This window comes from Kitasatospora sp. NPDC094015 (assembly GCF_040304075.1).
Lineage (GTDB): Bacteria > Actinomycetota > Actinomycetes > Streptomycetales > Streptomycetaceae > Kitasatospora.
Genome location: NZ_JBEOUL010000001.1, coordinates 448,269 through 531,735, shown reverse-complemented (window position 1 = coordinate 531,735; position 83,467 = coordinate 448,269). Strand labels below are relative to the sequence as shown.

Genomic DNA, 83,467 nt, shown 5'->3' with positions numbered 1-83,467 from the left:
GCCGTCGTACGGTGATCGGGACCGTGGCAGCCGTCCGTCGTACGGTGACCGCCCGTCCGGTGGTGGCTACCGTGGTGGCGGCGACCGTCCCTCCTACGGTGACCGCCCCCGCCGTGATGACCGCCCCTCCGGTGGTGGCTTCAACCGTGACGACCGCCCCCGTGGCGACCGTCCCTCCTTCGGTGACCGCCCGCGTCGGGACGACCGCCCCTCCGGCGGTGGCTTCAACCGCGACGACCGCCCCCGTGGCGACCGTCCCTCCTTCGGTGACCGGGACCGTGGCAGCCGTCCGTCCTACGGTGACCGTCCCTCCGGTGGTGGCTACCGTGGTGGCGGCGACCGCCCCTCCTACGGTGACCGCCCCCGCCGGGACGACCGCCCCTCCGGCGGTGGCTTCAACCGCGACGACCGTCCCCGTGGCGACTTCCGCCGTGACGACCGGGACAGCCGGGATGACCGTCCGCGTCGCGATGACCGGCCGTCGTACGGTGATCGGGACCGTGGCAGCCGTCCGTCGTACGGTGACCGCCCGTCCGGTGGTGGCTACCGTGGTGGCGGCGACCGCCCTTCCTACGGTGACCGCCCCCGTCGCGACGACCGCCCCTCCGGCGGCGGCTTCAACCGCGACGACCGCCCGCGCCGGGACGACCGTCCCTCCGGTGGTGGCTACCGCAGTGGCGGCGACCGTGGCGGCCGTCCGTCCTACGGCGGCGACCGCGACCGCGGCAGCCGCTTCGAGGGTCGGCGTGACGACCGGCGGGACGACCGCCGCGACGGTGGCTACGACGACCGCCGGGGCAACTTCGAGCCGGTCCGCCGGCTGCCGATCCCGGAGGACGTCACCGGTTTCGAGATCGACGCGGACGTGCGCCAGGACCTGAAGAGCCTGCCGAAGACCCTCGCCGACGACGTCGCCCGCAACCTGGTGATGGTCGCCCGCCTGCTCGACACCGAGCCGGAGGAGGCCTACAACTACTCGCGGGTCGCCCTGCGGCTGGCGTCGCGGGTCGCCTCCGTCCGCGAGGCGGCCGGCTTCGCCTCGTACATGACGCAGCGTTACGCCGAGGCGCTGACCGAGTTCCGGGCCGCGCGCCGGATGACCGGCCGGGCCGACCTGTGGCCCGTGATGGCCGACTGCGAGCGCGGCCTCGGCCGTCCGGAGCGGGCGCTGGCGATGGCCGGCGAGCCCGAGGTCAAGCAGCTGGACAAGGCCGGTCAGGTCGAGATGCGCCTGGTCGCGGCGGGTGCCCGCAGCGACATGGAGCAGTTCGACGCGGCCGTGGTGACCCTGCAGAGCCCGGAGCTGGCCTCCAGCGCGGTGCACCCGTGGACGGCCCGGCTGCGGTACGCCTACGCCGAGGCGCTGATCGCGGCCGGCCGTGCCGACGAGGCCCGGGACTGGTTCGCCAAGGCGGCGGAGGCCGACACCGACGGTGCGACCAACGCCTCCGAGCGCCTCGCCGAGATCGACGGGCTCGAGTTCGTGGACACCCTCGACCCGGAGCTGGCCGAGGACGAGAACGGTGCCGAGGACGAGCGGGACGAGGAGCCGGCGGCGAGCTCGCGGCCGACCGTCGCGCCCGACGAGGTCGGCGACGACCGGGTGATCTACGAGGACGACGAGGACGTCGAGGAGTACTACGACGAGGACGACCTCGAGATCGACGAGGACGAGGACGACGAGGCCCGCCCGGCGCGCTCCGAGGACGAGCGCCGCTGACCGGCACCCCGCCGATACGCCGAGGGCCCCACCGCAGCTGCGGTGGGGCCCTCGGCGTATCCCCGTGGGCGGGCGGTCAGCCCAGTTGCAGGCTCCGGAGCACCAGGCCGGTGGCCGGCTTGGGGCCGAAGGAGGTCGACTTGCGCGGCATGGTGACGCCCTGCTCCGCCAGCCGCCGCACCACCCGCTCCTCGACCGGATGCAGCAGCACGGCGGTGCCGCCGGAGCGGGCGGCCTCGCGCTCGGCGCCCTCGGCCGAGTGCAGGTAGCCGATGTCGTCGGGGCCGTCCGGGATCCGCCAGGTGTGGTCCAGCAGCGTCGCGTGCAGCACGGTGGCGTCCAGGTGGCGCCACTCCTGCGGCCGGTCGGTGCGGACGGTGGCGGAGAGCAGCGCCTCCTCCGGTTCGCCGATCAGCCAGAAGGTGCCGTCCCCGGCGGTGAGCAGGAAGGCGTTGCCGCCGTGCCGCTTGGCGTCCGCGAGCGCCTCCAGGGCGGCGGGCAGCGGGCCGGGGACCTCCTTGACCTGCCAGTGCTCGGCCAGCCCGGCGAGTGCCTCGGCGATCGGCAGCCGGTAGAGCACCCGGTGGATCGCCCGGACCTGGAGCGGGTAGCGGGCGGTGTCGACCAGCAGCACCAGGCCGCGGTCCCACGGGCTGCGCGGAAGGTGGCGGTGCTCGCGCTGGAGCCGCAGGTACATCTCCCAGCGGTGGTGCCCGTCGGCGATCAGGGCCCGGCAGGTGCTCAGGTCCCGGCCGACCGTGGCCAGGTCGAGCGGGGAGGTGACCGCCCACAGGCGGTGGTCGGTGCCGTCCGAGGTGGTGGTGGACAGCAGCGGTTCGCCCTGCACGGCCCGCTCGATCACCAGGGCCGCGCCGCCGTTGCCCCGGTAGGTCAGCAGCAGCGGTTCGAGGTTGGCCTTGGTGGTGCGCATCAGCCCCACCCGGTCGGCCACCGGTCTGGGCATCACGTCCTCGTGCGGGAGGACCACGCCGGCCTCGCGCCCGCTGACCGCGAGGGCGCCGATCAGGCCGCGCTGCAGCACGCCGCCGGCGGGGGCGCCGGGCTCGTGGGTGCGCTGCTCGTAGACGTACAGCGCCGGGTGCGGGTCCGGGGCGAGGACGCCCTCGCGCTGCCACTGGGCGAGCAGGCGGGCGGCGTGCCGGTAGCGGGTGTCGCGGTCGGGCCGGTCGCCGCTGTCCTCGGGCTCGGGGCGCGGCAGGATCAGCCGGACGATGTTGTGGGGGTCGCCGGTCTCCAGGTCGAGTCGCCGGTTGGGGTCGACGACGTCGTACGGGGGCGAGGTGACCGCGGCGAGCGTGCCGACCCGGTCGGGGACGTAGCGCAGGCCGCGGAAGGGGGACAGGGAGAGGCCGGCGGTGGCGACGTGCCCGGGGTCCCCGGGGCCGCCGGTCGCAGGCTCGGCGCCGCTTTCGGCACTGGGTGCACTCATTGTGGGCATGTTAGTCGGGGTATGGGTGTTGAGTGATCGAAAGTGCTCGGTGCCGCTCAGCCGGATCGAGCGGGGAGCTCCGGGAACGAGGTACGGCATGAGTGGTGGGCAGGAGCGGCCGACCGGCGGGGGCCAGGACGGCCGGGAGCCGGTGCCCGGCCCGGGCGAGCCCGAGGGCGACGTGTACGACTGGTACCGGCGGGGCGTACGGCTGCTGGACGAGCGCCACCCGGCGGCCGCCGTCCAGCTGCTCGCCCGGGCGGCGCTGGCCGAGCCGCAGTCGCTCAGCATCCGGGAGGCACTGGCTCGGGCGCAGTTCGACGCGGGCGCGTACCGGGAGGCGCTGGAGAACTTCCGGGCCGTGGCGCTGGCCGATCCGTCCGACGACTACGCTCAGTTCGGCTGGGGCGTGGCCGCGGCGCGCCTCGGCGACTTCGAGAGCTCGGCCGAGCACCTGGCCCTGGCGGTCGCGATGCGGCCGGAGAACGCGCACTACCGCTCGGCGCTCCGGCAGTCCCGGGCCACCCTGGCGGCCAGGGCCGGCGCGTACGGACCGCTGCAGCCCGGTGCACCGGGCTACCTCGCCCCGCGGCAGGACGAGGGCGGCGCCCGCTGAACCCCGGCCGGGCGGCCAAGGACGACGGAACAGGGAGAGAGCCCGCATGACCAGCACGGCAGACGGCACCGCACGGACCGCACCGGGTGGCAGCGACCGCCCGCTGACCGAGGCGTACGACGTCGCGCTGCTCGATCTGGACGGCGTGGTCTACGCGGGCCCGCACGCGATCGAGCACGCGGTGGACTCGCTGGCGGCGGCCCGGGAGGCGGGCATGCGGCTGGCGTACGTCACCAACAACGCCTCCCGGCCGCCGCGGGTGGTGGCCGAGCACCTGACCGAGCTGGGCGCGCCGGCCGAGGCCTCGGACGTGATCAACTCCGCCCAGGCGGCGGCCCGGCTGGTCGCCGCGAAGGTGCCGGCCGGGTCGAAGGTGCTGGTGGTGGGCGGTGCGGGGCTGGTCGAGGCGCTGGCCGAGCACGACCTGGTGGCGGTCGGCTCGCTGGACGACGACCCGCTCGCGGTGGTGCAGGGCTACGACCCCTCGGTGGGCTGGCAGCAGCTGGCCGAGGCCTCGTACGCGGTGGCGAAGGGGCTGCCGTGGGTGGCCTCCAACACCGATCTGACGGTGCCGACCGCGCGGGGCATCGCGCCCGGCAACGGGACGCTGGTCGCGGCGGTGCGGACCGCCACCGGGGTCGAGCCGGAGGTCGCGGGCAAGCCGCTGCCGCCGATGCACCGGGAGACCGTGCTGCGGACCGGGGCGAAGCGGCCGCTGGTGGTCGGCGACCGGCTGGACACCGACATCGAGGGCGCCCACAACGGCGGGGTGGACAGCCTGCTGGTGTTCACCGGGGTCACCACCCCCGCGCAGCTGCTGACCGCCCCGCCCGAGCACCGGCCCACCTACCTGGCGGCCGACCTGCGCGGCCTGCTGACCGGGCAGCCGGCGGTGACCGCCGGCGCGGACGGCGAGTACCGCTGCGGCGGCTGGAGCGCCCGGGTGCTCGACGGCGCGCTGGTGGTCTCCGGCGACGGCACGGACCGCTACGACGGGCTGCGCGCGCTGTGCGGCGCCGCCTGGACCGCGCTGGACCGCGATGGTGCGCCTGCGGACGGCCGCAAGGCCATCGCCGAGCTGGGCTTCTGAGCCCGGGGCGGCCTCGGCACGCTCGTTGACGGCCGCTCGCCGGTTCTGCCAGGTTGGGGCGGACCAACGAGGGGGAACCATGGCACGGACCGTACTGACCAAGGGCGGCAACGCCCCGCTGCCCGGCGCGACGGTGACGGTGACCGTCGGCGCGACCGGGGTGCCGGTGGACGTCTCGGCGCTGCTGGTGGGTGCCGGCGGGAAGGTGCGGGACGACCAGGACCTGGTCTTCTTCAACAACCCCTCGCGGGACGGGGTCTCGGTCGCCGGCCCGGTGGTCACGGTGCAGCCGGGCGCGGTGCCGGCCGGGGTCGAGTCGGTGGTCGTGGTGGCCAGCGTGGACGTGGACCGGCCCGGCGTGGTGTTCGACGCGGCGGGGACCCCGCGGGCCGTGGTGGCCTGTGCGGGGACGGAGTTGGAGTTCGCCCCGCCGGCGCTGACCGGCGGCGAGACCATCGTGGTGCTGGTGGAGCTGTACCGGCGCGGGGCGGAGTGGAAGGTCCGGGCGGTCGGACAGGGCTACGCGGGCGGGCTGGCGGCGCTGGCCACGGACTTCGGCGTGGACGTCGGGGAGGCCCCGGCGGCCGCGCCGGCGCAGGTCCCGCCACCCGCGCCGGCCCCGGTGCCGGTCGCGCCGCCGCTCCCGCCCGCCCCGCCGGCCGGGTACGGGCAGCAGCCGCCGGCGGCGTACGGCCAGCCGCAGCCGTACAGTCAGCCGCAGGCGTACGGGTCCCAGCCGCAGCCGTACGGTCAGCCGCCCGCCTACGGGCAGCCCCCGGTGCCGGCCGGGCCGGCGCCCGCGATCAGCCTGGAGAAGGTGCGGGCGACGGCGCCGGCGCTGCTGCAGAAGTACGAGTCGGCCGGGGTCTCGCTGGCCAAGCGGGGGATGACCGGGCACCGGGTCGCGGTCTACCTGGTGCTCGACTACTCGATCAGCATGCGGGGCTACTACGGCGACGGCAGCGCGCAGCACCTGGCCGAGCAGGTGCTCAGCCTGGCCGCGCACCTGGACGACGACGGCAGCGTGCCGCTGGTGCTGTTCTCCAACAAGGTCGAGCTGGTCACCGACATCCAGCTGGAGCGCCACCACGGGCGGATCGACGAGGCGCGGCGCTCGGTGCGGATGGGCGGCACCAGCTACGCGCCCGCGATGCAGGCCGTGCTCGACCTGCACGCGCGGCGCGGTGGCGGGGCCCCGGCCCTGGTGATCTTCCAGACCGACGGCGACCCCACCGACCGCAAGCAGACCGAGAAGTTGCTGAAGGACGTGTCGACGCTGCCGCTGTTCTGGCAGTTCGTCGGCTTCGGCGACCGCAAGGACCTGACCTTCCTGGCCGGTCTGGACGACCTGGTGGGCCGGGCGGTCGACAACGCGGACTTCGTCGCGGTCGGCCCGCAGCCGAGGGCGTGGCCGGACGAGGCGCTCTACGACGCGCTGATGGCGGAGTTCCCGCGCTGGCTGGCGGAGGCCAGGGCGCGGGGCATCGTCCGCTGAGCGGACGCCGGGGCCGGCGCGGCCGGCGGGCCGGGCGGGTCAGAGCAGCGAGCGCAGCCGCAGCAGGTCGCGGAACCCGGCTTCCAGCTTGACCCGGCCGGACGCCCAGGCGGAGGCGAAGTTGAGCCGGCCGCCGACCATGGCCACCAGGTCGTCGCCGGCCATCGCCAGCCGGATCTCGGCCCGCTCGGCCGGTGCCCCGGGGGCGCTGGTGATGTCCTGGATCCGGCCGTCCCGCAGCCGCCCGGAGAAGGTGAGGTCCAGGTCGGTGATCCAGCAGCTCAGCGAGCGGTCGAGTGCCGCCGCCTTGCGCACGCCGCCCTCGGCCCGGGACATCGTGCGGCTGAGCTGCTCCAGGGCCTCGCGGCACTCCTCGATGCTGGCCATGGTCTTCGGCGGCTCCCGTCGGCTGCGGCTCTGCTGGGCGACCGTCCGGCGGTGGTCCGGTGCACGGCCGCCGGTCGGCGTTCCACGCTATCGCAGCGGGAGGTCGGCCGATCGGCCCCGCAGGGGCGGGAACGTGCAGCGGGCCCGGGGGAGGAGAGGGTAGCGTCGGGGGCAGGTGGCGGCCTCCGAGGGCCAGACAGGCCCTGGGCCGGGCCGCCGCGGAGCTGGGCGCCGGTCGGCGCCGGAGGAGGCGGGCGGATGCTGCGGGATGCGGTGCGGGGTGCGGTGGCGGTCGCCACGGTGGTCGCCGAGGAGACCGGCAGGCGGGTGCTGACCACGGCGACCGGGCTGCTGGAGCGCGGCGGGGTGGACGTCTCCGCGGTGGAGCGGGTGATCACCGAGCAGTTCCCGCCGTCCGGGCGGTCGCTGCAGAACCTCGCCCAGGAGGCGGTCACCGCCGGCCGGGCCGGGGTGGACCTGGCGGTCGGCGTCGCGCGGAGCGAGGCGGAGCGGATCTTCGAGCGCGTCGGTGACCAGGTGATGAAGGTCGGCGTGGTGCTCAGCTTCCTGGAGAGCCAGCTGCGGGACACCGAGGAGAAGCCCGCCGAGCAGTCCGACGCCCGGTCGCAGGCCCCCACGCCGCCGGCGCCGCGGGCCGAGGGCCTGTTCGAGGCGGGCTGGGACGACGAGGAGTGGGGCGGCACGGCGGACGAGGTGCCGGCGGACGCCTGGGCGGTGCCGGACCCGGCCGACCCGGTGGTCGCGACCCCGGCCGAGCAGCCGCCCGCGAAGGGCGCACCGGTGAGCGGGCCGAAGAAGGCACCGGCGAAGAAGGCTCCGGCAAGGAAGGCTCCGGCGAAGAAGGCACCCGTCAGGAAGGCCGACGGCGTACCTGCCGGGGACGGCGCGGCGAAGCAGACGGCTCCCGAGCCGAGCGGCGCGAAGAAGGCCTCCGCCAAGAAGACCACGGCCAAGAAGGCGACCGCGAAGAAGACCGTCACCCGCAAGGCGGTCGCCACCCCCGCCGAGACGCCGGCCGCCCGCAAGGCGGCCGCCAGGAAGACCGTGGTGCGCAAGGCGACCTCTTCCCGGGCCGAGCCGCGGCCGGGTACCGATGGCTGAGCCGGGCCCGTCGTCCGGGGCCGGGCCCACCGCGACCGGCCACCCCGGCGTGGACGCCGCGCTCGCCCGGCTGGAGGCGCTGGACGGGGTGGAGACCGAGGCACACGTCGCGGTGTACGAAGATGTTCACCAGCGGTTGACGCAGACCCTGGCCGCGCTCGACCACGAGCAGAGCCGCCAGGAACAGCAGTAGGCACGGCAGTAGGAGCTGAAGCAGCAGTGGCAGTGGCACGACGCCGACTCGACGCGGAGCTGGTCCGCCGCAACCTGGCCCGTTCGCGGGAGCACGCCAGCGAGCTGATCGCGGCCGGTCGGGTGACGGTCGGCGGCGCCACCGCGACCAAGCCGGCCACCCAGGTGGAGACCTCGGCCGCGGTGGTGGTGGCGAAGGACGACAGCGACCCGGACTACGTCTCGCGCGGCGGCCACAAGCTGGCCGGGGCGTTCGCCGCCTTCGTCCCGCAGGGCCTGGTGGTCGAGGGCCGCCGCGCGCTCGACGCGGGCGCCTCCACCGGCGGCTTCACCGACGTGCTGCTGCGGACCGGCGCCGCCCACGTGCTGGCCGTGGACGTCGGCTACGGCCAGCTGGCGTGGTCGCTGCAGAGCGACGAGCGGGTCACCGTGATGGACCGCACCAACGTGCGCGAACTGAGCCTGGAGCTGATCGGCGGGACGGCGGTCGACCTGGTGGTGGGCGACCTCTCGTTCATCTCGCTCGGCCTGGTGCTGCCGGCGCTGGCGGGCTGCTGCGCGCCCGACGCGGACCTGGTCATGATGGTCAAGCCGCAGTTCGAGATCGGCAAGGAGCGGCTCGGCAGCGGCGGTGTGGTGCGCAGCCCCCAGCTGCGGGCCGAGACGATCCGTCAGGTGGCGGCCCAGGCCTGGGAGTCGGGTCTCGGGGTGCGGGCGGTGACCGCGAGCCCGCTGCCGGGGCCGTCCGGCAACGTCGAGTACTTCCTGTGGCTGCGCCGCGGCGCGCCGCCGTTGGATCCGGCCGAGGCGGACCGGGCCGTGGAGGAGGGCCCCCGATAGGGTGCTCGGCAGACGTCCGAACGCCGCGCGCAGGGCCGCGGCCGGGACCGGCTCAAGGGCGAACCGGCAGACGTGAGGGAGAGGGCAGCGGGCATGAGTGACGGACGTACGGTCTTCCTGATCGCGCACACCGGACGGGAGGCCGCGCTGCGCAGCGTCGAGGCGCTGGTCCACGGCCTGCTGAAGGCCGGGATCAGAATCCGGCTGCTGGCCTCGGAGGCGGTCGACCTCGACCTGCCGGAGGGCGTCGAGCGGGTGACCGGTGGCCCGGGGGCGGCGGCCGGCTGCGAGCTGATCCTGGTCGCGGGGGGCGACGGGACGCTGCTGCGCGGTGCCGAGCTGGCCCGCGAGTCCGGGCTGCCGATGCTCGGCATCAACCTGGGCCGGGTGGGCTTCCTGGCGGAGGCGGAGCGGGACGACCTGGCGGTGGTGGTCGAGCGGGTGGTCGACGCCGACTACGAGGTCGAGGAGCGGATGACGATCGACGTCCTGGTGCGCACCAACGGCGACGTGGTGCACGAGGACTGGGCGCTGAACGAGGCGTCGATCGAGAAGGCGGCCCGGGAGCGGATGCTCGAGGTGGTGACCGAGGTGGACGGCCGCCCGGTCTCCAACTTCGGCTGCGACGGGGTGGTCTGCGCGACGCCGACCGGTTCGACGGCGTACGCCTTCTCCGGCGGCGGTCCGGTGGTGTGGCCGGAGGTGGAGGCGCTGCTGATGGTGCCGATCAGCGCGCACGCGCTGTTCGCCCGGCCGTTGGTGACCTCGCCCGCGTCGGTGCTGGCGGTGGAGGTGCAGCCGAAGACCCCGCACGGGGTGCTCTGGTGCGACGGCCGGCGTTCGGTCGAACTCCCGGCCGGGGCGCGGGTGGAGGTGCGCAAGGGCCGGATCCCGGTCCGGCTGGCGCGGCTGCACCGGGCCCCGTTCACCGACCGGCTGGTGGCCAAGTTCGCGCTGCCGGTGACGGGTTGGCGCGGGCGTTCGCAGACCCGCTGACCGGATGGGTGTCGATCGGCTTCCTGGCGCCGTGGTCCGATAGGGCGTCAGGAAGCTCACCCGGTGGCGGTGTTCAGGCGGCGGACGGGGCGTCCTGCGCCGTTCCGCCGTAGCCGCCCCGGGCGGCCTGGGCGGCGGCCTCGGCCAGCCGGGCCACCGCCTCCGGGGCGGCGGCGGGCGGCACGGTCAGCGGGATCCGCAGGTAGTCCTCGAAGGCGCCGTCCACGCCGAACCGCGCGCCGGCCGCCAGCCGGACGCCGGTGCGCTCGCCGGCCCGGGCGAGGGCGGTGCCGGACACCCCGCCGGTGGCCAGCCAGAGCGCCAGGCCGCCCGGCGGCATCGCGAAGCTCCAGCCGGGCAGCTGCCGGCCGAGCTCGCCGGCCAGCGCCTCGGCGCTGGCGCGCAGCCGTTGGTGCTGGTGCGCGCGGACCTCGGGCAGCCGGTCGGTGAGCAGGGCGGCGGCGATCAGCTGGTCCAGCACCGGGGTGCCGATGTCGCTGAACGCCCGGTTCGCGGCCAGTTCCCGGACCAGGGCGGGGGCGGCGCGCAGCCAGCCGATCCGCAGTCCGCCCCAGAACAGCTTGCCGGCCGAGCCGACGGTGACCACCTGCGCCGAGCGGTCCAGCGCGGCCAGCGGCCGTGGGAGGGCGGAGTCCGGTACGCCCCAGCCGAGTTCGGCGGTGGTCTCGTCGACCAGCACGGTGGTGCCGGCGGCCCGGGCGTCGGCCAGCAGGTGCCGGCGCTGCTCCTCGTCGATCAGCGCGCCGGTGGGGTTGTGGAAGTCGGGGATCACGTACGCCAGCCGGGGGGCGGCGCCGCGCAGCACCCGCTGCCAGTCGCCGTGGCTCCAGCGGGTGGGCCCGGCGGGGCCGTCGGGGCGGGCCAGCGGGACGGGGACCAGCCGGGCGCCGCCCCGGCGCAGCGCCTGCAGGGTGTGGGCGTAGCTGGGGGCCTCGACGGCGACCCGGTCGCCGCGGCCGAGCAGGGCGCGGCGGGCCAGGTGGAGGGCGCCCATCGCGCCGGTGGTGATCAGGATCTGGTCGGGGGTGGTGGGCAGTCCGCGGTCGGTGAAGCGGCGGGCGACGGCCTCCCGGAGCACCGGGACGCCGGTGGGGTAGTGGCCGTGCCCGGCGGCGTAGGCGGGCAGTTGCTCCAGGGCGCGGGCGGCGGCCTCGCCGAGGTACGGCTGCGGGGCGGGCAGGGCGGCGACGCCCAGGTCGACGGTGTCGGGCTGGTCCGGCGGGACGGGGTGCAGGGCGTCGGTGGGCGGCCGGCTGCCCTCGGGCAGGGTGGTCCAGCTGCCGGCGCCGCGGCGGCTGTGGAGGTAGCCCTCGGTGCGCAGGGCCTCGTAGGCGGCGGCGACCGTGGTGCGGCTGACGCCGAGCTCGGCGGCGAGTTCCCGTTCGGCGGGCAGCCGGGTGCCGACCGGGAGCCGGCCGTCGGCGACCAGGGCGCCGATCCGGTCGGTCAGGGTGCGGTAGGCCGTCGGGCGTCCGGGGCGGTCGGGTACGCGGGCGGTGCGCAGCAGCCGGGCGAGGGCGGGCGGGGTGAGGGTGCTGTGCCAGTCGGACATCGCTACCGGTCCACTTTCCTCGGATTGGCCCTGTGACGGCTTCGGGTGGCCCTTCCATGATGGCAGTGCGGCCCGCTCGGGCGTCAAGCACTTCGTGTGGTGGAGGAGATCCCATGACCATGACCGCTCCCAGACCGGCCTGGTCCACCGACGCGCCCGCGCGGCGCTTCGGCCAGCTGCTGGTCGGGCTGGTGCTCTACGGGACGAGCATGGCGCTGATGCTGCGCGCCTCGCTCGGCGCCAACCCCTGGGACGTCCTGCACCAGGGTCTGAGCAAGCACCTGGGGCTGAGCGTGGGCGCCTGGGTGACCATCACCGGCGCCTGCGTGCTGCTGCTGTGGATACCGCTGCGGCAGCGGCCCGGGGTGGGCACGATCGGCAACGTGCTGGTGCTCGGCGCCGCGATGGACCTCACCCTCGGCCTGGTCGACGCGCCCGGCGCGCTGCCCGCCCGGGTGCTGCTGCTGGCCACCGGGATCGTGCTGAACGGACTGGCCACCGGCCTCTACATCGGGGCCCGGCTGGGCCCCGGCCCGCGGGACGGCCTGATGACCGGGCTGCACCGGCGCACCGGGCGCTCGCTGCGGCTGATCCGCACCGGGATCGAGCTGGTGGTGCTGCTGGTCGGCATCACCCTCGGCGGCACCTTCGGGGTCGGCACGGTGGCGTACGCGCTGGCCATAGGCCCGCTGGCGCAGTTCTTCCTGCGCTGGTGCACGGTCCCGGCGCCGGCCGCGGCGGGAGCGCCCGAAGCCGCCCGGAAGGGATGAACTTGGGCATCCGACCCCGCCGCTCGTCGCGCGGTGTGGGCAGAACCTCGTAAGGTCGTCTCCGTGTTGGACGAGATGCGGATACGAGATCTTGGTGTCATCGACGACGCCGTGGTCGAACTGGCACCGGGATTCACCGCCGTGACGGGCGAGACCGGTGCGGGCAAGACCATGGTGGTGACCAGCCTCGGCCTGCTGCTCGGCGGCCGGGCCGACCCCGGGCTGGTGCGGCGGGGCGCGGAGCGGGCCGTGGTGGAGGGTCGCCTCACGCTGCCCGCCGGCTCCCCGGTGGTCGCGCGCGCCCTGGAGGCCGGCGCCGAGCTGGAGGACGGTGAGCTGCTGGTCAGCCGCACGGTCTCCGCCGAGGGCCGCTCGCGCGCCCACGTGGGCGGCCGCTCCGTCCCGGTCGGCCTGCTCGCCGAGCTCGGCGAGGACCTGGTCGCCGTGCACGGCCAGACCGACCAGCAGCGGCTGCTGCGCCCCTCCCGGCAGCGCGGCGCGCTGGACCGCTACGCGGGCGAGCACGTCGCCGAGCCGCTGGCCCGCTACCGCGAGACCTACCGCCTGCTGCGCGAGGTCACCACGACCCTGGCCGAACTGACCACCCGGGCCCGCGAGCGCGCCCAGGAGGCGGACCTGCTGCGCTTCGGCCTGGACGAGATCGCCGCCGCCGAGCCGGTGGCCGGCGAGGACGCCGAGCTCGCCGCCGAGGCCGAGCGACTCGGCCACGCCGACTCGCTCTCCTCCGCGGCCACCCTGGCGCACGCCGCGCTGGCCGGTGACCCCTCCGACCCGGAGGGGGTGGACGCGGGCACCCTGGTCGCCCAGGCCCGCCGCGCCGTGGACGCGGTCCGCCACCACGACGAGCGCCTCGCCGCCCTCGCCGACCGGTTGAACGAGGTCGGCTACCTGCTCACCGACGTGGCCGGCGACCTGGCCGGCTACGCGGACGACCTGGACGCCGACCCGGTCCGGCTGGCCGCCGTCGAGGACCGCCGGGCCGTGCTCGTCCAGCTGCTGCGCAAGTACGCCGGCCCCGAGGGCACCCTGGCCGAGGTGCTGGCCTGGGCCGAGGCCGGCGCCGTCCGGCTGCTCGAGCTGGACGGCGACGACGAGCGGATCGACGAGCTGGGGGCCCGCGAGGGCGCGCTGCGCACCGAACTGGCCGCGCTGGCCGCCGAGGTGTCCGCCGCCCGGTCCGCCGCGGCCGACAAGTTCGCCGCCGCGGTCTCCGCGGAACTCGCCGAACTCGCCATGCCGCACGCCCGGGTGACCTTCGCGATCAGCCGGACCGAGGACCCGTCCGGGCTGGAGGTGGGCGGCCGCACGGTCGCGTACGGCTCGCACGGCGTGGACGAGGTCGAGGTGCTGCTCGCGCCGCACCCGGGCGCGCAGCCCCGGCCGATCGCCAAGGGCGCCTCCGGCGGCGAGCTGTCCCGGGTGATGCTTGCGGTCGAGGTGGTCTTCGCCGGGGCCGACCCGGTGCCCACCTACCTGTTCGACGAGGTCGACGCCGGCGTCGGCGGCAAGGCGGCGGTGGAGATCGGCCGCCGGCTGGCCAAACTGGCCCGCAGCGCCCAGGTCGTGGTGGTCACCCACCTCCCGCAGGTGGCCGCGTTCGCCGACCGGCACCTGGTGGTGGAGAAGACCAACGACGGCACCGTCACCCGCAGCGGCGTCAAGGCGCTCACCGACGAGGAGCGGGTGCGCGAACTCTCCCGGATGCTGGCCGGCCTGGAGGACTCCGAGCTGGGCCGGGCGCACGCCGAGGAACTGCTCGCCGCCGCCCGCGCCCCGCGCACCGGCTGACGCACCGCCCGACCCCGGCCCGGTCGACACCCCTGACCAGGGCCGGGGAGACCGTCCGGCCCCGGACGCACGCCCATCGGCGACGCGCCCGCAGGCCCGGCCGACTGTCCAAGCACCCGCCCGACCTGGCATGGTGGCGGCTGGACATTGGCTTTCCAGTCCCGAGCGCCGTCCGGGGGCCACAGCCTTCGGCGGCGTGAGTCGAGTGATCGAGTCGGAGCGAGACGACGTGGAGCATTCCGCCACCCGGGGCACCGCGGCCGCCCAGGAATCGGGGCAGCTGCAGGTGGTGCTCGTCCTGTCAGCCGCCACGGGCGGCATCGGAGCGCACGTCCGCTCCCTCGCCCAGGGCCTGGTCGCGCACGGGGTCGGGGTGACGGTCTGCGCGCCGGCCGGCACCGACGAGCTGTTCGGCTTCTCCCGGGCCGGGGCCCGGTTCCACCAGGTGGAGATCACCCCGACCGCCGGCGCCCGCAGCGACGCGGCCGCGATCGGGGAGCTGCGCCGGGCCTTCACCGGCGCCGACGTGGTGCACGCCCACGGCATGCGGGCCGGCCTGCTGGCCGACCTCGCGCTGCGCACCGCGGGCCGCTTCCCGGGCCTGCGCCCGCAGACCCCGCTGGTGGTCACCTCGCACCACGCGATGCTCTCCACCGGGATGGAGCGCCGGCTCCAGCGGCTGCTGGAGCGCCGGGTGGTGCGCGCCGCCGACCTGGTGCTCGGAGCCTCCTCGGACCTGGTCGCCCGGGCCCGCGAGCTGGGCGCCACCGACGCCCGGCTCGGGCCGATCGCGGCCCCGCCGATCCCGCCCGGCGAGCTGGACCGGACCGCCGCCCGGGCGGCGCTGCTCGGGGACCGCGCGGAGCGCCCGGTGGTGCTGGCGGTCGGCCGGCTGGTGCCGCAGAAGTCCTTCGGGCTGCTGCTGGACGCGGTCCGCCGGCTGACCGGCCCCGAGCCGCTCATCGTGATCGCCGGCGACGGCCCGGAGGCCCAGCAGCTGCGCGAGCGGATCGCCGCCGAACGGCTGCCGGCCGAGCTGCTCGGCTACCGCACCGACGTGCCCGACCTGCTGGCCGCCGCCGACGTGGTGGTGCTCAGCAGCCGCTGGGAGGCCCGCTCGCTGGTGGTCCAGGAGGCCATGCGGGCGGGGGTGCCGGTGGTGTCCACCGCCGTCGGCGGGATCCCCGAACTGGTCGGCGACGCGGCCCTGCTGGTGCCCTACGGCGATGCGGCGGCGCTCGCCGAGGCGCTCGGCGAGCTGCTGTCCGAGCCCAAGCGCCGGACCGAACTCGCCGAGGCCGGCCGCCAGCAGGCGGCCACCTGGCCGGACGAGGCCGCCACCGTGGCGCAGGTGCTGTCCACGTACGACGAGCTCGTCCAGCGCGGCTGACCGCCCGCCGCCGGGCCCGAGCCGGCGGTCAGCGGGCGGCCCCGGTGGTGCGCGGGTCCGGCTGCGGGGAGAGGTAGGCGCCGGCGGCGGCGGAGAGCCGCAGCGCGGTGTCGATCAGCGGCACGTGGCTGAACGCCTGCGGGAAGTTGCCCACCTGGCGCTTCTCGCGCGGGTCCCACTCCTCGGCGAGCAGGCCGAGGTCGTTGCGCAGCGACAGCAGCCGGTCGAACAGCTCCCGGGCCTCGCCGACCCGGCCGATCATCGCCAGGTCGTCGGCCAGCCAGAACGAGCAGGCCAGGAACGCCCCTTCGTGCCCGGACAGCCCGTCGACGTTGTTGCCCTGGTCGTCGTGGGTCGGGTAGCGCAGCACGAAGCCGTCCTCGGTGGACAGTTCGCGCTGGATCGCCTCGATGGTGCCGATCACCCGCTTGTCGTCCGGCGGCAGGAAGCCGACCTGCGGGATGAGCAGCAGCGAGGCGTCCAGCTCCTGGCCGCCGTAGTACTGGGTGAAGGTGTTGCGCTCGGCGTCGTAGCCCTTCTCGCAGACCTCGCGGTGGATCTCCTCGCGCAGCGCCAGCCAGCGCTCCAGCGGGCCTTCGGCGGGGCTCTGCTCGATCAGCTTGATGGTCCGGTCGACCGCGACCCAGGCCATCACCTTGGAGTGCACGAAGTGCCGGCGCGGGCCGCGCACCTCCCAGATGCCCTCGTCCGGCTCGCGCCAGTGCTGCTCCAGGTACGTGATCAGCTTCAGCTGGAGCTGGTGCGCGTGGTCGTTGCGGACCAGGCCGGTCATGTGGCCCAGGTGCAGGGCCTCGACCACCTCGCCGTAGACGTCCAGCTGGAGCTGGCCGGCCGCGCCGTTGCCGACCCGGACCGGGGTGGAGCCCTCGTAGCCGGGCAGCCAGTCCAGCTCGGACTCGGTCAGCTCGCGCTCGCCCGCGATGCCGTACATGATCTGGAGGTTCTCCGGGTCGCCGGCGACGGCGCGCAGCAGCCACTCGCGCCAGGCCTTGGCCTCCTCGCGGTAGCCGGTGCGCAGCAGCGAGGAGAGGGTGATCGCGGCGTCCCGCAGCCAGGTGTAGCGGTAGTCCCAGTTGCGCTCGCCGCCGAGGTCCTCGGGCAGCGAGGTGGTGGGGGCGGCGACGATGCCGCCGGTGGGGGCGTAGGTGAGTCCCTTGAGGGTGATCAGGGAGCGGACCACGGCCTCCCGGTAGGGGCCCTGGTAGGTGCACTGGGCGACCCAGTCGTGCCAGAAGCGGGCGGTCGCGGTGAGCGCGTCCTCCGGGTCGGGCGCGGCGGGCGCGGCGAGGTGCGAGGCCTGCCAGGTGAGGGCGAAGGCGATCCGCTCGCCCTCGTCGACGGTGAAGTCGGCGTAGGTGGTGAGGTCGCGGCCGTAGGTCTCGGCCTGGCCGTCCAGCCAGACCGAGTCCGGTCCGGCGACGGCGACCGTGCGGTGGCCGCCGTCGGCCTGCTCGACCCGGTGCACCCAGGGCACGATCCGGCCGTAGCTGAAGCGCATCCGCAGCGCCGAGCGCATCCGGACCCGGCCCTTGACGCCCTCCACGATCCGGATCATCTGCGGCACGTCCGGGGTGCCGAGCAGGTGCCGGGGCGGCATGAAGTCGATCACCCGGACGGTGCCGCCCTGGGTGTCCCACTCGTTCTCCAGGATCAGCGAGTCGCCGCGGTAGCGGCGCCGGTCGCTGGGCAGCGCGGGGGCGGCGGCGGTGACCGGCGGGACCCGCAGGTCGCCGGTGTCGGTGAAGGCGTCGGACGGCTGCGGCGGGGTCGAGGGGGCGCCCACCGGCTCGGCCGGGCCGATCCGCCAGAACCCGTGTTCATCGGTCCCCAGCAGGCCGGCGAAGACCGCCGGCGAGTCGAATCTGGGCAGGCAGAGCCAGTCGACCGCGCCGTCCCTGCTGACGAGCGCGGCGGTCTGCATGTCTCCGATGAGTGCGTAGTCCTCGATACGGCCGGCCACGTGGTTCTCCAGTTCGCAAGATGTGCTCGGCGACGACCGACGGCGGAGCGCGAGGTCTGCGGGGCCGGAGTGCTCGTGGCCGGGCACCGTGCGAGGCCCCTGGGGGTGGAGGGACTCGTGGGGTGTCCGCACGGGGTCCGATGGGGCCCCCGGGGCGAGCGAGCTGAACTGGTACGGGAGGTTTCCGGTCGCGCATCGGGGACCGAGAGGCGCCGTCCGGACCCCCTCGCCCTCCGCGTGCTCTGCTGTCGGCGATGCGTCCGTGCAGGATACGTCGAGTGGCCGGGCGGGGGCACGCGGAGCGGCTCCCGTCCGGACGCACTCACACCAATAGATCAACAGTGACGTGGAGCGGGGCAGCAGGAAATCACCCGGTCCGGCCATCCGGAGATGATCCTTCCGGGCCATCCGGGTGGCCCGGTGCCACCGGGCCCGGACGCGCCCGGGGCGACCCCGCGGGGCGCGCCGGAGCCTCGCCGAACGCGTGCCGTCCGGGGCACTGATACCCTGGTATCCCGTGGACTGGTGGGAAAAACCACCCCGGATCCGCCGACTCGACGACCCCGCCGGGCACCCCGGCCGAGCATCGTCCCCCGTCACCGGGGGTCCGCTCCTCGTCGGTACGGACGGCGGAGCAGTCGGGTGAGCCCTCCACCGAGTCACTTCGACACGCGACCCACGGGAGCCCCCTCTTGGCACAGCCCCATTCCGGCAAGGCGGCCAGCAGCCGCGCCGTGACGACCAAGCACCTCTTCGTCACCGGGGGTGTCGCCTCTTCGCTCGGCAAGGGCCTCACCGCCTCCAGCCTCGGTGCGCTGCTCAAGGCCCGCGGCCTGCGCGTGACCATGCAGAAGCTCGACCCGTACCTCAACGTGGACCCGGGCACCATGAACCCGTTCCAGCACGGCGAGGTGTTCGTCACCGACGACGGTGCCGAGACCGACCTGGACATCGGCCACTACGAGCGGTTCCTGGACACCAACCTGCACGGCTCGGCGAACGTCACCACCGGCCAGGTGTACTCGACGGTGATCGCCAAGGAGCGCCGCGGCGAGTACCTGGGCGACACCGTCCAGGTGATCCCGCACATCACCAACGAGATCAAGTCCCGGATCCGCCGGATGGCGACCGAGGACGTCGACGTGGTGATCACCGAGGTCGGCGGCACCGTCGGCGACATCGAGTCGCTGCCGTTCCTGGAGGCGGTCCGCCAGGTCCGTCACGAGGTCGGCCGGGAGAACGTCTTCTTCGTGCACGTCTCCCTGCTGCCGTACATCGGCCCCTCGGGCGAGCTGAAGACCAAGCCGACCCAGCACTCGGTCGCCGCCCTGCGCAACATCGGCATCCAGCCGGACGCCATCGTGTTGCGCGCCGACCGCGAGGTGCCGCAGGCCATCAAGCGCAAGATCTCGCTGATGTGCGACGTGGACGAGGAGGCCGTGGTCGCGGCCATCGACGCCAAGTCCATCTACGACATCCCGAAGGTGCTGCACGGCGAGGGCCTGGACGCCTACGTGGTGCGCCGCCTCGACCTGGCCTTCCGGGACGTGGACTGGACCGTCTGGGACGACCTGCTGCGCCGGGTCCACGAGCCCCAGCACATCGTCAAGGTCGCGCTGGTCGGCAAGTACATCGACCTGCCCGACGCCTACCTCTCGGTCACCGAGGCGCTGCGGGCCGGCGGTTTCGCCAACAACGCCCGGGTCGAGATCAAGTGGGTGACCTCGGACGACTGCCTGACCCCCGAGGGCGCGCAGGAGCAGCTCGGCGACGTGGACGCGATCTGCATCCCCGGCGGCTTCGGCGACCGCGGTGTGGACGGCAAGGTCGCCGCCATCACCTACGGCCGGGAGAACCGGATCCCGCTGCTGGGCCTGTGCCTGGGCCTGCAGTGCGTGGTCATCGAGGCGGCCCGCAACCTGGCCGGCCTGCCCGAGGCCAACTCCACCGAGTTCGACGCGGCCGCCAAGTACCCGGTCATCTCCACCATGGCCGAGCAGCTGGCGATCGTGGACGGCAAGGGCGACCTGGGCGGCACCATGCGGCTCGGCCTCTACCCGGCCAAGCTCGCCGAAGGCTCGATCGTCCGCGAGGTGTACGGCGGCGAGCAGTACGTGGACGAGCGCCACCGCCACCGCTACGAGGTCAACAACGCCTACCGCGCCGACCTGGAGAAGACCGGCCTGCAGTTCTCCGGCCTGTCCCCGAAGGGCGACCTGGTGGAGTACGTCGAGTACCCGCGCGAGGTGCACCCCTACCTGGTCGCCACCCAGGCGCACCCGGAGCTGAAGTCGCGTCCGACCCGCCCGCACCCGCTGTTCGCGGGCCTGGTCGCGGCCGCGATCAAGATCAAGACCGACGCCCGCTAGGGCCGGTGCTGCCGGACGGCGGCCGTACGGGATCCCCCGTACGGCCGCCGTTCTGTTGTCGCGCCCCGGCTCCGATGGCATAGATTGTGTCGTACTGACGAAAAGGGGAGTCGTGATGACCGAGGTGCAGCAGCAGATCCGGGACCTGGAGGAGCAGTGGCCCGTCCGCTCCAGCGAGACCCCGTTCCAGGGCAGGGTCACCGGCGTGCGGACCGACGAGGTGCTGATGCCCGACGGCAGCTACGCCCGCCGTGACTACCAGACCCACCCCGGCTCGGTCTCGGTGCTCGCGCTGGACGAGCACCAGCGGGTGCTGATCCTGCGCCAGTACCGCCACCCGGTCCGCCAGCGGCTGTGGGAACTGCCCGCCGGCCTGCTCGACGTGCCGGGCGAGAACCCGCTGCACGCCGCCCAGCGCGAGCTGTACGAGGAGGCCCACTGCAAGGCCGGCGAGTGGCGGGTGCTGGTCGACTTCTACACCTCGCCCGGCGGCACCGACGAGGCGCTGCGGCTCTTCCTGGCCACCGACCTGGCCGAGGTCGAGGGCGAGCGCTACGCCGCGCACGGCGAGGAGCTGGAGATCGAGACCGCCCGGGTGCCGGTCGAGGAGCTGGTCCGGCTGATCCTGGCCGGCGGCCTGCACAACCCCACCCTGATCACCGGCACCCTCGCGCTGTACGCGGCGCTCAACGGCCCGGGCCTGGCCTCGCTGCGGCCGGCCGAGGCGCCGTGGCCGGCCCGCCCGTTCGACGCCGCCTGAGCCCGGCACCACCCCGCGCGGGCGGCGGCACGGTCGGCGGTCCGGCCGGTGGTTGATCCGGCGGGGTGATTTGCCGGTTGGTACTACCGCTGCGGCTCGGCTCGGCGCCGTGCTCGAACTACGCTTCGCGGACAGGGTCTGCTGGGCGACTGGTCGGGAGTGGCGCAGGTGGCGAGGAAGACGGCGACGATGGACGCACCGCCCACCGAGGCCGAGGTGCGCGACCGCCTCCCGGCGGGGGCGGCGCCGTTCGCCGGGCGCCGCACCGAACTGGCCGCGCTGGCCACCGCCGCCGCCCGGACCGTGCCCGGCCGCGGCCGGCTGGTGGTGCTGGCCGGCCGGCCCGGCTCGGGCCGCACCTCGCTCGCCGTGCAGTACGCGCGCTCGGTCGCGGCGGACCACCCGGACGGGCTGCTGTTCGCCCGGATGTCCGCACCGGACGGCAGCCCGGTGCCGCCCGGCCGGGCCGCCCGCCGGCTGCTGGAGCAGCTGGACGCGGTGCCCGCGGGGCTGCTGCCGGCCGACCCGGCCGCCGAGGACCCGGCCTGCGCGGCGCTGCGCACGGCACTCGCCGGCCGCAAGCTGCTGGTGCTGCTGGACGAGGTCCGCGAGGGCGCCCAGCTGCTGCCGCTGCTCACCGAGGAGCCCGGCTGCCTGGTGCTGGCCACCACGGCCGGCCCGCTCACCGGCATCGACGCGATCGACCCGGTGATCCTCGGCGGCCTCGACCAGGGCGCCGCCGTGGACCTGCTCGGCGAGCTGATCGGCGGCACCCGGATCAGCTGCGACCCGGTCGGCGCCGCCGACCTCGCCGAGGCCTGCACCTCCCGCCCCGCCGCGCTGCGCCTGGTGGCCGGCCGGCTGCGCGCCGACGCCCGTGCCTCGGTCACCGACGCGGCCGCCGAGCTGGCGCCCGCCGTACCCGCCGCCGCCCCGCAGGCGCCGAAGTCGCGCGGCGCCACCAAGCCCCGGGGACGCGGCCCGGCGGCCGACCGGCGGCAGGCCAGGGAGCTGCTCCCGGCCGAGCCCGTACCGGTCGCGGACACCGATCCGCTGGTGGCCGCGTTCGGCCTGGTCTACCGCTCGCTGCCGGCGCCGGCCGCCCGGATGCTGCGGATGCTGACCCTGGCGCCCACCCAGACCGCAGACCTGCGGACGGCGTCCGCACTGGTCGGCTGCCCGGCCCCGGAGGCCGGCACGGTGCTGGAGAAGCTCGCCGCGCTGGAGCTGCTGGAGCGCGAGCCGGCCGCCGCCGACGGCACCGAACGCTACCGGGTGCCGGGCCGGCTGTACCCGCGGCTGGTCGAGCTGCGCTCGGAGCAGGACCGCCCGGCGGAGGTCGAACTGGCCCGCGCCCGGCTGCTGGAGCGGCTGGTCCGGCTGGTCGACTCGGCCCGGCTGCTGCTGGACCGCACCGCCGGTGGCAACCCCGACCCGCTGCCCGGCCCGCTGCGCCTGCGCACCCCCGCCCAGGCGGCCGGCTGGCTGGCCGAGGAGCGGGACCAGCTGCTGGACGCCGTCCGGGACGCGATCGGGCAGGGCGACCTGGACGGCTCCGCGGGCCGGCTGGTCACCGCCCTGCTGCGGGCCCTGCCGCTGACCGGCGCCGCCGCCCCGGCCGACCTCTACCAGCTGCACGAGCTGGTGCTGCGGGTGGCCGAGCGGCAGCAGGCCCCGCGCCGGGCCGCCGCCGCGCTGCTCAACCTCGGCGACCTGCAGGCCGCCGAGGGCCACTGGCCGCAGGCCGAGGAGCAGTACCGGGCGGCCCTGGACCGGGCCCGGGCGGCCGGCGACGAACCCGCCTGCGCCCGCGCCCTGGAGGGGACGGCGGGCTGCCACCGGGCGCTCGGCGACCCGGTCCGGGCGGCCGACTGGTACGGCCGGGCGCTGGCACTGCGGCAGAGCCTCGGCGAGCCCAGGGCCGAGGCCCGGCTGCTGGTGCGCACGGCCGAGGCGCACACCGCGCAGCGCCGCTTCGACGAGGCCGGGCGGGAGTACCGGGCGGCCGTCGCGGTGCTGCGCCGGCTGGGCGAGGAGGAGGCCGCGGCAGCCCTCTCGCAGGCCCTGGAACGCCTGCGGCGACTGGTCGACGGTGAGGGCATCGTCCAGGTTTCGGAGTAATGTCTGGAGTGGGTGATTTACCCCACGTTGACACCTAGATCGTGATGCAAGCCTACGAAACTGCCAATGTGTCCGGCAGATTTATTCACTTTGGAAGGCTGACGGATCCGCTGGGCTTCATTACACTCGACAGCAGTCGCGCAGCGATCCGTGCCCCGGCGTGTCCCGGAGGCTTCCCCGTGCGCGTCGCCCGCCGGTCTTCCCCGGCCGGGACCCCCAGGTAAGAGGGACGTGTTTAGCCGTGAAGGTCGGCATCCCCCGCGAGGTCAAGAACCACGAGTACCGCGTGGCCATCACGCCTGCCGGCGTGCATGAGCTGGTCCGCAACGGCCACGAGGTGTTCATCGAGGACAACGCCGGTGTCGGCTCCTCGATCCCGAACGAGGAGTACGTGGCCGCGGGTGCCACCATCCTCCCCACCGCCGACGAGGTCTGGGCCACCGCCGACCTGCTGCTGAAGGTCAAGGAGCCGATCGCGCAGGAGTACCACCGCCTGCGCAAGGGCCAGACCGTCTTCACCTACCTCCACCTGGCGGCCGACCGCGCCGGCACCGACGCCCTGGTCGCCTCCGGCACCACCGCGATCGCGTACGAGACCGTGCAGCTCGCCAACGGCGCCCTGCCGCTGCTCGCCCCGATGTCCGAGGTCGCGGGCCGGCTGGCCCCGCAGGTCGGCTCGTACCACCTGATGCGTCCGGCCGGCGGCCGCGGCACCCTGCCCGGCGGCGTGCCCGGCACCCACCCGGCGAAGGCGGTCGTCATCGGCGGCGGCGTCTCCGGCTGGCACGCGGCCACCATCGCCATCGGCATGGGCTACGACGTGACCCTGCTGGACCGCGACATCAACAAGCTGCGCGAGGCCGACAAGATCTTCGGTACGAAGATCAAGGCCATCGCCTCCAACTCCTTCGAGCTGGAGAAGGCCGTCATCGAGGCCGACCTGGTGATCGGCGCCGTGCTGATCCCGGGCGCCAAGGCCCCGAAGCTGGTCACCAACGAGCTGGTCTCCCGGATGAAGCCGGGCTCCGTGCTCGTCGACATCGCGATCGACCAGGGCGGCTGCTTCGAGGACTCCCGGGCCACCACGCACGCCGAGCCGACCTTCCAGGTCCACAACTCGGTCTTCTACTGCGTGGCGAACATGCCGGGCGCCGTCCCGAACACCTCCACCTACGCGCTCACCAACGCGACGCTGCCCTACATCGTCGAGCTGGCGAACCGCGGCTGGAAGGAGGCGCTGCGCCGGGACGCCTCGCTGGCCAAGGGCCTGAACGTGCACGAGGGCCAGATCACCTACGGCGCCGTAGCCGAGGCCTTCGGCCTGGAGTCGGTCTCGCTGGACAGCGTCCTCGCCTGACCCGCAGTCCGTCCGTCACGCCCCCGGCCCGCTCCCCTCGGGCCGGGGGCGTTCGGCATGCCCTCGGCCGGCCGCGGTGCTCCGGGGCGGGTGACCGGGTGGTGACCCCGGGATGTCAATTTATGTGCAACATGTCACCCGCCCTGTGGAGCAGGTCTTCTGACCGACCCTTCCGGAACCGCCGAGGTCCGCAGAAACGTTAGGGTCACAAGCCCGGACATCCCTTGACAGGGACCGTCCCGACGGCCGACACATCCGGCCCACTACCGTGGATTGTGTTGCTGCGAACGCCCGAAACGGCCTAGAGTCGCAAACCGTCGGCTAGCTGCCACGCTGACGAATCGACTTAGAGTCCGGGAAACCCAAGGAGGTAAGACGACTTGTGAATGAGTCGACATTTGCTCCCGGGGGTGGTCAGCCAGGACTGGCGGAGCACACTGCCGGACAGTCGAACGAGGAGCTCACCGCCCGGCAGGCCGCGGTGGGCACGGTGGAGGTCGGCTCGGTAGCGGTCCGCACCTTCGAGGCGCGCCAGCAGGCCGCCGCGGCCCCCGCCGACCTGGACGCGGAGTTCGCGGCCTACGGTCTCGCCTACAGCGAGCTCGGCTACGGCCCGTACGACGACCCGGACGCCGAGTACGAGCCGGACCCGGAGTACGCCGCCACGCTGGCCCCCGACGCCGCGCGCCAGCGCCGCGAGCGGGTCGGCCCCACCGGCCGCCCGCTGCCCTACTTCCCGATCCCCGCGCCGCTGGCCGAGCACGGCCCCGCGCAGATCATCGCAATGTGCAACCAGAAGGGCGGGGTCGGCAAGACCACCTCGACCATCAACCTGGGTGCCGCGCTGGCCGAGTACGGCCGCCGGGTGCTGCTGGTGGACTTCGACCCGCAGGGCGCGCTCTCGGTCGGGCTGGGCGTCAATCCGATGGAGCTCGACGTCACCGTCTACAACCTGCTCATGGAGCGGGGCCTGACGGCCGATGAGGTGCTGCTGAAGACCGCCGTCCCCGGCATGGACCTGCTGCCCTCCAACATCGACCTGTCGGCCGCCGAGGTGCAGCTGGTCAGCGAGGTGGCCCGGGAGTCCGCGCTGGCGCGGGCGCTGAAGCCGCTGCTGCCCGACTACGACTACGTCATCATCGACTGCCAGCCCTCGCTGGGCCTGCTGACGGTCAATGCCCTGACGGCGGCTCACAGCGTCATCGTCCCGCTGGAGTGCGAGTTCTTCGCGCTGCGCGGTGTCGCGCTGCTCACCGAGACCATCGAGAAGGTCTGCGAGCGGCTCAACCCCGACCTGCGGCTGGACGGCATCCTCGCCACCATGTACGACTCCCGCACCGTGCACAGCCGCGAGGTGCTGGCACGCGTGGTGGAGGCCTTCGGCGAGCACGTCTTCCACACCGTCATCGGCCGCACCGTGCGGTTCCCGGAGACCACCGTGGCCGGCGAGCCGATCACCACGTACGCCACCAACTCGGTCGGCGCCGCCGCCTACCGCCAGCTCGCCAGGGAGGTGCTCGACCGGTGCCGCCCCGTCGAGTGAGTCTCCCGGGGGCCGACGAGCTGTTCCGGGCCACCGGGGGGATGGCCCTGTCGCCCTCCCTCAGGTCGGCCGAGGCTTCGGCGGCCCGAGCGGAGACCGCCCGAGCGGCCGAGGCGGCCAGGAAGGCCGAGGCGGGCCCCGGGCCGGCCGAGGTGCCCGCGGCCCGTCCGGAGCCGGCCGCAGGCCCCGCGGAGGCCGCCACGGGCCCCGCCCGGCACGCCGGCACCGAGGACCAGGCCGCCGAGGCCAACCGGCGCCCCCGCCAGCGCGGCCGGGGCGCCCGGCGCCCGACCGGCCGGGAGCGGCACGACGAGAAGATCACCGTGTACGTCTCCGCCGAGGAACTGATGGACCTCGAGCACGCCCGGCTGGTGCTGCGCGGGGAGCACGGGCTGGCGGTCGACCGCGGCCGGGTGGTCCGCGAGGCCATCTCGGTGGTCCTCGCCGACCTGGAGCAGCGCGGCGAGGCCAGCATCCTGGTGCGGCGGCTGCGCGGGCGCTGAGCGCCCGCGGGCGGCGTGTCGCGGCCCCCGGCGCGGACGACCGCCCGGGTCCGCGCGAAGATGGACCGCCATGTCCAGCACCGCCGAACCCCAGCAGCGCACCACCCCCGAGCCCGCCGCGGCCGACGGACGCGGCGGCTTCCGGGTGCGGCTGGACAACTTCGAGGGCCCGTTCGACCTGCTGCTCAGCCTGATCGCCAAGCACAAGCTGGACGTCACCGAGGTCTCGCTGTCCACCGTCACCGACGAGTTCGTCGCCCACATCCGGGCGATGGGCCCGGACTGGGACCTGGACGCGGCCACCGAGTTCCTGGTGGTCGCGGCCACCCTGCTCGACCTCAAGGCCGCCCGGCTGCTGCCCGCCGCCGAGGTCGCGGACGAGGAGGACCTGGCCCTGCTGGAGGCCAGGGACCTGCTCTTCGCCCGGCTGCTGCAGTACCGCGCGTACAAGGAGGCGGCCGCCCGGTTCGCCGAGCGATGGGCCGCCGAGCTGTGCCGGCGCCCCCGGACGGTGGGCCTGGAGCCGCGGCACGCCGCCCTGCTGCCCGAGGTGGTGCTCTCCGTCGGGCCGCGGCGGCTGGCCGAGCTCGCGGCGCGCGCGATGACCCCGCGGCCGAAGCCGGTGGTCTACGTCGACCACATCCACACCCCGCCGGTCAGCGTCCGCGAGCAGGCCGCGGTGGTGGTCGACCGGCTGACCGCACTCGGCGAGGCCACCTTCGAGCGGCTGGTCGCGGACGCCGGGAACACCCTGGTGGTGGTCGCCCGCTTCCTCGCGCTGCTGGAGCTGTACCGGGAGAAGGTGCTGGACTTCGAGCAGCCCGAGGCGCTCGGGGAGCTGCGGGTGCGCTGGATCGCGGAGGCCGACCGGCAGGTGGAGGTCACGGACGAGTTCGACCGCCCGCCCGGGGAACCGGAGCAGCGGGACGCGGCGGGCGGCACCGCCGCGGGGGACACGGTGCGGAAGGACGGTGGGCAGCGGTGAGCGACGAACGGTCCGGGCAGCCCCGGCGGGCGCTCGGCCTGCCCGGCCAGGCGCGGCCCGAGGAGTGGCAGGAGTCCGCGCACGAGGCGGAGGAGCGAGCCGAGGCGCTCGCCCGCCTCGCGGCGGAGAGCGCCGAGGCGTCCCCGGCGCCGGACGCGGTGGAGGTGCCGGCGCAGGCGGTGGAGGTACCTGCGCACGTCGTGGAGGTCGCCGCGCAGGCGGTGGAGGTGCCCGCGCAGGCCGTGGGGCCCGCTCTGGCGGCCGGGGCGGCCTCCGGCGGGGGCCCGGCGCCGCAGGCGGCCCCCGACGCCCTCCAGGTGCCGCTGCGGGCCGCGCTGGAGGCGATTCTGATGATCGCCGACGAGCCGGTGCCCGAGGGGCACCTCGCCGGGGTCCTGGAGCACCCGCGCGCGCAGGTCGGCGCGGCCCTGCGCGAGCTGTCCGCCGAGTACACCGCCCAGGGCCGCGGCTTCGACCTGCGGCAGGTCGCCGGCGGCTGGCGGTTCTACACCAGGGCGGACTGCGCACCGGCCGTCGACCGCTTCGTCCTGGACGGCCAGCAGGCCCGGCTGACCCAGGCCGCACTGGAGACCCTGGCGGTGGTCGCATACCGGCAGCCGGTGTCCCGCGGCCGGGTCTCAGCGGTACGCGGTGTGAACTGTGACGGCGTGATGCGTACCCTGGTACAGCGAGGACTGGTGGAAGAAGCCGGATCCGAGCCCGAAACAGGTGCGATCCTGTATCGGACGACGAACTACTTCCTGGAACGGATGGGGCTGCGCGGCTTGGACGAGCTGCCGGAGCTTGCGCCCTTTCTGCCCGAGGTCGACGACGTGGAAGCGGAGTCCCTCGAAGGCACGGTGATCGCGGAGGCGGTCGCGGCCGCGCGAGCGGCGGGCGACCGCGACGAGGCGGGTCGGGAAGTGCGGTGAGGTCGGCCGGCACGACTTGCACTTCCCACGACGGAACACGACGTACGGACATTTGATGCGTAGCAGTGGCAACGGCAGGAACAGCAGCGGCGGCGGCCAGGGCCGCAGTGGTGGCCAGGGGCGGAGCGGCCAGGGCGGCCAGGGTCAGGGCGGGAGCCGGGGCGGCAGCTCGTACGGCGGTTCGTCGTACAGCGGCGGCTCGGGCGGCAGCCGCGGCGGTTCCGGCGGCGGTGGCGGCCGGGGCTCGTACGGCGGCGGCTCCGGCGGCGGCCGCGGTGGCTCCTCCGGCGGCGGCTTCTCCCGCGACCGGCGCGACGACCGCCGGGACGACCGGCGTGACGACCGCCGCGACGACCGGCGCGGTGGCGAGGAGCGCCGCTACCCGGACCGCCCGCTGCGCCCCGAGGAGCGCCGCTACGACCGCCCCGAGTTCGGCGGCGGCCCCAACGCCACCCCGAGCCGCGGCGGCTACGCCGCCCGGCGCCCGGCGCCCGCGCCCAAGCCGCGCCGCGAGGGTCAGGGTGCGCCCGGTGACCCGCGCCGCCAGCCGCAGCGCTCGCGCGAGCTGCAGGGCCGGATCGAGGACGCGGTGCTGGCCCGGCACGACAAGCCGGCCGTCAAGCTGCCCAAGACCTTCGGCGAGCCCGAGGGCGAGCGCCTGCAGAAGGTGCTGGCCCGGGCCGGCATCGGCAGCCGCCGCGCCTGCGAGGAGCTGATCGAGCAGGGCCGGGTGCAGGTCAACGGCAAGCTGGTGACCGAGCAGGGCAAGCGGGTCGACCCGGAGAACGACGAGATCAAGGTCGACGGCCTGACCGTCGCTACCCAGTCGTTCCTGTTCTTCGCGCTCAACAAGCCGGCCGGCGTGGTCTCCACCATGGAGGACCCGGACGGCCGCCAGTGCCTCGGCGACTACGTGACCAACCGGGAGACCCGGCTGTTCCACGTCGGCCGCCTGGACACCGAGACCGAGGGCATCATCCTGCTCACCAACCACGGCGAGCTGGCCCACCGCCTCACCCACCCCAAGTACGGCGTCACCAAGACCTACCTGGCCGCCATCCAGGGCCCGATCCCGCGTGACCTGGGCAAGCGCCTCTCCCAGGGCGTCGAGCTGGAGGACGGCTTCGCCCGCGCCGACAGCTTCAAGGTGGTCTCCAACGTGGGCAAGAACTACCTGGTCGAGGTGACCCTGCACGAGGGCCGCAAGCACATCGTCCGCCGGATGCTCGCCGAGGCGGGCTTCCCGGTCGAGAAGCTGGTCCGCACGCACTTCGGCCCGATCGCCCTCGGCGACCAGAAGTCGGGCTGGCTGCGCCGCCTGACCAACCCCGAGGTCGGCCGCCTGATGGGCGAGGTCGGCCTGTAACGGTCGGCGCGATCATCCCGGGCCCCTCCGCCGCTGGTGGAGGGGCCCGCGGCCGTTGCCGGGCCCGGTGTGAGCCTCACCGCAGAGCCTTGTCAGCGTGCTGATCCGTGGCGCAGGATGGCCACGAAAACTCGCCTCCTCGGATGGCGGAACTGCGCCACGGTGGAGCCGTGGCCGGGTGGGGGAAGGAGCGGCATGCTCGACGCATTCGGAGTGCTCGGCCTCGGACGGCCGGACGGTCAGGTGTACGCGGAACTGGTGATCGCGCCGCAGTCGACCGCGGCGGAGCTCGCGGACCAGTGCGGCCTGACACTCCAACAGGCGCAGGACGCGCTCGACCGGTTGGCCGACCAGGGGATGTCCACCCGGGCGCCGGTGGACCGCGAGCGCTACCTCGCGGTCGCGCCGGACGTGGCGATCGGCACGCTGATCGGCCACCGCGAGGCCCAGCTGCGCAGCGCCCGGGCCGAGATGCACCGGCTGATGGACGCCTTCCGGGAGGCCTCCCGGTACACCGACCCGGCGCACTCGGTGGAGGTGCTGACCGGCGGTGAGGCGATCGCCCAGCGGCTCGAGCACCTGATCGAGACCAGCCACTACCAGGTGCGCGGTTTCGACTGCCCGCCGTACATCCAGGACCCGGTGGCCAACCTGCCCCGGCAGCGGGTCAAGCTGCGCTCCGGGATCCGGTTCCGGACCGTCTTCGACAAGGAGGCGATCGCCTGGCCCGGCCGGCTGGAGAAGGAGATCCTGGTCGGCGTGGAGGACGGCGAGGAGGCCCGGGTCCGGCCGAGCCTCCCGATGAAGATGATGATGTCGGACGACCGGATGGCGATCATCCCGATCAGCGTCGGGGACGCCGTGCTGGACGCCGCGTACGTCATCCACCCGTCCGCGCTGCTCCAGGCGCTGGACGCGCTGTTCGAGGCGGAGTGGGAGCGCGCGGTGCCGTTGCAGACCGCGATCGGGGACGGCGACGGCACCGACGGGCCGGACGCGGACCACCTCAAGCTGCTCGGCCTGCTCGCCGCCGGCCTGACCGACGAGTCGATCGCCCGCTCGCTGGGCTGGAGCGCGCGCACCACCCAGCGCCGGTTGCAGGGGCTGATGCGGGAGCTGGGCGCCACCACCCGGTTCCAGGCGGGCATGGCGGCCCGCGAGCGCGGCTGGCTGTAGCGGGCGCGCCGGGCGGCCGGGGCGGGGCGGCCGGTCAGCTCCAGGGCGTCAGCGTGGCCCAGCGGCCGTCCGGGCCGCGCTCCAGCTTCTCCAGGCCGAGCACGGCGGTGCGGTTGAGCCGGCCGTAGATGTGCGGGAACAGCACCCCGGGGGTGGCGCCGGGCGGCGGCCCGCCGGTGGCGGCCTCCCACTTGACCATCGGCTCGACCAGGCTCTCCTCGATCAGCAGCGCCATCAGCGGGCCGGGCGTGTCCTGGAAGAAGCTGTTGGCCACCGCGAGCAGGGTCGGCTCGTCCGCCGAGCAGTGGATGAACCCGTCGGTCAGCAGCGAGGCCGCGGTGTACGGCCGCCCGGGGTCGCGCAGCCAGTCGTCGAGCGGTGCGAGATGGTAGATCATGCCTCTTTTGTACCGGATTGGCACCGGAGTTGACGGAACGGATCCTGCCGGATCCTCCACCGGCCCCGGACCGGGACCCCGATCCACGCCCCGGCGCCCCGCTGCCGGGGGCCGGGGCGGCCGGTCACAGACCCGCGACCTTGGCCGAGCCCGAGACCTCGTAGACCAGGGTGACCGTGCGGCGCCCGCCCGGCGGCAGCGCCACCTGCCAGCGGGCCACGCCCTCCGCGTCCAGCTCGTCCGGGGCCGGGACGCAGGCCTCCTTGCGCAGCCGCACCTCGACCGCGGAGACCTCGGAGACCGGGATCCGCTCGCGGACCGCGACCACCTGCTCGTCGTGCTCCTCCGGGCCCGAGAAGCGGGACAGGTGCAGCCGTACCGTGCGGGTGAGGACGGTGCGCTGGGTCAGCCCGGCCGAGGACCGGCTCTCCTCGGTCTCCCGGACCACCCGGTAGCCGTCGCAGCTGCCGAAGGCCAGCTCGGCGGGGGCGCCCGGGGCGGTGAAGCCCAGCTCGCCGCGGCCGGTGAAGCCGCTGCCGCGGACCAGGTCGACCGGGCCGGCCAGCAGCGCGTGCCCGGAGTCGTTGCGGAACCGCACCACCTGGGTGATCAGCGGGGACAGCTCGGGGGCGCAGGCGTACTCGCCGGTCGCCCGGGTGCTGAAGGCGGTCAGCGGGATGCGGTGGGCCCGGCCGTCGGAGGGCACCGAGACCGGGTCCGGGGCGCGCAGCACCCGCACCTCGCCGCCGTCGTCCACGCCCGGCAGGCCGTCCACGGCGGCCGGGCCGGTGCTGCCGATCTCCTCCTCGCGCAGCTCGACCTCGACCGTGCGGCGCTCCTCGGCGGAGCGCTCGCGCAGCGTCAGCCGGTCCTCGGTGAGCCGGGGCGGGTCGGTGGCCAGCGCCGACCGGGCGGTGGAGAAGGACACCCGGGCACCCGACCAGTCCTCGCCGGTGCGCTGCCAGACCACCGCCTCGGTCTCCAGCCGCAGCTCGCCGTCGGCCAGGGTGGCCCGGTAGGCGGGCCGCCACAGCGCGCACGGGGTCAGGTGCGCGAGGCGCAGCTCGGCCGGGCCGGCCGCCTGCGCCCGTACCGTCAGCTCGATGTGCGCGAGCAGCTCGGCGGGCTCCTCCTCGGCCTCGTCCAGCGCCCGCAGGGCGTCGGCGAGCTCCTCGGACAGTGCGGCCAGCCGGGCCCGGGCGGCGCGCAGCCGCTCGGCGCACCCGATCCGCTCGGCGTCCACCCGGTCCAGCTCACGGGTCCAGCGGGCCCGCTCCACCTCGCCCTGTCCGGCCCCCTCGCCGATCTCCCGCACCAGGTCGGTGCCGAGTTGGCGGAGCAGGGCCGCGCGGGCCTCCAGCCGTTCCGCCAGCCGGCCCTCCGCGCGCTGCCGCTCGGTCAGCTCGTGGATCCGGTGGCGCAGCGGCGAGTCCTGCTCGCCGGGCGGCAGCGGGCTGCGCGGCGTCCAGCTGCGGACCAGCCGGACGTCGAGCACCTTGACCGGCTGCGCGCCGGCCAGTTCGGCGTGCAGGGTCCGGTCGACCGCCAGCGCGGTGACCGGGCCCAGGCGCAGCCGCTGCACCCCCTCGGCCAGGTCGAGCACGGTGGCCCGCTCGACCTGGGCGCGGTCCTCCAGGCAGACGACGGCGGTGACGGGCAGCGGGATCGGCGCGGTGGGGTCGGTGGGGTGGCTGGGCGCGGTGGGGTCGGACGGGTGGCTGGGGCCGGTGGGGTCGGTGGGCTCGGGGGTCATCTGGGTCAGCTCCTGCGGTTGCCGTCGACCAGGGCCTTGCCGGCCGGGATGCGGATCTCGTAGCCGCCGTCGAGGGCGGCGGTGCCACCGGCGGGCAGCTCCACCCGCCAGACGCGGGCGCTCGGCGGGTAGCTCGCCGACGGCTCGTCCGGGGCCCGCCAGCCGGCGCGCTCCTCGATCCGGACGTCGGCCTCGGAGCTGACCGGGACGCGTTCGCGCACCTCCACCAGCACCGGGCCGGGCAGCCGGTTGGCGAGCTCGACGTGCACCCGGTGGTCCAGCACGGTGGTGTTGTTCAGCATCCCGGCGGTGGACTCGCGCAGCTCGGTGCGGCGGGCCACCCGGATGCCCTCGGCCAGGCCCAGCCCGACCCGGCGGGCGTCGCCCGGCGCCAGGGTCGGCAGCGCGGCGGTCAGCAGGTGGTCGCCGTCCACCGAGACCTCGACCGGCCCGGCCAGCAGCGCCTGGTCGGTGGCGTTGGCCAGCACCAGGGTCGCGTACACGGCCTCCTCGACGGCCGGCACGCAGACGTACTCGGTGCGCAGCCCGACCGGCAGCTCGGCGACGGTGACGGTGTGCCAGGTGCCGTCCGAGGGGATGTCGGCCGGGGCGGCGGCGTCGAAGCGGTGGTCGAAGGAGCCGGCCGACTCGCGCGGGCGGACCGCGTGGCCGGGCAGCGGCAGGGCGGCCACCTGCTCGGCCCGGCGGCGGTGCTCGGCCGCCACCGGATCGGCGCCCTGGCGGGGCAGCAGCCGGCCACGGCGGGCGGCCGGGGCCTGCGGGCCGGCCAGGGTCAGCGCGCTGTAGTCCAGCAGCGCCGCGTCCGGCTGCGGGGGACCGGGCGGCGGGGGCGGCTCGGCGGGGGTGAAGCCGGCCGGCGCGGACGCGGACGGGGAGAACGCGGCAGGCGCGGCGGACGCAACAGGAGCAGCACGGCGCTTCATGGACTCGGACGGGCCCCCGCCGCCGCCGAAGGCCCTGGAGCGGGCGACGGGGGCCTGGGCGGCGGGTGCTGGAGCGCCGAGCGGCTGCGGTTCGCCGACCGGCGGCGGGGGCGGCGGACCACCCGGTGCCGCCGGGAAGGCGGCGGTGTCGGCGTCGAGCATGCCGCCGTACCCCTGGAAGCCCGAGGCCCGCAGGACCGGGGCCGGGGGCGGCGACGGCAGGGCGGCGGGCGGCGGCAGCGGACGGGCGGCCGGTGGCGGCAGCGGCCGCACCCGGTCCGGTCCGGGACCGGCGTCGTCGTACCCGGTGAACAGGTCGGCCAGCCCCGCGGGCGGCTCGCGCCAGCCGGACGGGGCGGGCGCGCTCTGGCGGCGGCCGATCCGGATCGAACGCAGCTTCGGCAGCTCGGTGCGGCGACGCAGGTCCGCGGTGGACAGCGAGAGCCGTACACCCGTCCAGTCCTCGCCGGAGCGCTGCGCCACCGAGGCCCGCAGCACCAGCTGCCCGGTCGGCTCGCCCTGGTGGTGGCTCAGCCGGTACGTCGGCACCCAGACCGCGCCCGGGACGCCGTACTCCAGCTCGACCTCCAGCTCGGCGCCGTCCGCGCCCGCCACGGTCAGCAGCGCGGTGGCGCTGGTGGCCACCGTGCGGTCGGGGACGGAGTCGGCGGCGCGGGCGAGCCGGTCCTCGGCGAGGGCCAGCGCGTGCTCGGCCAGCCGGAGTACCTCGGCCAGCGCGGCGGCCCGCTCGTGCAGGGTGGTGAGCCGCTCCTCGACGAAGTCCGCCAGCTCGAGCCAGGCCTCGGTCGGCGTGCGGCGGTGCGGGTCCTCGGGGCGGCGCTGGGGCGGGACGGCGCGCAGCCCGGAGACCTCCTCGACCAGCGAGAGCTGTGCGGCGTGCCGCTCGTACGCGGCGTCGCGCTCGTCCCTGGCGAGGTCCGCCAGCCGGCGCAGTTCGGGGAGCGCGGACGGCTCGCGCAGCTCGGCCTCGACCGCCAGCCGGGCCTCGGTAACCCGGGCCGGGCCGTCGCCGAGCACCCGGGCGCGCAGCGAGCCGGCGTCCAGCGAGCGGGGCAACCCCGGGAGCCGGACCCGGCCGTCGGGGGGCACGGTGCCGCGGGCCCGGCGGCGGCAGAGCGCGCCGGAAGCGTACACCGTGACGGAGTCCAGCTCCGACTTCCAGCCGAGCACTGTTCGATCTGCCACCCTGCAGCCCCCTTCGCCCGCCCGTACCCGCTGACCTTGCTGAGCTTGTTGTGCTTGCTCTGCTTGTTGTGCCCTGGTGGATCTTGTCGAACCCGGGCCGTTGCTGCCGGCCTCGCTCGACGGCGCTGTCCGCTGCCGGACCTCGCGCCCGCCGGTGCGGGGCAGGGCCGTCAGGGCGCCCAGTCTGCCCCGAGCCGCCCCGGCTGTCCGGGGATTTCGGGGGCGCGTCGGGGGAGTGGACGGACGGGGCGGGGCGATGGTTCCGCCGGGTGGCGGTGGTTCGGGTGCGGTGCGTGAGGGTGGGGGGTGGATGAGGGGGAGCGTGGCGGGGTGGGGCGGGTGCCGCGGTGCGGGTGCCGGGTGCGGGGGCGCGGCGGGGTGAGGGAGGATGGGGGCCACCACGCCACCGGTACACCAGGAGACCCGCCCCCCATGCGCACCGCCGCCGTCGTCGGCACCGGACTGATCGGCACCTCCGCCGCCCTCGCCCTGACCGGCCGCGGGGTGAGCGTCCACCTGGAGGACGCCGACCCGGACGCGGCCCGGACGGCGGCCTCGCTCGGCGCCGGCACCACCGAGCCCGCCGAGGGCCCGGTCGACCTGGCGATCATCGCCGTGCCGCCCGCGCTGGTCGGCAAGGTGCTCGCCGACTGCCAGCGCCGCGGGCTGGCCCGCTGGTACACCGACGTGGCCAGCGTGAAGGCGGGCCCGCGGGCCGAGGTGCTCGCGCTGGGCTGCGACACCGTCCACTACATCGGCAGCCACCCGATGGCCGGCCGGGAGCGCTCCGGCCCGCTGGCCGCCCGCGCCGACCTGTTCGAGGGCCGCCCCTGGGTGCTCACCCCGACCGCCGACACCGACACCGCCACCCTGAACGTGGTGCTGGAACTGGTCGCGCTCTGCGGCGCCGTCCCGGTGGTGATGGACGCCGCCGCGCACGACCGGGCCGTGGCACTGGTCTCGCACGCCCCGCAGCTGCTCTCCTCGCTGGTCGCGGCCCGGCTGGAGCACGCCGACGAGACCGCCGTGCGGCTCTCCGGCCAGGGCGTCCGGGACGTCACCCGGATCGCCGCCTCCAACCCCGCGATGTGGGTCGACATCCTTTCCGCGAACGCCGGGGTGGTCGCCGACATCCTGGAGGAGGTCGCCGTGGACCTCGGCGAGACCGTGACGGCGCTGCGCGCGCTCCAGGCCTCCGACGAGGGCGAGCGGCGCGCCGGTCAGGGCGGTATCGAGGCGGTGATGCGCCGCGGCAACGTCGGCCAGGCCCGGATCCCCGGCAAGCACGGTGCCCCGCCCACCCGGTACGAGAGCGTCACCGTGGTCCTCGGCGACCAGCCCGGCGAGCTGGGCCGGCTGTTCGGCGACGTCGGCGCGCTCGGGGTCAACATCGAGGACGTCACCATCGAGCACTCCACCGGGCAGCAGGTGGGCCACGTGCAGCTCGCGGTGGCCGCCGGGGCCGTGAAGGAGCTCACGGCGGGCCTGCGCGGGCGCGGCTGGAGTGTCCGGGACTGAACCTGTCCGGTGCGAATCCTGTCCGGGAGGGGTCTGGTCCGGGGTGGGTCCGGTCCCCGGCCGAGACTGTGCGGGGGCGAGCCTGTCCGTGATCGCATCTGTCCGTGACCGAACATGTCCGGGGCCGAGGCTGTCTGGGTTCGTACCTGTCCGGGACGGGTTCGGTCGGGCGCCGAGCTGGTCCGAGGCCGAGCCCCTCGGTAACCGAGCCTGTCCTGGCCGGACCGAGGCCCGAGCGGTGGCGCAGGACGTGGTGGGCGTGCGAGGGCGGTGTGCCCGGTGGCTTGGCGGAAGCCGTTCCGCCGCTCGGGTCGGGGCCCGGGCTGGGGCGGGGTGCGACCGGGCGGCGGGGGAGTGGTCGCCGGTCGTCTAACCTTGAGGGAGTCCCCCGGTTGTTTGGAGAGAGGTTCGCCCCGTGGAAACTGCCGACCGAGCGCACGCCCCGGTCGTCGTCGCCATCGACGGACCCTCCGGCTCCGGCAAGTCGACCGTCTCCCGTGCGGTCGCCGCCCGGCTGGGGCTGAGCTTCCTGGACACCGGCGCGATGTACCGCGCGATGACCTGGTGGATGCTCAGCAACGAGATCGACGTCGAGGACCAGGACGCGGTGGCCATCGCCTGTTCCAAGCCGGTGATCGTCTCCGGTACGGACGCGGCCGGCCCGACCATAACGGTCGACGGCCAGGACGTCTCCGGCCCGATCCGCGGCCCCGAGGTCACGGCCAAGGTCTCCGCGGTCTCCGCCGTCCCCGCGGTCCGCACCCGGCTGGTCGAGCTCCAGCGCGGCTGCGCCGAGGTGGCCGAGCGGGGCATCGTCGCCGAGGGCCGGGACATGGGCTCCGTGGTCTTCCCGCGCGCCACCGTCAAGATCTTCCTGACCGCCTCCGAGACCGCCCGCGCCGAGCGCCGCGCCGCCGAGCTGCGGGCCAAGGGCGTGGACGAGGCGACCATCACCGCGATGGCCGCCGACCTCGCCCGCCGCGACGCCGCCGACTCGTCCCGGACGACCGCGCCGCTGACCCAGGCCCAGGACGCGGTGCTGGTGGACACCAGCACGCTCACCCTGGACCAGGTGATCGACCGGATCACCTCGCTGGTCGAGGCCCGGGCCGGCCTGTCGGCCGTCTGAACCCGGCCGATCGCCGGCCCAACCCGGCCGATCGCCGTCCGGACCCGGTCGATCCCTCGGCGCCCGGCCCGCTCGTTCGGGAGCGCGGCGCCGAACCCTTGCCGCAGGCACCGCCCTGCGGCACCCCTGAACCGCGGTAACCGACCGCAGAACGCAGTACTCGCGCTGCCCGCCAGGGCAGGTACGCACGGCACGCCCCTGGGAAGGGCCGTGCCGGGAAACGGAACACGAAGATGAGTAACGAGACCGCGACCGGCTCCGCCGCCTCGCACGGCGAGCTCGACCCGACGGAGTACGCCGAGTTCATGGCGCTCGCCGCCGAGGAGGGCTTCGACGCCGACGAGATCGACGCCGACCTGGACGCCGCCGGCCCGCTGCCGGTCCTGGCCGTCGTCGGCCGCCCGAACGTCGGCAAGTCGACCCTGGTCAACCGCATCATCGGCCGCCGTGAGGCGGTCGTCGAGGACAAGCCGGGCGTCACCCGCGACCGCGTCACCTACGAGGCGACCTGGAACGGCCGGCGCTTCAAGGTGGTCGACACCGGCGGCTGGGAGATCGACGTCCTCGGCCTGGACGCCATGGTCGCCGCGCAGGCCGAGCTCGGCATCGAGACCGCCGACGCGGTGCTCTTCGTGGTGGACGCCACGGTCGGCGCGACCGACACCGACGAAGCCCTGATCAAGATCATCCGCCGGGCGGGCAAGCCCACCGTGCTCTGCGCCAACAAGGTGGACGGCCAGTCCACCGAGGCCGAGGCCGCCTACCTGTGGTCGCTCGGGCTCGGCGAGCCGTACCCCGTCTCCGCCCTGCACGGCCGCGGCTCCGGCGACCTGCTGGACGCCGTGCTGGACGCCCTGCCCGAGGCGCCGCCGCAGACCTTCGGCGGCCCCGGCATCGGCGGCCCGCGCCGGGTCGCACTGATCGGCCGGCCGAACGTCGGCAAGTCCAGCCTGCTCAACAAGGTGGCCGGCGAGGAGCGGGTGGTGGTCAACCCGCTGGCCGGCACCACCCGCGACCCGGTCGACGAGCTGATCGAACTGGGCGGCAAGACCTGGAAGTTCGTCGACACGGCCGGCATCCGCCGCCGGGTCCACCTGACCGCCGGCGCCGACTTCTACGCCTCGCTGCGCACCTCCTCCGCGCTGGACAAGGCCGAGGTCGCGGTGGTCCTGATCGACGCCAGCGAGACCCTGGCCGAGCAGGACACCCGGATCATCTCGATGGCCGTCGAGGCCGGGCGCGCCGTCGTGGTCGCCTACAACAAGTGGGACCAGCTGGACGAGGAGCGCCGCTACTACCTCGAGCGCGAGATCGAGCGCGACCTCGTCCAGGTGCAGTGGGCCCCCCGGGTCAACGTCTCGGCGCTGACCGGCCGGCACATGGAGAAGCTGGTCCCGGCGATCGAGACCGCGCTGGCCGGCTGGGAGACCCGCATCCCGACCGCCCGGCTGAACGCCTTCCTCGGTGAGCTGGTGGCCTCCCACCCGCACCCCATCCGCGGTGGCAAGCAGCCGCGCATCCTGTTCGGCACCCAGGCCGGTACCCGGCCGCCACGCTTCGTGCTGTTCGCCTCCGGCTTCCTGGAGGCGGGCTACCGCCGGTTCGTCGAGCGCCGGCTCCGCGAGGAGTTCGGCTTCGTCGGGACGCCGATCTCGATCTCGGTGCGGGTGCGCGAGAAGCGTCGCCGCAAGTGAGCCGGGCCCGTCGCCGCCGGTCGGGGTGATCCGGCGGGCGGTGACGGGACGGCATTACGCCGGAGGCCGGGCAGTCGGTGGACTGCCCGGCCTCCGGCGTTCGCGCGTCCTGGCGTGGTGCGGTGGCCGCCGGCCCTGACCGTCAGCCCTGGCCGGGGACGCGGCCCGGGGGGAGCGACAGCATCGAACGGTGCCGCCCGCCGGTGCCGGGGGCGCCGGCCGCCCCGGCAGTCGTTCCCGCCGCCGCTCCGGCGGGCTGGGCCGGCGCGAGGTAGCCCGCCGCCACCCATCCGTGGCCGGTCGCGGCGCCGGCGGCGAACTGGCCGGCGTTGTTGCCGTTACCGCCGCTGCTGACGGAGACGGAGCCGCCGCCGGTCCCGCCGTTGTACGACCCGGCGGACTGCTGGCCTCCGGCGGGCTGCGTACCGGTGGACTGCTGGCTCGGCATGAACTGCGGCGAACCCTGGGTCTGCCCGGCCCAGGTCTGGAACGTCTGGTGCTGCGGGTAGGGCGTCAACTCGTGCCGGGAGCCCGCCGGTTCGCGTACGGCGAAGCCGGTGAACCGCATGCTCTCCTCGTCCGACCGGTCGCCCGGCAGGGCCCGGAAGAGCCTGCGGTACTCCGAGTACAGCGTGTCGTAGATGGGAGTGGCCGAGGACGGGTGCTCCGCGTCGTACGACGGGCGCATGCTCGGGATCGAGCGGCTGACGGGCGGGCGGCTGAGGGAGGCGACGTCGTAGCTGTACACATAGGGGGAAACGAGCGAGGCCGGTCGGGGGATGCGGGGGTGACGGGCGGCGTCCTGGGCCTTTGAGGGGCGGCCGCCGCCGCTCACGCGCCCCCGTTCTGCCTCAGGTGCCTCGGACCGGGATGCCCGGGTCGGGACGCCCGGGTCGGTGGGGCGGGCCGACCCGGGCATCGGGGGCCGGACCGGTCAGGTGCCCGCCAGCGGCAGCATGCCGGCGACGAGTCGGCCCTGCCCGGCCGCGCGGTCCAGCGCGAACCGCAGCAGGTCCTCCCGGGGCTGACGGCCGATGGTGTCGGCGGGCACCGCGTACATGATCACCTCGGACTGCTTGGCCGCGGCGGCCCGCCAGGCGTCGGTGACCTGGAGCGGCTGGTGCGCCTGCCACCAGGCGGCGCTGCCGCCGGTCGCCGAGGGCTGGAGGATCGCGTGCAGCTGGCCGATCGCCATCAGCACCGACCAGCCGGCGAGCGGCCGTACCGGGGCCTGGTTGACGTCCGCGACCTGCTGGAAGCCGTGCTCGACCAGCAGCGACAGGAACTCGTCGGCGCCGGACGCGTTGCCGGGGCGCCCCACCGGCCCGGTGGGCTCGACCACCAGGGCGGCGTGCCCGGTGTCGCCGCACAGCACCAGGCCGCAGGTGACACCGAGGACGGCGGGCTGGTTCCCGGCGGCGGCCGGCGCGGCCGGGGCGTTCTGCGGGACGGCGGCCTGGACGGGCGGCTGCACCTGGGGCTGGGTCTGGCCCTGCGCCAGGGTGTGGGCCTGCGCCTGGAGGACGGCCGGGGCCGGGACGCCGGGGGCCGGCGGCGCGTCGGGGGAGGCGGCGCTGCCCTGCGCCTGGCTGATGCTCCGGACGGCACCGAGCAGCTGCTCCTCGGAGACCGGCACCACCTGGGAGGGGATGCAGCGGGAGTGGGCGAACGCGAGGACGGCGGTCTCGTCACCGACGAAGAGCACAGTGCTGGTGGGCTCCTGGAGGGAGTCACCCGGTTGTCGGCAGGACGTGCAGTCGTAGGCGTCGGGTGCATGGGCGCCGCCCAGCAGCCGGTCGGCCTCGTCGTCGCCGATCTCGGCTCGTACGTCGTCGCTCACATCGAGCATGCGCGGCACGAAGGCTCCTCTGTTGGTCTGGGCTTGGCGGGTCGGTCGGACGGCGGCGCGGGCGTGCGCCCGGCCGCCATTACCAACGGGCCCCTGTGTCAGGGGTCACGGGTGAGGCCGGCTCCGACGGGATTTGCCGCAGATCTGACTGCTGTGAGTGCTCGACTGGTCGCGATCTGTCGATGCTGTGCCCGAGGTCACAGGGCTCCGGCTGTGGCCCAGAGCACAAACGGCCGAGGTTTCGCTTTCGCAAAGTAGGGCAAATCGGTCATTCGCGATCGATTCGCTTGATCCATACCGCCGGTAACGCTCGATTGACCTGGGATGACCCGAAAACGTTTGGTACTCAACAGTTCGCCTCGTAGCTTCTTTTCCAGTGCAACGAGCACTACCCGGGTTCACCCCCAGGTGCCAGTGCGGCCGGCTGACCACCGGCCCGCGGGGCACCGACCGCAGCGCAGGACCCGTACGAAACGGGCGCCGCGCCGGACGGTCCGGCGGTGGCCGGGGCGGCGCGGCACGTCGGACACGTGCACGGCCGCCTTGCGGACGCGGCAAGCGATTCCTGTCCCCTCCGGGGGCTTGGTTCCGCATGCCCGCCCGGGGCTGTCGAGAGGAACCTCATGACCTTCCGTAACGAGACCGCCGCTGCCACCACCACCGCCACCAAGCGCAACCGCGTGCGGATGGCCGTACTGGGCAGCGTCGTCGTTGCCCTCCCGGTGGCCGGCCTCGTCACGGCCACCTCGGCCTCCGCCGCCTCCGTGTCCACCTGGGACAAGGTCGCGCAGTGCGAGTCCACCGGTAACTGGGCCATCAACTCCGGCAACGGCTTCTACGGCGGCCTGCAGTTCACCAGCAGCACCTGGGCCGCCTACGGCGGCACGGCCTACGCCTCGCAGGCCAACCTGGCCACCAAGGCGCAGCAGATCGCCGTCGCCGAGAAGGTGCTCGCCTCCCAGGGCCCCGGCGCCTGGCCGGTGTGCTCCGTCAAGGCCGGCCTGACCAAGGGCGGCGAGGCCCCCCAGGTCGACACCGGCGCCGCGGCCACCACCAAGACCGAGACCGCTCCGAAGCCGGCCGCCCCCAAGCCGGCCGCTCCGAAGCAGGCCACGCCGAAGCCGGCCGCTCCGAAGCAGGACGACCGCGCCAACCGCAGCACCGAGCGCCAGGCGCTGGCCGCCGAGGCCCCGAAGGCCGACAAGGCTCCGGCTGCTCCGGCCGCCCCGGCCGAGAAGACCAACGGTGGCAGCTACACCGTCAAGAGCGGTGACACCCTGAGCGACATCGCCGCCGCCAAGGGCCTGGACTGGAAGACCCTGTACCAGAACAACGCCGCCGTCATCGGTGCCGACGCCGACCTGATCCTCCCGGGCCAGGTGCTGTCCGTCTGACGGACCGCGTGATCGCTTGACTGCTTGATCGCTTGACCGCGCTTCACCGCGTGACTGCTTCACCGCTCGGTCGGTCCACCGTTCGAGCGCGGGCACGGCTGACCCCGTGCCGGGCCGCAGGCCGTACCCCCGCCCGGGGTGCGGCCTGCGGCCGTTCGCCGTTCGGGGGCGGGGTTCTTGACGGGGTGCCGGGCGGCCCCGGGCAGGCGTGCGGCCGGTGACCCGTCCGGCGCAGCGGTCGCCGGGCGGGGCGGGCGCGGCCCCGGGGCGCCGCCTACCGTCGGTGGATGGGCATACGCGCGCTGCACCGGGTCCTGCTGGTCACCGTCCTCCCCCTGCTCCCCGCCGCCGTACCCGGGGCGGCTGCGGCGGCCGTCCGCCCGGTCGGCGCCGTTCGGGCCTCGGACCAGACCTGGGACCGCCTGGCCCGCTGCGAGAGCGGCGGCGACTGGCAGGCCGACACCGGCAACGGCTACTACGGCGGCCTCCAGATCTGGCCCCCGACCTGGGAGGAGGCGGACGGCCTCCGCTTCGCCGCCCGGCCCGACCTGGCCACCCGGCGGGAGCAGATCACCGTCGCCGAGGAGATCCTCCGGCAGCAGGGGTGGGAGGCGTGGGGCGGCTGCGCGGCCTCGCTGGGACTGCTCCGGCCGGACCCGCCGACGATCGGGGACGACGACGGGGGCGGGAGCGGAAGTGTCGTCCCCGGTGAGCAGGACTGGGCGGTGGCCTTCGACGTACCGGGCTGGTCGGCGCGGCCCCGGTCCTGAGCGGGAGGGGGACCCGGCACCCGGTGGGGCGCCCGGCCCCGGTGCGAGGATGGGGAGGTGCCAGGCGAACCGTTCCCCCTGTTCCCGCGCGAACGCTCGGACCCCGCCCCCGGAGCTGTCCTGCTGCCCGGCTGGCTGACCCCGGACGAGCAGCGCGAGCTGGTGGCCGCCTGCCGCGCGTGGGCCCGTCCACCGGCCGGCCTGCGCACCGTACGGCTGCCCACCGGCGGCGAGATGTCGGTCCGCACCGTCTGCCTCGGCTGGCACTGGTACCCGTACGGCTACGCCCGCACCGTGGTGGACGGCGACGGCGAGCCGGTCAAACCCTTCCCGCCGCTGCTCGGCGACCTGGCGCTGCGGGCCGTCGCCGCCGCGTACGGGCCCGGTCCGGGCCGCCCCGACCTGCTCCCGGAGATCGCCGGCGCGGCGGCGTACGCACCGGATGTCGCGCTGGTCAACCACTACGCCGAGGGCGCCCGGATGGGCCTGCACCGGGACCGCGACGAGCGGACGGACGCTCCCGTGGTCTCGCTCTCGCTCGGCGACAGCTGCGTCTTCCGGCTGGGCAACACCGAGACCAGGACCAGGCCGTGGACCGACTTGGAACTGCACAGCGGGGACCTGCTGGTCTTCGGCGGCCCGTCCCGGTTCGCGTACCACGGGGTGGTCCGCACCCAGTACGGCAGCGCGGACCCGGAGCTCGGGCTGCGCGGGCGGCTGAACATCACCGTCCGGCAGTCGGGGATGGCCTGAGGCGGCTCGGGCCCTGGTGATCCCTGGTGATCCCCGGTGATCCCCGGTGATCCCCGGGGTGCCCCGGGTGCGTCCGATCGCGGACCCCGGGCGGCGGGAATTCCCCGGGGGCGAGCAGACTTCTGGGTAGACGAGGGCGGCGGGACCGGCGGAGCGTGCCTCCGGGGCCGCCGCCGGCCGGGTGCACCGGCAGGAGAGGAACAGAACATGGGAACGCCTGTCGACCAGCTCGTCGACCTGCTCGACCTGGAGCAGATCGAGCTCAACATCTTCCGGGGCCGCAGCCCCGAGGAGGCCCTGCAGCGGACCTTCGGCGGTCAGGTGGCGGGCCAGGCCCTGGTGGCCGCAGGGCGTACGGTCGACGACGGGCGCCCCGTGCACTCGCTGCACGCCTACTTCCTGCGCCCCGGCGTCCCCGGCGTTCCGATCGTCTACCAGGTGGACCGGATCCGCGACGGCCGCTCGTTCACCACCCGCCGGGTGCTCGGCATCCAGCAGGGCCGGTCGATCTTCGCCCTCACCGCCGACTTCCACCTGCCCGAGCAGGGCGGCATCGAGCACCAGGACCCGATGCCCGACGTGCCCGCCCCCGAGGACCTGCCGAGCGCCCTGGACGAGGTCGGCGCCAAGCTCGGCGAGCTGCCGCCCTTCATCAGCCGCCGCCAGCCCTTCGACATCCGCTACGTCGAGCGGCTGAGATGGACCAAGGAGGAGCTGGTCGGCGTCGAGGCCCGCAGCGGAGTCTGGCTGCGCACCAACGGCGCACTGCCCGACGACCCGCTGATCCACGTCTGCGCGCTCACCTACGCCAGCGACATGACCCTGCTCGACGCCGTCCGCGCCCCCGTCGAACCGCTCTGGGGGCAGCGGAACTTCGACATGGCCTCGCTCGACCACGCGATGTGGTTCCACCGCCCGTTCCGGGCCGACGACTGGCTGCTGTACAAGCAGGAGTCCCCGATCGCCCACGGCGCGCGCGGACTGGCCCGCGGCGAGATCTACGACCGGAGCGGGCAGCTGGTCGTCTCCGTCGTGCAGGAGGGGCTGTTCCGGCCGCTCGGCTGAGCGTCGGCCCGGTCCCGGTCCAGTCCCGATCCTGATCCGTAGTTCACCTCGACCCAAGGCACGAGGGGATGATCCGATGACCGACGCCGAGGAATGGCAGCACTGGACGGAGGCGCGCACTGCCGCCGCCGGTGCCCCGCACGGGCCGCTCGCACTCACCGGCACGCACTGGCTGGACGGCGAGCCCACCACGATCCCGGGCCTGCCCGGGCGCTGGTGGGCCGCGGACGGCCTGGTGCGGTTCAGTGCGACGGCCGCCGACGGCATCCGGCTCGAGGAGCCCGGCAGCCCATCGCTGGATGGCGAGGGCGCGCTGCGCCCCGACAGCGACCCCGCTGCGCAGACCGCGGTGCTCGGCGACGTCCGGCTGGTCCCGATCGACCGGGAGGGCGAGCTGGCGCTGCGGGTCTTCGATCCGGCCGCACCCGCCCGGGCGGCGTTCGCCGGGATCACGGTCTTCCCGTACGCGCCGGAGTGGGCGGTGCCGGCGGTGTTCACCCCGTTCGAGGACCAGCGGGCGGTGGTGGTGCCCAACGCGGACGGCCGGGAGCGGCCGCTGGAGATCAGCGGGCAGATCGCGTTCAAGCTGGCCGGCGAGCCGCACACGCTCACCGTCAGCCGGTCCGGCGACCGGCTGAGCGGCGTGATCGCGGACGGCACCAGCGGCAACCTCACCTACCGGTTCCGCTTCGTCAAGCTGCCGGCACCGGACGCCGAAGGCCGTACCGTGCTCGACCTCAACCGCGCCTACCTGCCGCCCTGCGCGTTCGCGGACCACTTCGTCTGCCCGTTCCCGCCGCCGGGGAACCGGCTGACGGTGGCGGTGGAGGCGGGGGAGAAGCACGTGCTGGCGGGCTGAGGGGCGCGGGCCGGGGTGACCCCGGTGGCCGGGCCGGATGGGCGGTGGACGAACATGAGTGGCTGTGTCGACAGATCAACCTGCCACCGGTACCGGGGCCCCGTCCGCTGATCCTTCCGCCGCTGTTCCCGGTGGGCCGCGGGAGGCCCTGCCTGATGCTGCGCCGGCTGTGCCTGCCGGGCGGTCGGGGTGGCTGGGGCGGGCGGCCCGGGGTGCGTTCGCCGACCTCGGTCCGCTCCGCGACCACCCCGACTACCGGCGGGTCTGGCTCGGCCAGTCGGTCTCCTCCATCGGCCAGCAGATGACCGCGGTGGCCGTCTCGGTGCAGGTCTACGACCTGACCCGGTCGAGCTTCGCCACCGGGCTGGTAGGCCTGTTCTCACTCGGCCCGCTGATCGCCTTCGGCCTGTACGGCGGCGCGGTCGCCGACCGGGTCGACCGCCGCAAGCTCGGCCTGATCGGCTCGGCCGGCCTGGCGGTGGTGTCAGCGGTGCTGGCCGTCCAGGCGCTGCTCGGGTCCGGGACGGTCGCGCTGCTGTACGCGGCCGTCGCCGTCCAGTCCGGCTTCTTCGCGATGAGCTCGCCCGCCCGGTCCTCGATGATCCCGCGCCTGGTACCGCGCGAGCAGCTGCCGGCCGCCAACGCGCTCAACACCATCAGCATGAACCTCGGCATGACGGTCGGCCCGATGCTCGGCGGCATCCTGATCGGCGCGTACGGGGTCCGCTCCGCGTACCTGGTCGACACCGTCGCCTTCGGGGCCACGCTGTACGCGATGTGGCGGCTGCCGGCGATGCGGCCGCTCGCGGACGCGACCGGGCGGCGGGCCTCGGTGCTGGACGGGCTGCGCTTCCTGCGGGAGCAGCCCAACCTGCGCACCAGCTTCCTCGCCGACCTGGCCGCCATGATCTTCGGCCTGCCGCGCGCGCTCTTCCCCGCCATCGCCGTCGGGTTCTACGGCGGCGGGCCCGGGACGGTCGGCCTGCTGGTCGCCGCCCCCGCGGTCGGGGCGCTGGCCGGGGCGCTGTTCTCGGGGTGGATCGGGAAGGTGCAGCGGCACGGGGTGGCGGTGCTGGCGGCGGTGTGCGCGTGGGGGCTGGCGATCGCGGCGTTCGGGGTGGTGCGGGAGCTGTGGCTGGGGCTGCTGTTCCTGGCGGCGGCGGGGTGCGCGGACACCGTCAGCATGATCTTCCGCAACACGATGATGCAGGTCGCGGCGCCGGACGAGATGCGTGGCCGGCTCCAAGGCGTCTTCATCGTCGTGGTCGCCGGCGGCCCCCGCCTCGGCGACTTCGAGTCCGGCACTGTCGCCGCCCTCACCACCCCGACCGTCTCGGTGATCACCGGCGGCCTCGCCTGCGTCCTGTGCGTCCTCCTGCTCGCGGCCCGCCGACCCGCCTTCCTCCGCTACGACGCCCGCCGGCCGACGGCCTGAGGAGGGCGCCCGGGGTGCCCGTCCTGACGTCCCCGGGCGGGGCCACGCGGCGGCGAATACCTGGCAGCGAGCACCCCTCCACGTGCTGTATTGTTTTCCACGTCGCCGGGAGACCGGAGACAAGGTCGAGAAGCCGAAGATCATCGCGAGATGACCGGAAGCCACGAGACCACGGGACGTGGCGCAGCTTGGTAGCGCACTTGACTGGGGGTCAAGGGGTCGCAGGTTCAAATCCTGTCGTCCCGACTTGCATCGCTGCAGGTCAGAGGCCGTTTCCGCCGGATGGCGGAGACGGCCTTCGTGGTTGGTGGTCGCAGTGTGGTCGTGAACGCCCGTTCACGTCGCGCTCGGAGGGCACTACCTGGTCGGGAGCTCCTCAGGGTGGCTGGCTCGTCCTTCGTCGGAGAGCCGAGCGGAGCTCTGACAGGCCGTTCGGACGCTGTTCGGCGTCGGAGTGACGTTGATTTTTCTGTGGGCGGGCATGCCTGTGAGACCCGCGGCATCCGTTTGTGGACGGTTGCTTGGGTGGACGTCAGCTATGGACCGGCTGCCCGGTGTTCTGTGCACCCCTGGCGTGGGACGTGGCCGTAGCGCCGTCAGGCGGCGTGGCTGAAGAGCGGGTTCGGTGCCGGGCCGCTGCGGGCGAGGACGTCAACGCCGCGCGCGCGGGCTTCGACGAGGCAGAGCCTGGCTTCGATGGTGTGGACCGCAGCCATCGCCACTTCCCAGGTCAGGTGGCTGTAGATGTTCGCAGTGGTCGAGAGCGTGGAGTGCCGCAGCGTCTTGGAGATGACCGCCATGGAGACATTGCCCTCCAGGGCGAGGGTCGCGGCAAGGTGCCGCAGGTCGTGGATGGTCACGTGAGGCAGGCCGGCCTGCTTGCGCAGCTCGTGGAAGCGCTGGCGGACCGCGGCCGGGTGGAGGGGCTTGCCGTCCGCGCCCTGGAAGACATGGTCGTTGTCAGTGGAGGTGCTGCGGTCCATGGCGCGCTGGAGGGCGGCGGCGACGCGTTCCGACAGGGGCACCCAGTTGCGGCTCTTCTTGGTCTTCGGTGCGGTCAGGACGAGTTCGTGGTTGTCGATGGCGGAGAGGGTGTGGCGGATGTACATGACGCGGTCGTCGATCCGCACGCACTGGCGTTGAAGCCCGAGTGCCTCGCCCTTGCGCAGGCCGGTTCCGATGATGACCTCGAAGAGGTCCGCGAAGGCGGGGTTGACGTCGCGGCAGTGGGCAAGGAAGGTGACGGCCTGCTCCGCGCTCCAGGGCACGCGCTCGTCGGCGCGGGGCCGACGCATGGGCAGGGGCTGGGCTGCGTTGTAGGGGAGCCGGTGGGTGCGGACGGCGGTCCCCAGGGCACTGGAGAGCGTGGCCAGGCAGTGGTAGACGGCTTGGCGGCCGCGGCCGGACTCGAGCTGCTCGTGCGCGTAGGAGGCGATGTGGTCGTGGGCGAGCTCCTCCAGACGTATCTTGCCGAACACGGGGATCAACTCGCAGAGCACATAGGTGCGGTAGCGGGCGTACGTGGTGGGCTTGAGTAGGAACTCCATCGACTTCAGCCACTTGGTGAGATAGGCGGCCACCGTCTCGTGCGGGTCGGCGTCGAACCCCGACAGACGTCCCTTGAGGAGACCTCGCAGCGCCGTCTCGGCGTGCCACTCGTCCTCGAACCCGCCGCGCCGCACGGTACGTCGGCGGCCGTTGAGGGAAGGTATGTCGACGGCGAAGGTCCAGGTGCCGTGCCCGTCGTCGGAAAGACGCGGGCACCCGGCCCCGAGCTGGCGCCGAGCCACGTCGCGGCATCCACATCGACGGTAGACGCGGCCCCGCCGCCGCCCAGAACTGCGCACTTTCGTCTGCCTCCTGCGGTCCTGACTTTCTCAATCAGCCCGCGAGGCTACAGATTTCACGTCTGGATGGCCGACTGCGACCACCATGCGATCACCAACACGGAATTTATGGCCTGACCTGCGACTTCCGGTGAGCACCCGCACCTGGACTTGATGGCTGCGCCTCGTGCAGCGCGGCGCGGTTCCGCCCTGTCACCCTCGGTGGTTGATGTCGCCTACGAAGGCGTGCCTTGGCCGATTCCCGTTACGCTGCGTTGTCGGTGTTGGTACAGCGCCGCCAGGCGCCGGCGTTCCGCACGGGCCCGAGCCCATCTGGAGCCACACCTCGATCTGGTCGAGCCATTGAACAAGCAGTCGTTGGCGGCTATGACGCCACCATCACCAGCGTGGGAGTGAAAGGTGGGCGAGGCAGACTCCGATGGTCAACGATCCGATATCGATATTGCCCAGTCTGAAATGGGTCGCCCGTTGCAGCGTCGCGCGAGGTTGTCTATCTTCACTTCTCGTGCCAGCAATCGCGCATCGGCGATCGCCGCCCAGCACTGCACAGTTGTGCTTGTGATCGAGCAGCCTTTGCGACAGCGAAAGCGTCCGCAGCTCGGGCCTTCGCCTTGAGGGGGGACAGGCTGTTACTGGATCTGCTTGTTCCGGAGGGAGCGAGAACACCGCCGATAGCGATGAAGGACTTCTCGGACGAGTTCAGGGCCGATACCGTCGCCCTGTTCGAGTCCACGCTCGGAGCGACGCACAAGGACATTGCCGCTGACCTGGGCATCAATAGGGCGACGCTGCGTGAGTGGGTGCTGCGGGACCGCGAACGCCGCGGCGTCGTCCCCACCGTCCCCAGGTCGGGCGGGAAGGCGGCGGCGTTGGCAGGACAGTCGGCCGTGGCCGCCGATCCGGCCAGCGGACCCGGCGGCTGGAGGCCCGTGTGGCCGAGCTCGAGGCCAACGAGCGGAAGCTGGCCACCGAGCGGGACATCCTGCGCAGGGCGGCCAAGTAATTCGCCGGCGAGACGAACTGGTGAGCCGCTTCCAGCTCGTCCACGACCACCGGGACGCCTACGAGGTGAAGCGGCTGTGCCAGGCCCTGGACTTCAACCGCTCCAGCTACTACAAGCGGCTCAGTGGTGCCGATGCCAGAGCCGTCCGCAGGTGCCGGGACGAGGTCCTGGCCGAACGGATCCGCCGGATCGACGCCGACTCCGACGCCGACGCCGACTCCGGCGGCGCCTACGGCTCGCCCCAGGGTGACCGCGGAACTGCGCGGGACCGGGACTCGGGTCAACCCCTACGAAGCCCTACCCGCCCGCTCGGAAACCATGATCCATGGCGCGATGATCGGCCTCATGACCCGCCGCCTCGCCAGTGAAGCCACCCCGACCTGGTGCGGAACCTGAACCCCGTCATCACGGCGAAACGCCCAGTCAGAGCACAGGTCCCGTGGATACCGGTGTCCTCCATCGTCAGGCACTGCGTAGTTGTCGATCCCCTCGTCAGCCGTGGGCCGTCTCGGCCTCGTCGTCCGGCGTCGTGGATAGTCCGGCCGCGTCGGCGAGGTCTGGGTCCTCCCTGACCTGGTCTCCGACGGGTGTGTGCGACTCCTCGTTCAAAGTCTGGTCGCCGTCGGCGAGTGTCGGGAGGACATATGCCTGGGCCAGCCCCGCGAGGTGGAGGGGGAGGGGGAGAGACAGGGCGGCGGCGTAATCCGGGGCCTGGCGGAGCTGGTGCATGGCGAGGGCCAGGGCCTCGGGGTCGTCGGACTTTTCCAGTACGGGGGCCGCGGCGTCGTCGTCCTCGTGGCAGCCCAGTACCGCGATCTCCACCAGGGTCGGGTTCCAGGCGCTGGTGCCCGCCTGCGAGGTGAGGTTGCCTGCCGCGTTGACCCGGGTGGCGAGGCGGTCGAGTGCGGGGGAGATCGCATGGGTTCCGGGGCGTTCGGTGGTGCTGTAGAAAACCCGCTCGCGCGACGAAGCCCCGTTCCCGTACCGCTGCTGGGGGTTCTGTGCCCAGAAGCCGGCCGGCTGTCCGTGGGGCTTGCCCGGGTCGGCCAGGCCCCACCATTGGGCGCTCTCGCGACCGCCGCACCCGCGCACGCGTACGAGGCGGAGTTCGTCGTCCAGTCGGCCTGCCGGGGCGTGGCCGGGCTTGATCAGGTCACGTTCGGTCTGGCCGTCCTGGAGCCATGGCCAGTGCAGTCGGCTGTTCTGAGCATGGGTGATCAGTGCGGTGGGTTGCCCTCGGAGGGAGTGCAGCACGCGTTGGAGGAATGCGGCGGTCTCCCTGCGTTGTTGGGCGAGGTTGCTGCGCCACTGCTTGCCGGTGACCCGAGGGGCATCGGGGCGTGCGTCATCGTCTGAAGTCTCAGGTTCCGTGAACGCTTCGGGGCCGATCTCCGCCTGTTTCACCAGACCGAGGAGGAACTGAGGGTAGGGCACCCATTCCCCTGCGGTGTCATCCCAGCCGCTTACGGCTGCAAGGCCTTCCCCGGCCCGGAGCGGGGTGACGAGGACGGCCACAGGCAGGTGCTTGGGCAACCGGGTCGGGCCGTCCTTGCGACGTTTCACCATCCACACCGCCGCGTATTGCAGCGAGTCCGGAAGATCGTCATCCAGGGTGTGCTGGGGCAGGACGCGGACACCGAGCTGGCGCAGTCCGTCGAGCCACGAGCTGTACGTGCGGTGGTCGAGGCTTTCCGCGTTGTCGATCTGCCGATCGGTGGACGGGGTGACGACGAACTGAGTCAGCAGGCCTGCGTCGGCGCACCCGAGGCGGATGGCGAACTTGGGGTCCGTCGACGCCGGGCGAAATGTACTGCGGTGTGCGACTTCCACGAGGGCGAGTTCGGGGCGGGAGGGGTCCGCGCCGTCCGCGCGGAGCCAGGAGCGTAGGGCGCGGCGCCGTTCAGCGACGGCCGCCGCGAGTGCCGCGCCTTTGCCCTTGACCGCCGGGTCGGGCACGAGCCGGTCGCCCAGTCCGTCGGCGAGGGGCAGGCAGCGCAGCCGGAGTGTGACCTCCGCCGTCCGCCACTCCAGGACGACCGGTGCTCCGGGCGTGGCCTCGTCGAAGTCTCGGTCCGTGACGTGGGCGGCACTGGCGCCGCCGTCGCCGTCAAGGCCCAGGGCCTTGGCGAACTGTTCCACTGCCTCGCGGCGTACCTCGGGCGACTGCCACAGCAGCCGGGCCTCCACCACGGGCGGGTCAGCCTGTTCCCGGCCGTGGGAGGCGATCCGGGCCTGTGCCGCTAGTGTCACGCGCCGTGCCCGGGTCTCGCGCACCAGCTCGGTCTTCTTGGCTTCGTCGGTCCTGGGCTTGGGCCGCCGGTTCTCCGGCGCGCCGATGCCCTTGCTGCGTCCGCGCATGAGGTCGGGTACCCGGGCCAGTGTTTCAGGGAGGGCCTGCTCGGCCCATTCGGTGAGCTGGGCCCGCTGGTTGGGCATGAAGCCGGTGCCGATCTCGTGCTTGCCCATTCTGGTGCTGTGCACCACGGTGGCGCGGACGCCGCGGCCCTCGCCGATCCAGGAGACCGGTTCGGTGAGGAGCTGTTCGGGGTCGGGGAAGTTGCCGGCGAGGCTGAGCCCGCGCAGGATGCCGGCGGTGTCGTTCTCCGACCAGACGAAGGTGTCGGCGGCCCGGTCGCGGCGCAGGCGTGCCAGTGCGTAGCGTTCGGTGGCCGGTGCGCCGGGCAGCCAGGGGATGGTGGGTCGCAGGTAGACCGTAGTGGCCTCCCGGTAGGGCAGGTTAAGGCGTTTGGTGGTGGTCCGAGGGTGGGTCGCCCAGCGGCGTACACCCCAGTGCAGGTGGAGACGCGGCCTGGGGTCAAACGGCGTGGTGTGCAGGGAGATGTTCAGGAGGACGGAGAACCACCATTCCTTGCGTTTGACGGTCCGACACAGGGGCTGCGACATGAGTTCCGCGCCTTGGTCGCGAGGTCCGCGGGGCAGCGCCCGGAACCGCAGCTCCCCGCCCTCGAACGGGAAGGGGTCGAGGGTCAGGATGCGGCGTGCCAGGGCGTCGGTGGCGAGTTGGAACTGGCGCGGTTCCGGGGCGGCAGTGCCGCCCCGGGTGGTCGGGGTGGTGAGGAGTTCGACGCCTCTGGCGGGCTGCCACTTGGGCAGGTTCTGCTTCAGCTCGGTGCTGCTCGCGAGCAGCACCGAGCGGAACCTGGGATCCTGTGCGGAGCCCTTGGGGCCGAGGGTACGCAGCCAGGCGTCGAGGAGTTGCTGCATGGAACGGCCCGGGAGGGGGTCGGGTGCCGAGGCCGGTACATACATCCAGAAGTCCTCGGCGGCCTGCGGCCCCGGTTCCACGGGGATCCGCGGCCGGGGGCGGACGATCACGTCGGGGGCGAGGGTCTGGAGCACACCGTCGAGTCGGCGGGTGGGCAGCGTCGGCTGCCGCTTCTCCTCGTCCCGCCCGTGGTTGTGCAGTTCGAGGAGTCCGGCGTCCCAGTGTTCGGGGAAAGGGAGTGCGTGGAAGTCCTCGGTCCAGGGGGTGCCCTCCTCGGCCAGGTGGTACGCGGATCGGCGGATGTTCTTGTACACGTAGGTTCTCCCTGCGATGTCCGTACGTGGCGGGTGCGGTTGCCCGCTAACAGTGCTGCCCAGGGCGGTGGTTGGCGTGCTTCAGTCGACCGATCGTGGGCCGGGTGATGTCCCCATGGCGCACAGTGCTTCGTACAGCGGGCGGTAGAGCAGCTTCACGAGTGCGGCGTCGGCGGGATCGGTGCGCGCGCCGTACCCGACGGTGCCAGTGTCCGTGTCGGTGTGCGCGAAGTACGGCGCCAGAACGTCCCGTAGCCTGACCAGCAGCCCGGGGTCGCCTGCGCGGCGTGGGCGCCGGTTCTGGCCGGTGAAGGGTGCCTGTGCCTCGGCAAGTCGCGGTGCGAAGGCCGCGTCGACGAACACGACGCGGGCGGGTACGCCACCGCGGACGAGGCGCCCGATGACCTGCCAGATGGTGACGAGCTGGTCCCAGACGAAGGACTTCTTCTCGTCATCGGAGAGCGAGGAGTAGATGTAGGGCCGTGACAGTACGTGCCGCCACACGCCGCGCGCGGTGGTCCTGAAAGCACTGCCTGCCGCGTTCAGGTCCCCGGCCTGGGTGACCATGTCGCTGAACGTCCCTTCGCCCGGCAGCTTCAGTTGACCGCGTACGAACCGCGTCGCCCAGTCGTTGATGGCGAAGACCGCCAGGGAGAGGTCGTCGGGGCGGGGGTGCGGGCGGACAAGGAAGAACACCGTTCCGAACGCCGCCACCTTCTCCTCGCCGGGCCGTTGGGGGGCGGTGAGGATGTTGTGTCCTCGTTCCACGGCGAGGAGGGGCGCCACGAGCAGTTCGGCGTCCGGGTCGTCGGCGAAGGACGCGAGGTCCCCGCGCCGGACCGCTCCTGCACCCGATTTCGTGGCCGGCGCCTGGCTTCGTGCCGACGCAGTCCCGTCGACGGCGGCCTCCAGTTCGGCGTCGTCGGCGGCCAGGACGCGTACGCGGCCACGCCAGCGCGGGATCTCGTTCAGGGCTGTGGCGGCCACTCTGGCTTCCGAGTAGCTGCCCACCAGGAGCAGGGCACGTTTGCGGCGCTGGTCGGGGATTCGGGCGAGTTCGCTCTGGAGAGGGGAGGAGTTGCCGTCGCTCCGGGATCGGGCGAGCCGGTCGATCATCAGGCGCAGGACGTCCTCGCGTTGGTCGGGGTCCTGGCCGGAGAGCCTGATCGGCTGTCCTGCGGCGTCGTAGAGGAACTCGGTGCGGAACACGGTCTCCCGGATGGCGGCGAGAGCCTTGCGCTGCGGTTTCAGTACGGCACGGACGGGGGCGAGGACATGGGCCCGGGTAGAGGTGCCGGCCCAACTGGTGCCCGACATCAGCAGCACGTGTGGGCCTGCCTTGCCGAGGCTTGGGTCGGCGCCGAGCTGGGGAAGACCCAGGAGCAGTTCCCGGCCCACGCCCGCGCAACGGAAGAAGCGCAGGGTGCCGGTGCGGTGCCCGTCCTTGTCGCGGGCGGCGGCCCGTTCGTCCACCAGGTACTGGAAGCCCAGGACGTTGCCCATGGGCGCTTCGGGCAGAAGTGGCGCGTAGTCGAGGGGCGGGCGGCGGGTCAGTTCGTGGGCCGTGGAGTCCAGCCGTAGCGCTGCCTCCACCTGGGGCCACAAGAACGTCACCCGGTCCAGGCGTTGGTGCAGGGCGGCGAGGACGAGAGTGAATTCCAGACGCCGTGCGTTGAGTTCCCGCCACTCCGCGGTGAGTGGTACGTCCTCGGGGGCGGGCTTCTTGCCTCGCTCGGCGGCGGGCACGGGGCGCTGTTCCGGGCTCGGCGCTCCGACGAGGAAGGAGTCGAGGAGCGCGCGGACACGGTGCCGTGTCTGTTTCTCGTCGAGGGTGTGCAGGACGTCGTGGGCGAGGGCGGTGAGCTCGTCGGTGGGGGTTCCATAGGGGCCGCGTCCGCCGAGCGGATCGTCGCGGAACGTGTCGAAGAACCCGGTGATCTCCGTGCGTCGCTGCGCCCAGGGAGCGTCGGGGACAGGGGAGTCGCCATCGGCCCCGAGCCCTTCCTCATCCTCGTAGAGTGCGCTCTCGTCCTCGACGTCCCCTTCGCTCGTGCTGTCCGGTCGTCCGGCGGTCTGGCCTCGCGTCAGCGGGTACCAGGCGTGCAGCAGCTTCTCCTGGAGCGTCCACGCGCTGAAGTAGTCGATCTGCGCCCAGTCCCGCATCGCTCCGTCGTCGATGAGCATGGCGTACAGCCGGTCCGCGGCGGAACCAACGACGTCCAGGGCGGCGGACCACCGTTCCACGTCCTGGTTGGAGAGCTGCAGCCGTCCCTGCCGGGCGAGTTCGGCGATTTCGTGGGTCTGCAGCTGGTCGAGCCAGGAGTCGGAGACACCGGTGGTGACGAGGGTGGCCGACGGGGCGAACATCTGGTCGAGCTGCATCTGTACACGGTCGGCCTCGTCGACGACGACGATGTCGCTGCGCAGGCAGGCCAGCTCCAGATAGCGCAGGCGCTCGGCGTTGAGCTGACGCGGAACCGCGGTCTGGACGAGACTGGCCGGGTTGGCCACCCAGATCAGCGCGTCCACGAGGTCACGCGCGGCGGAGTGTCGGGGGCAGACGCTCCACAGTGGGCAGGCGTGCGGGATGCCCAGGTCCTCTTCGTCGGCCTCGGTGTTGTCCGTGGCGCCCTCCCTGTCGACGGCGCCTCGGGCTCGTTCGAGCTCGCGTACCGCCCGCTCGGCCGCGGGCTCCTCGGCGGTCTCCTGGCGCCGAGCGGGGCGAAGGGCACCGCACGGCGCGTCGGTGTAGCGCAGCGGCTCGGATGTGTCGAGTGCGCGCAGGGCGTCCAGCGGGCAGGCGGTGCTGAGGTGGGCGAAGACGGGTTCAGTGTGAGCCAGCAGGGAGTGTTCTCCCCGTGCGGCGAGTCTGCGGTGCAGCCGCTGGGTGTGCTGGGGCCGCGTGGTGCCCCCCTGCACCAGGGCGGCGCTCAGGCCGAGCGTGCGGAACAGCTCGGTCAGTGTCAGCTGTTCGGCCACATCGCCGACGACGAGAGTGATGCGCAGGCCGTTGTGGTACGCCCAGACGGCGAGCAGTGTCATCAAGGTCGACTTGCCGGCGCCGACCATACCGACGAGGTGGGTGAGCCGATCGAGCGGTAGCGCGGACGCGGCTTCGAAGGCTGTCCCGTCCGGGGTACGGGTGTCGAGGTCGAGCTGGGCGAGACGCTGCTCCCAGTTCCCCGCCTTGAGCCCCCGCCGCTGCTCCTCCGCGTCCATCCACCGTGCGAGGTCCGCCAGTTCGTCGAGTGGCACGTCGAGGGGTCCTGCGGTGGCCGGGCGTTCGGCGGTGAGGGGGTGGCCGGGGAAGGGATCCCGCACGAGATCGGCGGGGACCGTGACGGAAGTGCGCCGGTGGCGGCGGTCCATGAAGCGGTGTTCGCCCGCCTCCGCCGGGGGAAGCACCTTCGTGGCGAAGTCGGGGAGGTTCGCGAGCGCGTCGTCGTAGGTGGTGAAGCGGTCGGCCGCCACCTTGAGGGGGACCCGATGGGCGGGCTCCCCGGCCGCCGGAACGCGGTACGCACGCAGCCGTTCCGGCAGTTCCAGGTAGGCGTCCAGGCTCTGCTGCCACATCCGGCCGCGGCGCATCGGCCAGAGCAGGTGCCGGGCCGCGGCCAGTGCGACCTGTTCGGTGGTGCCAGTGGGGAGCTTCGAGGCCCGCGCGAAGGCGAGACCGTAGCCGCCGAGGAGCGTCCACGCCCCGTCGGCAGCGTGACCGGGCGCCACGGTCTCCATCAGCCGCAGAGCGAGCTCGACCTGGCAGAGCAGAGCAGGCCGGGTCCCGGCGTGTTCTTCGGGCCAAGGCCTCAGTGCGGCGACGACCGGTTGGTACCAGCTGCTGCGGTCACGCATGGTCTGTTCCCTTCTTCCCGGCGCCGTCGGTCGCCGCCGTCTGACTTTCGGACCGGGACGACGCCGTGCGGGCCCCGTCGTGCTCCCTCGCCGGAGGCACGGTGTGCAGGGGCGCGATGGACGCGTCCGGCCCGCGTTCGCCGGACAGCCGCAGCCGCGCGGTCCGTTTCAGCTGGTCGTCCGTCAGCAGCCTTAGACCGCACGCCCCCGGGCCCCGCTCCCTGGCATACATGGCCAGGTAGTCGCGACGGGCACGCACCCGGAATGCGGGCACCACCCAACAGGCTTCGTCATACGGGGGCTCGGGGCGGACGGCCGTAGCCGCGCGTCCGAGGAAGGCGGGGTGTGCCCAGTCCTTGACGTCGACGGCCCACAGGTGACCGTCGGGGAAGGTGATGCGAAGGTCGTACGCGTCGAAGCCGGGCCACATCTCGACGGTGAGGCCTAAGGCGCGCAGCTCGTCCTCCAGGGAGACCTCGGCGCGTCCGGGCCCGGTGACGAACTGCCTCAGAGGCTTCCGCAGTTGACGCAGTTCGCCCACCTCCGACGCGACGAGTTCCCGGCCGTGCGGCGGGGGACCTTGGTGCCGACACTGGTCGCGCTCGCACCACCACTCGGTGTCGGACACCGGATGGAGCAGGGTCAGGCAGCGGTGACAGCACAGGTACGCGCCGTCCCGGCGGAACCCGAGGGGGACGGGGGCGTAGATCTCCTCGATGAGGAAGCGCACGGGATCGAGGAAGAGGTCAGTGCTCACCTCGGCCCAATCCGCTTCGGTGAGGACGGGCCGATTCACCAGGAGGCGACGGAAGGCCGTGTACGACTCGGGTGACGACACGGCCCGGCAGGCGCGGAGGGCCTCATGGATCACCAGGCGGTCGTACTGCCGTCCGGTGCTGTCCCCATATCCCCGCACGGCGAGCTCGTGGCAGAGCTGCGTGGGCTCTCCGGAATCCTTGTCGATCATTCGGTCTGCGGTGTCGAACAGGTCCGCGGGCAGCCGGTCGAGGGGCCAGCTGCCCAAGGGACGGACGCGGGCCCAGCGCATCATCTCGGGCACACCGGCCGGGGGCTTGGCACCGCTACGCAGGCACTGAAGCACTAGGGCATCCAGGGCCCGCTGCGCGCCGGCCGGGTAGGGCAGAGTGAAGGAGTCAAGACGGTCGACGGCCGCCAGGTGCAGAACGGCGGTGGCCACGTCCCGCAGGAGGACGACATCGGGGTTGGACAGCCAGTCCGGTACCAGTTGTTGGTCAGGCATGGGGCGGGGTGTCCCCTCGCGGCGAGGTCTGCGTGTCGGGGCTCGACGGGCGCGGATGGTCAATGACGTAGGCGATGCCGGGCCGACACCACGTCCGGGCCTGACAACCGTGGCAGTGGCGTCCGGTCCTCGGTTCGTAGGTGGTGTCGTCCAGGAGTGGCTGTGCGAGTTCGGCGATGACGGCCCGGGCTTCGTCGACGATCTCGGCGCGGCCGGGGTCGATGGGTTCGAGTCGACTCTCCCCGCGGACCTCACGCAGATGCTCCAGTTCGACCCAGGTGCGGCGCGGGTCGTCGCCGAGCGCGCCCGCGTGGAACAGCAGGACACCGAGGGCGAGTTGGGGATAGGTGCGGAGCAGGGAATCGCGTTCCCACAGCGGGCGGGCCGACGTCTTGGTCTCGCGCCAGATCCACCGGCCGCGGTGGGTGTACACCAGATCGGGTACGGCGAGGACGACTATGTCGAGTTCTGGCACGTAGGCCGTGACCCGATGCTGTACGAGCACCTGCTCGTCGGCGTCAAGTCCGTTGAGGGGGCACAGCAGCCGATGTTCCGCGAGCATCCCGGCAGCCTCGCGTGCGGAGGTGTCGTCGAGTCCGGCCCTGGCCCGCACCGCCGTCGGCTCGGGGATCTCGCGGTCCCGGCAGCCACGCACCGGGCGTTCGGCGTGCTCTGCGTCGAGCCAGGTGTCGACGGCTCTGCCGCGCCGTGCCCCCCGGTCCTCGGCCGAGAGGTCGTTGAGGTGCAGTCGTCGCACCAGGTGGTACTGGGCGGGGCACTCGGCGTGCAGCCGCAGGTCCCAGACGGAGACGGAGCGGCGTTCGCGTGCGAGAGCCGGAGGGCGCCCGCCCCACAGCTGCGGGGTGCGCTTCAGATCCGTGCAGCCGGCGATGGCCTTGCAGCCGACACAGCTCTCCCCGGGCCGCACGCCGGGTTCGGTGGCAGCCGTGACGAAGGCAGGCGCAGCGTCGGTCCTGAACCGCTGTCTCGCCTCGCCGGGGCCTTCGGAGAGCAGCTCCTCCACGGACCCGTCGGCGCACCCGACGTCGAAGACACGGACCAATTCGGGCGGGCAGGTGCTCTCGGTCGCGGTGGGCGGGGGCTGGGCGCGTTGTTTGCGGCGAGGCGTGGGCGCGCCGAAGGCCATCACCTGCGCCACGGCCCCGAGTTCCGCGTCGGGGCGGCCGGTCTTGGCCCGGCCCATGGAAGGCAGCCACAGGTCGCGCACCCTTCCGTCGGAGGAGGCGTACATGCGGCCCCAGAGTGTGTGCTCGTACTGCCGGGCGCCACGGGCGTCGGGAGCGTCCGTGCGGGGAGTGCGCCACGTCCATGGCTGCTTCACCGGCTTGGTCTCAGGCAGCCCGGCCTCGACGGCGGCTGCCTGTTCGCGGGTACGGGCGGCCACGTAGCGCTCCAGGGCGTGGGCGGTCCAGGCCAGGTGGGCGGGGTGGACCGGGGCGCCCCATCCTTGGAAGGGACCGCGGGTGCCCCGGAGTTCCTCGCGTACCCGCTCCACGGGCCATCCGTCGTGTTCCACCAGGTCGAGAGCGGTGAAGAGCGGGCCGAACCCGAACTCCTCGCGGGGTGGCCGCCGGAACGGCACGGCCGGGTCGGCGGCGAGCAGGGGCCGCATGGCGGTGCGTCGGTGGGTGGGACAGGCCGCGTCGTCGGGCCGGGCCATCCGGGGGCTCGCCCTGATCAACCAGTCGTGGCCGGCGACGCCGGGTGGATTTCGCATGGTGACCTCCGTGGCAGGCGGTATGGGCAGGAGGGTGCCCAGAGCGATGGGAGTCCGAGGACGTCCGGGCACCACTTGAGCATGGCACAAAGTTGTGAACTGAGTCCATGGACGGCTCGCGTCTAGATTCTTTCACGCTACGCTGGTGGGTCTGATGCGCAGTGGTGCGAAGGGGCACAGTGGTGGACGCGGATACGTACAAGCCCGGCGTGGGTGATCTGGTCGACGGGCGCTACGAGTTGAAGGACTCTCTGGGCAAGGGCGGGATGGCCCAGGTCTGGCGGGCCCGAGAGGTGTCCGGGGGGCGGGAGGTGGCGGTGAAATTCCTGCGCCACGACTCCGAGGCCCTGTACTGCCTCGACCCGTACGAGCGGGATGCCGAACTCGCCGTCAGGAACGCCCGGTTCCGACGCGAGGCCAACCTCCTGGGCACGCTCGACCACCCGGGAATCACCGAACTGTACGGGAGCGGATCGCACCGGGGTGTCCCCTACATCGCCATGCGCCTGGTGACCGGAGTGAGTCTGCGGACCTTCCTTGACGAGCACAGCCCCCTGCCCCTGGCCACGGCGGTTGCCGTCGCCATCCAGGTGGCAGGGGCGTTGGCCTGCGCACATACGCTCCCGGTCGTACACCGGGACCTCAAGCCCGCGAACATCATGATCGATGAAGAGGGGTGGGTCATCCTCATCGACTTCGGCATCGCCAAGCCGCTGCACGCCGACGCCACCCGTTACACGGCGCACGGTTCGACGCTTGGCACCCGCGGTTATCTGGCGCCGGAGCAGCTCCTGGAGCGCGAGCCCACCACGCGCACGGATGTCTACTGCTTCGGCTGCATCTTCTACGAACTCCTCACCGGGCGGCCCCCGTTCCCGCTCGGCGCGGAGTCCGGCCTGACCGACAAGCACCTCAACGAGGTGCCGCTGCCACCGAGCACGTACGCCGCGGGCATCCCGGAGTCGATCGACGATCTGGTGCTGCGAATGCTCGCCAAGAAGCCCGAGCAGCGCCCGGCCGTTGACGAGGTCCTGGAGGTCCTCGACCTGTTCGCCCCGGGGGTCGGCGATCCCGAGCCCCGGCCCCGCACCCACCCCGACCCGACCGCCCCCAAGCGCCGGCCGCAGGACCGGGCTGTTGGTCCGCGCCCCGCCGCTCTCACGCTGCCTCTCGCGTCCGCACCGGCCGATGAGTGGCTGGACGCCCGCGCGGTGGAACAGCTCTGCGTGCAGGCCGAATCGGAGATCGCGACCGGTGAGCCGGGCGACGCGATCGACCGGCTGCACGGTCTGACAGAACGGGTCCGCGAGGAGTGGGGTGAGAAGCGCCCTCTGGTGCGTCGCGTGTGGCAGGCGGCTGCGGACGGGTTCCGCCTCTCCGGCAACTTCGGCGCTGCGGCCCGCCTCTACCAAGCCGTCGACAACGATCTCATTCACGGGGATGGCCCGGCCGAGCGGGCCGATCGCGCGCTGATCCGGCTGCGCACGGCCGAGTGCCGGCTCACGTTCGGGGAACTGGAGGCGGCCATCGCGGCGGTTGACGCGGCGGGCCGCACCGCCGCCGGACTGCCACTGGAACTTGGGGCTCGTGTCGAGGCCGTACGCCACGCCGTCGACGCCCAGCTCACGGCCCGCCTGGCCGAGCCAAGACGCGGGGAGGTGTGACGCCAGCCGTTGCGGGCGAGCCGATGTGCTACGCCTGGTTGGCCAGGCGTCCGGCCGCCAGTTCGTCGCCGAGGTCGCGGACAAGGCTGCTGCCGAGGTCGACTGCGCGGCGCAACAGCCGTTCGAAGGCGGTGAGTTCGCGGAACCCCTCTCCGTAGCGCCGCTGTTCTCTGAGGGGAACCTGGCGGATCTGGAGACGGCGGACGTCGATTCGGGAGGAGTTCGTGGTGTGGGTGCCGGCCTGCCGGGCGTTGGCGGGGGCCCGCAATGAACCGGCGAGGAACCAGGCGTCGAGCTGTTCGGGCTGTACTCGCACGGCATGCAGTTGTGGGCCGAGGGCGGTCGGCGGCCCTTCGTGGACCCAGGCGGAGAAGGCACGGGCGACGCCCACCACCACGATGTCCCCAGGTTCGGCGATGACGGCCTCGCCGGCCGCCGCGGTGCTGGGAGCGAGCCAGCTGCGGGGTTCGCCGTCCACCAGAAGATCGGGGACGGTGAGGAGGGGGATGCCGTCGTCGGACGGCGGGCCGGCGTGGATCGATTCCTCCGGCGGCTGCTGGCCGGCGCGCAGGGTGAGCGCCCCGGCCCGGGCGAGCTCGGCGACTGTGGTTGCCGTCGGTGTGTCCGCCTCGGCCGTGGCGAGGTCGAGCGCCGCGAGCAGCCTGGCCAACTTGTTCACGTGCGCGGTGAGCCCGGTGAACTCCCGCCAGGATTCGGCCAGCCGAGGTGCCGTGTCCGCCGGCGACGGGGCGATGTGGCGTCCAGGGGTGAGGTCGACCTCGTCGTTGAGGAGTTCGATGACGGGCACCTGTCGCACGTAGGCAGGGACCTGCAGGGAGTCGGCCTCTTCGACGGCCTCGCGCACGAAAGCGCTGATCGCCGCCCAGTCGGGGGTCCATTTCTCCTCCGGGTCCCGGGGGAAGCGCGAGGCGGCGTCGGCGACGAGAAGCCGATCGCCCACCGGTGTGCCTTCCCCGTAGGCGGGCATCCGCAGCACCCACAGGTGCAGGGAGACGCTGTGCGGTGCGGCGCAACCCGGCGGCAACGCGACGACGGCTCGCAGTTGCCCGGTGCGTAGCAGCGAGCCGCGGATGCGGCGGCCGGCCTTCCTGGCCGCGACGGCGGGCGGCAGCAGCAGTACTGCGGTGCCGCCGGGCCGCAGCTGAGCCAGGCAGTGCTGGACCCAAGCGAGTTCGGGCTCGGTGCGCGGGGGAAGGCCGTGGCTCCAGCGAGCGTCGGTGGCCAACTCCTCGTACCCCCAGTCCCGTTCATTGAAGGGCGGGTTGCACAGGACGATGTCGGCGGAGGTGCCGGAGAACGGGTCGTCGCGTAGGGAGTCCGCAGCCCGCACGGAGACCTGCGCCCACTCCTTCTCCCCGTGGCCCTCGTTCTCGGCGAGCGCCATGCGGGAGTCCGCCAGGGAGGCGAGGACGGCGTCCCGGTCACTGCCGAGCAGCGTGAGTGCCCCGGCGCCGGACGCCCTCACGGCGTCGGCCGCGGCCAGGAGGAGATGCCCGGGGCCGCAAGCAGGGTCCATGACCGTGGTGCCGCCGGAGCTGCCCGGGCTGTCGCCCACCACGCCGTTGGCAGCCCTGAGGGCGAGTTGTGCCATGAGGGATGCCAGCGGTTCCGGGGTCGTGGCGATCTGGCGCACATGGACGTCGAGCCAACGGCGCAGCAGAAACGCGAAGGTTTCCGTGCCCCCTTCACGCTGTCCGAGATCCACGGCCCGTTCGATCAGCGCCCGTGTGTCGGCACGAATCTTCTCGCCTTCGTCGCTCGCCCGCCCGGAGAGGAGCCGTCCTACCTCGGCGATCGTGGCCCCGGTCTCGTCGCGCCCGCCGAGCGCCTCGAAACCGGGCCAGAGCCATTCCCTCTCGGCGGACTTCTTCAACTTCTTGTTGTCGCGCAGCCAGCCCTCGATGTCGGCCAAGGAGAACTGAGGGTTGGTGTCGGTGCCGGCGATCCGCTCAGGGAAGGACGGATGCCGCCGCCGCCAGTTGCTCACCGCGGCTCGTCCCACACCCGCAAGGCGGGCGATTTCGGCCAAGGTCACCGGTACGGCGCGCGACGTGGACATCTACACTCCCAGGGCATTTCTGGTGGAGGGAGGACTTTCCCCTCGGTCATGGGTGTGTGATCAAGCCACCCTTCCTCCGAACTGCATCGGCCAGCGTACATGACCATTGACTTTGTTCACAGATGCACCATGGCGGGTTTGGGGGCGTACGTCGCGTTCTGGTCGGTCAGGGGCACAGGTCAGCGCGAGGGCTGGCAGTGCCGCCCTGGCGTTGCCCCCGTCCGCCCGGGTCGGCTGTTCCGCCCCGATGTTGCCCATGCCCGCACAGGCCGGGCTTCGGGCCCCATCGGGTGGGTGAAGGGCCGCAGCGGGTCCACTTCCGCCCACGGGACGAGTGCCTGTTCGGGGGTGCGGCGCTCGGGTAGCCACACGGCGAGACGCCGCCACACCTCGCCGGCGTGGGCGGGGCGCTCGTCGGGGTCCTTGGCCAGCAACTGGAGCACCAGGTCCTCCAGTTCGGAGGGGATGCCTGCGCGGAGCCTTCCGGGCGGTACGGGCGGCTGCTCAAGGATCATGCCGGGAAGCATCAGTTCGGACTCGTGCGTGAAGACCGGTTCGCCCGTCAGCATCGCGTACAGCAGACAGCCCAGCGCGTACAGATCGGTACGGGGGTCGACCGGCTTGCCCTGCACCTGTTCCGGTGCCATGCACTCCAGGCTGCCGGGGCGCTCGCCGGTCGTGGTGAGGCCTGTGGTGTCCGGGTCGAGGAAGGCGGCGACGCCGAAGTCCAGGACCTTGACCACGCCGTCTGTGCGGATCACGACGTTGCTGCCCTTGAGGTCGCGGTGCACGACCTCGCGAGCGTGTACCGAGCCCAGGATGGAGGCGATCTGGACGCCGACCGACGCGGTCTCCTCGATGGAGAGCGGGCCCTCCTCGGCGATCCGGTCGTCGAGCGGGGGCCCGATCACGTACTGCATGACGAGAAAGCGGGTGCCGTTCTCCTCGCCGAGGTCGTAGACGGTGGCGAGGCCCGCATGGTCGAGTCGCGCGACGGCCTGCGCCTCCCGGCGGAACCTTTCGGCGTCGCGGGCGCGCTGCTCCACGGTGAGTCCCAGATCGACGTTCATGGTCTTCAAAGCCACGTCGCGGCCCAGGTTCTCGTCGTGGGCGAGCCAGACGACTCCCATGCCGCCCCGGCCGATGAGGCGCTTGATCCGGTAGCGGCCGGCGATCAGTGTTCCGGTGTCCATTCGCGCTGCGGCCCGTCCCCTCCGTGCCCCGCCGCGCCCGGCCCGGGCTGGCGTCAGAGAGAGTGTGGCACGGTGGCGCCTCGAATGTCGCCCGCGCGATGCTTATGCGTTGACTGAGTTCACATGCTCTTGTTCTAATGGGGTGAAGGCGGGACGGTTTGTCCCGTGTGCCTCACCCGCTACGGTGATGCGTGGATTAGGTCGGGAGCTAGTGAGGATCACGTGGACGTCTTCGAGGTGCACCGCCGGCTCATCCGGGACTACAAGGAATACACGTCCGGTTCGGTGGTGATCGACGACCTGCGGATCGGCGAGAAGGTGTCCAAATCCCTTGCCGACGGCGACCAGTGGCCCGACCCCTGGCTCTCGCTCAATCCGAGCTTCGCGAGCGGCGGCACCGTCGATCACCTCGCCGACGACCTCGGCCTCCTCCACCCCGAGTGCAAGCGGATCTTCCGCACCGGCAAGGACAAGCGGGGTGCGACGATCCGTCCCATCCGCTTCCACCGGCACCAGCGCGACGCCATCGAGGCCGCCGACTCGAAGGACTCGTATGTCCTGACGACCGGCACCGGCTCCGGAAAGAGCCTCGGCTACATCGTGCCCATCGTCAGCCGGATCCTGAGCGAGAAGCGGCCCGGAGACCGCCCGAGCATCAAGGCGATCATCGTCTACCCGATGAACGCGCTGGCTAACAGCCAGCGGGGCGAGCTGAGGAAGTTCCTCACCGCCGGATACGGCGAGGGCAACGAGCCTGTCACGTACGCCCGTTACACCGGCCAGGAGAAGCAGTCCGAGAAGGAGGCGGTCCTCGACACCCCCCCGGACATCCTGCTCACCAACTACGTGATGCTGGAGCTGCTGCTCACCCGCCCCGAGGAGCGCAAGCGTCTCATCGGCCGGGCCAAGGGCCTGCGCTTCCTCGTCTTGGACGAACTGCACACCTACCGCGGCCGTCAGGGCGCCGACGTCGCCCTGCTGGTCCGGCGCGTGCGCGAGGCCTGCGAGTCGCCCGCCCTGCAGTGCGTCGGCACCTCCGCCACCATGTCCACCAAAGGCACCCCCGCCGCCCGCCGCCGTGAGGTCGCCGAGGTCGCCTCCACCCTGTTCGACACGGAGATCTCCCCAGACCGGGTGGTGGGCGAGACCCTGGTCCGCGCGACCGGCGACACGACCCCCACACGTGCCGAACTCGCCGCCCGCGTAATGGAGAACAACCCTCCGCTGGAGTATGACGCACTCGAGGCCGACCCTCTGGCCCACTGGGTCGAGACCGCCTTCGGCCTCACCGAGACCACTGACGAGAACGGCACCCGCTTGCTGGTGCGCGCCAAGCCCACCACCGTGGAGCTCGCCGCGCGCGTCCTACGCGAGGACGCCTTCGACATCCCGCGCGACGCGCCCGAGGACGAGCCGTACATCGCCTGCGCCAAGGCCATCCGGTCCACCCTCCGGGCCGGCGCACAGGTCCGCGACGCCGACGACCGCGCGCTGTTCGCGTTCCGCCTCCACCAGTTCCTTTCCAAGGGTGGCTCGGCGTACGTCTCCCTGGAGCCGGCGGACAGCCGCCACATCACCCGCACCTACCAGCAGCGGGTGCCCGGAGAGCCGGAGAAGCTCCTGCTGCCGCTGTCCTTCTGCCGCGAGTGCGGCCAGGAGTACCTCACCGTGGCTCGCGATCAGAGCGACGACGGCACGGTCTCCTTCCGCACCCGTGAGGACGCGGATGACGAGCAGGGCTACCTCTACCTCTCGGCCGCCAACCCCTGGCCCGAGCGTGTTGCCGACGCGATCGACCAGCGCCGCTTCCCCGACAGCTGGCTCACCCTCGACCCGAAGAAGGGTACGCCCGTCCTCACCGCGAGCCGCAAGAAGCGCGCCCCGCAGCCCGTGTGGGTGAGGCCCGACGGCACGGCCGTGAACAAGGACGGGGACGACCTGTACGCCGCCTACGTGCCCGCCCCGTTCCTGTTCTGCCTTGAGTGCGGGGTCAGCTACGAGGAAGTGCGAGAGCGGGATTTTGCCAAGCTGATGACACTCGACCAGGAGGGCCGGTCCACAGCCACGTCTGTCGTCAGCGCTTCCATCGTGCGCCACCTGAAGAGCCTGCCGGAGAAGGAACTCGGCAAAGACGCACGCAAGTTGCTCACCTTCGTCGACAACCGGCAGGACGCCAGCCTGCAGTCCGGTCACTTCAACGACTTCGTGATGGTCACCCAGCTGCGGGGTGCGCTGTACCGCGCGATGCTGAAGGCGGGGGATAGGGGGCTGCGCTGGAAGCGGCTGGGCGAGGAGGTCGTCGAGGCCATGGGGCTGGCCCCGCACGAGTACGCCAACAACCCCACCGAAGTCGAGGCGCTCGCCGAGGAGACGCGGGACGCGCTGGCCCAGGTGGTCGAGTACCGGCTCTTCCTGGACCTGGAGCGCGGCTGGCGGGTCACCATGCCCAACCTGGAGCAGACCGGTCTGCTTGGGCTGGAGTACGCGGGGCTCGACCAGATCGCCGATGACGAGGAGCGCTGGCAGCGGGCGGCAGGGCCGCTGCGCACCGCCACTCCCGCCTCCCGGCTCGATCTCGCCCGGGTCCTCATGGACGAGCTGCGCCGCCAGCGGGCCGTGGACACCCCATACTTCACCGAGGCGAAGTTCAACGAGCTGCGCAAGGAGTCGGCGAAGCTCAACGACGCCTGGGGGATCGCCGACACTGAGGCGGCGCCTCCCACACCGACCGTCGCCCTGCCGCGCGTGGGGCGGCCTGATCGCAGCCGCAGCGAGAAGAACCTCACCGGCCGCGGCGCTTTCGGCCGCCACGTCCGCAAGCCGGAGACCTTCCCGCACTGGAGCCACGACCTCTCCCTCGACGACGCCCAGGACGTGATCCGCGACCTGCTGGAGGTCCTCGCCGACGGAGGCGTCCTGAGCCGGATCACCCAGGGTCGGGGCGAGGACCCCGGCTACCAGATCCACCACCCGGTGATCCGCTGGCACACCCGCGACGACGACCACGGCGCGGTGGACCGGCTGCGCCGCACCTTCCGCACCGGCCGGGGCCCCCGCGTCAACGCCTTCTTCAAGGGGCTCTACAAGGAGGTCGCGTCCACCTTCGCCGGACTGCACGCCGCCGAGCACACCGCCCAGGTCCACCCCGACGTCCGCGAGGAACGGGAGAAAATGTTCAGCGAGGGGCTGCCGCTGCCCCTGCTGTACTGCTCGCCCACGATGGAACTCGGCGTCGACATCGCCAGCCTCAACGCCGTCAACCTCCGCAACGTCCCGCCGACCCCCGCGAACTACGCCCAGCGCTCGGGCCGCGCGGGCCGCTCGGGCCAGCCCGCGCTGGTCACCACGTACTGCGCGACCGGCAACAGCCATGACCAGTACTACTTCACCCGCTCCGACCAGATGGTCGCGGGCACCGTCGCCGCGCCCCGCCTCGACCTGGCCAACGAGGACCTGCTCGCCTCGCACGTGCACGCCATCTGGCTCGCCGAGACCCGCCTGGAACTCGGCCGCACCATGACCAAGATCCTCGACGCCGACGGCAAGACCCCCTCGCTGGAGCTACTGCCCGGGGTGCGGGAGCAGATCGGCGGCCCGGCCGCCCAGCAGCGCGCCCTCCTGCGGGCCCGCACCGTCCTCGCGGGCTGCGTCGACGCCCTGCGCGAGACGTCCTGGTGGCACGAGCAGTGGCTGGAGGACACCGTCGCCAAGGCCCCCGGGCGTTTCGACGAGAAGTGCGGACGCTGGCGGAACCTCTACCGCAAGGCCCTGGAGGAGCGGGAGATCCAGCACGACAACATCCGCAACCGCACGGCGACCGGCCGCTCCCAGGCTCAGGCCGTCCGCCGCCGCGCCCAGGCGGAGAACCAGATCGCCCTTCTGGAGAACAGGCAGGGAGGCGAGCGCACGGTGCTGTCCGACTTCTACCCGTACCGCTACTTCGCCTCTGAGGGCTTCCTGCCCGGCTACTCCTTCCCCCGGCTGCCGCTCGCCGCGTACATCCCCGGCACCGGCCGCACCAGCCGCGGCTACGATGGCGACTACCTCCAGCGGTCCCGGTTCATCGCGATCCGCGAGTTCGGGCCGGGCGCGCTGATCTACCACGAGGGCAGCCGGTTCAAGGTGGACCGGGTGCAGCTGCCGCCGGACACCAGCGGCGAACTGACCACCGAGAGTGCCAAGGTGTGCCAGGGCTGCGGCTATCTGTCCCCCGAGGAGCGGCGCGAGGACACCTGCCTGGGCTGCGGCACCTCGTACGGCGACCCCCGTACCGGGCTGCTGCACCTGCACACCGTCTTCACCCACCGGCGCGACCGGATCTCCTCCGACGAGGAGGAGCGCCAGCGCACGGGCTACGCGGTGGAGATCTCCTACCGTTTCAAGCAGCACGAGGACGGCCGGGACGGTTCGCTGCGCGCCGAGGCGAAGGCCGCGGCCGGCCGCCTCCTCGCCGAACTGGTCTACGGCGACAGCGCCACCGTCCGGCTCACCAACCTGGGCTACCGCCGCTCGGTCGCCAAGGGCGACATCGGCTTCTGGCTCGACCCGGTCACCGGCCAGTGGCTGGCCGGCTCCACAGGCAGGCCGAGCACGAGCGCGCCCGGCCGGGAGACCCCGGTGGAGGACGAGGGCCTCGCCGACGCGGAGAAGGTCGTGCGCAAGATCCCCGTCATCCCGTACGTCCAGGACACCCGCAACATCCTCGTCCTCAAGCTCGCGGCCCCCGTCGACAAGGACACCGCGATCACCCTCCAGTACGCGCTGGAGCGGGGCATCGAGGCCGAGTTCCAGCTGGAGGACTCCGAGCTGGACACCGAGGAGCTGCCGCCGGACGACGGGCCCCGCGAGCGGCTGCTGTTCATCGAGAGCGCCGAGGGCGGCGCGGGCGTCCTGCGCCGCCTCCAGGCCGAGCCCGCCGCGCTCGCCCGCGCCGCCCGCCGAGCCCTGGAGATCGCGCACTTCGACCAGGTCGGGCGCGACCGGGGAGCCGAGAAGCGCAATGGCGACCCGTGCGAGAAGGGCTGCTACGACTGCCTGCTCTCCTTCGGCAACCAGCGCCACCACCGGATGATCGACCGCCACCTGGTGAAGCAGCTGCTGATGGACTTCGCGGGCGGCGAGGTCGGCTCCAGCCACGCGGGCCGCAGCCGCGACGAGCAGGCCGACGCGCTCATCGAGGGCGCCGACTCCTCCCTGGAGGAGCGGTTCGTCGCCTACCTCAGGACCCACGGCCACCGCCTGCCCGACCACCAGCAGGTCAGGCTGAGCGCGGCCCTGTCCAAGCCGGACTTCGTCTACGACACCTCCTTCGGCCCCGTCGCGGTCTTCGTCGACGGCCCGCACCACGACCACGCCGAGACGACGCTGCGCGACGAGGAGGCCGCCGAGCGGCTGAAGGAGATCGGCTGGGAGGTCATCCGCATCCGCTACGACGACGACTGGTCGAAGGCCGTGGCCGACTACCCATCGGTGTTTGGCGAGGCGCGCCGCTGACCTCGGGGAGGGGGCGGACCCCATCGGCCCGCCCCCTCCCACGCCCGCCAACGAGCGCTCCGGCCACTGCCCCGAACGACCCCTACCGCCCCGACCCGGAAGGCCCGCATGACCACCGCCGCCCAGCCGACCCGGCAATACGCCGTCGGCTCCCTCGTCCACGCCCGGGGCCGCGAGTGGGTCGTGCTGCCCGACTCCACACCCGACCTCCTCGTCTTGCGCCCGCTCGGCGGCGCCGACGACGACATCGCGGGCGTCCTACCCGGCCTGGAGACCGTCGTCCCTGCCACCTTCGCCCCGCCCACTCCCACCGACCTGGGTGACCAGCAGGCCGCCGGGCTGCTGCGCACCGCCCTGCGCATCGGCTTCCGCTCCGGCGCGGGCCCATTCCGGTCGCTCGCCTCGATCGCCGTCGACCCCCGCCCCTACCAGCTGGTCCCGCTGCTGATGGCGCTGCGTCAGGACACCGTCCGGCTGCTGATCGCCGACGACGTCGGCATCGGCAAGACCGTAGAGGCCGGGCTGATCGCCGCCGAGCTACTGGCGCAGGGCGACGCACGAGGCATGGTCGTGCTGTGCTCGCCCGCCCTGGCCGAGCAGTGGTGGGCCGAGCTGTACGGCAAGTTCGGCATCGACGCCCGTCTCGTGCTGCCCTCCACGATCGGCCGTCTGGAGCGTGAGACCCCGTACGGCCAGTCGGTGTTCCGCCCGGACGGCGCGTACGTCGTCTCCACCGACTTCATCAAATCCCCCCGCCACCGCGAGGACTTCCTGCGCCACTGCCCCGACCTGGTTATCGTCGACGAGGCGCACTCCTGCGTCTCCGACACCACGGTCGGCGCGTCCGCCCGCTCTTCCCAGCAGCGGTACGCGCTGCTGCGCGCCCTCGCCGACCGGACCGACCGCCATCTCCTGCTGGTCACGGCCACCCCGCACAGCGGCAAGGAAGAGCCCTTTCGCCGACTGATCGGGCTGCTCGACGACCGCCTGGCCGCCGTCCCCCTCGACACGGACGCGGGCCGCAGGCTGCTCGCCGAGTTCTTCGTGCAGCGCCGTCGCGCCGACATCCGCGAGGACTTCCAGGACGGCGCGCACTTCCCGTCCTCCCGGGATACCGCCGAGACCGCCTACACCCTGCACCGCGACTACAAGAAGCTCCTCGACGAGGTCCTGTCGTACGCTCGCGAGACCGTACGCGCGGCCGACGGCGCCCTCCAGCAGCGTCAGCGCTGGTGGTCCACCCTCGCCCTGCTGCGCACCCTGTCCTCCTCTCCGGCCGCCGCCGTGCAGTCCCTGAACACGCGCGCTGGCGTCGAGGAGGCGGACACCCCCGCCGAGGCGGACCGCACCGGGGAGCGCACCGTCTCCGACCCGGCCGACAGCGAGACCCCCGAGTCCGCGGACGCCGTACCGGGCACCCGCCTCCCCGCGGACGCCGGTGCCGAGGTCGACGGCGAGGCCGACGACGGGGAGAAGGCCCGTCTGGTCTCGATGGCCGAATCGGCCAAGAAGCTCTACGGCCCGACCCGCGACGCCAAACTGAAGAAGCTGATCACCACCGTCTCCGACCTCCTCGACAAGGGCTACCGGCCCATCGTCTTCTGCCGCTACATCGCGACCGCCGACTACGTGGCCGACCACCTCAAGAAAATCCTCAACAAGAAGGGCACCGAACACCCGGTCGCGGTCGCCTCCGTCACCGGCGAACTCTCGCCCGACCAGCGCGTCACCCGCATCGCCGAGCTGACCGGCACCGATGAGGAGGGCAACCCCGCGCCGGAGCGCCGCGTGCTGGTCGCCACCGACTGCCTGTCCGAGGGCGTCAACCTCCAGGAGTCCTTCGACGCCGTCGTCCACTACGACCTCGCGTGGAACCCGACCCGCCACGAACAGCGCGAGGGTCGCGTGGACCGTTTCGGCCAGCGCACCGACGTCGTCAAGGCGCTCACTCTCTACGGCGCCGACAACCCCGTCGACGGCATCGTCCTCAACGTCCTGCTTCGCAAGCACGAGCGGATCCGCCGCGTCACCGGCATCTCCGTGCCCGTGCCGCAGGAGTCCGAGAGCGCCATGCAGGCCGTGTTCGAGGGCCTGATTCTGCGCGGCGAGCGGCCGGCGTACGAGCAGGAGGGGTTGTTCGCGCAGGAGGAGGTGGCCGAGCAGCTGGAGATCGCCTGGCAGTCCTCCGCCGAGCGGGAGAAGCGCTACCGCTCCCGGTACGCCCAGCTCACCATCAAGAAGGCCGAGGTGGCGGCCGAGGTCGACGAGGTCCGTGCCGCGCTCGGCACCGGCGAGGAGGTACGGGACTTCACCCGCCGCGCCCTGGGCGCCCTGCGCGGCATGCCCGCCCCCACGAAGCAGGGCGGCTTCACCGCGCACACCGACGCCCTCCCGCAGGGCCTGCGCGATACCGTCTCGCACGCGCTCGGCCCCCGCCACCCCCGCCCGGTCGTCTTCCACGACGCCTCCAGCGCCCCGCGCGGCGAGGCCGCCCTCACCCGCACGGACCCGGTGGTCGCCGCCGTCGCCCGCTTCGTCCTGGACGCGGCCCTGGACGACGCCGGCAAGGTCCCGGAGTGGCAGCGCCCGGCGCGCCGTTGCGGAGTCATCCGTACGAAGGCCGTGGAGCGGAACACCACGCTCCTGCTGGTGCGCCACCGCTTCCAGCTGAACCTGCCCGCCCGCGACGGCTCGGTGCGCGAGCAGCTCGCCGAGGACGCCCGAGTGGTCGCTTACCGCGGCAGGCCCGACGCCCCCGAGTGGCTTCCGGAGGACGAGGCCGTGGCCCTCCTCGAAGCCCGCGCCACACAGAACACCGACCCGAAGTTCGCCACCGAGCACATCGCCGAGATCCTGACCGCCCTGTCCGCGATCATGCCCGAACTGCGAGACCAGTCGGCCGAGTTGGGCCGCAACCTGGAGGCCTCGCACCGCAGGGTCCGCACCGCCTCCCGCGCCCGTCTCGCCGGCCTGAAGGTCGTCCCCCAGGGCGACCCGGACATCCTGGGTGTGTACCACTACCGCCCGGCCCCGACGTTCTCCCAGGGAGTGGGCGCATGAGCACCGCCAGGACCCTCGTCACCGACACCGTCGCCACAGTCGGCGGCCTCCTGCCATACGACCTTCTGGTCCGGATCAAGGAGGGCAAGGAGCAGACCGGCTCCAAGCCCGCCGACTACCGCCTGTACGCCAAGGGCGACTCGGTACGGGACGCCGCCGAGCGCTCCTGGGGCTACCTGCGCGGGGTGTGGGCCGCCTACCAGGACGCCCTGGCCCGCGACGGTGCCGACGCCGACCCTGGCGTGCACGCGGTCGGCGTCACCACCGAACGCTGGTTGCTGCCCCTCTTCGAGCAGCTCGGCTTCGGCGCCCTCGCCCCCGTCCCCGCGCCCGGCCTGCCCTCCCACGACGGCGAGAAGGACTTCGAGGTCAGCCACCGCTGGGCGCACGTACCCGTCCACCTCACCGGCTGGAATGTGCCCCTCGACACGCGTACCACTGAACTGGCCAAGCAAGCCCCCCAGTCGATGGTGCAGGAGTACCTCAACCGCTCGGCGGACTCCACCCTCTGGGGCGTCCTCTCCAACGGCTGCCAGCTGCGCCTGCTGCGCGAGTCCGCGTCCCTCACTGGCGCCGCGTTCATCGAGTTCGACCTCCGGGCGATCTTCGACGGCGACCGCTCCGACGACTTCGTCCTCCTGTGGCGCCTGCTGCACCGCACCCGCTTCGAGCCCCGCGCCGAGGGCGACCCGGCCGCGACCTGCCCCCTGGAGAAGTGGCGCACCGAGGCCATCGACAGCGGTACCCGGGCCCTGAAGGAACTCCGCAAGGGCGTCGAGAAGGCCCTGACCGTGATTGGCACGGGCCTGATCGCCCACCCCGACAACGCCCGCCTACGCGACGCCCTGCGCACCCGCGATAAGAACGTCCGCGACGACCTCCACCCGGCCATGCTGCGCCTCGCCTACCGCCTGCTGTTCCTCTTTGTCACCGAGGACCGCGACCTGCTTCTGCACCCCGACGCCACCGAGAAGGCCCGCGAGACGTACGAGAAGTACTTCTCCACGGCCCGCCTGCGCCGCGTCGCCCGCCGCACCGGCACCCTTCACGCCGACCAGTGGCAGGCGCTGCGATTGGTCATCGAAGGCCTCGGCACCCCCGGCGGTCGCCCCGAACTCGGACTCCCGGCGCTGGGCGGCCTGTTCGAGCCCACCGCCACGGACGCGATTCTGGACGGCCTCAGCCTGTCCAACCAGTCCCTCTACGAGGCCGTACACGCCCTGTCCGAGGTGTACGACGCCAAGCTGGGCCGCCCCCGCAAGGTCGACTACCGACACCTCGGCGCCGACGAGCTCGGCTCGGTCTACGAGTCCCTGCTCGAACTGGAGCCGCGCCTCGGCGAGGGCAACGAGTACGTCCTGGCCAAGCTAGACGGCAACGACCGCAAGACCTCCGGCTCCTACTACACCCCGTCCCCGCTCATCGACTGCCTCCTCGACTCCGCACTCGACCCGGTCATCGAGAAGGCGGTCAAGTCCGGTACGACGAAGAAGGAGCGCGAGGACGCGCTGCTCGCCCTGACAGTGTGCGACCCCGCCTGCGGCTCCGGCCACTTCCTGGTCGCCGCCGCCCGCCGTATCGCTCGTCGCCTCGCCGAAATCCGTACGGACGACCCCGAGCCGAGCGCCGAGGACGTACGGCACGCGCTGCGCGACGTGATCGCGCGGTGCGTGTACGGCGTCGACCTCAACAAGATGGCCGTGGAGCTGGCCAAGGTGTCCCTGTGGATCGAGGCGATGGAGCCGGGCCGGCCCCTCACCTTCCTCGACGCCCACATCAAGCACGGCAACGGGTTGCTCGGCACGACCCCGAAGTTGCTGGCCGAGGGCCTGCCGGACGACGCGTTCAAGCCGCTGGAGGGCGACGAGCCGAAGCACGTCACCGACCTGAAGAAGCGCAACGCCGCGGAGCGGACGGCGTGGAAGGTCGCGCTGCGCCACGGGGTGAACCAAGACGCGCTGTTCGCGGAGGAGGAAGTGCTGACCGAGTCCAACTCGGAGTTCGGTGAGAAGGTCTCGGTGATCACGGGCGCGAACTCGCAGGAGCTGGAGGATGTCCAGAACCAGGCCAAGGCGTATCGGGAGCTGACCACCTCCCCGGACTACATTCGGGCACTTGAGCTGGCCGACGCGTGGTGCGCGGCGTTCGTCTGGAAGAAGATGAAGACAGCGACACCGCCCGCGCTGACCACGAAGTCCCTGCTGACCCTGCACTCCGAGGACGGCGGCGCGAGCCTGCCGGACGGCACGGTGGAGGAGGTCATCCGGCTGCGGGAGGAGTACCACTTCTTCCACTGGCACCTGGAGTTCCCGGAGGTGTTCCGGGTTCCGGCGGATGCGAAGGCGCCGGGAGTGGACGAGCGGACCGGGTGGAAAGGCGGGTTCAGCTGTGTGCTGGGGAATCCGCCATGGGAGACCCTTGAGTTCAAGACGGAGGAGTACTTCGCCACTGTCGCCCCGGAGATCGCCAAGGCCGCGAACCAGGCGGCGCGGCAGACCCTGATCGACAAGCTCGTGGAAAGCGAGGACGAGGCCGACCGGCAACTGCACGCCGAGTACATCGCCGACAAGCGGCTGTCCGACGGCTTCTCTCATCTCGCGCGCTGGTCGGGTCGGTTCCCGCTGGCCGCGCGGGGCAAGCTGAACACGTATCCGCTGTTCGCGGAGGCGGCGTCGCACGGGATCGCGCCGCGAGGGCGGTTTGGGCTGGTCCTGCAGACGGGCATCGCCACGGACGCGACGACGGCTCCGTTCTTCTCCGATCTGGTGCGCTCGAAGCGGCTGGTGTCCTTCCTGGACTTCAAGAATGAGGCGTGGGTGCTGAGCCGGGACGTGCACCATTCGACGCGCTTCTGTCTGCTCACGGTCACTGGCCGGGAGGAACAGGTCCGGGAGGCTTCCTTCGCTTTCGGTACCTGGTACATGGAGGACCTGCCTGCCCGCCGGTTCGCCATGCCGCTGGAGGAGATCCTGCTGGTCAACCCGAACACGGGGAACCTCCCGGTCTTTGAGTCCCGGCGCGACGCGGAGATCACCTTCGGCCTCTACAGCCGAGTCCCGGTTTTGCTAAAGGAGCCGGACGAATTCGGCAGGGGCGGCAGCAACCCATGGGGCCTGACCTTCCGGCAGGGCCTGTTCAACATGGCCTCCGACTCCCACCTGTTCCGGGGCGGGCAGGAACTGGCCGACGAAAGCTGGCAGTTGACCGGCAACGTCTTCACGCACATCGACGAAGAAGGGAAGACGCGCCGCTACCTTCCGCTGTACGAGGCGAAGATGCTCCACCACTTCGACCACCGCCTCGGCACGTACGAGGGCCAGACCCAGGCCCAGGCCAACGTCGGCACCCTCCCGCGTGTGACGCCGGAACAGCACGACGACCCGGACTTCGCTCCGATGCCTCGGTACTGGGTGCCGGAGCAGGATGTGGACTCCGGTAAGCGGGATAAGAAGGGTGGCCGGATCATGTGGGCGGGAGTGGAGACACGGCTGGCTGAGCGGAAGTGGTGGAAGGGGTGGCTGATGGGGTGGCGGGACATCGCCCGTTCCACTGACACCCGGACGACCATGGCGACCGTGCTCCCGCCGTACGGCGTCGGGCACACCAACCCGCTCATGTTCCCGGAGGGCGCCGAGTCGGCTGCGCTGCTCCAGGCGTGCATGTCGTCGTTCGTCTTCGACTACGTGATCCGGCAGAAGATCGCCGGAACGCACCTGACGTACGGCTACCTCTACCAACTCCCGGTTCCGCGGCCCGCCGGCTTCCGCGCGGTGCCAGGCGGGGCGGAGTGGTTCACCGCTCGTGTGGTGGAACTCGCCTACACCAGCCGGGACATGGCCGCCTTCGCCGAAGACCTTGGCTACGAGGGAGCCCCGTTCAGGTGGGACGAGGGACGTCGTGAGCAGCTGCGCGTGGAACTGGACGCGGCGCTTTTCCACCTCTACGGGGTCAGCCGGGCGGACGCGGAGTACGTCATGAACACCTTCCCCGTGGTGAAGCGCGAGGACGAGGCTGCCCACGGCGGCGCCTACCGCACCAAGGACCTCATTCTCGACATCTACGACCGCATGGAAGAGGCCGGCGCAACCGGCGACGAGTACCGAACCGTAGTGGATCCGCCGCCGGGCAAGGGACCGCGTCACGAGGCCTGAGTGCCGCAGCCTCGGGCGGGTGGGTCAGACCCCTTCCCGCCCGAGGTCCGTGACGAACCCGGCCCACTCGTTCTTGGGCTTCCAGTCCAGCTTCACACCAACACGGGCGACGCCGGTGCGCACCTTCGTGAGCGTGGTGCGGATTTCTTTGACGATCTTCTCGGCTGTGTGAATCCGGACATTGATGTCCTTGCGGAGCTTGGAAAAGACGACTCCCTTGATCTCGGTCTGGACCTGCTCGTTGAAGTCGTCTTCCAGGGAAGTGATGGCGACATCGAGATCGGACAGCGCCTGGCGAAGGGTCTTGGCACCGACAGAGTTGGTTCCCGTCTCTTGATCGTGGCCGTGCTCAGTGACGATGACACGTAGCCATCCGCTGCGGGGGTCCTCCTCGGTGGTCACGTGCTGGCAGATCTCCAGCAGCTTCTCCAGGATGGTACGAAGCCTGCCTTCCAGGGCACTGCGCGCGGCCTGCTCCGCTCGACAGGCCTCCTCCGCGTTCTGGCCGGCGGAGATGCCTTGCTGTTCGGGGATCAGCTGGACTGTGTGTACGGCGTCGGCTGCGGTCTCGGGACGGCCCGCCCAGGATCGGCCTGCATACTCCGGCGTTCGCCTGGTACAACCAGCCGCACTGCCAACTGGGTTGAAGCTCAGGGCCTACGCAGCCCGGCACAAGCTCCGAGGGATCCGTTCAAGTCCGGCATCAGCGCGGTCAAGCGCGGCGGCCAGGGCGACGACAGCTTCGTCGGCGGAGTCCTTGAGTAGGTGACCGTAGAGATCGACGGTGATGGCGAGGTTGGAGTGGCGCAGGGTCTTGGAGACGACGGCGAGGGGGATGCCGGCGGCGATCATGATGCTGGCCGCGGTGTGGCGCAGGTCGTGCAGACCGATCTTCGGAAGGTCGAGTTCGGCGGTGCGTTTGCGGAGCTGGTCGAGGACCCACTGCGGGCGCAGGGGTTCGCCGTCCGGGCGGGCGAAGACCAGGCCCTCCAGCTTGCCTTCCGGGTGGGCGGCCATCTGGAGGGCGGCTTGGCGGTGGAGGGCGGCGATGACTCTGGGGGAGAGGCTGATCCATGCGCGGCTGGCCTCGGTCTTGGGCTCGTTGAGGTGGATCTTCCCGTTGTTCACGGCCGTCAGGGTCCAGCGGACGTAGAGCTGGCGGTCCATGAGGTGGACGTCGGACCAGTGCAGGGCGAGGACCTCGCCGCGGCGCATGCCGGTGCCGAGCATGACCTCGAACAGGTCGGTGAGCCGGTCCGCGTAGTGCTCGGCATTGTGGCGCAGGAACGCGGCGGCCTGGTCGGGGGTCCAGCAGACGCGTACGGCGGCGCGGGGCTTGGCGGGCACGGAGTGCTTGGCCGGGTTGTAGCGCAGCCGCCACGTCCGCACCGCGTGGTTCAGGGCATTTCGCAGCATGGCCACCGCGTGGTGGACGGTGGTGCGCCCGCGGCCGGCGGCGAGCTGGGTGCTCACCCAGGCGTCGATGTGCTTGGGCCGCAGGTCGACGAGCAGCATGCCGCCGAACGCCGGGACCAGATCACGCTCGATACACGCCCGATATCCCGCCCAGGTGTTCGGCGCCAGCGCCGGGCGCTTCGCCTCCAGCCACTCGTACAGGAACAGCCTGACACGCAGCGTCCGGTCCTCGTACACGCCCCGGTACTCGGCATTCAGCACCCGCGCCATCTCCCGGGCCGCCTCCGCCCGACTGGCGAACCCACCCCGCCGCCGAGTCCGGCGCCTGCCGTCCTCCGGCGCCAGGTCCACCGCGTACGTCCACCGGCCGTGCGCGGCATCGGCGGCCAGCCGCGGACACCACGAACCCAACTGCTTCCCGCTGCTGCCGTCCGTGCACCCGCACCGCCGATACACCCTGCCCCGCTTGGGACGCTGCGCCATGGGAGTCCTCCTCGAACCTGGTGGTGATGGCGTGTCCAGAGTTGTGGAAGTGGTGGGTGTGGCGGCAGGGCGTGTGGAGTGGGGCCTGGAGCACGGGCAAGGCCGACTGGCCGGGACACGCGCTGGCGACACGCCGCGACGGTGATCACACTGTGCGGGTGGTGGGTAGGGCAGCTTGATCGCGCAACATCGACCCGCACGGGGTCGCTGGCTCGGAAGAGTGGCCGCGGGCCGGGAGAAGGTGGTCTGCCGCTTGGCCGTGGGTTGTTGGGCTCGTACAACCCCGAGCACATGCGGTGCGGTGGCGCCGAGCCTCGGACCGGTCCCCGGAATGTCCTACGGCGAGCGCCGAGAATTCCGTGAACCCGAATGGCATGGGAGGAGCCGGGATTTGAGGTGGCTATTTTCTGGCTGCCTTTCGGTCCGGATCGGGCTGATTTATCTCGGCGGTTCAAGGCCCCGGACCGATGACTTTCTGGGAGATCTTCAGGGGTCTCTGGATTCCCGGTCGGAGTGGCGTTACCCTGGAGACATGAACGCCACCCGGACTCTCCGTCAAGCCCCTGACCTGGGGACCAACTGGGGACCACACGTCCTGCGCGCTGCCGCACGAGGTGCGCGAAACGTGCTCATCTGCACACGCACGACGTGTGTGCGAGCGCATTTCAGGCAGGAATAGGAGAACCCTTCCTGACTGGGGGTCAAGGGGTCGCAGGTTCAAATCCTGTCGTCCCGACTGGAGTTCGCTCCATTGTCGCAGGTCAGAGGCCGTTTTCTCCTTCGTGAGGATGCGGCCTCTGGCGCGTCCTGGAGCCTGCCTCTCACATTCGTCTCACGGTTTCACGGTTCGGCACCGGGCCTGGAGGCCGCTTGGCATCGTGAACCGGTGACTATCTGCGTCGTTCCCACCTTCATGTCTGCTATGTCTGTCACAACTATGCCTTCGATGGTTGCTCGCCGTGATCGCAGGCTCAGCCTGACGGGTTTGCACTTGACGCTTTCCGACTCTGATCAAGTGTGCGCCGACAGGTCCTGCGGCTGCCGCAGCGGCAGATGAATCGGCAGATGACGAGGTGGCCGCAGCCCACATCGCGCGGCTCGATGCGCGGCCGCTCCTGGTGCGGCGTCAGGGCCGTTGCCGCACCTCCCACGACGGCAACTGGAGTAGCAGGTCGTCTCGAAGCTATGGGCTGAACGCCCAGTAATCGGGGGCCCACCCGGCTGGTAGGGCCGGGTGGGCTCCCTCCAGTGATCGGTCAGCTGTTAGGTGCGATGGTCTAGCTCTGGGCGGGGGTGCCGTTACAGGTATCGATGGCCGCCGTCAGAGTGGCCGACCGGTCGGACTCCGTTGCCGCGTTCGAGGGGGAGCCGCAGTTCGCCAGCTACCTGGTGCACTGCGGCATTGACTGGATCTCTGTTGTGACGGACTGCTTCGCCGCCATCGAGCAGTGTGCGGCCGGGGCAAGCAGCGGCAGTTGGTGCATCAGCAGTGGGAGCGGAGTTTTCGTCGGCGTTCCGTGGTGGTATGGACACTCAGTGCGCTTGATCACGGTGGCGCGTTGGGGGTGGGGATGGAAGATCTGTCGCGTGGGCCGGACATCGCGGTGAGTGCCGTGTCCGTGTCGCAGTACACCGTTCCGGCTGCTCTCGTGCCGCCCAACCAGTTCGACCGGCGCACTCCCCTACAGCAGGTCTGGTACTGGGAGCCTGCCGAGTGGGAGCGCTTCACACATGAGTGGGTGCGCATGCGGGCGCCGGAGGAAGGCTACTTGGGTGCTGAGATCATCGGCGGCAACAACGACCGGGGCGCCGACGTGGTGGCATTCTTCACCGCGCGGCGTCTCAACGGCGAGTGGCACTGCTTCCAGTGCAAGCTCTATCACGACGATCTGGCCCTTGCCGACGCATTGCCAGAGATGGTCAAGCCCTTCGTCGCGGCGGTCGAGACCACCAGGACGCTGCCGACGCGGTACACCTTCGTCGCCCCCAGGATCCACCCTCGGCTCAAGGACTTGGTGCTGACACCTGACGAGCTCAAGTCCCGTTTCCTGGAATACCTGGGCGGTCGCTCCCAGACCGTGACGAAGCTACCCGCGCAGCTCCTCAGGGACATCGCGAAGCTCGCCGAGGCCACCGAATTTTCTATGTTCTGGACCGTCAACCTGGACGAGATGCTGGAGGTCTACAGCAAGTCCCCGTTGTTCGCCGCCCGCTTCAACTACCCCCCTTCTGGCGAACCCGAGAAGCTCCCCGTGCCGCCCAAGCCTGCCGTCGATGAAGCCCGGTTCCTGGAACAGTTGGTCGATGTGTACCGGGAGCGGTTTGGGGAGCAGATCATGACGGTGGACGAGGCCTTCGGCCATGCTCGGTCCGGGAGTCATCTGCGGCGGCAGCGCGAGGCGTTCTACGCAGCCGAAGCACTGCGAATGTACGCCCGGGACAGTGTCCCGGGCGACGCTTACACGGAACTGCAGGACGATGTGCTCGCCAACCTGGTGGAAGTGGCGGACGACGAGCACGAGTCGGGCTGGCACCGGCTGCGGGCGGTGGTCACCCAGGCCGGGAATCTGCAGGTGTCGGGATCGGTCATCGCGTCGCACTTCCAGCAGGTCCAACGCAAGGGCATGTGCCACCAGTTCGCGAACGATGACAAATTGACGTGGTGCGACGGAGGCGAGCAGTGAACGTCCTCAATGGTCCAGTGGAGGTGGGCATGCGGGCTCTGGCCCTGCTCGCCGAGGCCCACCCGGAGGCACTCGATCTCGCCGCGCTCGTTGTGCTCGACCACGCGGTCCTGCACAGCGAGCGGTTCGGCGGGCCGCCCAGCCTGCTGCCCGAACTGCCTGCCCAGCCCGGCGAACTCGGCCGCAAACGCGAACTCCTCCACGAGGGGCTGGCCGTCCTGATGCGGGCCGGCCTGGCCTCGATCGATGCCACGGCCGAGGGGCTGGTCTACCGTGCGACCGCCCGAGGCTCCAGCTTCCTAGGGATCTTCGAAGCGCCCTACATCGGCTGGCTGTGCGAGCGGGCGACCTGGGCAGTGGAGCGACTCGCCCCACACACCGACCCGCTGGCGGCCACGCGGGCCATCACGCAGACCTGGCGCGAGCAGTTCTCCGCGAGCGCGCACCACTCGGGGGACGGAAATGAATGACCTCACGCTGACGCACCTCACCTACGCCGGTTCCGGTCTCCCCGACGCGCAGGTCGCCTTCTCCCCGACGTTCACCTTGATCTGCGGTGACTCCAACACGGGCAAGTCCTTCGTCGTCGACTCCATCGACTACATGCTCGGCGGGCACATCACGCCCGCGATCCCGCACTCTGACGGCTACAGCCAGATCCTGCTCGGGCTGCTCCTGCCGGACGGCAGTCCG

At 72.7% G+C, this 83,467-nt stretch carries 56 protein-coding genes, 1 tRNA gene and 2 pseudogenes (1 of these 59 running past the window's edge); 40 read left to right on the top strand and 19 right to left on the bottom strand.

Annotated features, from left to right (window positions below; translation table 11 throughout):
• The first annotated feature begins 865 nt into the window (after positions 1-865).
• The gene (locus ABT014_RS02335; RefSeq protein ID WP_350635947.1) at positions 866-1,720 is read left to right on the top strand and encodes a tetratricopeptide repeat protein; all 855 of its coding nucleotides are present in this window, start codon (positions 866-868) and stop codon (positions 1,718-1,720) included.
• 76 nt (positions 1,721-1,796) lie between these two features.
• Here ABT014_RS02335 and ABT014_RS02330 read toward each other — a convergent pair whose 3' ends face one another.
• A complete protein-coding gene (locus tag ABT014_RS02330; RefSeq protein WP_350635944.1) occupies positions 1,797-3,170 on the bottom strand; it encodes a DUF1015 family protein in 1,374 nt (457 codons plus the stop codon).
• 97 nt (positions 3,171-3,267) lie between these two features.
• On the opposite strand from ABT014_RS02330, the gene ABT014_RS02325 reads away from it, so the two are divergent.
• From ABT014_RS02325 to ABT014_RS02315, 3 genes are all read left to right on the top strand, one after another.
• Positions 3,268-3,786 (top strand): tetratricopeptide repeat protein, encoded by a 519-nt coding sequence (locus ABT014_RS02325; RefSeq protein ID WP_350635941.1) that lies wholly within the window; start codon positions 3,268-3,270, stop codon positions 3,784-3,786.
• 46 nt (positions 3,787-3,832) lie between these two features.
• Positions 3,833-4,876, top strand: coding sequence for an HAD-IIA family hydrolase (locus ABT014_RS02320; RefSeq protein ID WP_350635938.1), 1,044 nt, complete (start codon positions 3,833-3,835; stop codon positions 4,874-4,876).
• Between the two features lie 79 nt (positions 4,877-4,955).
• On the top strand, positions 4,956-6,371 hold the full coding sequence (locus tag ABT014_RS02315) for a VWA domain-containing protein (RefSeq protein WP_350635935.1): 1,416 nt from the start codon (positions 4,956-4,958) through the stop codon (positions 6,369-6,371).
• A 39-nt stretch (positions 6,372-6,410) separates the two neighbouring features.
• Here the strand turns inward: ABT014_RS02315 and ABT014_RS02310 are convergent, their stop codons facing one another.
• Complete coding sequence (locus tag ABT014_RS02310; RefSeq protein WP_350635932.1) at positions 6,411-6,758, bottom strand: sterol-binding protein; 348 nt, start codon at positions 6,756-6,758, stop codon at positions 6,411-6,413.
• Between the two features lie 258 nt (positions 6,759-7,016).
• Here ABT014_RS02310 and ABT014_RS02305 point away from each other — a divergent pair, with 258 nt between their 5' ends.
• The 4 genes from ABT014_RS02305 (at position 7,017) to ABT014_RS02290 (ending at position 9,908) form a co-directional block, all read left to right on the top strand.
• Positions 7,017-7,880, top strand: a complete 864-nt coding sequence (locus ABT014_RS02305) for a hypothetical protein (RefSeq protein ID WP_350635929.1) — start codon at positions 7,017-7,019, stop codon at positions 7,878-7,880.
• Positions 7,873-8,073, top strand: coding sequence for a hypothetical protein (locus ABT014_RS02300; RefSeq protein WP_350635926.1), 201 nt, complete (start codon positions 7,873-7,875; stop codon positions 8,071-8,073). Before ABT014_RS02305 ends, ABT014_RS02300 begins: the two co-directional genes overlap by 8 nt.
• A 32-nt stretch (positions 8,074-8,105) precedes the next feature.
• Positions 8,106-8,912, top strand: a complete 807-nt coding sequence (locus ABT014_RS02295) for a TlyA family RNA methyltransferase (protein ID WP_350635923.1) — start codon at positions 8,106-8,108, stop codon at positions 8,910-8,912.
• Positions 8,913-9,005: 93 nt separating this feature from the next.
• Positions 9,006-9,908, top strand: coding sequence for an NAD kinase (locus ABT014_RS02290; protein WP_350635920.1), 903 nt, complete (start codon positions 9,006-9,008; stop codon positions 9,906-9,908).
• Positions 9,909-9,981: 73 nt separating this feature from the next.
• On the opposite strand, the gene yczR is transcribed toward ABT014_RS02290, so the two are convergent.
• A complete protein-coding gene (yczR, locus tag ABT014_RS02285) occupies positions 9,982-11,481 on the bottom strand; it encodes a MocR-like transcription factor YczR (protein WP_350635917.1) in 1,500 nt (499 codons plus the stop codon).
• Between the two features lie 119 nt (positions 11,482-11,600).
• Between yczR and yczE the strand changes: the two genes are divergently transcribed.
• The 3 genes from yczE to ABT014_RS02270 all read left to right on the top strand — a co-directional run bounded on the left by yczE (position 11,601) and on the right by ABT014_RS02270 (position 15,450).
• Positions 11,601-12,251 (top strand): membrane protein YczE, encoded by a 651-nt coding sequence (gene yczE / locus ABT014_RS02280; protein WP_350635914.1) that lies wholly within the window; start codon positions 11,601-11,603, stop codon positions 12,249-12,251.
• 75 nt (positions 12,252-12,326) lie between these two features.
• Positions 12,327-14,060, top strand: a complete 1,734-nt coding sequence (recN, locus tag ABT014_RS02275; RefSeq protein WP_350636007.1) for a DNA repair protein RecN — start codon at positions 12,327-12,329, stop codon at positions 14,058-14,060.
• A 229-nt stretch (positions 14,061-14,289) separates the two neighbouring features.
• Positions 14,290-15,450 carry a glycosyltransferase family 4 protein gene (locus ABT014_RS02270; protein WP_350635911.1) on the top strand — a complete coding sequence of 387 codons (1,161 nt, stop codon included), beginning with the start codon at positions 14,290-14,292 and terminating at the stop codon, positions 15,448-15,450.
• 28 nt (positions 15,451-15,478) lie between these two features.
• Here the strand turns inward: ABT014_RS02270 and ABT014_RS02265 are convergent, their stop codons facing one another.
• Positions 15,479-17,431, bottom strand: a complete 1,953-nt coding sequence (locus ABT014_RS02265; RefSeq protein WP_350635908.1) for a glycoside hydrolase family 15 protein — start codon at positions 17,429-17,431, stop codon at positions 15,479-15,481.
• Between the two features lie 692 nt (positions 17,432-18,123).
• On the opposite strand from ABT014_RS02265, the gene pyrG reads away from it, so the two are divergent.
• The 10 genes from pyrG to ABT014_RS02215 all read left to right on the top strand — a co-directional run bounded on the left by pyrG (position 18,124) and on the right by ABT014_RS02215 (position 30,543).
• Positions 18,124-19,800, top strand: a complete 1,677-nt coding sequence (pyrG, locus tag ABT014_RS02260; protein ID WP_350635905.1) for a CTP synthase — start codon at positions 18,124-18,126, stop codon at positions 19,798-19,800.
• Positions 19,801-19,915: 115 nt separating this feature from the next.
• A complete protein-coding gene (locus tag ABT014_RS02255) occupies positions 19,916-20,560 on the top strand; it encodes an NUDIX domain-containing protein (protein ID WP_350635902.1) in 645 nt (214 codons plus the stop codon).
• A 189-nt stretch (positions 20,561-20,749) separates the two neighbouring features.
• Entirely contained in the window at positions 20,750-22,681 is a 1,932-nt protein-coding gene (locus ABT014_RS02250) for a tetratricopeptide repeat protein (RefSeq protein WP_350635899.1), read from the top strand.
• 241 nt (positions 22,682-22,922) lie between these two features.
• Positions 22,923-24,038 carry an alanine dehydrogenase gene (ald, locus tag ABT014_RS02245; RefSeq protein ID WP_350635896.1) on the top strand — a complete coding sequence of 372 codons (1,116 nt, stop codon included), beginning with the start codon at positions 22,923-22,925 and terminating at the stop codon, positions 24,036-24,038.
• 481 nt (positions 24,039-24,519) lie between these two features.
• Entirely contained in the window at positions 24,520-25,581 is a 1,062-nt protein-coding gene (locus tag ABT014_RS02240; RefSeq protein WP_502894809.1) for a ParA family protein, read from the top strand.
• A complete protein-coding gene (locus ABT014_RS02235; RefSeq protein ID WP_350635890.1) occupies positions 25,578-26,084 on the top strand; it encodes a hypothetical protein in 507 nt (168 codons plus the stop codon). Before ABT014_RS02240 ends, ABT014_RS02235 begins: the two co-directional genes overlap by 4 nt.
• A 70-nt stretch (positions 26,085-26,154) precedes the next feature.
• Positions 26,155-27,069, top strand: a complete 915-nt coding sequence (locus tag ABT014_RS02230; RefSeq protein ID WP_350635887.1) for a segregation and condensation protein A — start codon at positions 26,155-26,157, stop codon at positions 27,067-27,069.
• A gap of 350 nt (positions 27,070-27,419) precedes the next feature.
• Positions 27,420-28,001, top strand: coding sequence for an SMC-Scp complex subunit ScpB (scpB, locus tag ABT014_RS02225; RefSeq protein WP_350636004.1), 582 nt, complete (start codon positions 27,420-27,422; stop codon positions 27,999-28,001).
• A 55-nt stretch (positions 28,002-28,056) separates the two neighbouring features.
• Positions 28,057-29,367: a pseudouridine synthase gene (locus tag ABT014_RS02220; protein WP_350635884.1), complete on the top strand. Its 1,311-nt coding sequence runs from the start codon at positions 28,057-28,059 to the stop codon at positions 29,365-29,367.
• 195 nt (positions 29,368-29,562) lie between these two features.
• On the top strand, positions 29,563-30,543 hold the full coding sequence (locus ABT014_RS02215) for a helix-turn-helix domain-containing protein (RefSeq protein ID WP_350635881.1): 981 nt from the start codon (positions 29,563-29,565) through the stop codon (positions 30,541-30,543).
• Positions 30,544-30,577: 34 nt separating this feature from the next.
• Here ABT014_RS02215 and ABT014_RS02210 read toward each other — a convergent pair whose 3' ends face one another.
• The 3 genes from ABT014_RS02210 to ABT014_RS02200 all read right to left on the bottom strand — a co-directional run bounded on the left by ABT014_RS02210 (position 30,578) and on the right by ABT014_RS02200 (position 34,843).
• Positions 30,578-30,940: a DUF952 domain-containing protein gene (locus ABT014_RS02210; protein ID WP_350635878.1), complete on the bottom strand. Its 363-nt coding sequence runs from the start codon at positions 30,938-30,940 to the stop codon at positions 30,578-30,580.
• A gap of 124 nt (positions 30,941-31,064) precedes the next feature.
• A complete protein-coding gene (locus ABT014_RS02205; RefSeq protein ID WP_350635875.1) occupies positions 31,065-32,693 on the bottom strand; it encodes a mucoidy inhibitor MuiA family protein in 1,629 nt (542 codons plus the stop codon).
• A gap of 5 nt (positions 32,694-32,698) precedes the next feature.
• Complete coding sequence (locus ABT014_RS02200) at positions 32,699-34,843, bottom strand: DUF4139 domain-containing protein (RefSeq protein WP_350635873.1); 2,145 nt, start codon at positions 34,841-34,843, stop codon at positions 32,699-32,701.
• A gap of 432 nt (positions 34,844-35,275) precedes the next feature.
• Here ABT014_RS02200 and ABT014_RS02195 point away from each other — a divergent pair, with 432 nt between their 5' ends.
• From ABT014_RS02195 to der, 3 genes are all read left to right on the top strand, one after another.
• The gene (locus tag ABT014_RS02195) at positions 35,276-36,361 is read left to right on the top strand and encodes a prephenate dehydrogenase (RefSeq protein WP_350635870.1); all 1,086 of its coding nucleotides are present in this window, start codon (positions 35,276-35,278) and stop codon (positions 36,359-36,361) included.
• Positions 36,362-36,776: 415 nt separating this feature from the next.
• Positions 36,777-37,490 (top strand): (d)CMP kinase, encoded by a 714-nt coding sequence (gene cmk / locus ABT014_RS02190; protein WP_350635868.1) that lies wholly within the window; start codon positions 36,777-36,779, stop codon positions 37,488-37,490.
• Between the two features lie 233 nt (positions 37,491-37,723).
• Positions 37,724-39,184, top strand: coding sequence for a ribosome biogenesis GTPase Der (gene der, locus ABT014_RS02185; protein WP_350635865.1), 1,461 nt, complete (start codon positions 37,724-37,726; stop codon positions 39,182-39,184).
• Positions 39,185-39,326: 142 nt separating this feature from the next.
• Here the strand turns inward: der and ABT014_RS02180 are convergent, their stop codons facing one another.
• Both ABT014_RS02180 and ABT014_RS02175 read right to left on the bottom strand, forming a co-directional pair.
• Entirely contained in the window at positions 39,327-39,932 is a 606-nt protein-coding gene (locus ABT014_RS02180; protein WP_350636010.1) for a hypothetical protein, read from the bottom strand.
• A 186-nt stretch (positions 39,933-40,118) separates the two neighbouring features.
• Entirely contained in the window at positions 40,119-41,042 is a 924-nt protein-coding gene (locus ABT014_RS02175; RefSeq protein ID WP_502894807.1) for a DUF8842 C-terminal domain-containing protein, read from the bottom strand.
• Positions 41,043-41,656: 614 nt separating this feature from the next.
• On the opposite strand from ABT014_RS02175, the gene ABT014_RS02170 reads away from it, so the two are divergent.
• The 7 genes from ABT014_RS02170 to ABT014_RS02140 all read left to right on the top strand — a co-directional run bounded on the left by ABT014_RS02170 (position 41,657) and on the right by ABT014_RS02140 (position 47,555).
• Positions 41,657-42,427, top strand: coding sequence for a transglycosylase family protein (locus ABT014_RS02170; RefSeq protein WP_350635862.1), 771 nt, complete (start codon positions 41,657-41,659; stop codon positions 42,425-42,427).
• A gap of 287 nt (positions 42,428-42,714) precedes the next feature.
• Complete coding sequence (locus ABT014_RS02165) at positions 42,715-43,197, top strand: transglycosylase family protein (RefSeq protein ID WP_350635859.1); 483 nt, start codon at positions 42,715-42,717, stop codon at positions 43,195-43,197.
• A gap of 57 nt (positions 43,198-43,254) precedes the next feature.
• Positions 43,255-43,950, top strand: coding sequence for an alpha-ketoglutarate-dependent dioxygenase AlkB family protein (locus tag ABT014_RS02160; RefSeq protein ID WP_350635856.1), 696 nt, complete (start codon positions 43,255-43,257; stop codon positions 43,948-43,950).
• A gap of 207 nt (positions 43,951-44,157) precedes the next feature.
• Positions 44,158-45,015 carry an acyl-CoA thioesterase gene (locus tag ABT014_RS02155; RefSeq protein ID WP_350635854.1) on the top strand — a complete coding sequence of 286 codons (858 nt, stop codon included), beginning with the start codon at positions 44,158-44,160 and terminating at the stop codon, positions 45,013-45,015.
• A gap of 76 nt (positions 45,016-45,091) precedes the next feature.
• A complete protein-coding gene (locus ABT014_RS02150) occupies positions 45,092-45,874 on the top strand; it encodes a DUF1684 domain-containing protein (RefSeq protein ID WP_350635851.1) in 783 nt (260 codons plus the stop codon).
• Between the two features lie 169 nt (positions 45,875-46,043).
• Positions 46,044-47,309, top strand: a complete 1,266-nt coding sequence (locus tag ABT014_RS02145; RefSeq protein ID WP_350635849.1) for an MFS transporter — start codon at positions 46,044-46,046, stop codon at positions 47,307-47,309.
• Positions 47,310-47,481: 172 nt separating this feature from the next.
• Positions 47,482-47,555 (top strand) — tRNA-Pro (locus ABT014_RS02140).
• A gap of 350 nt (positions 47,556-47,905) precedes the next feature.
• Here the strand turns inward: ABT014_RS02140 and ABT014_RS02135 are convergent.
• Complete coding sequence (locus ABT014_RS02135; RefSeq protein ID WP_350635846.1) at positions 47,906-49,099, bottom strand: tyrosine-type recombinase/integrase; 1,194 nt, start codon at positions 49,097-49,099, stop codon at positions 47,906-47,908.
• Positions 49,100-49,833: 734 nt separating this feature from the next.
• Here ABT014_RS02135 and ABT014_RS34550 point away from each other — a divergent pair.
• Positions 49,834-50,409 carry a transposase gene (locus ABT014_RS34550; protein WP_502894806.1) on the top strand — a complete coding sequence of 192 codons (576 nt, stop codon included), beginning with the start codon at positions 49,834-49,836 and terminating at the stop codon, positions 50,407-50,409.
• A gap of 38 nt (positions 50,410-50,447) precedes the next feature.
• Positions 50,448-50,555 (top strand): annotated as a pseudogene (locus ABT014_RS02120) (IS5 family transposase); the annotation flags it as partial.
• A 96-nt stretch (positions 50,556-50,651) separates the two neighbouring features.
• On the opposite strand, the gene ABT014_RS02115 reads toward ABT014_RS02120, so the two are convergent.
• From ABT014_RS02115 to ABT014_RS02100, 4 genes are all read right to left on the bottom strand, one after another.
• Positions 50,652-53,699 carry a pPIWI_RE module domain-containing protein gene (locus ABT014_RS02115; RefSeq protein ID WP_350635844.1) on the bottom strand — a complete coding sequence of 1,016 codons (3,048 nt, stop codon included), beginning with the start codon at positions 53,697-53,699 and terminating at the stop codon, positions 50,652-50,654.
• A gap of 81 nt (positions 53,700-53,780) precedes the next feature.
• Positions 53,781-57,551, bottom strand: a complete 3,771-nt coding sequence (locus tag ABT014_RS02110) for a pPIWI_RE_Z domain-containing protein (RefSeq protein ID WP_350635841.1) — start codon at positions 57,549-57,551, stop codon at positions 53,781-53,783.
• Positions 57,544-58,812 (bottom strand): pPIWI_RE_Y domain-containing protein, encoded by a 1,269-nt coding sequence (locus ABT014_RS02105; RefSeq protein WP_350635838.1) that lies wholly within the window; start codon positions 58,810-58,812, stop codon positions 57,544-57,546. The genes ABT014_RS02110 and ABT014_RS02105 overlap by 8 nt, the downstream gene beginning before the upstream one ends.
• The gene (locus ABT014_RS02100) at positions 58,805-60,493 is read right to left on the bottom strand and encodes a PD-(D/E)XK nuclease family protein (RefSeq protein WP_350635835.1); all 1,689 of its coding nucleotides are present in this window, start codon (positions 60,491-60,493) and stop codon (positions 58,805-58,807) included. The genes ABT014_RS02105 and ABT014_RS02100 overlap by 8 nt, the downstream gene beginning before the upstream one ends.
• Positions 60,494-60,759: 266 nt before the next feature.
• On the opposite strand from ABT014_RS02100, the gene ABT014_RS02095 reads away from it, so the two are divergent.
• The gene (locus ABT014_RS02095) at positions 60,760-62,214 is read left to right on the top strand and encodes a serine/threonine-protein kinase (RefSeq protein WP_350635832.1); all 1,455 of its coding nucleotides are present in this window, start codon (positions 60,760-60,762) and stop codon (positions 62,212-62,214) included.
• A 28-nt stretch (positions 62,215-62,242) separates the two neighbouring features.
• Here ABT014_RS02095 and ABT014_RS02090 read toward each other — a convergent pair whose 3' ends face one another.
• Positions 62,243-64,294: an N-6 DNA methylase gene (locus tag ABT014_RS02090; RefSeq protein ID WP_350635829.1), complete on the bottom strand. Its 2,052-nt coding sequence runs from the start codon at positions 64,292-64,294 to the stop codon at positions 62,243-62,245.
• A 179-nt stretch (positions 64,295-64,473) separates the two neighbouring features.
• The gene (locus ABT014_RS02085) at positions 64,474-65,487 is read right to left on the bottom strand and encodes a serine/threonine-protein kinase (protein ID WP_350635826.1); all 1,014 of its coding nucleotides are present in this window, start codon (positions 65,485-65,487) and stop codon (positions 64,474-64,476) included.
• Positions 65,488-65,709: 222 nt separating this feature from the next.
• Between ABT014_RS02085 and ABT014_RS02080 the strand changes: the two genes are divergently transcribed.
• From ABT014_RS02080 to ABT014_RS02070, 3 genes are all read left to right on the top strand, one after another.
• Positions 65,710-70,980, top strand: a complete 5,271-nt coding sequence (locus ABT014_RS02080; RefSeq protein WP_350635823.1) for a DEAD/DEAH box helicase — start codon at positions 65,710-65,712, stop codon at positions 70,978-70,980.
• A 108-nt stretch (positions 70,981-71,088) separates the two neighbouring features.
• Complete coding sequence (locus tag ABT014_RS02075) at positions 71,089-74,040, top strand: DUF8741 domain-containing protein (protein ID WP_350635820.1); 2,952 nt, start codon at positions 71,089-71,091, stop codon at positions 74,038-74,040.
• Positions 74,037-78,191 carry an Eco57I restriction-modification methylase domain-containing protein gene (locus tag ABT014_RS02070; protein ID WP_350635817.1) on the top strand — a complete coding sequence of 1,385 codons (4,155 nt, stop codon included), beginning with the start codon at positions 74,037-74,039 and terminating at the stop codon, positions 78,189-78,191. Before ABT014_RS02075 ends, ABT014_RS02070 begins: the two co-directional genes overlap by 4 nt.
• A 24-nt stretch (positions 78,192-78,215) precedes the next feature.
• Here ABT014_RS02070 and ABT014_RS02065 read toward each other — a convergent pair whose 3' ends face one another.
• From ABT014_RS02065 to ABT014_RS34545, 3 genes and pseudogenes are all read right to left on the bottom strand, one after another.
• Entirely contained in the window at positions 78,216-78,593 is a 378-nt protein-coding gene (locus tag ABT014_RS02065) for a hypothetical protein (protein ID WP_350635814.1), read from the bottom strand.
• 255 nt (positions 78,594-78,848) lie between these two features.
• Complete coding sequence (locus tag ABT014_RS02060) at positions 78,849-79,868, bottom strand: site-specific integrase (protein ID WP_350635811.1); 1,020 nt, start codon at positions 79,866-79,868, stop codon at positions 78,849-78,851.
• Positions 79,869-79,871: 3 nt separating this feature from the next.
• Positions 79,872-80,090 (bottom strand): annotated as a pseudogene (locus ABT014_RS34545) (Arm DNA-binding domain-containing protein); the annotation flags it as partial.
• Positions 80,091-81,568: 1,478 nt separating this feature from the next.
• Between ABT014_RS34545 and ABT014_RS02055 the strand changes: the two are divergent.
• The 3 genes in view from ABT014_RS02055 to ABT014_RS02045 are tightly spaced (each overlapping or abutting the next) and all read left to right on the top strand, a layout consistent with a single transcriptional unit that may run on beyond the window.
• On the top strand, positions 81,569-82,774 hold the full coding sequence (locus ABT014_RS02055) for an ABC-three component system protein (protein ID WP_350635998.1): 1,206 nt from the start codon (positions 81,569-81,571) through the stop codon (positions 82,772-82,774).
• Entirely contained in the window at positions 82,750-83,244 is a 495-nt protein-coding gene (locus ABT014_RS02050; RefSeq protein WP_350635806.1) for an ABC-three component system middle component 2, read from the top strand. The genes ABT014_RS02055 and ABT014_RS02050 overlap by 25 nt, the downstream gene beginning before the upstream one ends.
• On the top strand, positions 83,237-83,467 hold the 5' portion of the coding sequence (locus ABT014_RS02045) for a hypothetical protein (protein ID WP_350635800.1). Its footprint extends 1,599 nt past the window's final position; only the first 231 of its 1,830 coding nucleotides appear in the window; the start codon lies at positions 83,237-83,239; its stop codon lies off the right edge, out of view. The genes ABT014_RS02050 and ABT014_RS02045 overlap by 8 nt, the downstream gene beginning before the upstream one ends.

Excerpts from the sequence above, each read along its gene's own strand:
- ABT014_RS02230 (WP_350635887.1), top strand. The coding sequence starts at position 26,155 with ATGTCCAGCACCGCCGAACCCCAGCAGCGCACCACCCCCGAGCCCGCC.
- ABT014_RS02070 (WP_350635817.1), top strand. The coding sequence starts at position 74,037 with ATGAGCACCGCCAGGACCCTCGTCACCGACACCGTCGCCACAGTCGGC.
- ABT014_RS34550 (WP_502894806.1), top strand. The coding sequence starts at position 49,834 with ATGAAGGACTTCTCGGACGAGTTCAGGGCCGATACCGTCGCCCTGTTC.
- yczE (WP_350635914.1), top strand. The coding sequence starts at position 11,601 with ATGACCGCTCCCAGACCGGCCTGGTCCACCGACGCGCCCGCGCGGCGC.
- recN (WP_350636007.1), top strand. The coding sequence starts at position 12,327 with ATGCGGATACGAGATCTTGGTGTCATCGACGACGCCGTGGTCGAACTG.
- ABT014_RS02155 (WP_350635854.1), top strand. The coding sequence starts at position 44,158 with ATGGGAACGCCTGTCGACCAGCTCGTCGACCTGCTCGACCTGGAGCAG.
- ABT014_RS02150 (WP_350635851.1), top strand. The coding sequence starts at position 45,092 with ATGACCGACGCCGAGGAATGGCAGCACTGGACGGAGGCGCGCACTGCC.
- ABT014_RS02075 (WP_350635820.1), top strand. The coding sequence starts at position 71,089 with ATGACCACCGCCGCCCAGCCGACCCGGCAATACGCCGTCGGCTCCCTC.
- der (WP_350635865.1), top strand. The coding sequence starts at position 37,724 with ATGAGTAACGAGACCGCGACCGGCTCCGCCGCCTCGCACGGCGAGCTC.
- ABT014_RS02300 (WP_350635926.1), top strand. The coding sequence starts at position 7,873 with ATGGCTGAGCCGGGCCCGTCGTCCGGGGCCGGGCCCACCGCGACCGGC.
- ABT014_RS02290 (WP_350635920.1), top strand. The coding sequence starts at position 9,006 with ATGAGTGACGGACGTACGGTCTTCCTGATCGCGCACACCGGACGGGAG.
- ABT014_RS02315 (WP_350635935.1), top strand. The coding sequence starts at position 4,956 with ATGGCACGGACCGTACTGACCAAGGGCGGCAACGCCCCGCTGCCCGGC.
- ABT014_RS02110 (WP_350635841.1), bottom strand. The coding sequence starts at position 57,551 with ATGCGTGACCGCAGCAGCTGGTACCAACCGGTCGTCGCCGCACTGAGG.
- yczR (WP_350635917.1), bottom strand. The coding sequence starts at position 11,481 with ATGTCCGACTGGCACAGCACCCTCACCCCGCCCGCCCTCGCCCGGCTG.
- ABT014_RS02170 (WP_350635862.1), top strand. The coding sequence starts at position 41,657 with ATGACCTTCCGTAACGAGACCGCCGCTGCCACCACCACCGCCACCAAG.
- ABT014_RS02330 (WP_350635944.1), bottom strand. The coding sequence starts at position 3,170 with ATGAGTGCACCCAGTGCCGAAAGCGGCGCCGAGCCTGCGACCGGCGGC.
- scpB (WP_350636004.1), top strand. The coding sequence starts at position 27,420 with ATGATCGCCGACGAGCCGGTGCCCGAGGGGCACCTCGCCGGGGTCCTG.
- ABT014_RS02105 (WP_350635838.1), bottom strand. The coding sequence starts at position 58,812 with ATGCCTGACCAACAACTGGTACCGGACTGGCTGTCCAACCCCGATGTC.
- ABT014_RS02195 (WP_350635870.1), top strand. The coding sequence starts at position 35,276 with ATGCGCACCGCCGCCGTCGTCGGCACCGGACTGATCGGCACCTCCGCC.
- ABT014_RS02165 (WP_350635859.1), top strand. The coding sequence starts at position 42,715 with ATGGGCATACGCGCGCTGCACCGGGTCCTGCTGGTCACCGTCCTCCCC.
- ABT014_RS02210 (WP_350635878.1), bottom strand. The coding sequence starts at position 30,940 with ATGATCTACCATCTCGCACCGCTCGACGACTGGCTGCGCGACCCCGGG.
- ABT014_RS02090 (WP_350635829.1), bottom strand. The coding sequence starts at position 64,294 with ATGTCCACGTCGCGCGCCGTACCGGTGACCTTGGCCGAAATCGCCCGC.
- ABT014_RS02310 (WP_350635932.1), bottom strand. The coding sequence starts at position 6,758 with ATGGCCAGCATCGAGGAGTGCCGCGAGGCCCTGGAGCAGCTCAGCCGC.
- ABT014_RS02085 (WP_350635826.1), bottom strand. The coding sequence starts at position 65,487 with ATGGACACCGGAACACTGATCGCCGGCCGCTACCGGATCAAGCGCCTC.
- ABT014_RS02100 (WP_350635835.1), bottom strand. The coding sequence starts at position 60,493 with ATGGCCCGGCCCGACGACGCGGCCTGTCCCACCCACCGACGCACCGCC.
- ABT014_RS02250 (WP_350635899.1), top strand. The coding sequence starts at position 20,750 with ATGGACGCACCGCCCACCGAGGCCGAGGTGCGCGACCGCCTCCCGGCG.
- ABT014_RS02205 (WP_350635875.1), bottom strand. The coding sequence starts at position 32,693 with ATGACCCCCGAGCCCACCGACCCCACCGGCCCCAGCCACCCGTCCGAC.
- ABT014_RS02220 (WP_350635884.1), top strand. The coding sequence starts at position 28,057 with ATGCGTAGCAGTGGCAACGGCAGGAACAGCAGCGGCGGCGGCCAGGGC.
- ABT014_RS02325 (WP_350635941.1), top strand. The coding sequence starts at position 3,268 with ATGAGTGGTGGGCAGGAGCGGCCGACCGGCGGGGGCCAGGACGGCCGG.
- ABT014_RS02215 (WP_350635881.1), top strand. The coding sequence starts at position 29,563 with ATGCTCGACGCATTCGGAGTGCTCGGCCTCGGACGGCCGGACGGTCAG.
- ABT014_RS02255 (WP_350635902.1), top strand. The coding sequence starts at position 19,916 with ATGACCGAGGTGCAGCAGCAGATCCGGGACCTGGAGGAGCAGTGGCCC.
- ABT014_RS02320 (WP_350635938.1), top strand. The coding sequence starts at position 3,833 with ATGACCAGCACGGCAGACGGCACCGCACGGACCGCACCGGGTGGCAGC.
- ABT014_RS02305 (WP_350635929.1), top strand. The coding sequence starts at position 7,017 with ATGCTGCGGGATGCGGTGCGGGGTGCGGTGGCGGTCGCCACGGTGGTC.